Genomic DNA, 104510 nt, shown 5'->3' with positions numbered 1-104510 from the left:
AAACACCTCCGCCCGCCCCCGCTCCCCGCCCTCGCCCCCCGCGCCACCCCCGGCCTTATCCCCCTGCTACCCCACACACCGCCCCTCCCCATCCCCCCACCCGGGTCGGCCAGCGGTCGCTTCGGTTCCGAGCTGTCACGTGGTCGGGACCAACCCGACTGAGCCGCTCAGCCGTGCGTGGTCATACGAGTGAGCCGCTCAGCCGTGCGTGGTCATACCGCCGTCGACCGGGATGACCGCACCGGTGAGATAGGCGCCAGCCCGAGACGCCAGGTAGATCGCCGTACCGGCCATGTCGGCAGAACACCCGATTCGTCCCAGTGGCACCTGTTGCGCGATTGCTGCCCGGCTGGCCGGATCGTCCAGCGCGAAGGCCATCATCTTGCTCTCGAACGGTCCGGGCGCGATCGCGTTCACCGTGATGTGCTCCCGTGCGAGTTGATGGGCCAGGGTGCGGGTGAGCATATGGACTGCCGCTTTGGTGGCCGAATACGCATAAACCTCCATCGAAGGGACCCGCATCCCGTCGACGGAACCGATGTTGATCACCCGAGCCGGGTCCTCGGCGTCCGCTGCGGCCCGCAACGCGGGCAACAGCGCCGTGGTCAGCCGGAAGACCGCCTTGACGTTGACCGCCCAGAGCTTGTCGAACGCGGCCTCCGGATACGCCTCCAGCGGCGCACCCCAGGTGGCCCCGGCGTTGTTCACCAGTACGTCGAGCGCGGGCCCGTGGGCTCGTACCGCGTCGGCGAGATGATCGGCTCCCTCCGTCGTCGACAGGTCCGCCGCAATGGCGGTGCAGTTGCCCACCGCCGACAACTCCTTCGCGACGGCGGCACAGACATCCGCCTTCCGCGACGAGATGATCACGTCCGCGCCGGCTTCGACGAAACCCCGCGCGATCATCAGGCCGATGCCGCGCGAACCTCCCGTGACCAGAACCTTCTTGCCCTCCACCGCAAACAGCCCCGGCATGGCCAACCTCTCCAGGAATCGTCTCCGTTGGCCCGACCACACCGGCCGGCGCCAGTCCCATGGTGGGCCGAACCTAGCCGCGCCGATGACCGACGACAAGCCCGGGAAGTTTGGTGAGGCATCGACCCGGGCACTTTTCCGAGCACCCCCGGTTGACAGTCATGAAGGGAGCACAGCCATGGGTCTGATGTTCCGCAAGCGCAAGAAGTTCGGTCCGCTGATCCTGAACTTCACCGAGAACGGCTTCTCCTCGTGGAGCGTGAAGCTGGGCCGCTGGTCCTGGAACTCCCGGGCTCGGGCCCACCGGGTCGATTTGCCCGGACCGCTCTCCTGGAAGCAGGACAAGTCGCGAGCACGGTGACGCAGAACCTGTTACAACCGGGCCGGCTGCTCCGGTGACCCAGCTGCGATGATCACGTCACCGGCCAGCCGGCCCGGTTGCGGGTCGCGGGTGATCTCTCCGGTGTCGAGCAGCCCGGTCAGCGCGGTGAGCGTGTCGGTCGCTCGGTAGATCGTCTCCGCTGCGGTGAACTGTCGTAGTTCGGTGACCGAACACGGGCCGACCTCGGCAAGCCGGTGCAGCAGCGCCCGGCGCAGTGGTTCGACGGGCGGCTCCGGGGAGATCTCCACCGGCTCCGCCGCCGGATCCCGCGGATCGCGGTAGCGCACTCCGGCGGACCCGTCCATGGCCCACATGGCCTCCTTGAACGCGTCGAGGCTGCGGCCCAGTGAGGTGGCGAAGACGAGCAGTCGTGTGGTCCCGACGCCGACCAGTTCGACCGCGGTCACCAGAGGAAAGCCGGCGTCGGTCAGGATCCGACGATGGTCCAGCTTCGCCCGGGCCTGCGGGCCGAGTAAGAGCAGCGTCTCGCCGGGACGTCCGGTGGCGGCCACGGCCGCGAGCGTGCTGCTGCTCGGTGCCGCGCCGACCGCAGCGTCCAGATAGGCCAGTACGGGTGCACCGGCCGCACCAGCTGCCCGCAGGATCGCCGGCAGTTGTTCGTGGCCACCGGCGACGAGGTGCACGCCCACCTCAGCTGGCAGCTCGGCTTGGGCCGCGCCGACGCGTACCGTGAGGTCGTCATTCGGCGCGGCAAGCGCGACCACGGTGAGCCAACAACGCCGCAGGTCCCCGGGGAACCGGGCGAAGAACCGGATCGTGGCTTCGGCGGTGCCCTGGTCGGGTCCACCGTACGCCTGAGCGAACGTCGCCCGCCGGGCTCGCCGCAGCGCCGTCGGCCCCCAGTGTTCGAGGTAGCGGACGAGCAGGTCGCGTGGGACGGTGTTGATCGCTTCTACGGACATGCAGTGGTTCTACCCTGGGGCGACTCCGGCTGTCACACCAGCCGGGAGATACCGACGCCGCCTCGGGTCTGGCCGCCGTAGCGCTGCTTCTCCCGGGCCAGGTCGAGCCGACCGATCCGTTTGCGGGAGGCGAGCGCCTGCTCGTCGAGTTGGTCGGCCGGGACCAGCCAGACGATCTCGAACTCCAGACCGTCCGGGTCGTGACCGTAGAGACTCTTGGTAGTGCCGTGGTCCGAGCTACCGGAGAGCGCGCCGGCCTCGGCCAGGCGATCGGCCAGCGCCGCCAGATCGTCGAGGGTGTCGACCTCCCAGGCAAGGTGGTAGAGGCCGACGCTGGTCCGGCCGGCCCCGGACGGGCCGGCGGCGGCACCGAGTTCGAACAGACCAAGGTCGTGGTCGTTGGTCGAGTCGGGCGCCTGGAGGAAGGCGGCACCGGTGAAGTGGTCCGGCGTCATCGGGATCAGCCGGAAGCCCAGGACGTCCCGGTAGAAGGCGACGCTCCGGGCAAGATCGCGGACAAAGAGCACGGCGTGGTTGAGGCGGTGAATACCCATGTCCACTACGGTAGCGCAGATAATTGAACGTTCAACTACCTGGTTATGATGGCGGACATGACGCGCTGGCTCGATGTCGACGAACAACGCACCTGGCGGGCGTTCCTGGCCGCCTCCCGGGCCCTGATGGAACACCTCGACCGCGAGCTGCAACGAGACGCGGGAATGCCGCACGCCTACTACGAGATCCTGGTCCGGCTCTCCGAAAGCACCGACCGGCAGCTGCGGATGAGCGACCTCGCCGAGGCGACCAACTCCTCCCGGAGCCGGCTCTCGCACGCCATCACCCGCTTGGAGGAGGCGGGCTGGGTCCGACGCGAGAGCTGCCCCAGCGACCGCCGGGGCGCGTTCGCCGTACTCACCGACCAGGGTTACGAGATACTCGCCGCCGCCGCGCCCGGCCACGTCGAGGGAGTCCGTCGACACCTGTTCGACCAGCTCAGCCCCGCTCAGGTCGACCAACTCCGGCAGATCAGCGAGACATTGATGAACCATTTCGCCGCTGATCGACCGACATCATGACTAAATCGCGACTCAACGTCCCCTTGTACTGACCGTCGCCGGGCACGCACGATGAGGCGTGTCTTCCGGCCTCGACGACCTCCTCGCCCAGGCGCACGACCTCGTAGCGGCGGGCGACCTGGCTGGCGCCCAGGAGCTGCTCGGTGACGTGCTGAGCAATGCCGACCCCCGGCCCGGTCACGCCTCCCCCGACCTGGCTGAGGCGGCCAGCCTCCAGGCCAGGGTGTTGGTAACCCTCGGCGAACCGCACTCGGCCAGAGGCTGGGCTGCCTTCGCGTACGCGGCGGCCACCCGGCTGTACAGCCCCACCGATCAACGGACCGTTGCCGCGGCGGCCACCCTCGCTGCCGTACTTCACCGGGTCGGCAACTACGCACGGGCAGCCCGCCTCTACCAGGACGTGATCATCGAGCTGACCGCGACCGACGGCCCCGAATCACTCCGGGTCCTCGCCGCACACGCCGACCTGGCCACCGTCGAGTACGCCCAGGGCGAGTGTGAGGTGGCCCGGGAGCGGATGGCGGACGCGTGGGAGATGCACCGTGAGGTGTACGGCGACGCTCACCTCAGTGGAATCAAGATGCTGGCCCGGCTCGGTGCCATGCAGCGGGATTGCGGGCACTTCACCGAGGCGCACGAGCACCTCGCCCTGGCCCGGGAGTTGTGCCGTACCAATCTGCCGGCTGACCACCCGCTCGCGATCCAGGTAGCCGCGCTGGCCAGAGCGGCCGCCAACCCGGATCATGTCTGCGCCGAACCCGCGCCTGCGGCAACCGTCCCCGCCCCTCGGGTCTCCCTCGACGCAGCAGCCGATTGGCCGGTAGACGAGCCGGGTTACGCCCCTCCGGCGGGTTGGGCCGACTCTACGGCCGATTCTGCGGTCGAATACGAACCGGCCGAGCCCGCGCTGCCGCCGGCCGTACCGCCGCTGGTTGGTGCAGCTCCGGCGACCGTACCGCCGCTGGTGGGCGGGGATTCTGCGGGCGACCACTCACCGGCGCCGGATAGTGGCAGCAGAATCGAGTCCGACGGGGTATACCGGGTGCGTAACCTGCCGGAGGTTCGCCGGACGACCCTGCCGGTGCCGGTGCCGATCCCGCCTCCCCCGCAGCAGCCATCGCGTCGGAGACTGTCGATCGTCCTCGCCGGCCTGACGGTCGTACTGCTCGGCACGGCGGCCGTCATCGCGGGCTTCACCCTGGTCGACGACGCGGAGCCGGAGTCAACCGGCCCGGCGGCCACCACCCCTCCCCCCGGGCCGGGAGCCACCGACCCATCAGCCGCCCCGCCCAGCGGCGTGGCACTGCGGGACAACCGGGACAACGTCTCACTGAGCTGGGTCTATCCAGCAGGTAGCGAGGGGCCGGTGATCGTGTCCGGTGGCCGGGCCGGTCAGGAAGCCCGGGCGTTCAAGGAACTGCCGGCCGGCCGCACCAGCTACACCGTCCCCAACCTGAGTCGGAGCAACAACTACTGCTTCACCATCGCCATCGTCTACTCGGTGGACGTGGTGGCTCGGTCCGAGCCGGTCTGCACCACCCGGTCGGTTGGCTCGCCCACCAGCTGACCTGCCCCGCCCGTACTCTGAGGCGGCCCGCCTGACAGCGAGTGGCCCATCTCGCTTGCCGACTGTCGGCCCATCTCACTCGCCGACTGCCGGCCGGTTTCGATCGGTGCCGGATGGGCCGGCAGCCGTACCTGGACGCGCAGGCCGGGACGGGCGTCCGACAGCTCCACCGTGCCCCCCTGGCGGCGGACCAGATCCCGCACGATGGCGAGGCCGAGGCCGGAGCCGCCGGCGTCCCGCGCCCGCGCGTCGTCCAGGCGGGTGAACCGGTCGAAGACCCGCTCCCGGTCTGCGGCCGGGATGCCCGGTCCATCGTCGATCACGGTCACCACGTGGTACGTCGAATCACCCCGTCCCGCATCGGTAGCGTGCAGCGTCACCTTGTCACGGGCATGGCGTACCGCGTTGTCCAGCAGGTTCGCCACCACCCGGTCCACCGCGTCGCGCTCTCCTACCGTCCACAACGGATCGCTCGGCGGCACCACCTTCACCGGCGGCGAGGGGTAGCGGTCGGCGACCGCGACCAGCAACTCGCCCAACTCGACCGGCCCGCTCGCGACCCGGTGCCCGGAACCGGCGTCGTCCGCGCGGGCGAGCAGCAGCAGATCGTCGACGAGGCGACTCAGCCGCACGGTGTCGACGAGCAGGTCCTCGGTCACCGCCGGCCAGTCGGTACGCGTACCGAGCCGCTGGGCGACCTCCAGCTGGGTCCGCATGTTCGCCAGCGGGCTGCGCAGTTCGTGGGCGGCGTCAGCGACGAAGGCCCGCTGCCGGGTACGGGCCGACTCCAGCCGGTCCAGCATGCCGTTGAGAGTCACCGCCAGCCGGTGGATCTCGTCCCGGGAAGCCGGAACCGGCAACCGGCCGCCCCGGGCACTGCCGGTAATCTCCTCCGCCCCGGTCCGCAGCGCCTCGACCGGCCGCAGGGTCGCCCCGACGACCCGCCACGCCACCGTGGCGAGCGCCGCCACCAGCAGCGGGAAACTGATCAGCAGGATGATCCGGACCATGTGCACGCTGTGCTTGACGTCCGCCATCGACTTGGCCACCAGCACGGTCTGCGGGTCGTCCGGCGGGCCGGCGGGCACGGCGACCAGCCGTACCGGACCGTTCATCCCGACGCGCTGACCGGGCAGGAAGAGTCCGCCCCGGTCGCGTACCCGGGACAACTCTGTCGGGTTGAGCATCGGCACCAGCCGGTCGGCGTCGATCGAGGCAGCCCGAATCCGGTTCTGGTCGTCGACCACCTGGACGCGTACGTCACCGCCCGCCACCGGTAGCGGATCGGGCAGGGCGTTCGCGCTGGCCAGTCGCGCCACCGCGTCGCCGGTCTTGAACGCTTCGGTGTCCACGGTGCGTTGCAGGGCGTAGCCCAGCGCGCCGATCAACACTGCCCCGCCGGCTGCCAGCCCGACAGTCAGTCCCACCACGGTGAGGATCATGAGCCGGGCACGGAGGCTCTTCGTTAGGAAGGGGCCCTTCCTAGCGCTTTTTGCATAGGAAGGGCCCCTTCCTAACCAGCGGGTCATGTCGCGAGCCGGTAGCCGGCACCCCGCACGGTCTCCAGCCGGTGCCGGCCGATCTTGCGGCGCAGGTAGCCGATGTAGACCTCGACCGCGTTCGGCGCGGTGTCCATGCTGGCGTCCCAGACGTGGTCGAGTAGTTCGGTCTTGGAGACCACTGCCCCGGCCCGGCGGATCAGGTATTCCAGCAGGGCGTACTCCCGGGCGGTGAGGCTGACCTCGGTGCCGTCGGAGACCACCCGTCGTTCGGCCGGATCGAGGCTGAGTTCACCGACGGTGAGTACCGCTGGACGTTGCGGTGCCCCCCGCCGGAGCAGTGCGCGCAACCGGGCCAGCAGCACCACGTACGAGAAGGGTTTGGTGAGGTAGTCGTCGGCCCCGCAGTCCAGGCCGTCGGCCTGGTCGTACTCGCCGTCCTTGGCAGAGAGCATGAGTACGGGCAGCCAGTGTTCCTCGGCACGCAGTTGCCGTACCACCCGGTAACCGGAGAGGCCGGGCAGCATCACGTCGAGGATCATCGCGTCGTACCCGCCATGTCGGGCCAGGTCCAGCCCGGTGGGGCCGTCCCCGGCCACGTCGACCGCGAACCCCTCCGCCTGGAGACCGCGTTGCAGCGCGCGGGCCAGGCGCACCTCGTCCTCCACCACCAGCAGTCGCACGAGCCAAGCGTGCCATCCACCATAGAGTCGACCCAAGGGTTCTCAGCCCGGTCACAGGCCACTACCGGCAGGATGGAGTCCGGAGGTGCCCAACATGTCAGTCTTCAGTTCCCGGCGGGTGTCCCGCTGGCTGATCCCGTCGGCCGCAGCAGTGGCGGTGATCGGCGGAGGTGCCGCGATCGGCACGTTCGCGGCGTCCGCCGATCCGAGTCTGCCGCCCCGCAGCGCCGCCCAACTACTGGTCGACCTACAAACCGCACGGCTGGACGGGCTGTCCGGCACCGTGGTGCAGCGCGCCGACCTGGGCCTGCCGGGCCTACCGGTTTCGGCTGGCCAGGGCAGCAGCGACCTGACCTCGCTGGTCTCCGGCACCCACACGCTCCGCGTCTGGTACGCCGGGCCGGACCAGGCCCGGGTCGCCCTGCTCGGCACGCTCGGCGAGAGTGACGTGATCCGTAACGGCGACGATCTGTGGTTCTGGAACAGCCGTACCAATTCGGCGACGCATCGGAGGCTGCCGAGCAGCCAGACCGGCCAGCCGACGGATCGACCCCTGCACCCGGACGGCCTGCCGGCGACTCCACAGGAGGCCGCCGACCGGGTACTGGCAGCGGTCGACCCGAGCACCGAGGTGACCGTGGGCCGGTCCGCGAAGATCGCCGGCCGGAACGCCTACGAACTGGTGCTCTCCCCCCGGGACGACGCGTCGCTGGTCAGCCAGGTCCGGATCGCGATCGACGCACAGGAGTACGTACCGTTGCGCTTCGAGGTCTTCGCCGAGGGGACCGACCAGCCGGCCTTCGAGATGGCCTTTACCCAGGTCAGCTTCGACCGGCCCGACCCGGCGCAGTTCGTCTTCAACCCGCCGCCGGGCACCCAGGTGACCGAGGAGTCCGGGCTGCCGGGGCGCGACGCCCAGGGGCCAGCGGGGCCGGGGCGTGACGCCGAGGTGCCGACCGGACCGGGGCGCGGCCCGCAGCATGCTGACGGGTCGGGGACGCAGTGGCAGACCGAGGGCACGGGGTGGACCACGGTCCTCGTCGCCCGTACCGCACAGTCAACCGCTGGGGCCGAGCCGGCGGAGCGGTTCGCGGGGCTGCTCGACCGGTTGCCCAAGGTCGACGGTGCCTGGGGTAGCGGACGTCTGCTGACCGGCAAGCTGTTCAGTGCTCTGCTCACCGACGACGGTCGGATCCTGGTCGGCGCGGTTCGCCCCGAGCGGCTGTACGAGGTGGCCGCCCTCCGGCGGTGAGGTTCCGGCAAGAGTTCGTCCGGCGCCAGCGGCGGAGACGCGGGCGCTCAGGACGGTAGGCGCCAACCGATCGCGGCCAGGAGCGCCTGCGCGATGACCGCGTGGCCGGGCAGGTTGGGGTGGATTCGATCATGCGCCCACTGCCCGGCCGACGTGGTGGCCAGCACCCGGTCGAAGGCGGCCTGGGTCGGTACGTGCACCGCGTCGAACTCGGCGGCCAGGGCGTGGACCATCCGCAGGTAGTCGTCGGTCTGGGCGCGCTGCGGCTCGCCTCGATCAGGCTCGATCAGGTACGGGTCGATGAGGATCAGTCGGCAGCCGGTGGTCTTGACGGCCCGGCTCAGCAGGTCCCGCAGGGTCGACTCGTATTCCTCGATCGGCACGCCCTGGTCGGGCTGGTCGCCGAAGAACCGCCAGACGTCGTTGATGCCGATCTTCACCACCAGCCAGTCCGGCCGTTCGGCGAGCACGTCCCGATCCCAACGGGTCACCAGGTCGCGTACGGTGTCTCCGCTGACGCCTCGGTTGACCCAGGTCAGCCCCAGTTCGGGATAGGTCGCGGTGACCATCGCCCGGGTGAGGTTGACGTAGCCGTCGCCGTGCGGGGCGGCCCGGTCGCGGCGACCGCAGTCGGTGATGCTGTCGCCGACGAAGACGATGCGCTGCCCAGCCGAAAAGATCATGCCGCTACTCCCCTGACCCGTCGCCATCGCGCGCGCTCGCCACCGCTTGAATGACCAGCGCACACGCTGCACGCAGTCTTGGCCGGGCGGTGCGGAACGCGCTATTCTTCGTCGTTGCTAAACACAAAAAGAACGGCAAAGAATGCCGTTCTCGCGGGAATTTTATTTGATAGGGAGAAAGCTTGTCAAGCTACTCCGGCCACTCGACCGGGCCGCGCCTCGATGAGCAGATCGACGAGATCGGTGTCGAGCAGGAACACGTCTCGCTGCTCTACCGTCGCCTCGACGACCTGCGCGAGCAGGCGGCAAACCGGCTGTCCGAGGCGCTGCGCAACACCGGCGGCACACAGCAGGAGCGGTCCCAGCGGGAAAGCACCGTGGGCATGTACACCGAGCAGGTCGAACAGTTCGGTGCCGTGGAGAGTGGCCTCTGCTTCGGTCGGCTCGACCTCGACAATGACGAGCGGCACTACATCGGCCGGATCGGGATCTTCGACGACAGCGACGACTACGCGCCGCTGTTGATGGACTGGCGGGCTCCGGCCGCCCGCCCCTTCTACCTCGCCACCGCCGCCGCACCGCAGGGGGTGCGGCGTCGCCGGCACATCCGCACCCGGCAACGGAAGGTGATCGGCCTCGACGACGAGGTGCTGGACCTGACCCTGGCTCGGCGCTCCGGTCGCGACGACCTGACCGGTGAGGCGGCGCTCTTCGCCGCGCTGAACGCCAGCCGTACCGGCCGGATGAGCGACATCGTGGAGACCATCCAGGCCGAGCAGGACCGGGTGATCCGGGCGGACCTGGCCGGCGCGCTGGTCGTACAGGGTGGGCCGGGCACCGGCAAGACGGCGGTCGCGCTGCACCGCGCGGCGTATCTGCTCTACACCCACCGCCAACTGCTCTCCACCCGGGGCGTGCTGCTGGTCGGACCGAACGACACGTTCCTGCGCTACATCTCCCAGGTGCTGCCCGCCCTCGCCGAGACCGGTGTGCTGCTGTCCACCCTCGGGGACCTCTATCCCGGGGTGACCGCCCGGCGGGCCGAACCGGCCGAGACCGCCGAGATCAAGGGCCGCCCGGAGATGGTCGAGGTACTGGCCGCGGCGGTACGCGACCGCCAGCGGGTCCCCGACGAGCCGGTGGAGGTCGTGGTCGAGCGGGACACCCTGGTGCTCGACCCGCAGACCTGCGCCGAGGCCCGGGACCGGGCCCGGCGCTCGGGCAAGCCGCACAACCTGGCCCGGCCGCTGTTCGAGGTCGAGATCATCCACGAGTTGGCCCGGCAGGTCGCCGAGCGGATCGGCGCCGACCCGCTCGGCGGGGAGAACCTGCTCGACGAGGCGGACGTCGCGGAGATCCGCCGGGAGCTACGGCAGGAACCGGAGGTGCTGGCCACCCTGGACTGGCTGTGGCCGATCCTCACCCCGCAGCAGCTGCTGGCCGGCCTCTATGCCTCGGAGGATCGACTGGCGACCGCCGCCCCGGAGCTGACCGAGGCGGAACGCGAACTGCTGCGCCGCGAACCGAGGGGCGGGTGGACGCCGGCCGACGTACCGCTGCTCGACGAGGCGGCCGAACTGCTGGGCGAGGACGACCGGGGAACCCGGACGCGGGCCGCGCGGACCCGCCAGCAGCAGATCGAGTACGCCGAGGGCGTGCTGGACATCGCGTTGGGTTCCCGCTCGATCGACCTGGAGGACGAGGAGGAGGGCGAGATCCTCTCGGTCACCGACCTGCTCGGGGCCGACCGGCTGGCCGACCGGCAGGAGGACGGGGAGCGGCTGACCACGGCCCAGCGGGCGGCCGCCGACCGGAAGTGGGCCTTCGGGCACATCATCGTGGACGAGGCGCAGGAGCTGTCGCCGATGGCCTGGCGGCAGCTGATGCGTCGTTGTCCCAGCCGGTCGATGACCCTGGTCGGCGACGTGGCGCAGACCGGGGCGCTGGCTGGCACGTCGTCCTGGCAGCAGACGCTGGAGCCGTACGTGGCGGATCGCTGGCGGCTGGAGGAGTTGACGGTCAGCTACCGTACGCCCGCCGAGATCATGGCGGTGGCGGCCGAGGTGCTGGCGGAGATCGATCCGACACTCACCCCGCCCCACCCGGTACGGGAGACCGGCGTCCCGCCCTGGGATGTGTCGGTGCCACCGGCCGAACTGGCCGACCGGCTCGTCGCGGAGGTCCGCCGCGCTGCGGTCGAGGTGGGCGAGGGCCGGGTCGGCGTGATCGTGTCCGGCAGCCGGATCGACGAGTGGGGTGGGGCCGTCACGGCCGCGTTGCCCGAGGCGACGGTGGGCGACCAGCCGGAGCTGATCAACCCGGTGGTGCTGCTGACCGTGGCCCAGGCCAAGGGGTTGGAGTTCGACACGGTCCTGGTGGTCGAGCCGGAACGGATCGTCGCGGAGTCCACTCGGGGCCGCAACGACCTGTACGTGGCACTGACCCGGGCGACCCAACGGCTCGGCGTGCTACGCACGGCCTGACCGCTGCCCTATCCAGAGCGGACTGCCCTCCGGTAACGCCATTTCCACTGGGGCGTGACCAGCACCCCATCGGCGACTACCCTAAGTGGTCAGACAGGCACCGCAGGCTACGTAGTGGATCGCCCGCCGGAGGTACGTCCATGCCCGACACCGCCACCGAGACAACAATCGGAACTCCCGCCGCCCAGCATGCCCCGGACCGGGTGGAGTCGGTACTACCGGAACTAAGGGCAATGTGGTGGGAAACGGGGGTGCGGGCGCGGTCGGAGGTGGGCCTGCTCGCGGTCTTCGCCGAACTGCCCCGACTGGTCGCTCAGGCCGTCGCGACCAGCTGGCGGGCGGACCGGGTCCGCACCTCCGTCGTCGCCGGTACGACCATCGGTGCCGGCGTGATGGCGGCCTTCGGGCTGTTGGCGACCCAGCGGGTCCTGATGGAGCTGTTCGCAGGCGGGCCGACCGCGGACAAGGTGGTCGCGGCCTTGCCCGCGCTCGCCGTGCTGGCCGGGGCGACCGCGCTACGTGCGGGGATGGGGATCGCCACCGGGTACGCCCTGAACGGCCTGACCCCCCGGGTGAGCCAGGTGGTGGAACGGCGACTGTTCGAGGTGACCACGGCGGTACGGCTGGGGGCATTCGACGAGGACGCGTTCGCCGACGACATGGAACGGGCCACCCGGGGCACGGACTCGGCCATCTCGCTGGTGCCGGCATCGATGAACCTGCTCGCCAGCCTGGCGGGTCTGGTCGCGGTGGGGATCGCGGTCGTGGTGATCCACCCGCTGCTGCTGGTGGCCTTGCTGGTCGCGACGCTGCCGAAGGCATGGGCGTCCCTGCGGGCGGGACACATCCAGCATCAGAGCTACACCGCCGGCTCGGTGCGACGACGTCGCCTGTGGCTGTTGCGACGGTTGATGGCCGAACGGCAATCAGCGCCGGAGCTGCGCTCGTACGGGCTGCGCCAGTTCCTACTCAACCAGTACGACCGGGTCATGGAGGTGGAGACCAACATCGAGATCGCCCTCGCCCGCCGGGTCACCACGACCACCACCGTCGGGTCGATGATCGGGGGTGTCGCGACCGGCGCGGTGTACGTCCTGCTCGGGCTGCTGCTGATCGACGGGCAGATCCCGCTCGCCGCCGCGGCGACCTGCGTGGTCGCGGTACAGTCCGCACAACGCTCCCTGTCCAACCTCACCTTCCAGGTCGACGGCGTCTACACCGAAGGGCAGCACTTCGGTGACTACACCGGCTTCATGGCCCGCGCCACCGCCCATCTACCCGAGCCACCTACCGGCAACGGCGGGACCGGGCCCGCCGCGCCCGGCAAGCTGTCCGAGTTGACGGTCCACGATGTCAGCCTGAACTACCCCGACCGGGACACTCCGGCGGTCGATGGCGTGACCCTGACCATCACGGCCGGGCAGACGGTCGCGTTCGTCGGGGAAAATGGTTCTGGCAAGTCCACCCTCGCGGCGATGATCGCCACTCTTCGTGCCCCGACCGCAGGCACCATCTGCTGGAACGGCCAGCCCTTGCCGCACTGGGACGTCAACGCGTTACAGTCGCGCATCGCGGTGATCACCCAGGAATACCACAAATGGCCGTTCACCGCGGCGACGAACATCGCCCTCGGCGACGTGGACAGTGAGGCTCGCCAGGACCGAATCGAGGCCGCCGCTGCCCGCGCCGTCGCCCACGACATGATCAAAGACCTGCCGTACGGGTACGAGACCCTGCTCGACCGCACCTTCGCCAACGGCCAGGACCTCTCCGGGGGACAGTGGCAGCGCATCACCGCTGCCCGTGGCTTCCTTCGCGACGCAGAGCTGCTGATCATGGACGAGCCATCCTCGGCACTCGATCCCCGCGCCGAGGACGCCCTGTTCCAGGCCATCCGCGACCGGCAGGGACACGCAACCACCATCCTCATCACGCACCGACTGGCCAACGTTCGTCATGCCGACCAGATCTTCGTGCTGCATCACGGCAGGCTGGTCGAAGCCGGCAGCCATGACGAACTCATCGCCGCTGGTGGCCGGTACGCCGAACTGTTCGCCCTGCAAGCCGCCGGATACGACGTCACCCCATCCGCCGACCGGGTGACCACCCCACGACAGCGCCCACTCACCGCATCCTGAGGACCGCTCGTGGCCAATGTCATTCCCACCGGCAGCACAGACACCATCCTTGTCTGCATTCGCGGCAACTCCGGCTCAGGCAAGACCACCATCGCCCGCGAACTGCGGCGGCGGCACGGCCGTGGCTGTGCCCTTGTCGAGCAGGACTATCTACGCCGCGTCGTGCTACGCGAACACGACCGGCCCGGCGGCCTGGCACCTGCGCTGATCGCCCAGACCGTACGACTCGCACTCGACCACGGCTACCACGTGGTCTGTGAGGGCATCATGAACACCAGCCGTTACCGCGACATGCTCACGTCACTACGCGACGGACATCGCGGACGGTCCCTCTTCTGTTACTTCGACGTCTCCCTGCCCGAGACCCTACGTCGCCATGCCACCCGTCCTCAGGCCAGTGAGTTCAGCGCGCAGGACATGAGCGGGTGGTACACGCCGCGCGATGTCCTCGACTGGCCTGATGAGTTGATCATTGACGAGACCAGCACGTTGGTAGACACGATCTCCGTCATCTCGGCCGCTGCCGGACTGCCTCAGAACAGCCGCGACGACCATCTGCCGCCTACCGCGATCGCACAGCTGAAGAGCTTCTCGACCTGACCCTCGACGGTCAGTTGGTGTGGGTGGACTGGTCGCTGGTGGCCCCGCCCGTCGGGGTGCCCAGACCGCCGGTGGTCGCGTCCCCGGTGGTGGTGGGTGCGACATCGCCGCCCGGAGGTCGAGGACGTCGCCGGACGCTGGCCGGCCCGGCGGTGCCGCCGGTGGTGGTGACCACGCCGCGATTCCGGGTCGGCCCACCGTCGCGGAGGACCTCCGGCCCGACCGCCGCGTCCGCGATGTCCTCCTCCTCGTGGTCCTGCACCTCCCGCCACTCGTCGGTGGCCGGCAGGGTCACCTCGGCCGCCGCGCCCGGGGCGTAGTCGCTGTCACCACCGCCGAGCCGTTCTGCGGCTCGACGCCTCGATTCGCGTTTCTCGTCGTTCTCGCGCACGTCCACCACCTCGCCGGGTCGTCGTTCCCGCTGCCTCCCCACGGATGGATCGCCTAAACGCGGCCCGACGTCCCGCTCCGGGGTGTTCCTCCCCGGTCGTACCTGATCAATGCGCGTCCTCCCAATCGATGATCGGCAGAATGCGTTCGGCCGAGGGCGGTCGGGCGATCCGATCCCCTCGGCCGAACGGCCGGTTGATGGCGCACCGGCTACTCGCCGAAGTCGCCCCCGTCGTCGTCGCCACCGTCGAACATGTCGTCCATGATCTCCCCGGCGATCATGCCGCCGGCCAGACCGAGCGCGGCACCGGCGACCACGCCGCCCATGCCCGAGCCCCGGCCATGCCCGCCCCGGTGTCCCGAGTGGCCGTGGAAGGCCGGACCACCGGGGTGGAACTGGCTGCCGTAGTGGCTGACCATCTGGCTGATCCAGCCCTCGACCAACCGGGTCCAGTCGACCTGGTCGACGTTGGCGTGCTCGACGACGTACCGGCCGAAGGTGTCGTGGCTGCCGCCGAACATCCCGCCCCGCCGGTCGCACTCGATGACCACGTCGACGCTGTGCGGGTTGGTGATGAAGGTGAGTTCAAGCTCCTTGATCGCATGCGCGTACTGCGGCGCGGCGAAGAACTCGATCTCCTGGTAGAAGGGCAGCGTCTGCCGTACGCCCCGGATGTGCCCGCGCTCCACGTCGGCCTTCTTGAACTGGAAGCCGAGCCGGGAGAATGCCTCCAGGATCTTCTCGTGCACCGGCAGCGGGTGCACGGAGACCAGGTCGAGGTCGCTCTTGTCCACCGCCCGGGCCACCGCCAGCTCGGTACGCAGGCCCATGGTCATGCCGCGAAGGCGCTGGCCGTAGACGTCGGTGATCGGGGTCTCCCAGGGCACCGGCAACTGGAACGGGATGGACATCTGCTGCCCCGGGGCCAACTGCATCGCACCGGCCACCTGCATCCGATGGAACTCCATCACTCCGGTGTACTCGCTGCCACCGCCCTCGATCTCGACCTGGGTCACCAACGCCAGGCTGATCTGTTCGATCCGGGCCTCGGTCTCGCCGCCGCGCAAGTTGACGTGCCCATCGAGGGACAGTCCCGGCCGGGTGTTCGGGTTGGACAGAACGGTGTCCACGGTCGGGCCACCAACCCCGAACGCGCTCAACATCTTCTTGAAGACCATCGGGTTACTCCCTGTAACGGGCGCTGGTAGCGCAAAAAACTCCGGTGTGGGTGTCCATGACAGAACAGCACACCTGAGGCGACCTTACCGATCGCGGCTGAGAGGTGGCTGAAAGCATCGACGCCGCCGTTGACCAGCGTACGGACAGGCGAAAGGGCGGGCCGGGAATCCCGACCCGCCCGTCGATCATCCGATCAGGCCGCAGCCTTCCAGGCTTGCAGGTTGTTGAACCGCGCCTCGGTGATCCGAGTGGCGTGGTTGTAGGTGTCGTGCGGGTATCCATCGTGCGGGAACCCGTAGGCGTGAATCGCCATCGAGCAGTATCCGGTGCAGAACGAACTGCCGGATGCACGGTTCTGGTAGACCGCACTTCCACTCATTCCACCGATGGTGTCGTTGGTGTAGAAGATCTGGTTGGTCTGACTTACTGCGACCGTACGGGAAACGGAATCCCCCCGCCATTGCTGACCGAAGGTCTTGTCACCCGGGTAACCGTTGATCAGCGTGCTGGTGCCGGCCAGGCTGGCCGACTGCCACCAGTATCCGAACCAGCCGGTGGTGTTGCCGATGGTGCAGTTCAGCTTGAGCGCACCGTAGTCGTACTCCTCGTTGCCGTCGGTCGTCCAACCGGTCACCGAGTGCGACTGCCGAACGGTGCACGAGCCGTACGGGGTGGACGAGCCGTCACGGCCCGGCCAGACCGTCAGGCCGGTGTACCAGGAGCCGCTGCTGCCGCCGCTGTGTACGCAGTGGCCTGCGGTGGCGACGATGTCCGGCCCGTAGAGCCAGCCGGTGCAGTGGGCCGCACCGTTACGGGTGATCTGCACGACCGCCCGCGCCGGGAACGACGTCGCCGGGGTGATCTGGATCCGGTTGTCCGGCCCGTAGATCGACTCGGTGCCGATTGCCGTGCTGGACGCGCCGCTCGGCGCGGTCGCGTTCGGGAACGGCACCTTGCCGGTGCCGACGAAGCTGGACTCTCCCTGCACCGAGGCGCGGGCTGCGACCGAGACGGCGACCCCGTTACTGGCTGTCGGCACGTCTGGACTGGCCGACGGCTTCGCGGCGCTGACCGGCGCCGTCACGCCGGCCAACGCCGCCGTCGACAGCAGCAGGGCAGCAGCCAGGCTACGCAGCCCGACCCGCCCCATTCCTCTTCGTACGTCCATCAGGTCTTCCCTCCCCTTCTCCGCACGGTCTCGACAAAGACACGGCGGAATTCCAGTCACAGCCGCCCCGGCTGGACCGGACAATCATGATGATGTGATCTCCCCCAACAGTCCGATGACCTCGAACTGCTCACGCCGACCACTTTAGAGGCCGGAATTCCAATCGGGAACAACCACCGATGACAACCGTTTGACAATCACCCTGTCCGATGCGCGACATCGCCACCCGATATCACCTAGGAAACAGATCCACATGAATAGGTTTGGCATTATTCGATATTCGCCGGCCGCATGTCGGCGACGCGGGCGGGGTGGTCGGGCAACCCGGACCTCCGGACACCGCACCGCCTGGTGGCGGGGGTGGCCCCACCACCAGACGCGGTGTCATCGCTTCGTCAACTGGCGACGCAGCGGAGAACCGGCACGCTGTTGGCCCCCTGCCAGGCCCCGAGGAAGCCGAAGGTCGTGCTCGCCCCGGCAGCCAGCCCCCCGTTGTAGGCAAGGTTCCGCGCGGTGACACTCGGTCCCGCTCCCGACAGCGTCGCATTCCACACCTGGCTGATCGTCTGCCCGTCGGCGTACGTCCAGCTGACCGTCCAGCCACTGATCGACGTGCCGCCCGCGGTCACCCGTACCTCGGCCTGGAAACCACCGGGCCACTGGTTGCCGACCGAGTAAGTCGCGACACAGCCCACCGGTCCCGGGGGCGGGGTGGTCGGCCCCGCGGTCGGCGAAACCGTCGGTGAGGCCGTCGGCGAGTTGGTCGGTGAGAGAGTCGGGGTGGGACCGCCGAAGACCGTCGCCTCCCGGGCGGTCTGCCGGATCCCGTCGACACCATTGAAGATCCGCTGCCCCCAGCTGGTGAGCCGGGTGACGTCGAAGTCGGTGACCATGTCGAGATACTCGACCCCGCCCCCGTTGCCGCTCCACGACCAACCGAGATAGCCGATCCCGTTGGCCTGGCTGTACGACATGATGGTGGCCTCGTCCGGGTCACCGTCGGAGTGGTTGTGGCCGAACTCCCCCACCACGATCGGTAGTCCGGCGGCCCGGAACCGACCGAGATAGTCGGTGATCTCGGCGGCGGTGTCGAAGACGCCGTACATGTGGATGGCAAACAACGTGTTGCGATCCGGGTCACCGGCAAACACCGACGCCGCGTTGTCGCGCATGGTGAACGACCAGTCCTGCCCCCAGTTCGGCGCGTCCACCATGATGGTGTGGTCGAACCCGGCGTTACGTAGCCGCTGGATCGCGCCCGAGGTGTCGGCCGCCCAGCTTGCGTAGTTCTGGTTCCCGTACGGCTCGTTGCCGATGTTGACGATGACGTAGGGCTCCTGCCCGGCCAGGGCGCTGGCGATACTGAGCCAGTAGTCGACCGCCCGGTCCAGGCTGACCGCACCGCTCTGTTCGCCGTACCCGGTGGTGTCGTGCACCTCCAGGACGCAGATCAGCCGGTTCTGTCGACACAGCGAGACGACACTGGCCACGTCGGCGGCGTCGTTCCTGGTCCACCGGTCGCCACTGCTCAACACCACCCGTACGGTGTTCGCACCCAGCGACTTGATGTCGGCGAAGGCACCGGTCCGACTGGCGTACCAGGTATGTGCGTGGGAGACGCCGCGCATGACGAACTCGACGCCGTTCGCGTCGTACAGCCGTCCGTCGGCGACGTAGAGGCCGGTCGCCGCCTGCGCGGACTGTGGGGTGACGACGAGCAGGGAGAGGACAAGCGCGGCCAACGCCGCCGCGATGGTGGAAAGTCTGGTTTTCATGACCTACCTCAGGGAGGGGCCCCATGACGGGGTCGATGGTGTGTGGGTATCGGCGGCTGCAGCCCGACAGCCACCACCCGGCTCCCTGCGGTACGCGACGACCAGAGTATTCACATAGACGAATTCGAGCAATACTGTCCCGCCGCTCGGCGTGGTCGGGGCGCACCCGGTGGGGACAGCCGGAATACGCCGGAAAGGGGCCGCGGGGGCACACTCAGCGAGTGCGGCGGGGCGAGGATGCCGGTGACCTCGGCGACGGCGTCGCCGCCGGGCTAGGTGTAGCGCATGGCGGCCAGTACCGTCGAGCCAGGTGATGACTCGAAGCTAAGGCCAGTTACCTGCCCGCGAAGGCCTTGCCGGCGCTGATGATTCCCGTCAGCGCCGATCGTACGTCGTGCAGTTCGGCGATTCGAGTGTCGATGCGCCGCCGTTCCCGCTCGAACTCTGCGATGAGGTCCTCGCATCCGGGCGCGAGGAACCCTCCGTCGTCGACCATGCAGGGCAGGATCTCTCTGACCATGTCGCTGTTGAGGCCCGCCGCGATCAGGATCCGGATGCCGCTTCGCCGACCGGGCCGCCGCCCGCTCCAACCTGACGTCTTCGCCCAGCCCCAGCGCTTCACGCACATGCCGCACCACTACCTGCGGCACGTCCTCGGCCTTCGGGAATCACCTCAACCGCTGGTAGGACTTCAGCCACACCACCAACGCGCGCAGATGCTGCTGGTCCTGGGTTTTGCTCCGCGCCAACTCCACGCCGCCTACAGAACGGCCACCACCCTAACGATCACCCCAAACTCCGCGTCCCTTTTCCGGCTGTCCCCCGGTGCGGCCGGACGGGGATGCCGCCCGGCCGCACCGGGGACGATCAGGCAGCCGGGTCCGCCGACGGAATCTGGCCAGCGTGCGCGATCACGTGATCGATCATCCCGTACGCCTTCGCCTGCTCCGCGGTGAACCACCGGTCCCGGTCGGCGTCCCGCTCGATCTCCTCGACGGTATGGCCGGTGTGCTGGGCCAACAGCTCGTGCGACGTGCGCTTGACGTACCGCATGTTCTCCACCTGGATGGCGATGTCCGCGGCCGTCCCCCCGAATCCGCCGGAGAGCTGGTGCATCATGATCTGCGCGTGCGGTAACGCGTAGCGCTTGCCCGGGGTACCGGTGCACAGCAGGAACTGCCCCATGGATCCGGCGAGCCCGATGGCGATCGTCGCGACGTCGTTGGGGATGAACCGCATCGTGTCGTAGATGGCCATTCCGGCGCTGATCGAGCCACCCGGCGAATTGATGTAGAGCTGGATGTCCCGCTTGCTGTCTGCCGCCGACAGCAGCAACAACTGCGCGCAGATCATGTTGGCCGACGCGTCGTCGACCTCGGTGCCGAGAAAGATGATGCGTTCCCGGAGTAACCGGTCGAACACCTGAGCGCTCAGTGACGCCTGCTCCGATAGTTGTGTCTGATTCCCGCGATTGTCCACTGGCATCTCCTTATGTAGCACTGACACTGAAGCACGACCGTCCTGTTTGAGCGCTTTGCCCCTTAGATCCCGACCCGTACCTGGCCTGCCACCGTCGATCCTCGCGCCCGCTGACGGCGGACAGACCGGTTTTGTGCTGTTGGCGAATCCGCTGACAGCGCAACCGCCGTCTTACCAATCCGCGCCGTCGCGACGGCAGGTGCACCCGCCCCGGTTACCACGCGTATATCTGGCCGACACACACCCACCTGGCTGCTGCACCCACCTGGCTGCTGCACCCACCTGGCTGACACCCCCCACCTGGCTGCCGCCCACATACCTGGCTGACCGGGCCATCTCGGCCACCGAGTAGGTTCTGGGAATGATGTCGCTCTCGCCCTCCGCCCGCCTGGAACTCGTAGCAAGTCCTAACAGGACCGCTACTCCCTTCGCCTAAGGCTGGCCATCGTGATCAAGCACGGCGAGGAAGAGTCTTCACCACCGCTCGCGGAAGCTGTCGTCGACCTCGACGCAATCGCCCACAACACCCGACTGTTGGCCAGTCACACCGACAGCCTCATGCTGGCAGTGGTAAAGGCCGACGCGTTCGGGCACGGCTTCGAGGCGGTGACACGTACCGTCCTGGCCGCCGGCGCGACCTGGTTGGGGGTGACCTCCCGGGCCGAGGCGCTCGCGATGCGGGCCGCCGGATTCACCGCCCCCATCCTGAGCTGGCTGCACGCACCAGACGAGGACTTCGCACCGGTCGTGGCCGCCGACATCGACCTGTCCGCCGCCTCCACCGAGCATTTGACCGGCATCGCCGCTGGTGCGCGGCGGGCCGGCAGCCCCGCCAAGGTGCACCTCAAGGCGGACACCGGGCTCTCCCGCGGCGGCGCGACCGATCAACACTGGCCCGAACTCGTCGAACTGGCCCGGTCGTTCGAGGCGGCGGGCCTGCTGACCGTACGGGGAGTCTGGTCCCACCTGGCCAACGGCGAACATCCCGAACATCCGAGCATCGCCGCCCAGCTCAACACCTTCCATCGGGCCCTACGGCTCGCCCGGGACGCCGGCCTGACCCCGAGCCTGGTGCACCTGGCGAACTCCGCCGCCCTGATCGGCGTACCGGAGACGCACTTCGACCTGGTTCGACCCGGCATCGCCCTGTATGGCCCGGAACCGGTGCCAGACCGCACCATCGGCCTGCGGGCAGCGATGACCCTGCGTACCCGGGTCATCCTGGTCAAGCGGGTGGCCGCGGGCACCGGCGTCTCCTACGGCCACGACTACACGACTGCGCAGGAGACCACGTTGGCACTGGTACCGATCGGTTTCGCCGACGGGGTACCACGCTGCGCCGGTAGCCGGGCCGAGGTCTGGATCCGCGGCAGGCGATGCCCGATCGCCGGCCGCGTCGCCATGGACCAGTTCGTCATCGACGTGGGTGACCTGCCAGTCCAGACCGGCGACGAGGTGCTGGTGTTCGGCGACGGTGGCCGGGGTGAGCCCACGGTCGACGACTGGGCCCGGTGGGCCGGGACGAACCCTCATGAGATCTTGACTGGAATCGGCGCTCGGGTGTGCCGGCGGTACCTGCCGGTGCGCTCCAGGCACACCACCGAACGGGAGCACGTCAATGCCTGAAACCACCACCATCCGGATCGCGGTAGTCCACGGCGGGCGCAGTGGCGAGCACGAGGTCTCCCGGAATTCGGGGATCAGCATCCTGTCCAATTTGGACAAGGAACGGTATGACGCGCTGCCGGTGCTGATTACCGAGTCCGGCGGCTGGGTGTTCGGCACCGACGAACCGGTCGATGTCCTGACCGCCGTCGACCGGCTGCGGGACTTCGACGTCATCTTCCCCGCCCTGCACGGCCCGTACGGCGAGGACGGCACACTGCAGGCGGTGCTGGAGATGACCGGTGTGCCGTACGTCGGAAACGGGGTGCTGGCCAGCGCGACCGGGATGGACAAGGATTTCACCAAGAAGCTGCTGGCCGCCGAAGACCTGCCGGTTTCCGACGCGGTGGTGCTCCGCCCCGAGACGGACCTGCCGACGGAGGCGGACATGCAGCGGCTCGGTCTGCCGGTCTTCGTCAAGCCCGTCCGGGCCGGATCCAGCCTCGGGGTATCCCGGGTAAACCGCTGGGAGGACCTGCCGGCGGCGATCGCCCTGGCCCGGGAGAGCGACCCGAAGGTGCTCATCGAAGAGGCGGTGATCGGCCGCGAGATCGACCTGGCGGTGCTGGAGCACCCGGACGGTCGGCTCGCCGTCGGTCCGCCGCTGGAGATCCGGGTGGCCGGCGGGCGACCGTTCTTCGACTACAACGCCAAGTACGGCGAGAACGGCGCGGTCTTCGACATCCCCGCACCACTGGATCCGGCGATCGAAGCGCAGTTGGCTGACCTGGCACTACGCGTTTTCCAGGCCCTGGGCTGCGCCGGACTGGCGCGCATCGACTTCTTCCTGCGGGACGGAAAGACACCTGTGGTCAACGAGATCAACACGTTCCCCGGGTTCACCTCGTTGTCGCAGTACCCGCAGATCTGGCAAGCCACCGGGCTCGGCTATCCGCAGTTGCTGGACATCCTGATCGAAACCGCGATCACCAGCCACGCCCGACGGCGGCACCAAGCGCCCGCTGCGGCCTCGATCAGCTGACCTCCTCCGTGGGGCGGAACCGGGCAAGGACATCCCACGGTCGGTCCGTACCGCGTGCGGGCTGAGGCGCACACAGCCACAGGGCGGCCGGCTGCACCTTCACCCGCAGGGTACGACCCGGCTCGATGACGTCCCCATCCAATTCGCGCGGTTGGGCCCGATTGCTGGCCACCTCCACCCGCCGGCCCCGGAACACCTCCATCCGGGGCACCCGCCGCCGCCGGAACAGCACCGCCCAACCGAGCGACAACCAGTGTCCGATGGTGCGCGGGGTCAGCACCGCCACGTCCAGGAATCCGTCGTCCGGCTCGGCGGCGGTCAGCAGCCGTACGCCGCCCTGGAGCCGTCCGACGTTGGCCACGAGCACGGTACGCGCCCGGCGACGTACCGGGGGTTGGTCGTCGATTCGGATCGACACCCGCATGGGCCGGTCCCGCAGATGGCGGAAGCCTCCCACCAGGTAGGCCGGCCAACCGATCCGCGCCTTGGTCGACTCCGAGGTTGATTTGAGCAGTTGTGCGTCGAAGCCCATCCCGGCCATCACCGTGAAGAACCGGCCCTCGATCATTCCGACGTCGATCTGCCGTCGGGCGCCGCCGATCGCCGCCTCGATGTTGGCGGTCAGGTCGCTGGGCAGACCAAGGTTGGCGGCAAGCAGGTTACCGGTCCCGCAGGGCAGTACGGCCATGGTCACGTCGGTCCCGACCAGCGCGCTGACGCAGGACATGATCGTGCCGTCTCCGCCGCACACGAAGACGACCTCGGCCCCCGCCTCGATCGCCTGGCGGGTCTGGCCCTGCCCGGGGTCCTCCACCGTCGTCTCCAACCAGAGCGGCGGCGGCCAGCCGGCTGCCGAGAGCATCCGGTTGATCTTTCGCCGCAGGGCGTCGAAGTCGACCGGTTTCACCGGATTGACCACGACAGCGGAACGTCGTCCGCCTTGTCTGCTCGTATCGCCTAGCCCGTCCACGGGCGCTAGTGTGCCGCACGCCGCCGCTGGCTGCGGCGTTAGGAAGGGCCCCTTCCTATACAAAAAGCGATAAGAAGGGGCCCTTCCTTACCGCAAAGCGGTGTGGAAGGCGGTGGCACGCTCGCGGAGGTGGGCCAGGTCACCGCCGCGCGGCGCGTCCCCGAGCAGGGCGCTGCCGACGCCCACCGCGACCGCGCCGGCCGCCAGGTAGGCGCGGGCCGACTCGATGTCGACCCCGCCGAACGGCACGAACGGCACGTCGGGAAAGGGCTCCCGCAGCGTACGTAGGTAGTCGACCCCGCCGGGCGCGGCGGGAAACAGCTTCACCGCCGAGGCGCCGGCCACACTTGCCGTGATCACCTCGGTCGGGGTCAGCGCCCCGACCAGTGCCGGCAGGCCCAGCCGGACCGATTCGGCCAGGGCCGGTGCCAGACCGGGCATGACGACGAAGTCAGCGCCGGCCTGTTCCGCCTGCACCACGTCCCCCTCGGTGAGGACCGTGCCCGCCCCCAGCGGCACCTCGGGGCCGAGTTCAGCGCGGGCCCGGACCAGCACCCCGATCGCATCCTTCGAGGTCAGTGACACCTCGATCAGGGTGATTCCGGCCTCGGCGAGAGCCAGGATGCTGGCCAGGGCCGCGTCCGGATCGTCGGCGCGTACCACCGCCAGCAGTCGGTGCGCGCGTAACACCTCTCGCAGGTTCACCGCCTCATCGTCCCAGGCCAGCATGGGTGGCAGGCGGCCATACGCGAGGAGCGCCCGCACCCGTTGCCGCCGCCGCACGGTCGATCGGCGTACCCGCTGCCGCCGCCGCAGGGTCGGCCGACAAGATACCGGCGACGAGCACCGCGACGGGCCGGAGAAGCCTCCACGCGATGCCCTCGATGTCCTGCTAACGTGCCGGCCATGCTGACCGAGAGCGACATCGTCCGCTACTTCGAGTGCGGCGCGCGCCGGCTGACTGTGGCCGGCGGCAGCCGCGTCGGCAATCGCTACCCGGCCAACTTCGACGTGCTGCACGTCGACCCGACGCTGCCGTTCGTCGCGGTGGCCGACGGCATGGGCGCCGGGCAGGGCAGCGCGGTGGCCGGTACGACGGCGATGTCGACCTTCGTCGCCGCGGTACGGGCGGCCGGGCCGAGCGTCGGGGCCAGCCAACTACGAGACGCGGTCGCCGAAACTCAGACCCGGGTCCGCGCTGCCGGTGCCCAACTGGACGAGTTGACCGGTTGTACGTTGACCGCGCTGCTCGCCGGCCCGACGGGTACCGACGCGTGGATCACTCAAATCGGCGACTCCCGCGCCTACCGACTCCGCAACGGCCTGCTGGAACTGCTCACCGTCGACCACACGGCAGCCTGGCTCGGTGCCGTCTACGGCTGGTATCCGGCCGACTCGGCCCAGGCGGCGGCCGCCCGCTACCAACTGGCCCGCTATCTGGGACATCCGGACAAACCCGAAGCCGACCTGCTCAACGTGTCGCTGCGTCCCGGAGACGTCTACTGCCTCTGCACGGACGGGGTGAGCGAACCGATCGGCTACGACCGCCTGCGGCAGTTGCTCGGCGGCGAGCCGGCCAACGCGGTGCGGGTGCTACTGGCCGACACCCTGGCCGCCGGGGGCCGGGACAACGCGACGGTCACCGTGCTCCGGGTCGAGAGTGCCGGGTAGCGGTCGCCGCCCGAATCGGCACCGGCGACAGAACGTGCCCGCGAAATCATCGACGCGCTGATGCACGCGTTCACCAGCAACACGATCCGACTCATGCTGCAGCCTGGCCCCACCTCGCCCGTGCGCAAGCAGTCGTCGCCAACCGTGAAGGGCCGTTCGGTGCCGTCGCGCGAGCCTTCGAGAAAGTCATCCGTGACGGCATTGAGGCCGGAGAGTTCCGCCCGTTCGCCGATGTCCAACTCACCGCATTCCTGCTCGGCGGCATCGTCCGCGCTGGTGCCGAACGCATGGTTTACGAGTCGCTGGATCCGGACGACCTGACACCGGCCCTCCACGACATCGTCGTCAACGCCCTGTCCCACCGGAACCGACCGGAATCAGCTAACGGCGGAGACCAAGCCGGCTAGTCAGCCACCACACTCCGTAGCTGGCACAGACCCATGCCACACCTGAGCAACGCGATCCCGCCCGCTGTGGCACAACCAGGACTACCCTCGGCTTTGGGACGGCTGCGGCGCGTCGGAAATCGACCGACGGGCACTTGGGTGTACCCGCCCGGAGGTGACGACGATGACCTGTCCTGCCGCCGGCCCGGTCGTGGTCGGGGTAGACGACTCCCCGGTGAGCCGCAGCGCCGTACGGTTGGCCGCTCAGGAGGCAGCAACCCGCGACCTGGCCCTGCGGGTCGTACACGTCTTCGACTGGGGGCCGGACCCAACGTCACCCCAGGCCGAGCTGCGGGACTCTGCCGAGCAGATGCTCGCCGAGGCGATGGCCGTCGCGAAGGCAGGCGAGCCGGACATCGAGGTGACCTCCGCCATCATCGAGGGACATCCCATCGTCACCCTGCTGCGGGAGGCTGCCGCCGCCGCGCTGATCGTCGTGGGCGACGGAAACCTGGCGACCCGTAACAACATATCCGTCGATGCCACTGCGGTGCAGATCGCCGCCCGAGCCGGGTGCGGCGCGCTGATCGCCCGCGAGACAGCGCCGCCCGTCGGGCCGATCCTGGTCGGCTTCGACGGTTCGGCGAGTTCGCGCAGCGCCCTCGACTTCGCCTTCGACTCGGCGCAGCGGCGCGGCCGGGAGTTGTCCGTGGTCCGGGTGGTGGAGGCGGCCAAGGTGGTGGGTGACATCGAACCAGGACCGGTGATCACCGACGGGGTCAGCGACGAACTCGCCGAGGCACTCGCCCCGTGGCAGAGCCGCTACCCGTCGGTCACCGTCAACCAGCGGGTACGCGCCGGCGACCCGGACGAGATCCTGATCGAGGAGTCGCGTTCGGCCGAGCTGGTCGCGGTGGGTGCGCGGGGTGAGCAGCCCTGGCGCGGCGCGCTCGGCGCGGTCAGTCAGGCCCTGCTCTACCACTCGCCGAGCCCAGTACTGATCGTCCGGCATCCGGCGGAACAGTGATGCCGGAGCAGCCGGCTCCGTTGAGCGGTCCCGAACTGCATCGGCTGGACGCGTACTGGCGGGCCGCCAACTATCTGACCGTCGGGCAGATCTACCTACTGGACAATCCGCTGCTGCGCCGACCGCTTGCCGCGACGGACATCAAGCCTCGACTGCTGGGGCACTGGGGCACCGGGCCGGGGCTCAACCTGCTCTACGCACACCTCAACCGGGCGATCATCCACCGCGACCTAAACATGATCTTCGTTACCGGACCGGGGCACGGTGGGCCGGCGATCGTGGCAAACACCTGGCTGGAGGGCACCTACAGCCAGTGCTATCCGGACGTCGGTCGGAACGCCACCGGCATGGCCCGGCTGTTCCGGCAGTTCTCCTTCCCCGGAGGCATCCCGAGCCACGTCGCAGCCGAGGTGCCGGGGTCGATCCACGAGGGTGGGGAACTCGGTTACTCGCTGATGCACGCCTACGGCGCTGCCTTCGACGCTCCCGACCTGGTGGTGGCCTGTGTGATCGGCGACGGCGAGGCCGAGACCGGGCCGCTGGCCGGCAGTTGGCTGTCCAACGTCTTCCTCAATCCGGCGCGGGACGGCGCGGTGCTACCGATCCTGCACCTCAACGGTTACAAGATCGCCAATCCGACGGTGCTCGACCGGATCCCCCGCGAGGATCTGCTGGCGATGCTGCACGGCTTCGGCTACCAGCCGTACGTCGTCGACGCCGGGACCGGGCAGGACAGCCACCGGGTGCACCAGGAACTCGCCGCCGCCCTGGACCGGGCGTTCGACGAGATCGCCGCCATCCAGCGCCAGGCCCGTACCGCCGGCCAGCGAGTACGGCGACCCCGGTGGCCGATGCTGGTGCTGCGTACGCCGAAGGGCTGGACCGGCCCCCAGCAGGTCGACGGTCACCAGGTCGAGGGCACCTTCCACGCCCATCAGGTCCCGCTCGCCGGGGTCCGGGACGACCCCGACCACCGAGCCGCCCTGGAACGGTGGCTGCGCAGTTACCGGCCGGAGGAGTTGTTCGACGCCGATGGCGTACCGGTGGCGGTGGTGACCGAGTCGTGCCCGAGCGGAGCCCACCGGATGAGCGCGAATCCAGTGGCCAACGGCGGTCTGCTTCTGCGTGAGCTGAACCTGCCCGACTTCCGCGAGTACGCCGTACCGGTGCCGGAGCCGGGCGCGACGGTGGTCGGCGCGACCGGCGTGCTCGGCGGCTGGGTACGCGACGTGATCGCGGCCAACCCTGACCGGTTCCGCCTCTTCGCCCCGGACGAGGTGGCCTCCAATCGACTTGGCGCTGCGTTCGAGGTCACCGACCGATGTTTCGTGGGGGCCATCGAGCCCGGCGACGACCACCTCGCCCCCGACGGGCGGGTGCTGGAGGTACTTTCCGAGCATCTGTGCCAGGGCTGGCTGGAGGGCTACCTGCTGACCGGTCGGCACGGCCTCTTCACCAGCTACGAGGCGTTCATCCACATCGTCGACTCGATGGTCAACCAGCACGCCAAGTGGCTCAAGGTGAGCCGCGAGATCCCCTGGCGTCGGCCTGTCGCCTCGCTGAACTACCTGCTGTCCAGTCACGTCTGGCAGCAGGACCACAACGGCTTCTCGCACCAGGATCCCGGGTTCATCGACCACGTCATGAACAAGAAGGCACAGGTGGTCCGGGTCTACCTGCCGCCGGACGCCAACACGTTGCTGGTCACCATGGACCACTGCCTGCGCAGCCGGCAGTACGTGAACGTGGTGGTCGCCGGCAAGCATCCGGCCCCGTGCTGGCTGTCGATGGCGGACGCGATCCGACACTGCCGGCATGGGCTGGACGTCTGGTCCTGGGCCGGCACCGCCGGAGCAGCCGAGCCGGACGTGGTGCTGGCCTGCGCCGGGGACGTACCGACGCTGGAGACGCTCGCCGCTGCTGACCTGTTGCGCCAACACCTGCCCTGGCTGAAGGTGCGGGTGGTCAATGTGGTGGATCTCATGCGGTTGCAGCCGGAGACCCTGCACCCGCACGGTCTCTCCGACGAGGTCTTCGACCGGGTCTTCACCCGGGACAAGCCGGTGATCTTCGCCTACCACGGTTATCCGTGGCTGATCCACCGGCTCACCTACCGGCGGACCAACCACCAGAACCTGCACGTACGCGGCTACCAGGAGGAGGGCACCACAACGACGCCGTTCGACATGCTGATGCTCAACGACCTCGACCGCTTCCACCTGGTGCTCGACGTCATCGACCGGGTGCCGGGGCTCGCCGACCGGGCTGCGGAGCTACGCCGACTCATGGTCGAGGCCCGCCGAGAATGCCGTGATCACACTCGGCGGTATGGTGAGGATGCCCCCCGGGTTACCGAATGGCGCTGGATGGGTACGCGACCCGGCTGACGCCCCGGTGATCCCGGGACCGCATCGCTGAGGAGGCCATCATGTCCACCGGCCAGGTACCGTCCGCCACGCCGACGCCCAACCCCTCTCATCCGACCCGGCCGATCCTGGTCGGGTACGACGGCTCCGACTGCTCCCGTGCCGCCGTCGCCTGGGCGCTCGACGAGGGGGCCCGTAGCGGCAACCCGGTCCTGCTCGCCTACGCCTTCGAGTGGATGACGACCGGCGGCTGGATCGGACCCGGCATCGGGGTCGGCACGTGGCCGGACGATGTTGCCCGCCGGGAAATCGAAGCGGTGCTGCGGGAGGCTGTCGCCGAGGCCGCCGGCACCCACCCCGGCGTGGAAGTACGCGGTGAGGTCTTCGACGGGCCGCCCGCGCTGATCCTCCAGGAGCGGTCCGCCACCGCGGCGCTGGTGGTGCTGGGCAGCCGGGGGCACGGCGGTTTCACCGGCCTGCTGGCCGGGTCGACCACTGTCTCGGTGGCCGCGCACGCGCACTGCCCGGTCGTGGTCGTACGCAGCACCGAACCGGGTGAGCCGTCGCCGGTCGGGCCTGTCGTCGTCGGTGTGGACGGGTCGGAGCAGTCCCTGCTGGCCCTGGACTTCGCTGCCGAACGGGCCCGGAGCTGGGGCGTGCCGCTGCGGGTCGTCCGTGCCTGGGCCCCGCCGGCCTCGAAGTGGCACCCGCCGGAGGCGGACCTTGCACAGATCACGGCCACCGAGCAGCGCGCCGTGGAGGATCTGCTGGCCGACCGGCTGGACCGGTTGCAGGGCATCTCCACGAACGTCGACGTGATCACCGAACCGCCGACCGCGGCCCTGGTCGAGGCGTCCCGGGGCGCGCGGCTGGTCGTGGTCGGATCCCGGGGACGCGGCGGCTTCCGTGGCCTGGTGCTCGGTTCGGTCAGTCAGCAGCTCATGCAGCACAGCCACTGCCCGGTCGCGGTCGTCCGGGAACTCCCGCCGGCCGACGACGGGGCGGCACATAGCTGAACTCGGCGCCCCGTAGCTGAACTCGGCGGGCCAGAGCCCGCACGTCGAGCCGGTAGGCCGCCCGTCCACCTGGACGGGCGGCCTAGTCGAAAGCGGTTCGCCCAACACCCTGGGGTACGGCCTGGCCAGCCCGCGGTATGGCCCTCCTGGTCGTGATTTGGCCCGTCCGCACGACGGCGACGGCCCCGAAGACGAGCGCGCCGAGAATTGCCGTCTCCACCCCGACAACCGCGTGTGAGCTGGTCTGGTTCAGGCAGTTGATCCCCAGCCACCAGGCCGATCCGATCGGCGCGCCGACGGCCGCCGCCAGCGGCACCGGACCACCCCGCCCGCGCCAGGCCCGCCATACCGCCAGGGCCACCAACGCGCATTCCACGACACCGATGCCCAGGACCGCCGCCACTTCTTCGGGTTTACCGGTCAGGTTGACGACGAAAAGCACGAAGGTCCACATCGGTACGGTGAGCACCGCGACCACGATCCCGGTCCAGGCCGGTGGCACGCGGGCTCCGCGTACGAGAAGCACCGCGATCACCAGTCCACCGATGATCAGGGACAGCAGGGCCCCCACCCCGGCGAGGCTCCACCTCGGGGCAGCCAACTGGACGTACTGGGGTGACAAGCCGAATGGCAACACGGTTTCGCCGGTCTCGTCGTACAACTCGATGGACAGTTCCAGCGCTCCGCCGATCAGACCGGCAAGCCGGGACGGCGGCGCTACGGTGGCGGTCCAGCGGCCAGCTTCTGTCCGCACCACCGCCCGCTCCTCCGTCGACAGCCAGAATCCGAAGTACCGGTACGAGACCCGTACCTCGGTCACCTGGCTGCCCTCGGCGGCTCCGAGGGAACCGGACAGGACCATTGGCTCGTCGAGATCCACCACGGTGTTCCAGCTCAGTGGGGCACCGTTCACCGTCAGTCCCGGGTCATCCGGCGCTTCGAAACTGGGGCTCGAATTGACCAGCCCGAACAGGCCGACCAGGGCGACGACGGCGAACAGGGCAGCCACCACCCGTACCGGCCAGGAGCGCCGGCCTGGCACCGCCACCGACGGTCGCGCCGCCCCGACCAGCGCCATGGCAGGGATCGAAGGCTCCGGCACGGTGGTAGCGACCGAAGGGTCTGGCACCGTGGCCGGGCGATGCGTCGGCTGGGTGGCAGCGGCTACCACGGCACCTTCTGCCACGACGAGTTCCGGCTGTTCGATCGCGACGGGCGCGATGCTGAAGGCCCGCATGAGCAGCGTGCTGACCAGCGGTATCCGGCTGGAACCGCCGACGAGCAGGATGCCGTGCAGGTCGGTGGGGGTCAGGCCGGCGGCGTGTACGGCAGCACGGGTGGCCTCGACAGTCCGGTCCAACAGCGGTCGGGCCAACTGTTCCAACTGTTCCCGGCCCAGCAGTGCGTCCTGGTCGAGTAGCGGGACCGGGATCACCGCCTGGGCCGACCGGGACAGCACCTCCTTGGCCGCGCGGACGTCCTCCCACATCAACCGTCGGGCCCGCTGCTCGGCTGTGGTGGCCGGCTCGGTCAACCGCCGCCACTGCCCCGGCTGCCGATCGGCGAAGACCGTACCGAGGTGGCCGATGATCGCGGCATCCACGTCCAGCCCGCCCGCGTCCGGCAGTCCCCGTTCGGCGAGGACCTGATAACCGGTCGACTCACGCCGCACCACGGCCACGTCGAACGTACCCGCCCCGAGGTCGTACACAACCAGGCAGGCTCCCATCGGTAACGCGCTGCCGAGCACGTCGACGAAGTACCCGGCCGCCGCGACCGGCTCGGGAACCAGCCGGTGCGCGGCCATGCCGGCACCGGCTGCGGCGGCGGCCAGTACCTGCCGACGCGGCTCGCCCCAGGAGGCGGGGTGGGTGAGGACCACCTGCTCCGGTTGCTCGCCGGCGGCCCGGGTGGCCTCCGCGTGGACCCGAGCGAGCACCGTGGTGACGAGATCGACGACCGGCACCTCGCGATCGCCAAGCAGTACGACCTCGTCGTCGATCCGCTGCTTGGGGTTGGGCTCGTACCGCTCCGGGTTGACCCGGCCGCCGTGCGTCGCCTCGCGCCCAGCTATCAGGGTGCCGTCGGGGGCGGCGAACACGGCGGACGACAACAACGGTGTGCCGTCGAACAGCAGGGGTGTCACCCGGCCATCACGACGCCGCAGCATGGCCACTGTGTTGGACGTCCCGAAGTCGATACCCACCAATAGCCCCCGCATGCCGGGAGTCTAGTGGTTGAGCGTTCCAGTGCCGCCGGCTCAGCCCTGGGCGTCAAGTCGCGGCCGGATGTCGTTTTCCGGGTGATCCGGAGCGGGAAGTAACCTCGGACCAGCACCCGGTCGGGCACGATGGATCAGACGGGAAAGGGTCGTGGGAATGACCGACGAGACACCGGAGACCAGCCGGTCGGTGACCGCCGCGCTCACGGAGGCCGCCAGGGCGGCCGGCTACGCACCCTCGGTGCACAACACCCAGCCGTGGCGGTGGCGGGTCCTGCCGGAGCGGTTGGAGTTGTACGCCGTACGGAGCCGGCAACTCGCCACCACCGACCCCGAGGGACGGTTGCTCGCGATCAGCTGCGGCACCGCCCTGCACCATGTCCGGGTGGCGCTCGCCGCGCTGGGCTGGGCGGTCGACGTCGACCGGCTGCCCGATCCGGCCGACCCTGACCTGCTGGCCCGGGTGATCCCCATCGAGCCGACGGGCCGCCCGACCGACTCGGCCGAGTTGCTGGCGTGTCTGCGGGCTCGGCGTACCGACCGTCGGCCGGTCAGCGACGAGGCAGCACCGACCGACGCGTTGCGGACGATCGCGAAGGCCGCCTCGGCTGAGGGAACCCAGGCGCAGCTGCTCAATTCCGATCAGGTGCTGGAGTTGGCCGCGTCGGCGGCCCGGGCGGCCAGTGTCGAGGCCAAGGATCCGCTGGTCCGCGCCGAACTGGACTACTGGACCGGCCGCGCTGGGCCGACCGGCACCGGTCTACCAGCGGACGTGCTGCCGGAACACACGCCGCAGACCACGGTGCCGGGACGGGACTTCGGTCGGGAGGGCACGCTGCCGATCGGTCCGGGTCACGACCGGGCGGCCTGCTACGCGCTGCTCTACGGTGACGAGGACGAACCGGTGAACTGGCTTCGGGCTGGGGAGGCACTCTCCGCCGCCTGGCTGACCGCCACCCGGTTGGGTGTGTCGCTCACCCCGTTGAGCGCGGCGGTCGAGGTGGCCAACACCCGGCAGGCGCTGCGCCGGCTCCTCTCCGACCTTGGCTACCCGTACCTCGTGTTGCGGTTGGGCCTGCCCGACCGGACCGAGGCCGAGCCGGCCCGTACGCCCCGATTGCCAATCGAGCAGGTGGTGGACACCTCGGCTCTGTAGGACGCCCGGTCAGGGATGTACGGACAGGCCGTCAGGGGTGGACGGACAAGGTCGTCAGGGGTGGACGGACAGGTCGGCGGGACCGCGTACCTCGGCAGGGCTGCGCACCTCGGCGCGCGGCCCGATGGCGAGGCCGTAGGCGGGCACGTCATCCAGTACCGTCGCGCCCGCCCCGATCTTCGCCCGGTAGCCGATCGAGACCGGCCCCAGCACGACCGCACCCGCGCCGAAGGTCACTTCGGAGTCGACCACGGGCTCGCCGGTGAAGTCCTTCCGACCGATGGTCACGTGGTGATGCAGGTTGATGTTCCCGCCGAGGCGGGCACCTCGGTGCAGCACCAGTCCATAGGGGTGGAACAGCTTGAGTCCCGGCCCGCACTGCAGTTCCCGGGGCAGGTCGCTGTTGGTGCCGAGCCGCACCACCAGGAGGTTGAGCAGTTTGTACGGGATGGTCGACAGCCGGCGAGTCAGCGTACGGCGGGCCACCGTCCACTGACCGAACCGGAACACGGTCAGCACGAGCCTGGCGAGCGGATCCCGATTCCGCCGAAAATCAATACGCAACGTGTCGAACATGCGACAAAGCGTAAGATGTCGATGGATTGAGCGTTGGCGACCGCCCCGATGTGGCCACCGTCAGATAGCTGACAGTAACCACATCGGTCAGCCCGGCGTCGTCTCGGCGACGATCCGTACCCGAGGGTCGGGGCAGGATCGGCCACGTTTCAGGGCGATACGCAGGATTCGCTCATCGGCCACCTCGCCGAGCAACCAGAGCAGGGACCGGTAGCCCTCGGCCCGCCACCGGCTCGGCTCGTCCAGGAAACCCTCGGCCAACGCGGTCAGCACCTCGCTTCGGTCCGCCTCGGGCAGCGCGGCCAGCACCCGGCGGACCAGGACGTCGGCCCCCTGGTAGTCGCCCCGGCCGACCAGGACCGCCAGGTAGCGAAGCGCCACGTCCCGCTGCCCCGGATCGCACAGTGCCGCTGGCAGGAACTCCTCCCGGGGCGTCTCCTCCACCGCGCCCTGGGCCAGCCGCTGCTCCCGCAACGCCGCGACGTACGCCGACCACTGCGGCACCAGCTCGGCCGGCCGCCGCAGGTCGATCGGCGGAGGCGACGGCGGCACGACGACCGTGGCCGGGTCGATCCGCTCCCCCTCGTACGGCTCGGCCGCCTCCTGGATCTCCTCGTCGTCGGCGGCGCGGGCCGCCGCGAGCACGGCGTGGAACAGGTGGCGTTCGCCCAGCCCGGCGAGCAGGTCCAGCAGACCGACGTACTCCAGGTACTGGTCTCCGGTGCCGTGTAACACCCGGCCGACGAGCGCCGGCAGGGCGGCCCGTACCGCCGCCGGGTCGACGCTGTCGAGCCGGCGGCGCACGTCGGCCTGTTCGAGCCCGCCCTCGATGGCCAGCGGCAGTACGACGTCGAGGTGTTCGGTGACGTACGAGGTCGACACGTGGTGCACCAGCAGTTCGACGGCGGCCGGGAAGTCGGGGCCGCCAAGCAGGGCGGCCCGCAACGTCCGCGCGTAGTCGACCGCCAGGAGGCGGGTGACCGCCTCCCGGAGGCCACGGTCAGCGGCGAGGTACCGCTGCCAACTGTCCACGTTCGTCACCTCAGCCCGTCGTTCTGCCAGCCGAGCCCCTTGAAGCTGTTGATCATATCGCCCGGCTTGACGGTCCTCGTGTTGTAGAAGGTGTGGTGCGACGACTTGTTCGGGTCACCCAGCTGCGGACCGTCGTGGAAGAAGTCGAATCCGGGCGGGATCGGGCTCCCCTTGGGCAGCTTGTAGATGTACTTCGAGTTGGTCCACATCGCCGCCTGCTCCCGACTGGCGAAGACCGACACGCCCTTGGGGAAGGTGGGTTCCCCGCCGCCGTACAACTTCACGTTGCCATCGCCGTCGAGGTCGTACTCCTTGCCCTCCCGCCAGGCGGGCTTTGGCACCGTCGTGTTGCCACCGACGTACAGGTCGACCGGGGTGGTCCGGCGGGGTGGGCCGTCCGAGTCCTCGGAGGGACGCGGAGTCGGCTTGGTGTCCGGCTTCTTCGTGGGTGCCCGCTTGCCACCGGGGTCGAAGCCGATCCCTCGGCCGATCTTCTTCAGCGTCTTCCTGACCTTGTTGACGACGCTCCGCACCTTCTTGCGGACGCTCGCCACCTTTCGGGAGATCGCCTTCTTGACTCGTTTCTTGAAGTTGCTGATCTTCTTCTTGATCTTGTTGGCGAACTTCTTTACCTTCTTGATCGCCTTGGAGACCTTCTTCTTCCATGACTTGATGCGCTTAGTGATCTTCTTCTTGAGCCAGCCCGCGCCCTTCTTGACCTTCTTCCAGCCGCCACTGACCTTCTTCTTGACCTTCTTGGCCCCCTTCTTGACGACGCCACAGATCCAGCACTCGCCATCCGGGTCGGACTTGGCCACCGGGTTGTTGGTCGCGTACGAGTAGCCCTGCATCTCCTGCGGGTCGTCGATCGCGGTCACCGGATCGACGCTGATGAACCGACCCAGGCTCGGGTCGTAGTCACGGGCACCCAGGCGGGTCAGCCCGGTGGTCTTGTCGACCGTCCCGCCGACGAAGGACCGGGAACCGGGGAAGGCGCTGGCCGAGCCGGTACGCGGATCACCGAACGGGGCGTAGTAGCGGCGGCTCACCGTCTGGGTGGCGGTCTCCACCGCCACCGTGGAGGTGCCCTGCGGGTCAGCCATCAGCCAGGACAGTCCGGTGTTGGTGCGTACCGCGACGGTCTCGCCCGCATGGGTGTAGTAGCGGGTGCCGGAGACCGCCCCGCCGGTGTTGACCTCCACCTCCTGGTTCGGCAGATGAAGGGTCACCCCCTCGTTGTCCGTGCTGATCAGCAGGTTGCCCTCGGCGTCGTACAGGTAGGTGCTGGTCTTGCCACCAGCGGTGGCCGAGGCCAGGTTGCCCTCCACGTCCCAGGTGAAGTTCTGGGTGACGCCCGCGACGGTCCGGGCGGTGGTGTTGCCGGCCGCGTCGTAGGTGAACCGGTCGACCCGACCGTTGGCCGCACCACCGCTGGTGGTCACCGACGCCAGCGCGTGCGGCTGGGCGGCCCCGGCCGCCGGGTACGCATAGGTCTGGCTGACCTGGGTGCCGCCGCGCGCCGTCGGGTGGTCCACCCGCTGGGTACGGTTACCGTCCGCGTCATAGGCGAACGACTGCCAGTACGGCGACGGCCCGTCGACCTTGCTGGCGGTGGGCGCCCCGACGCAGTCGTCGGTGGCCGTCCACGCCTGGGTCAGCCGCTGAAGATGGTCGTACTGGAAGCACTGGGTGTCCGGATCGGTCTCCTCCGGCGCATCGGAGATCTTGAGGATGTTGCCCGACTTGTCGTAGCTGTACTGCCGGTCGGTCAGCGTGTACGGTGCCACGTCCCGGGTGTCCAGCGTCCGGCTGAGCCGGTTGGTGCCCTCCTCGTAGTAGTAGTCCCGCTGCCAGACGTGGTTGTTCGCGGTCAACGAGCGACGCTGGAGCAGACCCAGCTTGGTGTAGCTCGTGCCGGTCACGTACGGCGTCAGGCCGTGCAGGGTGGTCGGGTCGCCCAGCTCGCTGTAGCCGTACAGCAGCGCCTCCGTCGGCAGGCCACCGGCCGCCGGGAAGGTGCCCCGCTTGGGCGAACCGTCGACGTTGAACTCGGCGGTGTACGTGTACGTCCCGGCCAGCCCGCTGGTGATCCCACCACCGTCCGGGATGATGATCCGGCTGCTCGTCGCGTTGTACTCGTCGTCGAACGCGGTCGTCTCGGTGCGGTACGCCCGCCCGTCGACGTACCGGGTGGATCCGGTCAGGTAGCCCCTGGCCTGGGTGTCCCAGGTCCACTCGGCGAGCTTCGTGCCGCTGGTCGAGCCGGCGTACTGCGCCGTCTTGCGGCCCAGTTTGTCGTAGCTGAACGCGAGTGTGCTGCCGCGCGCGTCGGTGGTGGTGAGCAGGTTGTCGTTGTCGTCGTAGGTGTAGGTGATCGTGCCGGCGTCCGGCTCCTCCACCTTGACCTGCCGACCGCGCTGGTCGTAGGTGTAGCGCCGGACATTGCCCCGGGCGTCGGTGACCGAGTCGACTTCGCCGTCCGGCGTGTAGGTGTAGCGGATCGTGTCGTACGCGCCGGTCGGCTGGTTGCCGGTGAACTGCCGCAACTCGACCAGGTTGTCCCGGGCGTCGGTGATCCGGGTGATCGCGCTGGACCCGGCCGGCGGGGTCAGCGTCTCCCGGTCCCCGTCGTAGGCGAGGGCGTTGCGCCACTTCTCCTGGTTACGTACCAGGAAGATCTGCGCGGTCTCCCGCTCCAACCCGTCGTAGACGGTCCGCAGCTGGCCCGGAACGTCGGCGTCGTTGGGCGTCGGGAACAGCGTCGTGGACGGGTTGCCGTCGGCGTAGTACTCCTGGTTCTCCTTGACCACCAGACCCCGGTCGTCGTAGATGGTGTCGGTGATGATCCGGCCACCCCCCGGGGCCGGGGCCTGGGTCTGCCGGGGCCGCATGTACGCGTCGTACAGCTCGTAGGTGGTGGTGTACGACCCGTCGTTGCGCAGCGTGCTGGTGCCGATCGCAGTCGCCCCATCCGGCCGCAGCAGGTAGCTGTAGGTGATGTTGGCGCTCTGCGTGGCCTGGTCCCGACCGGGCAGCCAGACTCCGGTGAGCCGGCCCAGCGGGTCGTACGCGGTGGTGGTGCGCTTGTTGTTGGCGTCGGTCTCCACCTTCGGCAGTCCCCACGCCGGCTCCAGCACCGTGGTCTCGGTGTGTCCCAGCGCATTGGTCACCTCCACCTGGGTGACCGGGCCACCGCTCGTCGGGATGTACGTCGTCGTGGTGCTGTTGCCGGCGACGTCGGTCTCGCCGACCATCCGGCCGAGCGCGTCGTAGGTCTGCGTCGCGTCGGTGGTGTAGACCGGGCTACCACCCGAGTAGCTGGCCAGCACCTCGACCCGGGTCACGTCGCCCTTGGTGGCGGCGATGCCGTACGCCTGGTTGTCGTAGGCGGTCCGCACGTCGGAGACCACATGCTCGGGGCGACGGGTCGTGGCCGTGCAGCCCACCGCCACCGTCTCCTCCCGGGTCTCGAACTCCACCAGCCAGTCCGCTGTGTTACGGAGGTACGTGGTGCGGGTACACAGGTCGTCGCTGGCCGTGGTGACGTCGCCCTTGTCGTCCTCCTGGACCGGCATGCCGTAGTCGTCGTACGTCGTGTCTACCTGGGTGGTCACCCAGCTACCGCCGGCCAGAGCGGTACGGGTCACCGTGCTCGACTCCCGCACCATGTCGGCGGTGACCGTCACGCCACCCCGGGTACGGCTGGCCGTCTGCCGGATCCACGGGGTGCTCAGTTCGGTCTCCGCGACCGTGCCGTTGACGCCGGTGTAGTCGATCTCCTCCCGGAGGAAACCCTGCAACGACGGGCTGTCGGTCATCGCGGTGCCCTGCGAGTCGACCACCTGCACCGACCGCGTTCCCCCGGCGGCGAGCTTGTCGCCGTGCATGCCCCGGAAGTACAGCCGGTCGGTCTGGGTCCGCATCGGGTTGTTGGGGTCACCATGCAGCACCCGGACCTTCGAGTAGCCACGCCACTGGCCCCAGGTGCGGTGCTTGGCCAGGGTCAGCGGGTCGTCGTCGTAGTGCCAGGCGGGCGCGTCGAGGTACTGGTAGGAGGTGATCTCAGCGGGTGCGCCACCGGTGGCGTCGATCTCCGCGACCTGGGTGACGACGTACTTGTGGAACCAGTCGAGGACCGGCTCACCGTCGTCCGGACTCCAGAACTGCGGGAAGCACCGTTTGCCGTTGCTGTCCGGGGTCGGCGTCTGACCGGCGACGCACTCCGGTTCGCTGTAGCTGACCGAAAGCTGGCCACCGATCTCGTCGGTCACCGCGGACACCCGCCACTTCTTCAGCGGTGCCCGTCCCTCGGTGGCGTCCACCCGGTTGCTCAGCTGGACGCCGCTGAGCTGCACGTCGGGCAGGGTGGCGGTGCCGCCGACGTGACCGGCGTGGGAGATCCGGCTGAGCCACAGCGCCGGGCTGGTGCCGTCGCCGGTGGCCGGGAAGGTGTGGGTCAGCGTCCACGACTCCACGTCCTGGTAGCCCGTGCCCTGCTGGACCTGGGTGGTGACCTTGGCCAGCCGCTTCCGGCTCCAGAACGTCGGCGTGTTGTACGTGCAGGTGGCGCTCGCCTCGCAGTTGGCGTCGAACGGCACGTCCGGCCAGTTGGCCGCGTTGGCCTTGGTGAACGACGTGCAGTTGAAGGCGGCGGTGACGATGCAGCGCTCGGCCGGGGTGAACACCACCCGGTTCGTGGCGTTGGCGGAGAAGAGCGTGTTCGACCGCTGGCCGTACCGGGCCTCGGACAGGTAGCCGCCCCGGGTGTAGGTGGTGCCGGTGCCGGCGCTGGACGCGCTGCCGTTGCGGGCGTACCGGTTGGTCTCCGGGGTGTACCAGTACGTCATGGCGTTGCCGTACCGGTCGAGGACGTAGTCCAGGTTCCACCGCCAGGCCTGCTGGCACCAGGAGGCGGCGTGCGTCGACGCCTTGCACGGCTCGCCGGTGTTGTTCCCGAAGACCGGCACGGTCCAGGCGGAGTTGGTCTCGGTCTTGCCGGAGGTCCAGTTCGGCAGCCGGTTCAACCCGAAGTGGTACTGGATACCGTCGGTGCCGGTGACCCGCCAGTACTCGCCGTCGTTGTCGCCGTTGGTGGTGCCGGTCAGCCGCTCGATGCGTACCCCGTCGTCGGACTTGGCCCGCCAGGCCCCGGTGGTGGCGTCCCGGACCAGTTCGGTGGCGTTGCCGTCGAGCATCAGGGTCGCGTTCTCGTCGCCCCAGCACAGGTCACCGGTCTTCGGGGTCACCCCCTCGTCGGTGCAGGACACGTACCGACGCTCGACGTATCCGGGCCAGTAGTCCAGCCCCTCCCCCACCCAGGACACCTGGTTGTTGGTCGAGGCGGTCCGGCCGTCGACCCGCCCCGAGGAGTAGGTCAGCGTGATGTCCGGCTCCGGTCCCGCCGGGGCCGGCGTGACGTCGACCGAGTACGACCAGTTGAAGTCACCGGTCTGGTCGGAGACCTCCCAGGTGGCCGAGGGCGACAGCGAGGTGGCTCCGAAGTCGCCGGCGCTGCCGGCCACCGCTGCGGTCACCGCGTACGTCTCGGCTCCGGCGGTCACCGGTACGTCCGCGATGAGGGTGCCGGCGGTGACGTCGTTGCGGGTCGACATCTCGGTACGGTCGGCCAGCCGGACCAGGCGCAGCCGGGAGGCCCAGTCACCGCCGTAGGCGTACCGGAAGCTGGAGTAGTCGACGGTCAGCTTGGCGGTGGCGGGTCTGGTGCCGGCTGCCGTGGCCGCCGCCCCGGCGCCGCTGGCCTGGGTGCCGGCCGGTGTCTCCGGGGTCACCCGCAGCAGCAGCCCGTCCACGCCGGCCTCGACCGCGCGGGCCCGGTCCAGCGTTTCGATTCGCAGGCCGTCCCGCACCGTGGTCCCGGCCTTGGGCCAGCTCACCTTTGGTGGCGCGGTCAACGCCTGCCGGCCGGCCTGGTCGACCGGACGGGGTTTCACCTTCACCGCCCCACCGCCCGGCACCGGCTGGGTCTGCGCCAGCGCTGGGCGGGGCCGAGCCCGGTCCCGCTGCTCGGCGGCGCTGACCGGAACTGTGGTGACCAGGCTGGACAGCATGGCCGCCGCGGTGAACACCGAGACACGGCGCAGCGTTCTCGCTCTCATGATTCCTCCCAGGCGAGCAGCGAACGTCGATGCAGGTCAGGTGGTACGGGAAAGCGTCAGGTGGTACGGGGAACCGTCAGATGGTGCGGTGAAGGTCAGCTGGTGGTGGAGAACCGGTCAGGAGCTGGACAGCGCGAAGACCTCGGAGTCGGAGAGCGTGCCGGCGTACGCACGCAGGTCGTCCAACGCGCCCGGCCAGAAGTCGGTCTGGACGCTGTTCCACTTGGCACTGCCGAGGGTCAGCGCCCCGGGCGCGTGCCACACCTTCACTCCCGGGGTGCGGGCCAACAGCGAGCCGTTGACGTAGAGCCGCAGCTCCCGGGCGGTGGCGTCGTACACCCCGGCCAGGTGGGTCCAGGCTCCCGGTACCGGGGCGAACGCCGCGTCGGAGCGGGCATGCGACCAGGTACGGGTACCGCTGTCCGCGCTCGGTGAGGAGAACGACCAGTGCCCCTCGGTGACTCCGTTGACGGTGAACTGGCGGTAGCCGAGGAAGAACGGACTCCCGGCCGGACCGTCCTGGCCGATCGCCGTGGCGTTGTGGCCTGGCAGGGTGGTCGAGTCCGACTCGCCGAGCCGGACCCAGCCAGCCACGGTGAAGCTGCCGTCGGTACGCAGCACCGGGCCGGCGGTGCTGGCCCGGCCGCTGATGCCGTCCAGGAACAGCGCCCCGCCCCGCGAGCCGTCCACATCCCAGCTCGCCGTGCCGCTGAGGGTGGCCGGGTTGCTCCGGCCGGACGAGTCGGCCGCGACCGTGCCGGCGACCTCGTCCAGGGCCCAGGTGCCCCGGGCGTTGGCCGGCCGGGTGGCGAGTTGGTGGATACCGTCCTTGCAGGACGGGATCTGGTCACTGGCGACCGGGTCGCAGCCCGACTGGTTCAGCAGGATCCGGTCGAAGAGCCGTACGTCGTCGACCTCACCGGGGAAGTGGTCGACGTAGCCGGTCTTGCTCTGCACCCGGCCGACCTGCATCGGCCCGTCGGCGTGCCACGGGGTGGTGAAGCTGGCCGGGGCGGCCTGGAGCACTCCGTCGACGTAGAGCCGTAGCTGCTGGGCCGGCGCGTCGTACACCCCGACCAGGTGGGTCCAGGCACCGACCACCGGCGGTGCGTCGGAGACCGCCCGGACCAGCGTCGAGGTCTCGGTGTCCGAGTGGTAGCGGTTGAAGATCCACTTGTTGTAGGAGACCGAGTAGTAGAGCTGGAAGCCGCTCTGCCAGGTGCCGGACTGGCTCACCACCGTGGCGATGTGTGAGGTGTCGGTGATCCGGGCCCAGGCCGAGACGCTGAAGCTACGGTCGGTACGCAGTACCGGCCCGGGGGTCGCACCGTACCCGGTGCTGCCGTTGAGGGTGGCCGCCCCGTCGATCCGGCCGTTGCCGGTCCAGCCCACGCCACCGGTCCAGGTGAGCGGCCGACCGTTACCGGAGGCATCCGCCGTGGTGGTGCCGCTGGTCTCGTCGGCCCGCCAGTGGCCGACCGGTCCGGACGGGAACCCGACGAAGAAGTCGTACGTCGCGTAGCGGGCACCGACGTTACCGGCCTGGTCGACCGGCCAGACGTACAGCGTGTTCTGCTGGTCGCGAGGCGGTGCGAGCTGGATGGTCGCGGTGCCGGTCGGAGCCGCTACCTGGTGTGCCGTGCCGAGGGTGATGTCGTTGAGGGCGTACTTGAAGGCGGTGATCCCGAACGCGCCACCGGAGCTGAGGGTGAACGTCCCCGGCAGTCCCGGGCTGCCGTGCGCGTCCGGGAAGGCGCTGCCCGGTGGATAGTCGGTGGAGGTCACCTGCGGGAGTTGGGTCGGGACACTGGTGTCCACGTAGAACTCGCAGTATTCCGTCCAGGCACTGGCGTCGAGGCTGTCGTAGGCCCGGGTCCGCCAGGAGTAGATGCCGGCCTCGGTCAGGGTCGGTGTGGTCGCGGTCAACGTCACCGCGTTGGTGACGGAGACGTACGCGGTGGTCAGCGGCGAGCCGAACGCCTGCCAGGTCCCGGTGGCCGGATCGAGACTGCGCATCTCGAACTCGGCGCGCACGCTGCCGTTGCTGCCGTCCGGATCGAAGACGTTGGCGTACAGCGTGGGAGCGGTCGTGTTGATCGCTGGCCGGTCGGCACCGGAGACGCACGGCGTGCCGGGTTGGGTGCCAAAGGCGGTGGGCAGCTGCGGGATGGTGTTGTAGTCGATCACCAGGTGCGGCGGGTTCGCGAACCGCTTCCAGCCGTAGCTGTCGGTCTCGCTGGCCTGGAGCGACAGGGTGACGTTGGCCGCGCCGGCCGCCGCCTGCTCGACGATGGTCGAGGTGGTGTCGAACTCGATGTCCCCGGCCGGGCAGGAACTGGTGCCGCCCGACGGTGCCCAGCCCTTGGCAACGGTGAGGGTGGCCAACTTCTTGATGTTCGCCGGTCTCGTGTTCCACGTGGTGGTCGACGAGATCCCACCGGTCAGATAGAGGTCGACCGGCTTGGCGGTGCAGGAGTACGCCCAGATCTCCTTGATCCGGAAGGTGGCCTTGATGATGTGCTTGCCGGCGACCGCGCTGGTGTCCATCCGCCAGTACGACCGCTTGACCGTCGAACCGCCGTTGTGGGTGCCGGCCGCCGGGGTCTCCGTGGAGTTCCAGTACTTGGTGGTGGGATACGCCTTGTCGACATAGGTCCAGGCCAGTTTGGTGCCCGACCAGGAGGGGTCGAGGTAGACCGGGTAGGTGGTGTCGGCACCGGTAAGCAGGCTCTGGTCCGGACGTATGGTGATGCTGTCCGCGCTGACCTGTGCCGGCATCGTCGCGCTACGGCCGGGTGCACCGGCCGAGTCCGCTGCCGCCGCGCTGGAGCGGCTGACTCCGGCGCTGACCGACGAGTCCCACATCTGGGGCATGGGCGAGTGGAAGACCTCCGCCCCGGAACTGTCGATCGCCCGGGCTCCGCCCTGTCCGTCGCTCTGCACGGTAAGACCGGTCCCGCGTAGCCCGAACCGGATCGACGCCAGCGCGGGATTCTGGGCAGCGGTGGCGGACTTCACGACCAGCACCTCGGAGAATCCGGTCACGGAGGCGGTCACCTGAAGGTCCACTCCGGGCAGCACCTCGGGATACACCGCGTTCGCCCCGTCCAGCACCGGCTGCGGCAGCGGCTTCGACCAGGTCATCTGCACCGACCGGCCGGCCTCGCCGATGGCGGCCAGGACGTCGTCACCACCACCGGAGAACGACAGGTCCAGCGGGGTGGCGACCGTCGTCACCCGGCCATCCGCGCCGAGCCGCAGGGTCGGATCGACCGGCACCCAGGTGCTTCCCCGACGAACCCAGCGGGGCAGCGCGGTCGTGTCGGCCGTATAGGTGCCGTCCGGGTTCGCGAAAACCTGCCGGTTGGCTGTCCGCAGCGACATCACCTCGACGGGCGCCTTGGCTGGTTTGCTGGTCGCTTCCGCCGGAGCCGGATGGGTGACAGCGATGCCCCCAGCCGCCAGGACGGTCGCTGTAACGCCCGCCACGAGCAAGGGTCGAACATCCTTGAACACGCACACCACCCGTTCCCCCGAACACGACAATGCGAAGAAAACCTACGATGCGCTGGCCTGTCGTTCAAGGTTTCTTCCATAATTCTCGCGAGGCGGAATTCAGGGCCGAAGCCTTGACAGCCGTCTATCAGCCGGAGCATCGCCGAGACCCATATCGATAACACGACTGGAACGGATGACCAACGGCGCTCACCGATGTTCCTTCGATGGCGACATCGACCAGCTCAGACGCTCTCCCGTAGCGGCAACACCAACTCCAGCCCACCATGAGTACCGGCGGACCAGCCAATCACCGCCGACTCGACGAAGAGCCAGCCATCGACCTCAGCACATCAAGGTGACTTTGACCTCATTGACACCTGTCGAGCAGAAGGTGACAATCGTCCGCCGCACTTCCGCGTTCGCGAGGTCAGCCGGCCGCCGCTTCCGAACCGCGCAACAACACGTCCGCGACCAGGGCGGGGTCGTCATAGGTCGGGATGTGCCCGACACCGGGAAGCAACACCAGTCGAGCCCCGGGGATCATCCGCACCGCCCGCCGCCCCTGCCAGGGCGGCAGCAATCGGTCACGTCGCCCCCAGGCGATGGTGACCGGCACCCGGATGACCCGGTCACACTCGAACCGCTCACCGGTGATCGCGACGAGGTCCGCGTCGAAGCTCGGAGATCCGGCGACAGCCCGCAGGATCGTTGCCGCGGCACCACTCGGCAGCTGCCAGGACCGACCCATGGCTTGGGCATACAGGGCAGTACGCCACAGTCCACTGTCGAGCGTGCGGTCGGCGGTCGGGGCGAGCGTACGCGCTACCCACGCCGACGTCCGTAGCGACAGCCGAAGGTAGGCCGCCCCGGCGTCGCCATAGAAGCCGGCCGGCGAGAAGGCGGTGACCGTCCGGGCACGACCTCGTTTGGCGAGCTCGAGCGCGACCCAGCCCCCCATCGAGTTCCCGGCCAGGTGTGCGGTCTCGATGCGCAGACCATCCAGGAACCGCGCGGTCGCATCCGCCAGTGGACCTACCCCCGACGCCAGGCCCAGTTCGGATCGCGACGAGGCACCGTATCCGGGAAGGTCGATGAGTATGACTTCCCGCCGGGTCGCCAGCCGGTGGAGCACCGGCAACCAGACCTGCCAGTTGCCGCCTATCCCGTGCACCAGTACCAACGGTTCACCGACCCCTTGGCGGTGATAATTGAGGATCACCCTCTCCTTCCGACAAGCAGACCTTATCCACATTTTCGCGGAATGAACTCGATGACGAAATCGAGCCAAGCGTACCCTCGCAGCGACAACAAAGGTCCATTGACATCACTCGCGCCATCATGCTCGAATTTTTTCGCACATCACTGGCAGTCAAATAGCCCTACCGCAACAGCCAGCACAATCTGACGCAACTTCGTCGGTAACAGTTCTCGCCCTGGAGATTGATCGCATCCGCGAATCCGAAGCGGACAGCCGACGACAAAGGAGGTACGGGTGCGACGCCGGCCTTCACTCGTGACCATCGTCGGAGTGCCAGCCTCCCTGCTGGGGCTGGTGGGAAACCTGGCCACCGGGACCATCGAGCTGCCCGCGGGATGGAAACCGTGGATCTGGCTGGCCGTCGGCGCGCTGCTGGTCTCCGTAACTGTGATCGAGGCGCGCACGGCCGGTACGGATCCGGATCCGCGGCCACCACAGCGGGGAGCGGCCCTGGCCGAGGCGGCCGAGCAGTTGGCTGATGCGGTCGGAGTGCTGTGGCATCGCGAGGAGGACCAGCGACGGATACACGACCCTTTTCCGCTGGCTATTAGTTGGCAACTCACTGACGAAGGCTTTATGGATCACTGGGCCAACATTCGCCGCTCGTCACCTGGCACCGATCCCGGCCCGCTCCCCCTGGCAAACCGCCTGGACCAGATCCTGACCGTATTCCTCAGCATTCCTTCGCGACGCCTGGTCGTCCTCGGTCCGGCCGGCTCCGGCAAGACCATCCTGACCCTGCGATTCGTGCTCGACATGTTGGCCAGCCGGCAACCGACCGACCCCGTACCAGTGGTCTTTACGCTCGGCTCCTGGGATCCGAGCACCATGACATTGGAAACCTGGCTCACTCATCAGCTCGTCCAGAACCATCCCGGACTGGCCGTGCCAGCCGCCGTACCGGGGATGCCCGGCAACCGGGTGCCCAACCTGGCCGCCGCGCTCGTGGCGGCAAATCGGATCCTGCCGGTCCTGGATGGATTCGACGAGATCGCCGATGGTCTGCACCACCGAGCGCTCACGGCGCTCAACGCGACCACCACACCACTGCTGCTGACGAGCCGCCCCGAAGAGTACGAATCCGCGGTGGCCGCCAGCGGTGTGCTCCGGTCGGCGGCCGTGGTGACACTCGACGAACTCACCGTTACGGACCTGGCCGACTACCTGCCTCGTACCACTCGCAAGACGGTCGGCGACGCCGCGCAACCCACCGCGTGGGGTCCGGTCTTCCACTGGCTGGCAGCCCATCCCACCGATCCCCATGCCGCCACGCTCACCTCGGCCCTGGCCACCCCGCTGATGGTGGCGCTGGCCCGCACGATCTACAGCGACACGCCCGGACACGACCCGGTCACGCTGCTGGACAGCGCCCGCTTCCACACGCCGGAGTCACTCCGAAACCATTTCTTCGTCGCCTTCGTTCCGGCCGTCTACCAGCGTCCGGGCGTCGCGCGAAGCTCCGCCGGGCACCGCTACCGACACTGGAAACTCGACCAGGTCCAACGCTGGTTGACCCACCTCGCCAGCCACCTCGATCTCCTCGGCACCCGGGATCTCGCCTGGTGGCAGTTGGGCAGCACCCTCAGCCGAGGAGCCCGACTGTGGGCGTACGGGCTTCTCGGTGGGGCGATCTTCGCGATCATCGCCGGCATCGTCGCCGGCGCCACCTTCGCCCTCGCCTTCGGGCTGGTCGGCGGACTCGCCTTCAGCCTGGCGGTGGAGGGACGCCGACCGCCTCCGCCCGGTGCTCCGAAGCGCGGTCCGACCCGTAACGTGCTACTCGGCCTCGGCTACGGACTGGCCACCGCGATCGGCTTCGGAATCGCCGGCGGCACCATGATCAGTCGTACCTACGGGTTGGTCGCGGCACCCGTGTTCCTGGTGGTGTTCGGCCTGGCCTACGGTCTCGCGCTGAACGGCCCGGATCCGTCTTCCGCCCAGGTACGGGTACGCAGCTCCGAACGGAACGTGCTGCGGGGCGTGCTGTTCGGGCTGGCCCACGGGCTGGCCGTCGGTGTCCTCGGTGGACTCACCCACGGCCTCCTGCTCGGATTGGCTGTCGGGCTCTCCGTCGGCCTGGCGGTGGGCCTCGCCCTCGGGCTCGCGGGCGAGCAGGCCGAGCCGTCCCGCACCCAGTTGCGCCTGCGCGGCCGGCTCCGGGAGGTGCTGCGTGGCCTCGTACTCTGGCTGACCGTCGGGCTCGCCGTCGGCATCGTCGTACGCTTCGTACTCGGTCTGCTGTTCGCACTGGCCTTCGGCCGCGAGGCGGGACTGTCGGCCGGTCTGCTCGTCGGGATCGCGGTCGGGCTGGCCATCGTGCTGGTCTTCGGCTTCGGCGAGTTCACCACTCCGATCGACGTACGGACGATGGTCAACCCACTACGCCTGCTCGCCTCGGACCGACGCAACACGATCGTGCAGCTGCTGCTCTTCGGCCTGGTGTTCGCCCTCACGATCGGCTATCTGGGCGGGCTGACCATCGGCTTGTTGGGCGGTCTCCTGGGCGGGATCCTCGGCGGCCTCCTCGGTAACGCATGGGGTCGCTGGCTGATCCTCGCCCGGTTCTGGCTACCCCTGACCGGGCGGCTGCCCTGGCGTACGATCACCTTCCTCAACGACGCCTACCATCGCGGCGTGCTCCGCCAATCCGGTGCCGTCTATCAGTTCCGTCATGGACAGATCCAGCATCACCTCGCCGTTGCTGGCGAACACCCGGACGGCTCGGTCAGGCGACGCGCACGGGAAGCAGCTGGGTAGGTGCTTCCGACTGCCGGGGCGTGGCCGATGCCGGCCTCGGCACCCGCGCCGACCTCGGGGCGACGCCCGCCAGCTGTTGCTCCAGTTGCCGGACCTGCTCGGCCGCCACGGTCGCCTCGGCCCGCAGACTCTGTGCCGCCCGGGCCGCCACCTCGGCGTTCTGCCATACGGTCCGCTCCCACTCCGCCGCCCGCTGCTGCCTGGCCCGCAGCCCGGCCCGGGCCGCCCGGTGCAGCATCACCTCCTGCTCGACCGGGTGCCGCCGCGGGTCCCAGCCGCGCCGGTGGGCCAGCACGTCACCCAGTTGCAGCACCGATATTTCCCCGCGCCAGTAGGCAGCCGTCGCGGCCCGGTGCAGGTACCGCTCCCGAGCGGCGTACTCGGCCGGGGTACGCGGCGTACGCGGCACCGGCAGGGCGGCTGCCGCAGTCATCCGCGCGCTCTGGGCGTCCAACTTCTCGTACGCCTGCCAGGCGGCCTCAGCTTCGTCCTGCGCTGTCAGCCAGTCCGACCGGCAGCGACGGGCCCTGGCCTCGGCCCGCTCGGCCGCCACCGCTACTTCTTCCGCGTAGCGGTTGGCCTCCTGCGCCTGCGCGGTGAGCCGCTGACGACGTAGGGCGGCGTCCCGGCGGCGCAGCCCACTGATGGACAGATTCCAGCTCGGGCGGGTAACCAGCCCGGCGATCGCCAGCATCGCCAGGATCATCAGGGCCAGCCAGATCAGCGTGGCCTGTGGTACGTCGAGCAGGAAGTGGTACATGGCGGATTCGAACATCACGACCTCACCGGAGAACGATGTGACTGGGGGGTGGTCGTGCCGCATTTCCACGCTGGCCCGACCAGGTCCGGCACGCCCGCGCCGGCCATTCGGTGGCCGGGGGTGTGCACGGTTCAAGGAGTGGTGGGAAGAGCCTGATGTCGGCCGGCGGTCACGCCGAGCCGAAGATCATGCGCGAGGTGGTGCCCGTTGCCCGATCGCCCCAATGGACGATCCCAGGCTTGGCTCCCAGGCCAACGTCGATGGACGCTGGGGCGCCGAGTCCGCCGGGGCTGGGTTGGCCGTCGAGAAGCAGTTGCCAACTGGCAGGTCATCGTCGACGGCGTCTGGCTGGGACTGTTCGATGGCGGCACCGGAGTGCGATACGAACACCACGTCGGTGACCTGAGCGGTCAGCGCCATCGAAGCCGACTGCACCGTCGACGGAGTTGGCGGCTGGCCCGGCTCGACGGTTCCGCCGCCGACGCCCAGCGCCAGCAGCAGGGTCGCCATCGTCAGGCCGGTCAGCACCCGCATCGACCGTCGCACCGCCGACCACAGGGGGTGAGCGAGTGCGAGGAGCGCCATGCGTCCAACCTACCTCGCCCACCGTCGATCCGCATCGACAGATACACAGTCGCCACTGTGTCGCGATCGGAAGTGACCGGCGCTGTCCAGCGCCGTGGGCCGTGCCGGGCTCCGCGAACGAAGCTGCTGCCCTATGGCTGCTCCGGTGGACCGCCCTTACTCCCAGCAGCCAAACCAGCACTAGACGAATCGATAATGAACAATTCTTTACATGCTGTGTGATGTGTGCCATGGTACACGCCACATCCCACAGTCATCGGGCTCTTTCAATCGCCCCCTTGGCTGCGGGAACCCACTCTCCGCAAAGGAGTGACCATGCCCCCATGCAGCCTCCCCGACCCCGCCCCCAACTGTCGGCCGCGCCCCCACGCGACCGTGCTCTCGCCCGGAGGCGACAGATGAAGACCACCCTCTCCGGCCAACTGGCCAGACTCTCGACCGTCTCACTCGTCCTGGCGATGGGCCTGACCCTGTCGGGCCAGCCAGCTACGGCCACCCCAGTCGCCGGGACCACGCCGGCCACCACGCCGGCCATGGTCGACGGGCCGCCACCGGTCGGCACCGAGGACACCATCGGACACACCCAGAAGACGCCGCTGGCCGTACCGGACCGGGCCCCGCTGCCGTCGACAAAGGACCAGCTGCGGCAGGACTACGACGACCTGGCCACCGCCCAACGTTCGACGCGGCCCTCGACCACCGGACGGGCCACGGCCACCGCAGCCGCCGCCTGCAACGTCAGCGACTTCACCAGCCGGAGCGGTCACGACCTGGTCCGGCAGATCAAGGCGTCGACCACCGACTGCGTCAACACCCTGTTCAGCCTGACCGGCAGCGATGCGTACTACGCCTTCCGCGAAGCGCAGATGACCAGCGTCGCGTACGGGCTGCGGGACAACGCCAGCAGCTACCCGGGCAACAACAGCACCAGCACCGCACAGCTCGTGCTCTACCTGCGGGCCGGCTACTACGTGCACTGGTACTACCCGGAGACCGTCGGGACGTACGGCAGCTCCCTGCAAACCGCCATCCGATCCGGCCTCGACACCTTCTTCGCCAACAGCCGCTCCGGTGACGTTACCGACGCCAACGGGGAGACCCTGGCCGAGGCGGTGACGCTCATCGACAGCGCCGAGGAGAACGCGCGCTACCTCTACGTCGTCAAGCGCCTGCTCACCGGCTACAACAGCTCGTACGACAGCTCGTGGTGGATGCTCAACGCGGTCAACAACGTCTACATCGTGTTGTTCCGTGGCCACCAGGTGCCGGCATTCGTCACCACCGTCAAGGCCGACCCGAGCGTCATCGACACGCTCTACCACTTCGCCTCCGGCCACCGCGCCCTGCTCGGCACCGAGCAGAGCTACCTGACCTCGAACGCGGGACGGGAACTCGGCCGGTTCCTCCAGCACACCGACCTACGGTCGAAGGTCCGGCCGCTGGCCCGGGGCTTGCTGGACCTCAGCTCGATCACCGGTCCGACCGCACCGCTCTGGGTGGGCGTCGCGGAGATGACCGACTACTACGACAAGGCCAACTGCGCCTACTACGACACCTGCAACCTCCAGGCCCGGCTGGCCGCCGTGGTGCTGCCGATCAACTACACCTGCAGCGCCAGCATCCGGATCCGGGCCCAGCAGATGACCTCGGCCGAGCTGAGCTGGGCGTGCAACAGCATGCGCAACCAGGACGCCTACTTCCACTCGCTAGTGGCCGACAACGGCCCGGTCGCCAACGACTACAACACCACCCTCGAGGTGGTGGTCTTCGACTCCAGCACCGACTACCAGACGTACGCCGGGCCGATGTTCGGCATCGACACCAACAACGGCGGCATGTACCTCGAGGGTGACCCGGCGGCGAACGGCAACCAGCCCCGGTTCATCGCGTACGAGGCGGAGTGGGTGCGCCCGACGTTCGAGATCTGGAACCTGAACCACGAGTACACGCACTACCTCGACGGCCGGTTCAACATGTACGGCGACTTCACCGCCAACATCTCCACCCCCACCATCTGGTGGATCGAGGGCTTCGCCGAGTACGTCTCCTACTCGTACCGGAACCTCACCTACACGGCGGCCATCACCGAGGCCGGCAAGCGCACCCACACCCTGCGAACCCTGTTCGACACGACCTACAGCCACGACAGCACCCGGGTCTATCGGTGGGGCTACCTCGCCGTGCGGTACATGATGCAGTCGCACCGAACTGACGTGACCACACTGCTGGGGTACTACCGGACCGGCAACTGGAACGGGGCCCGGACCTTCCTGACCAGCACCATCGGCAGCCGCTACGACAGCGACTGGAACGCCTGGCTCACCGCCTGCGCCGCCGGCAACTGCGGCGGCGGCACCAACCCGCCCACCAACCAGGCCCCGGTGGCGGCGTTCACCGTCACGGCCAGCAACCTGACCGCCTCATTCACCGACCGGTCCACCGACAGTGACGGCAGCATCGTCGCCCGCTCCTGGAACTTCGGCGACGGCAGCAGCTCGACGGCGACCAACCCCACGAAGACGTACGCCAGCGCCGGGACGTACCCGGTGACGTTGACCGTCACCGACGACAGGGGTGCCACCGGTACGACCAGCCAGAGCGTCACCGTGGGTGGTGGCACTCCGGTGGGCGAGTGCACCGGCAGCGACGTACGGATGCTGGGCCGCAACTGCCAGCGCAGTGGTCTCGCGGCGACCAGCGGCAACTACTACTACCTCTACCTCGATGTCCCGGCCGGCACCAGCACACTGCGGATCACCGCCTCGGGTGGTACCGGTGACGCGGACCTGTACTACAACCGCAGCACCTGGGCCACCACCTCGGCCTACGACAACCGGTCGGTCAACACCGGCAACGGTGAGACCCTGACCATCACCAGCCCGTCGGCCGGCTACCACTTCATCAGCCTGTACGCCCAGCAGGGCTTCACCGGAGTGACGGTGAAGACCGAGTACTGATCCACTTCCCACCTTCCGGGCGGGCGTCGACGAGTGGTCACGTCGACGCCCGCCCGGGCCAACCAGCTCAGCAACCGTGCCGCTCGATACGACGTACGGCAGGATCGGCAGTATGGACCGCATACCCCGGCCACGGAGGTCGACGAACCCGCCCGCCGGTTACCCGACCCGCCCGAGCCGGGCGGAGTTGGCGGCGGCGGTGGACCTGGCCCTGCCGGACGTCATCGCCCCCGGCCTGGTGGTGCTCTTCTGTGGCATCAACCCGGGGCTCTACTCGGCGGCTACGGGCTGCCACTTCGCCCGACCTGGCAACCGGTTCTGGCCCGCCCTGCACCGGGGCGGATTCACCCCACGCCAGCTGGGACCGGTCGAGCAGGCGGAGTTGCTCGGCTATCGGCTGGGCATCACCAACCTGGCACCCCGGGCGACCGCCCGGGCGGAGGAGTTGACCCGCCCGGAACTGCTCGCCGGGACGACCGTGCTGGCGGCGAAGGCCCGGCGGTATCGACCGGAGTGGGTGGCGGTACTCGGGATCACCGCGTACCGGATCGGCTTCGCCCAGCCGCACGCCGGATTCGGTCCGCAACCGGAGCCGCTCGGCCCGGCGAGAATCTGGGTGCTGCCGAACCCCAGCGGCCTGAACGCGCACTACACGGCCGAGAGCCTCGGTGCCGCCTTCGCCGAGCTACGTGCCGCCGCGATCGGTTGATCCTTCGGTTGATCGACCAGGCTGCGCGACGCGGTACGGTCGCACGGACTCCGGTGGGCCGTTGTCCGATAGGCTGAGCGGCCTAACGAGAGCCGGGGTGGTGTGGGCGTGACGGCCGAATGGCGGACAGGTGATGCCACCACGGGCAGCACCGGAGGGCACCTGGGACTGGCCACCCTCGGCGGGCGGCAGAGCCTCCGGGAAGAAGTGGCGCAGGCGCTGCGTGCGGCCATCATCGCCGGGCAACTACGACCCGGGATCATCTACTCGGCCCCCACCCTCGCCGGACAGTTCGGGGTGTCCCCCACCCCGGTCCGGGAGGCGATCCTCGATCTGGCCAAGGAAGGTCTGGTCACGATCGCCAAGAACAAGGGGTTCCGGATCAGCTCACTCTCCGACGAGGAGCTGGACGAGATCACCGAGATCCGGGAGCTACTGGAGATCCCGGTGGTCGCCAAACAGGTCGGTCAGCTCTCCGCTGAGCAGTTGAAGCAGCTGCGGTCGCTGGCGGATTCGGTGGTGGCCGCCGCGAGCCGCGGTGACATGGTCGCCTACATCGAGGCGGACACCGCGTTCCACCTGACCCTGCTCGGCTCGGCCGGCAACCGGCGGCTGGTGGACATGGTCGCCCACCTACGAAACCGGACCCGCCTTTACGGGCTGGACGCGCTGGTCAAGAACGGTCAACTGGTCGCCTCCGCCGATGAGCACGTGCAACTCGTCGAACTGCTGGAGGCCGGCAACCGCAAGGCGGTCACCGACCTGATGCATCGCCACCTGCGACACGTACGCGGTATCTGGGCCGACCGTCCGGAATGGGCGCAGGACTGACACGCGTTGGGTCACCACTCGAAGGTCTTCCACTCCCGTGTCGGAATGCAACCTTCGGTGGTGTCCCAGCAGCGATCAGCCCATGCCCTTGCCACCATGACCGGGCGGCTCAGCACGACATCGCCAGCTCGCTGTGCCCGCAGCACCAATCCGAGTTGCGGCGAGCACAGATCGGCGCACTGCGAGTACCGTATATCCCTGCTGTTTGCCACGAGGTATCCGGTGAGCTCGTTCTCCAGGCGTGAGGGCGTCTGCCCCACCAGTCGCATACCCTCCAGAGTCACCTGCGGGCCCCGCAGCGCATTGACCGCGACGCATGCCAGGCCGATCGACTCGTCGTAGTAGGCGGTAACCGCCGGCCCGGGAAAGCTCGCGCCAGTGCCTTGCTCAAGCCAGAATTCTGCCCACCCTTCATGCTCCGAGATGCCCTGTACGCAGACGCTGAGCGCGCCATATGCCGCAGTCTGGACCTGGTCGCGTGACATACCGAATTCCAACGGGCCGACGCGCTCGAGAGGCGTGAACGACCACGCAAGGCGGTGCGCCTCGGCCAGAACGCACCAGACGTCCGTCGACATGTTCCCCTCCGGATGGATGTGTCGTACCCCGGCAGCCAGCGGCGCGAAGATGATAATGAACGGAACCGGCATCCCCGGTCGCTCGGCCTACCTACTGCGAAGGCGCGCGACGGTGTCTCTGACGTGTTCCTGTAGCAGTTCGTCGGCCCAGACGATGTCATCCGCGAAGCCGCCCGCATCGGAGCGGTCGTCGCGGCCAAGAAGGTCTTCCAAGGCGGGGATCATCTCGACCGCTTGCAACTCCAGGATGATCGCGAGGGCAAACCGACCGCCGTAGTCGGTGATCCCGCGGCTGAGCGGCTCGGTCAGCTCCGCCATAGGTATGCCGAGTCGCGCGAGGGCTCGGGCGGCGGACAGCCTGCTCCAGCGGTCATCCAGACGATCGCGCAGTCGCGGTTCCAGGTGTGCGACCGCTGCCGGGGACACGTGCGCGAGGTCGGCGATGAAGTCCGCAGCATGGTACGCGGGTGTGTTGCCGGCGGCGAGTACGGCTTCCACAGTCGGTAGCACGCCTTCCGGTCCGGTCACGGCCGCTACCACCCGCGCCGCCAGGACCTGTTTCTCCCGCTGTGGATAGACCCGTTCCGCCGTCCCGGTCAGATGTACGGCAGCGACGGGCAGCAGCGGCGCCAAGGCCTCGCCAAGCTCATCGATAGTCGACATGCGCATCCACGGCACCCGCGCGTCTCCCGCCAGAATGGCGCGCAGAGCGTCAAGCACCACGTCGGTGTCCCTGGTCAGCCGCCAAACTGCCATGGCTGCTTGCAGGTCACCCGTCTCCGACGCCCGAATTCGCCAGTACGGAACGGCTGCGTGGTCGTCATGCCCCAGCATGAGCAACGTCTTGGCTATCTGCGGACCGGCGTACGGCATGGCGGCGAGCAGGCCCGGCACGAGAACAGCTGCGTCCGCACCCCAGTGCTCGACCATCCCGGCCAGCACCCCGGCGGATGCCGGATGGGTGGTCAGTCGGCTTCGGATCTCGGCCAGGACTTCCGGTGTGAAGCGGACCATGCCGGGCATGAACTGGAACTGGTGACCCCGGGCAGCCGCAGCACACACCGGCTCGACCCAGCGCGGGTCACCGAGCCGCTGCAACGTCTCGACCGACCGATACTCGACGGTGAATCCCCGTTCTCCGGCCGTGTCGGGGAGTCTGCCGGCGACATCGGCCACCACATCGGCGAAATGCCCTGCTGCCACACCCGCCTGGCGTAACCCGTCCATCACCCTGCCGCGCACGTCCGGATCCGGATCGTTGAGCAACGACGCCACCAGCGGTACGAACACCGGCGGCGCCGAACGGCGGGTATCGCAGCGTGCGCTCAACGCCCAGAGCCCGGACGTACGGGTCCTCGGATTGCCGGACCGCAGCATGTGCTCGACGACCGCGACTGCCACCGGGGTGGACGGCGCAGCCACGATCTCTTCACTCCACTCCGCTCCGCGAGCCCAGGCCCAGGCGACGGCCGCGTCGATGTCGATCGCAGCCACCAGGGCGGGGATGGTGCCCGCCGGCCAGTCCAGGCCCGCGCGGAGTAACGTCACTGCGGCAGCCACTCTGAGCTGCGGGTCACCGTGCAGGGCAGCCTCACCCAGCACCGGTTCGGCGGCGATGGGATCCACCTCGCCCAACGCGAACGCCAGCGATGCCCGCGCCGCCGGATCGCCCTCCACCGCCCACCGCCGCCACAACGGTTCGGCGACCACACCCGCTTTCGCCGTGGCATAGGCCGCAGCCTCGCGAATCTGAGGGTCTGCGTCATCGAGCAGGGCCACCAGCGGCTCCAACTGAGCGGTAACCGCTGCCCGTACCCGAGTGAAGGCATCACCGTAGGCATGCCGATCGTCAGCCAGCATACCCAGCATCCAGACAAACTCATCGCGGCAGTTCGCGGCATTCACGGCAAGCTCCGCAAGAAACGGCACCGCGGTCACCGTGGCTGGGTAGACCGTGCCCTGATGGAAGATGCTGCCGTGCAAGTCGGAGATCGCCTCCGAGGCCGCCTCGCTGTCCTCGGAGCCCGCTTGCCGGAGCAGTCCTGGCGTATCGTGCGCGCTGCCGTACGCATGCGACAGCTCATCCCAGGCAATCCCATCGAGACCATCGAGCACGTCCCGCAGCCTACGTGCCCATCCACGCAGCGTTACGCGTCGACCCGCTGCATCCACTGGGGACAGTACGAGCCAGCCCGACAGCAACACCAGTTCGTGCGCGTCGAACCCGTTACCGGTACCGCACAGTAATCCATGAGCATTGATCAGGCGGCCCGCGCCGTGTTACGGTGCCATGTAACATTTTACTGTGGAGGCCAGATGGAATCCATCCCCTGGCGGGGCGTCCTGGTCGCGAGCACCCTGCCGTTCCGCCCGTCCGACCTCAGCGTCAACCTCGACGCGTACACCGAGCACGTCCGCTGGCTCGCCGACAACGGCTGCCACGGTGTGGTGCCCAACGGCTCCCTCGGGGAATATCAGGTGCTCACCGTCGCCGAACGGACCGCGGTGGTACGCGCGGCGGTCGCCGCCGCACCGGAGGGCTTCTCCGTCATCCCCGGGGTCGCCGCCTACGGTGCGGACGAGGCCCGGCACTGGGCCGACAAGGCGGCCGAGGCCGGCTGTGCAGCCGTCATGCTGCTGCCGCCCACTGCCTACCGGGCCGACGAGACCGCCGTACTGGCCCACTATCGCGAGGTCGCCAAGGTCGGTCTGCCGATCGTGGCCTACAACAACCCGTACGACACCCGGGTCGACCTCACCCCCATCCTGCTGCGCCGGCTCTACGACGAGGGGCTCATCGTCGGGGTCAAGGAATTCAGCGGTGACCCGCGACGCGCCTACGAACTGGCCGAACTGGCTCCCGGGCTCGACCTGCTCGCCGGCGCCGACGATGTCGCGCTCGAACTGCTCCACGCGGGTGCGGTGGGCTGGATCGCCGGCTACCCCAACGCCATCCCCCGCTCGTGCGTCCGGCTCTACCAGGCTGCCCGGGACGGCGACCTGGCCAGCGCCGGTCCGCTCTACCGACAGTTGCATCCCCTGCTGCGTTGGGACTCCCGGCCCGAGTTCGTACAGGCCATCAAGCTCTCCATGGACGTGGCCGGGCGCACCGGTGGCCCCTGCCGGCAACCCCGCCAGCCCCTGGCCCCCGCCGTCGCGGCCGAGGTCCGGGAGGCGACCGAGCAGGCGCTGGCCGTGGAGCGGCAGGACATCATCGACGGCGAGCCAGTCCCGGGCGGAGGACGTTGATGCGTACGCGTCGGATCATCCACGTCGTCGACTCGCACACCGAGGGAATGCCAACCCGGGTGGTGACCGGGGGCATCGGCACCATCCCGGGCAGCACGATGGCGAAGCGCCGCCAGTACTTCGCCACCCATTTTGACCAGCTACGCGGCCTGCTGATGTTCGAACCCCGAGGACATTCCGCGATGTCCGGGGCCATCCTGCAACCGCCCACCCGACCGGACGCGGACTACGGGGTGCTCTTCATCGAGGTCTCGGGTTACCTGCCGATGTGCGGGCACGGCACGATCGGGGTGGCGACCGTGCTGGTCGAGACGGGCATGGTCGAGGTCACCGAACCGGTCACCGTCGTACGGTTGGATACTCCCGCCGGCCTGGTGGTGGCCTCCGTGAAGGTGGAGAACGGCTCGGCCCGGTCGGTGTCCCTGCACAACGTGCCGTCCTTCGCGGTCACCCTCGACACCCAGGTCACCGTGCCCGGGTTCGGCCAGGTCCGATACGACATGGCCTACGGCGGCAACTTCTACGCCATCGTGGAGTTGGCCGAGCTCGGGCTGCGCCTCGACCGGTCCGACAAACAGCGACTGCTCGACGCCGGGCTGGCGATCATGGGCGCGATCAACGAGACCGCCCCACCGGAGCATCCGGAGCAGCCGCACATCTCCGGCTGCCGCCACGTCTACCTCGCCGAGGCCGGCTCCGACGCCCAACTGTCCCGGCACGCCATGGTGATCCATCCGGGCTGGTTCGACCGGTCCCCGTGCGGCACCGGCACCTCCGCCCGAATGGCCCAGCTGCACGCCCGGAACCTGCTCGCCCTGGGCGACGACTTCGTCAACGAGTCGTTCCTCGGCACCCGCTTCATCGGCCGGCTCGTCGACAGCACCACCGTCGGTGGGCGGGCCGCGGTGCTGCCCACCATCACCGGGCGGGCCTGGCTGACCGGCACCGCCCAACACTTCCTCGACCCGGAGGACCCGTTCCCGGCTGGATTCCTGCTGTGACCGCGCTGCTGTCCGGCACGTACCAGCTGAGGATCGCCAGCCGGTCGCCGCAGTGCCCGGACGACCTGGTCGCCGAGGCGGCGGCAGCTTCCCCCGCGACGGTCGAGACACTGGCCCGGCAGGCACGCACGGTCCAGGTGGACTGGTGGCAGCAGGGTGCCGCCGCCCGGTCCGCCGCGCTACGGGCGGTCGCCGACCGGCTCCGCGCTACCGCCGACGAACTGGTCGACCTGGTCGTACGCGAGGTCGGCAAGCCGGTCACCGAGGCGCGCGGCGAACTGGCCCGCAGCGCCGCGATCCTGGACTACTACGCCCAGTCCTGCTTCACCGCCGTGGGCGAGATGTTCCCGCCCTCGCTACCGGCAAACCAATCCGGGCTGCTCTTCACCGAGCGTCGACCGTACGGGGGCGCCGGGCTGATCACACCGTGGAACTTCCCGCTGGCCATTCCACTGTGGAAGGCAGCACCGGCGCTGGCCGCCGGCAACGCCGTACTGCTCAAGCCGTCGCCGGACGCGCTCGCCTGTGGGCAGGCCATCGCACAGCTCTTCGCCGGGTTGGTGCCCGACGGGTTGCTGTCCGTCGTGCCCGGAGGCGCCGAGACCGGGCGGGCCATCGTCGAGGCGAGCGACGTGCTCTCCTTCACCGGCAGCGGCGTCGTGGGCCGACAGGTCGTGGCCACCGCTGCCGGTCGGGGACGGCCGGTGCAGGCCGAAATGGGCGGACAGAACGCGGCCATCGTGCTGCCCGACGCCGACCTACCGGAGACGGCCGCGATGCTGGCCGGGGCAGCCATGGGCTACGCCGGGCAGAAGTGCACGGCGACCCGACGGATCATCGTCGTCGGCGACCCCGAACCCTTCACCGAGGCACTGGTCGCCGCCGTCGCGGCGCTGACGGTCGGCGACCCAGCCGATCCGGAGGTCACCGTCGGCCCGGTCATCAGCGCCGCCCCTCAGACCCGGGTACGCGACGCCGTAGCCATCGCCCGCGCCGCCGGTGCCCGCGTCCTCACCGGGGACCGGACGCTACCCGAGGGGTACTACGTCGCGCCGGTGCTGGTGGACCGGCTCGACCCGGCACACGCCCTCGCTCAGGAGGAGACCTTCGGTCCACTGGCAATGATCCACTCCGCCCCCGACGTCGCCACCGCCGTCGCCTTGGCCAACGGCGTGCCGTACGGGCTGGTCACCTCGGTGCATGGTCGGGACGTCGGAGCACTGCTGCAAGCGGCACGGGGAGTCGACACCGGCCTGATCCGGGTCAACGCCCCCACCACCGGGGTGGACTTCTACGCACCGTTCGGCGGAGAGAAGGCGTCCAGCATCGGACCCCGCGAGCAGGGGTTGGCCGCCCTGGAGTTCTACGCCTCGACCCGGACCATCACCTTCGCCGCGCCGCCCGCAACCGCGCCGCCCGTAACCACGACGGACGTGACCGCGCCGCCCGGACCGGGTGCAGAGACGGAGCCCCAGTGAGTCGTTCCCCCTTCCACACCGGGAGCCACGACCTGCCGGTCAGCGCCACGCTGGCGGCGTTCATGCGGACCGGCTGGGCAGACACCGAGCAGTACGACCTACCGGTCGCCGAAGTCGCCCGATGGGCCGTACACCGCCGTCGCCGGTTGCACGAGGCGTTCACCGGGCAGCGGCTGGTCGTACCGGCGGGGAACTTCCAGCGCCGCTCCAACGACCAGGACTATCGCTTCCGACCGCACTCGGCGTACACCTGGCTCACCGGCGACCAGACCGCCGACGGCGTACTCGTCATCGAGCCGGACGGCGAGGCCACGCTCTACCTGCGGCCCCGCTCCGGACGCGCCGACGGGGAGTTCTTCCGCGACCGCAGGTACGGCGAACTCTGGGCTGGTCGGCGGCCGACCCTCGGCGAGAGCGCACGCCGGCTCGACCTGCCTACCCGGCACGTCGCCGAACTGCCCAACGCCCTCGACGACACCACCCCGACCCGAGTGCTGCGCGGGGTCGATCCGCAGGTCGACGCGTTGCTGTCCCGAGCGGAGGACGACCCCGCCGATGCCGAGTTCGCCGCCGTACTGGCCGAACTGCGGCTGGTCAAGGACGCCTGGGAGATCGCCCAACTGGCGGAGGCGGTCGCCATCACCACGCGGGGCTTCGAGGACATCGTACGGGCGTTGCCAAATGCGATGCACACCTCCGAGCGCTACCTGGAGGGGGTGTTCTGGCAGCGGGCCCGGCTGGAGGGTAACGACGTCGGCTACCACTCGATCGTGGCGGCCGGGCCGCACGCGGCGACCCTGCACTGGATCGACAACGACGGGCCGATCCGTGAGGGCGACCTCCTGCTGCTGGACGCCGGGGTGGAGACCCGCAGCCTCTACACCGCCGACATCACCCGGGTGTTGCCGATCTCGGGACGATTCACCCCACTCCAGCGGGACCTGTACGAGTTGTGCCGGCGGGCCAACGACGCCGCCCTGGCCTGCCTGCGTCCCGGCGCGCAGTACCGGTCGTTCCACCGGGCGGCGATGACCGTACTGGCACACGGCCTGGCCGACCTGGGGGTACTGCCCTGCTCCGCCGAGGAGGCGTTGGCCGAGGAGGCAGGGCTGTACCGGCGGTGGACGTTGTGCGGGTCGGGGCACATGCTCGGCCTCGACGTGCACGACTGCGCGGCGGCCCGGTCCGGCCACTACCTGGACGGGCAGCTCACCGCCGGGCACGTGTTGACCGTGGAGCCGGGGCTCTACTTCCAACCCGACGACACACTCATCCCGCCCGAGCTGCGCGGCATGGGGTTCCGGATCGAGGAGGACATCCTCATCACCGAAGACGGCTACCGGCTGCTCTCCGACGCGCTCCCCCGAACCGCCGACGACGTCGAGGCATGGATGCACCGGGTCGCCTCATGACCGGTCTCCGCGCGGACCTGGTCGTCGTCGGTGCCGGGATGGTCGGGGCCGCCTGCGCCTACTACGCGGCGCAGGCCGGGCTCTCCGTAATCGTCGTCGACCGCGGCGGGATGGCCGGCGGCACCACCGGGGCAGGCGAGGGCAACATCCTGGTCTCCGACAAGCCGCCCGGCCCGGAGCTGACGCTGGCACAGTGGTCCGGTCGGCTGTGGCGGGCGCTCGGCGACGAACTGGGGGCGCACGAGATCGAGTTGGATCCCAAGGGGGGTCTGGTGGTGACCGTCTCGCCGGAGGAACAGGCCGGGTTGGTGTCGTTCGCCGCCCGGCAACGCGACGCCGGGGTCGAGGTGGTCGATCTGGCCGCCAACGACCTTGCCGAATACGAACCGCACCTGGCCCCGGACCTGTGCGGCGGGACGTTCTACCCCCAGGACATGCAGGTACAGCCAATGCTGGCCGCAGCCCGACTGCTGCAGGCCGCCGGTGCCCACGTGCTGACCCGGACCACAGTGACCGGCATCCGCCGCGACGCTGCGGGACGGGTACGAGCCGTGGTCACCGACCGGGGGGACGTCCACACCCCGGCGGTGGTTAACGCCGCCGGGGTGTGGGCCGGTCAGTTCGCCGAGTTGGCCGGGGTCCGGTTGCCGATCCTGCCCCGGCGCGGGTTCGTACTCGTCACTCAGGTGCTGCCGCCCCTGGTCCGGCACAAGGTCTACGCGGCCGGCTACGTCGCCAACGTCGGCCGGGACAGCGCCGATCTGGAGACCTCCCCGGTGGTGGAGGGCACTCCGGCCGGCACGATCCTGATCGGCTCCAGTCGCGAGCGGGTCGGCTTCGACGCCACCATCTCGCTGCCGGTCCTACGGCGACTCGCGGCCGGGGCGGTTCGCCTGTTTCCCGTACTCGCCTCGGTCTCGGCGATCCGCGCCTACCGGGGATTCCGGCCGTACAGCCCCGATCATCTGCCGGTCATCGGCGCGGACCAGCGGGTGCCCGGGCTCTACCACGCCACCGGGCACGAGGGGGCCGGTATCGGCCTCGCCCCGGCCACCGGGCACGCCATCGCCGACCTGCTCACCGGACGGGCCCCCGAAATCGACCTACAACCCTTCGCCCCGGAGCGCTTCGATGTCCACTCCTGACGGTCGACACTTCAGCTTCGACGGCCGCCCGATCGCCACCGACGGCCAGCGGTCCATCGCCGCCGCCCTGCTCGACGCGGGTATCCGCTCCTGGCGTACCACCCGGGTCAGGGGCCGACCCCGGGGTGTCTTCTGCGGTATCGGGGTCTGCTTCGACTGCCTGGTTCAGGTCAACGGGATGCCGGACCAGCGGGCCTGCCTGGTCACCGCGCGACCAGGCGACGTCGTGTCGACCAGCGAGGACCGTGTGGAGACCGGAAACATCGTGGAAACCGAGGACGGCGGGACGCGCGCGTGACGACGTACGACGTGATCGTGGTCGGGGCGGGTCCGGCCGGTCTGGCGGCGGCGGTCAGCTCGGCGCAGGCTGGCTGCCGGGTGGCGCTGCTGGACGCCGCTCCTCGCCCCGGTGGGCAGTACTGGCGGCACCGGTCCGACGCCGACGGCCGGGAGCACCACGACTGGTCGACCTTCCGGCGGTTACGCGCCGGGCTGGACGGCGTAGACCACCATGCCGAGGCGGTGGTCTGGTTCGTCGAGCCCGGTTTCACCGTGCACACCCGCACCGGACCGGTACGCGGCCGGCGTCTCATCATCGCCACCGGCGCGTACGACCGGGTGGTGCCGTTCCCCGGCTGGGACCTGCCCGGGGTGGTCACCGCCGGCGGCGCGCAGGCCCTGCTCAAGGGGCAGGGCGTACGGTTCGGCGAGCGGGTCGTGGTGGCCGGCACCGGCCCGTTCCTGCTGCCCGTCGCGACCGGCCTCGCCACCGCCGGCACCACCGTCCTCGGTGTCCACGAGGCCAACCAGCCCACCCGCTACCTGCGGCAACTGCCAGCGCTGACGGGAGCACTCGGCAAACTCACCGAGGCGGGCGAGTACGCCGCGACGCTGCTACGACACCGGGTGCCCTTCCGGCCCGGCTCAGCGGTGATAGCCGCGCACGGCACCGGCCGGCTGACCGCCGTCACGGTCGCCTCGATCAAGGACGGGCAGGTGGTGCCCGGCAGCGAGCGCAAGGTGGCGTGTGACGGGCTGGCGGTCGGCTACGGTTTCACCCCGCAGCTGGAGCTACCCCTGGCGCTCGGCTGCGCTACCCAACTGGATCCCGACGGCAGTCTGGTGGTGACGGTCGACGCGGCGCAGCAGACCTCGATGCCGGGCGTGTACGCGGCCGGTGAGGTCACCGGGGTGGGCGGGTCGGCGCTCGCGCTGGTCGAGGGCCAGTTGGCCGGGGCCGCTGCCGCGACCGCCCTGGGCCGTGATCTGCCCTGGCCCGCCGGACGGCAGGCCCGCCTGCTGCTGCGGCGGCGCACCCTGCGCCGGTTCGCCGCAGCCCTGCACGCGGCACACCCCGTACCGGCCGGATGGCCGGGCTGGTGCGACGACGGCACGCTGATGTGCCGGTGCGAGGAGGTGTCGATCGGCCGGGTACGGCAGGCGGTGCGGGACGGTTCCGTCGTCGACGGTCGGGGCGCGAAGCTGATGACCCGCACCGGGATGGGTTGGTGCCAGGGCCGAATGTGCGGCTACGCCACGGCCTGCCTCACCGCCCGGGAAGCCGGACGGCCGCTCGCCGCAGCGGACCTACTCGCCTACGGCACTCGTCCCATCGCCCAGCCGGTCAGCCTCGGTGAGCTGGCCGGCGAATGCAAGTTCGACGGCAGCGTGGCCCGGCTCGACGACTGAGCCCGACCCCGCCCCTGTTCGGACGAGATCCGGTTGCCCCGGCGTGAACAAGCTCGAACGGATCCGAACAGCGAAGACCTTGTCCGGTAGCCGCTCCGGTTCGACGCTGGAACGACGACAGGAGTTGGCCGGCGGGAACGAAGACGGGGGGTGGGAACGCCATGGGTGGTGTTTCCCGGACGGAGTGGGGCGTGACGTCGACGTACGTGGCACCCACGACCAGAGTCGAGCAACGCCTGGCGGAACTGTGGAGCGCCAAGCTCGGGGTGGCTCCGGTGGGCGTCCAGGACGACTTCTTCGAGTTGGGCGGGGACTCCCTGCTCGCCGCCGACCTGCTGATGGACATCTACCGCGATCTCGGCATCGAGGTCGACGCCGCGGTGCTCTTCCTCTCCCCCACCATCGCCGACTTGGTCGAGGCGATGCCGGTGGACGCCCCTCCTGGAGCACAGGTGGCCGACCTCCCGGGGGCACGGGTGCGATGAGGCTCGACCGTCCCTCGAGCAGCCCTGACGTCGATCTCGGCCGGGTGGACCTGGCCGATGCCCGGCTGTACGGCGAGGGCGAGCCGCATGCCGTCTGGGAGGTGCTGCGGGAACGGCAGCCGGTTCGCTGGCAACCGGTGGCCGGCAAACCGGGATTCTGGGCGGTGACCAGCTACTCTGCTGCGGAGCGGGTCCTCACCGACCACCGTGCCTTTACCTCCACCCGCGGCGTGATGCTCAACATGCTGGGCCGCGAGGAGCCGGCCAGCGACAAGCAGTTCGCCGCCACCGATCCGCCCCGGCACGGTCTGATCCGCCGGCCACTACAGCGTGAGATAACCGCCCGGGCCGTACAGCGGCACGCGGAGGCGTTGCGGACCCACATCGTCGCCGCCCTCGAACCGGCCCGCGACGGGAGTCCCTTCGACCTCGCGCAGGTCACTGCCACGCTGCCGTTGGCGATGTTGGGCCCCCTGATGGGCATCCCCGCCGAGGACTAGCCGCGCCTGGCCCGGCTGGTGGCGATGTCGGTCGCCGAGGACGACCCGGACTACCAGTTGCCGGAGGGGACGGAGGCGACCCTCCAGCGGGCCCATCGGGAACTCTTCGGTTACCTGCTCAACCTGGTCCTGCGGCACCGTCGGCACCCGCGCGGCGACCTGGTCGACGTCCTGGCCGACATAACCGTGCAGGGCGAACCGTTGACCGCTGGCGCGGTGGTGGCCAACTGCTACAGCCTGCTGCTCGGGGGCAGCGCCTCGATGCCGCACGTGCCCACCGCCACGCTGCTCAACCTGATTCGCTCCGGCGGATACGCGGACTGGGCGGAGCGGCCCGAACTGCTCACCTCCGGGGTGGAGGAGGCGTTGCGCTGGACGTCGCCGGCCCAGCACTTCCTGCGCTGCGCCACCCGGGACACCCGATTGGGGGAGGTACGGATCGCCGAGGGTGATGCCGTCGTCGTCTGGGTCGGCTCCGCCAACCGGGATGCGGAGGTCTTCCCGGACCCGCACACCTTCGACATCCGTCGTACGCCGAACCGGCACCTCAGCTTCGGCGACGGCCCCCACTACTGCCTCGGTGCCGGGATCGCCCGCCTCGCGCTGCGTACCTTCTTCGCGGAGTTCTTCGCCCGGTTCTCCTCGGTCGAGCTGGCCGGGGAGGTCGAGCACGTCCGGTCGGCCTGGCTCGCCGGGATCAAACACCTGCCGGTGGTCGCGGTCCCCCGTCCTAACCAGTGACCACACACGTGGCCGGGGTTGGTCAGGCCGCCACGCCGCCACCGTACAAATCGCCCGAGACCCACGCCAGGACGTGGGAACCGAAATGGGCCATGCCGCCCGGGTGGCCGTGAGGTCGACGGCTGCATCAACCGTCCGGTCTCGCCGGTCCGCAGCGAAACACCCTCGCCACATGTGGTCGAAGCACTACCAGCCGACCTCGCCGGGGCCGACCCGCATTCGGCCCAACGCCTGCCGGTCCAGTTTGCCGTTCGGTTGGGTGGGCAGCTCATCCACTACGACATACCTGGTCGGTACGGCCACCGCCGGCAGCCGCGCCAACAGGAAGGCCCGTAACGCGCGGCTGTCCATGGTCTCCCCAGCCGGAACAACGAAAGCCACCAGACCCGCAGGTCCCCGGGTGACGGCACCCGCCACGACCCCCTCGTACCCCGTCACCGCCTGGTCGATCTCGGCCAGCTCGATCCGTACCCCACCGAGTTTGAGCTGTTCGTCGGCGCGTCCGTGGAACCGCAGCAGACCGTCGGCACCAACGCGGACCAGGTCCCCGGTGCGGTGGTGCCGGGCACCGGAGGCCACCCCCGGGCCGCCGATCCACAGTTCACCGATGGCCCCCTGCGGAACCCGCACGCCGGACGGGGCCCGGACCGACACCGAGGTGCCGGGGATCGGTTCGCCGATCGGTACGGTGACCGCGTGCGCGTCGACCGGAGTGCACCGGTGGACGGTGCTCCACACCGTGCATTCGGTGGGGCCGTACTCGTTGTGGAGCGCGACCTTCGGCAGGTTGGCGAAGTGCCGGGCGACCAGGGCCGGCGGGCAGGGCTCACCGGCCACGACGACCGTGGTCAGGTCGGTGAAGCTGGTCAGGTCCATCGACCGCAGCAGCACCGCGTACAACGACGGCACCATCAGCAGGTGTGAGGCGCGGTGTCGCGCGGCGGCCCGCTGGACCGCGAGCAGGTTGGCCGGCCGGTCACTCGGGATGATCAATCGGCCGCCGCTGGCCAGCGTCCAGAAGATGCCCGCCACCGAGCTGTCGAACGAGATGGACGAGCACAGCAGGAAACCGTCGACCGGGTCGCGGTAGTAGGCCAACCGGGCCGCCGTGGAGTAGGCCAGGGCGGACGAAGGCACGGTCACCGCCTTGGCCCGGCCGGTCGTACCGCTGGTGAAGTAGGTGTAGGCGGTGGGCCCCCGGCGCTCGCTCCGCATCGGCTGGTGCTGTTCGGCGAGCACCGCGATGTCCAGGCTGTGCCACGGTCCGGGCATCGGTTCGACGCCCGGCGTGACGAGCACGATCCTCGCCCCGCTCCCGTCGAGCGTGTGTCGTTTCCGTTCGACAGGAAAGGCGACGTCCACCGGTACGTAGCGGGCCCCGGCCCGGAGCACGGCAAGCATCGCGACGACCGCCCAGCCGGAGAGGGGGGCGTACACGCCCACCGGATCGTCGTCGGTCACGCCGTGCCGCCGCAGTCCGGCGGCGACCCGGCTGGTCACCTCGTCGAGCTGCCCGTACGTCAGCGTTCCGGCCTGGTCGACGAGGGCGGTGGCCGCTGGCCGCTGGCGTAGGTGCGGCGTGACGAGGTCGAGGACGTTGCCCGGGTACGCCAGTCCGGTGTCGTCCCGGATCGCCCCGGTCACCGCCACACCATCCGATCGACCAGTTCCCCGTAGCCGTGCAGGAGCCGCTCGACGGTTTCCGTGCCGAACAGGTCCGCCCGGAACCGGACCGTGCCGGTGTAGCTGCCGTCCGGTTCCTGCTCCAGCCAGACCACCATCGCGTTGACCGGAATCACCGGACCCCCCAGTGGCAGACCGGCCGGCAGACGGATCGGACGGTAGGACAGCGGGCTCGACGGCCCGATCGTGGGCAACTGGATGATCTCGAACTGGGCACAGACCGGGCCGCCCGGAGCGAAGAGTCGGACGGCTTCGGGCACCCGGGCCAGCAGGTCCACCAGGGGCAGCTCCCGTGGGTAGGCGGTGGCGAAGGCAGCCCGCACCCGGGCCAGCGTCTCGGTCGGGTCCGGGTCGCCGGCCAGGTCCGCCCGGACCGGGAGCGCGTTCATGAACAGTCCGACGGTGTCCCAGTCGGACCGGGCCCGGCCGTAGGTCAGGACCGGGACCATGAGGTCACCCCCGCCGCTGATTCCGTGCAGCGCACTCATGAAGCCGGCGAGCAACAGCACGAACGGCGTGGTGCGGTGCGAACGGGCAGTGGACCGCAGCTCCGGTTCGGTCGCGTTGAGCGGGAACCGGAACTCCTCCGTACGCGGCACTCCGCCCGGTATCGGCGCGGGCGGCACCAACTCCGGCAGGTCGGCCAGAATCTCCCGCCAGTAGTCGGTCAGCTGCGCGGCTGGCGGCCGGCCGGTGCGCCACACCGCCGGGTCGGCGTCACTGCCCGCCGGCCACGGTGCCGGCTCGCCCGCCAACCGGGCGGCATAGGCCCGCATCAGGTCGGCGATGAGGATCCGCATCGACCACGGGTCGGCGGCGGTGTGGTGAGCGACCAGCACCAGGGTCGCCTCGGTGACCTCGTGTCGGGCGAGGAACGCCCAGAGCAACGGCGTGGCCGTGGCCGGGTAGTCGGTCGCGGCGAGTGTCTCGACCAGCCGGTCGGGCGTCACCTCGACCAGTGGGACCGGGCCCGGGGAGAACGTCTGGTGGCGGGCCATCCGGTCGTCCCCGACCAGGTTGGTACGCAGCGCCGCGTGCCGTGCCACGAGACTGTCCAGTGCGTCCCGCAGGGCCGCCGCCTCGATCGGTCCGCTGATCCGATAGGCCCCGAGGGCGACGAACCGGGGCCCGAACACCATTCCGGGGGTAACTTCCTCCACCCACCACAGCAGCCGCTGGGCGGACGACATCGGTACGGTCATCTGGTCACGCATCAACGACTCCTCGACTCGTGCGGTTGGCGGCCCGGCCGGTCTGGTTCCTCGTCGCCCGGTTCCACAGCAGTGGCCGGTTCCACAGCAGTGGCCGGTTCCACAGCAGTGGCCGGTTTCGCAGTGGTGACCGGCTCGGCTGCGGCGAAGACCCACGGGCTGGCCAGTGCGAACACCGCCCAGCCGGTGATGAACGCGCCCGCCACGACGGTGATGGCGAGACGTACACCCAGCAGGTCGCCCAGCACGCCGCCGACGAGCGCCCCCACCGGCAGCGCGCCGAGCGCGATCGTGCTGAAGGCTGCCGTCACCCGGCCGAGCGCCGCCGGATCCGTACGCTCCTGCCGTTGGCTGATGTTGTAGACGTTGAAGATCGTCAGACCGAGCCCGTACAGGTTGAACGACAGCACGACGAGTCCGATGACCAACGGTCGGGGGCCGGTCACCAACGGGACCAGGACGGGACTGAACGAGGCCAGTCCGATGGTGGTCACGAGTGTGCGGGCGATCCCCCAGCGCAGCTCGAACCGACGGGCCACGACCGATCCCAGCACCGCGCCGACGCTGCCGAGGGCGACGCAGAGGCCGACCTGGCCGGTGTCCAGCCCGAGCGATCGCACCGCGTAGACCATGAAGAGGGTGAGCAGCGCCTGCTCACAGAGGTTGAACCAGCCGCCTTCGAGCAGCAGCGCCCGTAGCACCCGGTCCCGCCAGAGCAGTCGCACACCGTACGTCAGACCGCGCAGGGCGGAGGTCCCACCGTTGGCGGACCGCTCCGGCCGGGTCTCCCGTCGTCGGATGGCCAGGATCGCGACGATGGCCACCGCGTACGTGGCGATGTCGATGAGGAAGGCGACCGTCGGGGTCAGCACCTTGAGCAGCCAGCCGCCCAGCCCGGACCCGGCGAGCTGGGAGACGGAGTAGGAGGACTGCATCTTGGCGTTGCCCTCGACGAGGTGCCGACGCTCGACCACCACGGGCAGATAGGAGTGCCAGGCCACGTCGAAGGTCGCGGTGAAGCTACCCAGCACGAAGGCGACCAGGCACCAGCTCCAGATCTGGAGTTGGCCCGTCTCCAGCAGCAGAATGGCGACGCCGAGCGTGGCGATCCTGGCCAGGTTCGCCGTGACGAGCATCGGCCGCCGGCCGACCCGGTCCACCCAGTGGCCGGCGACGAACGTCATCAGGAGTGTGGGAGCGAACTGGGCCGCCGAGACCATCCCCAACTCGGTCGGCGAAGCGTGCAGGTAGGTCACCGCGACCAGGGGAAACACCAGATGGGTCGCGTACGTGCCGATCAACGACACGGATTCGCCGAACCACAGTTTGAGGAAGTCGGGATGCCGCCACAGCTCGCCACGTCGACTGGGCCCCCGGGGCTCGCCGCGTCGGCGGGCCGCCCGGGGCGGGGTCGCGGCTCGGGTCATCGCTCGGCCGACCCGGCCCGCTCGGACAGGGTGTGAACCATCCGGTAAATCAGCTCGGTGGCGACCGTCGCCTGCGCCGCCGGGACCCGGACCACGAGGTGCAGGGCGTCGGCCTGGACCACCCGCAGGTAGCGTCGCGGCCCGACCGAGGAGAACGGCGGCTCCCAGGTGATCCGATCACCGTCCGGCGGGTTCGGCCGCTCCGGGTCGCTGACTTCGGGGTTGCGCGCGACGAAGTTGAACGACCAGGTGCTGTCGTACTGGCCGGGGCGGTAGCCAGCCTGGTCGAGCAGGGCGAAGGCCCGGTCCACGTCGTAGACGCCGTGGGCGTAGGCGACGCGGGTACGGGCGGCCACCTGCCGTACCCGGCCGGGTAGGTCCGGCTCGGGCACAGCCTCGGCCAGGAACGGAACCCACTGGTTCATCGACGTGACGACGTCCCGCCGGTAGGGATCGAACCGGTTCGCCGACATCAGCCGGACCGTCATCCGGTCACCGCCGGACATCTCCAGCAGCCCGGCGCAGTACGCGGCCAGGGCCACCGTGGCGACGGTGGTCCGCAGCTGCGTGGCCACCTGTGCGGCCGCCCGCAGCAGCGACTGGGACACCAGCGTGGCCTGGGTCAGCGGCGGCTCACCGACTTCCGGCGGTGATGCCTCGGGCAGCAGCTTCGTCCAGTAGTCGATCGCCGCCGCGCCCTGTCGTCGACCGGCCGGAGACTGTTCCCGGGCGAGAACGTCCCGGGGACCGGTGATCGTATCGGCGAGCCTGCCCGCCAGGGCGGCGAAGAAGTCCCGCCGGAGGGTCGTCACCCCCAGACCGTCGGCGACGATGTGGTGGTTCACCACCACCAGATGGGTCGGGGTGCCACCGGAGGTGACGACGGTGGCCCGCCAGGGCGGCTCCCGTCCGAGGTCGAACGGCGTCCGGGCGCACCGCTGGACGAGCGCGGCGAGTTCGTCCTCGCCGGTGGCTCGCTCGACCTGGAGGACGGGTTCCGTCGCCGGGTGCGCGGACTGCGTCGGACGTCGCCGGTCGTCGAGGTCGTACGTCGTCCGCAGCGACTCGTGCCGGCGTACCAGTGCGGTGACTGCCGCCCGGACCTGGGCCATGCCGAGGCCGGCGGGCAGCACCCATCGGTCCACGAGGTTGGGCTCGTGCCACCGGTCCGTCGGGATGGACTCGATGTCCCGCACGATGGCGAGCTGACCGAACGTCAACGGTGCCGATGTGTTCACGAAGCCTCCGGGGCAGGAACGTGCACAGAAACGGAGTACGGAACCGGCGCGCCGACGGTATCGACGTCCGCCACCCCCGTAAGCGGATACGCCAGTTTCGTAAGCCGGTGCCCCGCGCAGAAAGGGGTGAGAACGGATCCGAACAGATCCGAACGCCCTCCGGCACTGTTGCGCACTCCACCCCGGTGCCGGCACCGATACCGTCTGGGCAGCGCCGGATCGAGGAGACCGACTGTGGCCGAGCGTGCCGCCACGTACGCGGAGGTGTTCGCCGTACGCGAGTACCGCTACCTGCTCGCGGCGTACGTGCTGTCCCTGGTGGGGGACCAACTGACGGCCGTCACGGTGGCCTACCTCGTCTACACGACCACCGGTTCGGCCGCACTGGCCGCGGCGGCCTTCGCCAGTTCCTACCTGGCTTGGCTGGTCGGTGGGCCGCTGCTGTCCGGATTCGCCGACCGGCTCCCCCGTCGGCGGGTGCTCATCGGGTGCGACCTCGCCCGCGCGGCGCTCATCCCCCTGGCCGCCCTGCCCGGCCTGCCCGCTCCGGCCCTGGTGGCGCTGCTCTTCGCGGTCAACCTGCTCCGCCCGCCCTTCGTGGCGGCTCGTGCCGCGTTGCTGCCCGACGTGCTCGTCGGCGACCGGTACCCGGTGGCCAACGGACTCGACAACACCATCGCGCAGGTCGTCCAGGTGGTGGGTTTCGGCATCGGCGGCAGCGTGGTGGCGTTGCTCTCCATGACCGGCGCGCTGCTCGTCGACGCGGGCACGTTCCTGGCCTCCGCGCTGCTCATCCTGATCGGGGTACGCTCCCGCCCGGCCTCCGACCGAGTGGGCCGGACGGTCCGGGGCGGTGTCACCAGCGGGCTACGCGTCGTCTTCACCGATCGTCGCCTCCGCGCCTACGTCGTGGTGCTCTGGGTGGCCAGCGCCTTCACCTATGCCGCCGAGGGGCTGATGTCCCCCCTGGCCGTCCAGTACGGTGGCGGTCCCGGCCTCGTCGGGCTGCTGCTGGCGGCGGCACCACTGGGGATGGCGGTCGGTGGCGTGGCCATCACCCGGCTGTGTCCGCCGGACGCCCGACCCCGGCTGGTCCTTCCGCTGGCCGTGCTCTCCGGCGCGGTCCTGGTGGCGGTCTGGTTCGCTCCTCCACTGTGGGCGGTGCTGTGGCTGCTGGTGCTGGCCGGTGCCAGCAGTTCGTTCGCCATACCGCTGAACGCGCTGTTCGGGCGGGCGGTGCCGGCCGAGCATCGGGCTCGCGCCTTCGGTATCGCCATCACCGGACTGAGCGGATTCCAGGGCCTGGCCATGCTGCTGGCCGGCCTGGCTGCCGAGCGGTGGAGCGCGACCACCGTGATCGGGGCCGCCGGGCTGCTGGGCTCGGTGGCGGTGCTCGCCGCGACGCCACTGTGGCCCCGGCGGTCTCCCCCGACTCCGGTGTTCGACCCGTCCCTCGAACAACCTCGTACGACCTCGCACAGTCGAGAGCCTTCCGGGACCGACTCCTCTCGGGTCAGGCTTGGCTGACGGGTCGACACGGGGGCGACCCTCGACAGAAGGGAGCAGCTCATGCGTGGCGTATGCGCGAGGCGTGGCGTCAGCTGGACCTGATAGCCACCAGGCGAGGCGCGCTGGAGTGATGTGCGGCTGATGCCGCACGACGCGCTCCAGCGCGTCCCTCGGCACCCTACTTTCGGTCGGATCGGGTCCGACCTCGATTCTCTGCATCCATCGTGGGCTATGTTGGTCGCAGTGAGAAGTGAGGGTATCCGAGAAGAAGCGCCATGACTGGGCCCGAGCCACACCTGGACCCGACCGCCACGTCAAGCGCCGGACAGTACGTCGCCCTGTTACGGCAGGTCCGGGACCGGTCCGGGCTCACCTTCCGGGCCATCGCGCGACGTGCCGAGGCCAACGGCGACGTCTTACCGGCGAGCACCCTGGCCACCATGTTCGGTCGGGTCACCCTGCCCCGTCGGGAACTCGTCGTCGCTCTGCTCCGCGCCTGCGAGGTTCCCGACGATCAGATAGCCCGTTGGTTGACGTCGTGGCACCGGTTGGCGGCGGCCCGAGGCCAGCGTCCCGCCGTACTCCACCTGGTGCCAAGTCCCACCGAGCGGCACGAGCCGGCCTGGTCGGCTGCCGCCCCAGAAACACCCCGACCGGCACCTGTCGTCGCGGGTGCGCCGGTTCCGTTCCAGCTTCCGCCACCGCCAGCGATGCTCGTCGGACGCGAGGCCGAGACGGCCCGACTCTACGAAGTGACGACCAACGCGGGCGCGGTGTGCCTCGTCCAGGGGGCGGGTGGCATCGGCAAGTCGGCCCTCACGCTGCACTTCGCGCACCGGGTCGCCGACCGGTATCCCGGTGGCTGCCTCTACGCCGATCTGCACGGTGCCAGCGCGGGCATCGCACCGATCGAATCCATAGAGGTCCTGGCCCGCTTCCTGCGGGCCCTGGGCACGCCCAGCATCCCATTGTCGGTGGAGGAAGCCAGTACCCTGTTCCGGACCATGACGGCGTCGACCGGCGGCGTCCTGGTGGTCCTGGACAACGCGGCGTCGGCGGAGCAGGTGCGTCCCCTGCTGCCGAGCGGCCCGGACTGCACCTCGATCGTCACGAGCCGGTGGAGTCTGGCCGACCTGGACACAACCGTCCGGATTCCGCTGGAACCGCTGTCGGACCAGGCAGCGCTCAGTCTGCTCGGCGGGCTCGGGGTCGCGGAGCGGATCGCCGCCGAGCCGGCGGCGGCAGCGATGATCGTACGCAGGTGCGAGGGCCTGCCGTTGGCGATCCGGATCGTGGGCGCACGGGCCGCCGCCCGCCCCGATGCCACGCTCCGTGGGCTCGCCGAGCGCATCAGCGACGAGCGCCGGCGACTCGACCTGCTGGAGGTCGGCAACCTCTCGGTACGCGCCAGCCTGCACCTCGGCTATCAGGCGTTCAGCGAGTCGCCGCACGAGGAACAGCGGGCGGCGATCCGCCTGTTCCGGCTCGCCGGCCTGCCCGACTGGACCGATGCCGCCCCACCGGCCTGTGCAGCCCTGGCGGACGTGCCGGTTCCGGTGGCGGAACGACTGCTCGAACAACTGGTCGACGCGCACCTACTGGAGCCGGTCGGCGACACCCGCTACCGGTTCCACGACATGGTCCGGCTCTTCGCCCGAGAATGTGCCTACTCGGTGGAGCCGCCAACCGACCGGGATGCGGCACTGCACCGCCTCACCGCCCACCTGTTCGCCACCACCGCCGCCGCGACCCAACTGCTCTATCCCCATGACCACTTCCGGATCCACGACCTCGCCCACCCCGCCGACCACCACCACCACCTGAGCACCACTGCCCAGGCGTGGAGCTGGTTCGAACACGAGCACACCAACCTGCTGGGGATCGCCCGACAGCGCCTGCTGGCCGGTCAGGACCTGGCCGAGGTGCGTGACCTCGGCCAGGTCATCGTCAAGTTCCTCGACTACGCCGGTTATGTGACGGAGCAGTTGCAGTTCGGGGAGCTGGGGGTCGAGGCGGCGCAACGCCTCGGCGACCAGTCGGCGACCGCGCTGGCACTGAACGGCATGGCGGTGGGGATGCTGCGGGAGGGCCGGTTGAGCAAGGGCGTCTCCCTGCTGGAACGTAGCCTGGCCATCCACCGCGACCTGGGTGATCGGGCCGGAGAGGCCGCCTGCCTGAACAATCTGGGCAACGCCCTGCGGGACAGTGGTGACCTCGACGGGGCGCTCACCCACCTCCAGGCGAGCCTCGCCCTCCGGCGGGAGTTGGGCGACCGGTACAAGGAAGGCTCGGTACTGGACAACCTCGGCCTGGTGTTGCAGCGGCGCGGCGAGTACGCCCAGGCGGTGGCCCATCACCAGGCCAGTCTGGCGATCACACGGCAGTGTGGCGACCGGCTACGGGAGGCGTTGAGCCTGGTCAACTTCGCCGAGACGCTGCACGTCTCCGGCGACAACGCGGAGGCGATCCGGCAGGCACACCAGGCGCTGGCGATCTGTCAGGAGTTCGATCACCGGCGGGGCATCGGCCTGGCGGAGCAGGTACTGGGCGACGCCCATGCCGCACTGGGCCGGATGGCCGAGGCCCGCCGGCACTGGACCGAGGCCCTGGGCCTGCTCGACGGCCTCGACCGGCAGGCCCAGGCGAAGCTACGGGCCGCGCTGGACGGTGACCAGGACACCGGGGCAGCGCACTGACCCCCTCACGGGGTGAGAACCACCTTCACGCAGCCATCCTGCTTCTTCTGGAACATCTCGTACGCCCGGGGTGCCTCGGCCAGCGGCAGCCGGTGGGTACGCAGGTCCGCCAGCCCGAGCGGATCGGTGTCGTCGGCCAGCACCGGCAGGATCTCGTCCGTCCAGCGGTGTACGTGGCACTGGCCCATCCGCAGTTGGATGCCCCGGTCGAACATCTCCATCAGCGGCATCGGGTCGACCTCACCGCCGTAGACACCGGAGATGGAGACCGTCCCGCCCCGGCGAACCGACTTGATCGCGGCGTGCAGTACGGCGAGCCGGTCCACGGCGAACCGGTCCGTCATCGGCTGGGACACCTTGTCGGGCAGCAGGCCGGCAGCGGCCTGGGCGAGCTTCGCCACCCGGGATCCGTGCGCCTCCATGCCGACCGCGTCGATGACGGCATCCGGCCCCCGACCGTCCACCATGTTGATCAACGTCCCCGGTACGTCGTCCAGGTCGGTCACGTCGACCACCTCGACGCCGTGCCGACGGGCCATCTCCAGCCGCTCGGGCACCAGGTCCAGCCCGATGACCCGGTCGGCACCGAGGTACCGCCCGACTCGGGCGCAGAGTTGCCCGACCGGTCCGAGGCCGAAGACGGCGAGCGTGCCACCGGGCGGGGTGTCGGCGTACCGCACCGCCTGCCAGGCGGTGGGCAGAATGTCGGAGAGGTAGAGGTAGTGCTCGTCCGGGCCGCTCTCGGGGACCTTGATCGGGCCGAATTGGGCCTGCGGCACGCGGAGGTATTCGGCCTGGCCACCGGGGATCGAGCCATAGAGGTAGGTGTAGCCGAACAGGGCCGCGCCCTTGCCCTCGGCGCGGACCTGGGTGGTCTCGCACTGGGCGTAGAGCTGGCGGTCGCACATCCAGCACGATCCGCAGGCGATGTTGAACGGCACCACCACCCGATCGCCGGGGCGTAGTCCGGTGACGGCCGACCCCACTTCTTCGACGATGCCCATCGGTTCGTGGCCGAGCACGTCCCCCGGTTTCATGAACGCCCCAAGCACCTCGTACAGGTGCAGGTCGGAGCCGCAGATGGCGGTGGAGGTGATCCGGACGATCGCATCGGTCGGTGCCTCGATCCGTGGGTCGGGCACGTCGGTCACCCGGACGTCGCGCTTGCCCTGCCAGGTCACTGCCTTCATCTGATTCCTCCACGGCGTTCGCGGCGAACGGTTCCTCCCGGTAACAGTCCTCCCGGTAACAGAGCCTCTTACCCCTACAACCGGGGATGAATCGCCAGGCACTTCGGAAACGACGGCCGGCTGGCCGCTGCCGGGACGCCGACCTACGCTGGCAGGATGCCGAAGGCCATCTGGAACGACCTGGTTATCGCCGACAGCGACGACACCGTGGTGGTGGAGGGTAATCACTATTTCCCGCGCTCGGCGCTGCGCACCGACGTACTGCGTGACTCCCCCACCCACACGGTGTGTCCGTGGAAGGGCACCGCGTCCTACTACTCGCTGGAACATGACGGGCGGACCAGTCCGGACGCCGTCTGGTACTACCCGGATCCGAAGCCGGAGGCCGCACAGATCCGGGACCGGGTGGCCTTCTGGAAGGACGTCCAGGTCACCGATTGACCGAAGCGGCCGTTTCCTCGGCGTGTGGCCGGGACGGGACGTTAGACCACGCCCGTCAGATAGTCCCTACGGCGCTGCGGTTCGTATTTCTCGATCGCGTACCGCAGCATGACCCGTGGCATGACCCGATAGTGGCGAGCCAGGAACTCCTCCGCCGCTGCCTGGTCCCGGTTGCCCACCTCGCGCAGCATCCAGCCCACCGCTTTGTGAACGAGGTCGTGCGGATCGTGCAGTAGCCGTTCGCTAAGCCGGAAGGTCCACTGGAAATCTCCGGCTTTGATGAAGGCGAAGGTCGCCATGATGGCGATCCGCCGATCCCACACCAGGCTCGACGCGGCCAACCGGTCCAGTACGCTCCGATCCTTGTCGATCAACCACGGGCCGACGATGTACGGCGCGGACGAGTCCACCAGGTCCCAGTTGTTGATGCGGTCGGTGTTGGCCAGGAGGATGCCGAAGACTCGACCCCGTTCCTCATCGTCGCCTTTGGCGAACTTCCGCACCAGGATGAAGAGCGATGTCAGCCGCTCCTCGTGCGCGCTGCTGGTCAGCAGCTTCGTGGTTTCGGCCAGCGAAAGGTCACGCCAGTATCGGCCGGCCACCCGGCGCTGTTCGGGTACGGAGACGCCGATGGCCCGGTCGCCCTCGCCGTACCCGCCGGGGACTATCTGCAGAAACCGACTCACGTCCTGCGCCCGGCCCGGGTCGGCGAGGTTGGCGAGTTCGTGGCGGACATCCGCAGCCGTGGTCATGACCAGGCAACCTACCGCAACCACCGACGCCCACCGCTACCTCGACGGCACGCGCCGGAATCGGCCGGGTGGGGGCATGCTGACCGATTCGCACCCCCAAATCAAGATCTTGACATCATCGATGTCCACGATGGAGTGTCGTGAGGTCGATCAGCGAAGGAGACGGGGATGAACAGAGCTGAGGATGCGAGCAACCAGAGTGAGCTCGGCGGTTCGCGGCGGACACTGATGCGGGGCGGGGCGTTCGCCGTGGCCGGCCTGGTAGGTGCCTCCGGGGCATCGATGGTGGCCGCACCGGCCGCCGCCGCTGTCGTCGGCCCATGGGAGTACGTCGCGCCCGGTTCGTCGATCCAGGCGGCGATCAACGCCGGGGCCAAGGCCATCCAACTCGGTGCCGGCACCTACCCGCTCACCGCCCCCATCGTGCCGACGCCGGGCTGCACCATCCGTGGCGTCGGCCAGCACACGCGGCTGCAGGCCAGCACCACCATGACCTCGATGATCGCCATCGGCAACGGTGGCCCGGTCGACGCGGTCTACATCGGTGACCTGGTGCTGGACTGCGGGTACGGCAAGGCCAACGTCGGCATCGACCTCAACATCGTCGGCACCAGCGGTTTCTACATGTGGGAACCCGACTCGGTGTGCCGACTGGACAACCTCTGGATCTACGAGCCCATCACCACCGGCATCCACTACCGCGGTACGGACACCCAGGCCTGCGTGACCAGCCGGGTGCGGGTCCGTGACGCCGGCCGGTACGGGTTCCTGATCGAGGCCCCGGACAACTGGTGGACCGCGTGCGAGGCGACCACGACCACCCCCACCCCGGTTGGTGCCGCCTTCCGGGTGGCGGGAGCCAACAACTTCTTCCAGGGCTGCAAGGCCTGGTACTCGCGGGGCTACGGCTTCCACGTCACGGGTGTCCGGAACAAGTTCGTCGGCTGCGAGGCGCAGGACGTCCGCCTGCATGGCTGGTACATCGAAGAGGACATGAACGTCTTCATCGGTTGCACCTGTGACACCGCCGGAATGTGGGACACGGGTGGTACTGCCAACTCCGCCGACGGCTTCTACGTGACGTACGGGGACAAGACGTCACTGGTCGGCTGTCAGGCGTTCGACCGCCAACCCGAGTACGAGAGCGGCAGCAAACCGCCCATCCAGCTACGACACGGATTCAACGTGCCGGCCAGCATGGTCAGCGGCGGTCGACTGGTGGCCCCCACGGGCTGGAGCTTCACCGGCGCACTGGTCAACCAGCGCTGAGGTCCAGTCAACCAGCGCTGGAGGGTCCCACCCCTGGCATACGTCCGCTCGGGGCGGGAAGGGACCGACGTCGGCTTCGCCATGTCGCCGTACCGCCCGCCCGCCCGCCCGCCCGACGAGCATGTCAGGAGAGAGACCATGACCAGTACGCCGGCTCCGGACACCATCGTCCTGATCCACGGTCTTTGTCTGACTCCGCGCAGCTGGGAGCACTGGATCGACCGGTACACCCGGGCCGGGTTCCGGGTGCTCGCTCCGGCCTGGCCCGGCATGGAGGGCGAGGTGGAACAGCTACGCGCCGACCCGTCGCCGATCGCCCGGCTCGACATCACCGCCGTCGTCGACCACTACGAGCAGATCATCTACGACCTCGACCGACCGCCGATCATCATGGGCCACTCGTACGGCGGGATGTTCATGCAGATCCTGCTGGATCGGGGACTCGGCGCGGTCGGGGTGGGCATCGACTCCGCCCCGGTCAAGGGAGTCCTCCGGATGCCGCTGTCCACCATCCGGTCCACCTTTCCGATGCTGCTCAACCCGCTCAACCGCCGCCGGGCCATCCCGCTCACCCATGAGCAGTTCCACTACGCCTTCACCAACACGCTGAACCCGGCGCAGTCCGGCGAGGTGTACGAGCGGTACTACGTACCCGCCGCCGGACACATCCTCTTCGAAGGGGCATTGGCCAACATCACGCCCGACACTCCCGACCACGTGGCCTTCGGTAACGAGGAACGGGCTCCGCTGCTGCTCATCGCCGGGGGCGACGACCACCTGGTCCCGCCGAACGTGACCAAGGAGAACGCCGGGCACTACCAGAAGTCGCGGGCGATCACCGACTACGTCGAGTTCCCCGGCCGGTCCGCGTACACGCTCGGGCAGCCCGGTTGGGAGGAGGTCGCCGACTACGCGCTCAACTGGGCGCTCACCCCGGCCGCCGTCCACTCACTGCCGGACCGACGAGTCCCCAGCTGACCGGGGTGCCGGGAGTCCGACCGCCGGCCGGTCAACCGGCCCCTCGATGATGGCCCGTGCGATCAGCTGCGGATCCCCGGTCCGGAACTCCGGCGGATCGTGCATCAGGAAGTCTCGGTGGCTGATGTTCCAGGCGTACGCGCCGGCCATGGCGAAGACGAGGACGTCCCCCACCGCGATCCGCCCTGGTCGCGCCGCCCGGGACAGCACGTCCTTGGGGGTGCAGAGCTGACCGACCACGGTGACCGGCCCGCCGTCGGTAGCCGGCAATACCGTGTCGTCGGTGGCCGGCAGCAGCGCGCCATCGGTAGCTGGCAGCGCCGTGTCGTCCCACTCCCGACGGTGCACGGTGAACGGTTGGGCGTGCCCCTTGGCGGCCGGGGTGCGCAGGTGGTGGGTGCCGCCGGCCACCACCACGAACCACTCCCCGTGGGACCGTTTGACGTCGATCACCTCGGTCACGTACGACCCGCAGTAGGCGGTCAGCGCCCGGCCCGGCTCGACCCGTAACACCACCTCCGGGTACGCGTCGACGACGCCAGCCAGCGCCGCCCCGTACCCGGCCCAGTCGAAGCGCGCATCGGGATCGGCGTAGTCCACCGTCATGCCGCCACCGACGTTGACCTCGGCCGCCCCGAGTTCGGTCACCGCCCAGTCGACGATCTGCCGGGCCACCTCGGCGGCGACGGGCGCGGCCAGGCCACTGGCCAGGTGGGCGTGCACACCGTGGATGCGTACCCCGGGCAGGGTCTGTCGGGCGCAGGCCACCGCTTCGGCCGGGCTCATCCCGAACGGGCTCGGTCCGCCGCCCATCACCAGGCTCGCCCCGGCCACCGCTACCGGCAGGTTCACCCGTAGCAGCACCTCGGCCGTAGTGCCGGCCGAGCGGGCCAACCGGTCCAGGCGACGCAGCTCGGTGGGTGACTCGACGTGGAACCGGCCGACCCGGGCGGCCAGCCCGGCGGCGAGGTCGGCGGCGGTCTTGCCCGGTCCACCGAACGCCGCCGCTGGCCGACCGGGCAGCACGGCGGCGAGGTGCCGCAGTTCGCCGGCGCTGGCCGCCTCGAACCCGTCGACCAGCGGAGCCAGGGTCCGCAGCAGGCCCGGGTCCGGGTTGGCCTTCATCGCGTACAGCAGCTCGACCCGGTCCGGCAGCGCCGACCGGACAGCCCGCGCGTGCGCGGCCAGCGCCGCCAGGTCGTAGACGTAGGCGGGACGGGTCAACGCAGACTCTCCTGTGGCTCGGCAACCAGCGGATTGGGCATCGGCACGTACCGTGCGTGCCGGTCGGCGGCCCGGTGCCAGCGGACCAGCAGGTTGGCCTTGGCCACCAGCGGCTCGCCGGCCAGCAGGTCACGTAGCGGCGGCGGATCGCCGAGCCGGTTCGAGGTCTCGGCGACGAGGTCCCGCAGCGCCGCCCAGAGCGTCGGCTCGATGCCGGGCCGGGCGTCGGCGAGCGCCCCGGCGATCCCGGCCAGGTGGTTGACCAGTAGACAGTAGGAGACCCGCCGCTGGGCCCGGTGCGGATCGTAGGCGATCGACGTCGGCAGTCCCGCCGGCCAGTCGCGCCACCGGTCGGTGTCCAGCTTGACCCCCTCCAGGTCGCGCAGGAGCATCCGGACCGGTTGCCGCTGGTCGTCGAGGACCACCACCACGTTCTGCAGGTGCGCCTCGTGCACCACGCCGTACTCGATCCACAGCCTGAGCACCGCCGGAACGAGCAGGCCGGTGTAGGCCCGCCACCAGGCCAGCGGATCGGGTACGGCCAGCGGCCCGACGGCCAGCGCCGCCGCCAGCAGCGGGGTCTCACCCGAGCGCAGGTGCGGCCGCAGACCGGTGCGCAGGATCGTGCCGTACGCCTCGTCGGGACCGGGCAGGTCGACGGTCCGGTAGGCCGGTTCGGCGAGCAGCGCCACGCCCGACGGCAGGGGCAGCGGGGCCAGCAGCCGGGTCAACGCCACTGCCCCGGTCAGCTCGTACCGGGCGTTCTTACGCAGGCAGTTGGTGATGCGTACGTGCAGGCTGGCCTTGACGAACAGGTCGGCGGCGGGCGCGTACAGGGTGCGGACGCTGGCGGTCGGACGCAGCGGGACGCCGGCCGGGCCGAGGTCGCGCAGCCGCGCGTCGAGCGGCCCGGTCAGGGCCAACTGCCACGGGTGCACCGGCAGCGCCACGTGCCCGGCGGGCGGGGTCGGCGGGTCCAGCGCGGCGATCAGCTCATCGAACGGCCCGTCCTCGGCGACCAGTTCGTCGGGTACGCCGATCCAGTGTGCCCGCAACGCGACCCGCAGCTCCGGGGCGTACGCCCGCCAGGCGACCGGATCACCGCTGCGCCACTTCGGGGCCGGGTGGTGCGGATGCCCATAGAGCAGCGACTGTTCGGAGTCGACGTACGCGTCGATCGCCGGCTCGCCGGTCGGGGTGGGATCCTGGTCGGGCCGGCCGGCGATCAGTTGGCGCATCGTGTCCCGGCTCGCGACGACCTGCGCGACGAACTCTTCGTTGCCGACCCCGGTGCGCTGGTCGAGTTCGGCGGCGACGAGTCGGGCCAGTTCGGCGACCTCGACGGCGGCCCATCCGGCCCCGACCAGCCGTCGCACGGGCCCGGTGTAGCGGTGCAGGCCGACCGGCGACGGTCGACGCACGGCACAGCTCAGCAGCACGTCGGTGCGGGGCAGCCGGACCAGTGCCTGGTCCCCGTCGACGCTGGCGGTGCCGTCCGGGGCGGCGACCTCCCGGACCAGACAGCCAAAGAGGGCGTGGGCGGCGGCCAGGTCGGCGCGGATGTGGGAGGCGGTCATCATTGTCCCGCTCGCAGATAGTTGGGGCCGGTTCGCCGGTAGTACTTGTTGACGTCGGCGCAGCCGAGCCGCTGTTTCGGCAGCAGCGTGCCGGCGGTGAGCATTGCCTTCACCGGCAGCTGGTCGGCGGTCAGCAACCGCTCGGTGAGTAGCCGGGCGGCAGCGGCGGCCTCGGTCGAGTCGTCGTCCCAGCGGTCTCGGGCGGCGAGCAGCCGGGGGCGTAGTGCCGCCGCCGGGGTCGGTACGGCCACTCCGCGCTCGGCAAGGGCGAGCAGCGGGGCTGCCGCCGCCAGGTGCAGAGTGATGGTGGTGAAGACGTCGGCGAGTTCGTTCGGATCTTCGACGACCATCCGACGGTCGCGCAGTGGCAGCTCCGCGTGCCGGGGATCGAGTCGGGCCCCGTCGTTGTCCTTGTAGAGCAGCCCGACCCGGCCGTCGGGATCGATGATCAGGTACAGGTTCTGCGGGTGTGCCTCCAGGGCGATGCCGTGCCGCAGCCAGAGGTACACGTGCCAGTCGAGCAGCAGGTCCAGGTAGGACTCCAGCAGTGGCACCGGATCCCCACCGGCCACCCGCTGCGCCACCGTCCACCCCTGCCGGTCACCGCCATCTGCGCCCGGCGGCGTCGGGGTGCTGGCGGCCAGGGCCGCCACCGGGACCACCACCGAGTCGGCCAGGTCCTGGGGAAAGCGCCGGATCAGGAACGACCGGAGTTCGTCGCCGTCGCCGCAGTGGCCGTACCGGCTCTCGTCGGCGTGCCGGATCCGCCCGGCGAACGCCGGTGCGGCGGCGGCGATCCGGTCCAGCAGCCGAGCCATCTCTGCCCCGTCGGCGAGGCCGTCGGGGGCCAGGGTCCGCCGGTTGCGCGCCCCCAGGGTCGCGGTGGGCAGCGGCAACTTCAACTGCGTGTACGGGTCGTCGGCCAGCGCCACCGTCCGCATGGACAGGGTGGGGCGTACCTCGATCATCGGTTGGTCGACGACCGGCAGGCCGGCCCGGTCGGCGGTGAGCGGATGGACCGGCAGTAGCACCTGGTCCGGACGGTCCGCGACCGGCCACCAGGGCGGCAGGGTGCCGACCATCCGCAGCTCCGAGCGGGCCACCGGCAGCCAGCGCAGCGGGAACCGGGGGGCGTGCTCCGGGGCGTACCGGTGGAGTTCGGTGGCGTCGAGGCCGTGCCGGCACCGGTCGGTGGGATAGACCGGGTGTCCGGTGTGGGCGGCGAGGACCTCGTCCAGCAGTGCCCCGGGCAGGCCGGTCGGCTCGGCCCGATGGCGGACGGCGATCGTGTCGTACACCTCTGGTCGGACCTGCGCGGCCAGCCGACGGGCGAGCAGGTCGCCGTGGCACTCGGCTACGAAGGCCGCCCAGCCGGCCTCGGCCTCGGGGTCGTCCTGCGGGGCGAGCAGGTCGAGCAGTTCGTCGAGCCGTTCCACCCGGTACGGCTCGCCCGTCTCCGGTTGGACCTCGACGATCGACCGGGCGGTACGGATGGCGTGCTGGAAACCGTCGGCGCGGACCGGTATCCGCAGCAGCCCGGCCGGGGTGCGTACCTGCCACCGGTCGGGCCCGTCCGGGGTGCCTCGGCTGGTCAGGCCGAGATGGTCCTCGCGCAGCAGCGCGTCGAGCACCCGGGTGAAGGCCTGCCGCTCGGCGGTATCGGTCACGGTGTGACCTTCGACGACATCCTGGGTCACGGTGTGATCTCCCAGTGCAGGCCGGCCCGGAACGCGCGGAGTGCGTGGTGTACCTGTTCCCGATCGGCGCCGATGGCATGCAGGGCGGCCAGGTAGTCCCGGTTGGTGCCGGTCCAGTCGGCGTGGACGCCGGGTTGCCGCAGCGGGCGGCAGCTGAGTCGTACTCCGGCGCGGTCCTCGTCGACGGCACCGGGCGCGGCGGTCAGCGCGCCGGAGCGGTCCGCGCAGACGTAGTCGACCTGGGCGTGCCGGGCCAGCGTGACCGGGTCGGGTACGGCGAGGGCGGTCAGCGGCTCGCCGAGGTGCAGCCGGATGACGTACTCGAAGAGTGGGACGTCCAGCAGTTCGGCCAGGATGAGGTCCATCCGGTCGCCGATCAGTCGGTAGTTCACCTCGATCAGCCGGGCCCGGCCGTCGGAGACGACGTACTCGGTGTGGCAGGCACCGAACGAGACACCGAGCGCGTCGAGTTGGGCCCGCAGTTGGCTGGCGATCGGCCCGGGAGGTAGCGGCGCCCAGTCGAGGGCCTGCTCGGTGAAGGTGGGCGGTGGCCCGAGGGTGGTCTGCCACCCGCCGATGGTGCGCAGTCGCGTGCCGTCGCCGAGGGTGTCGTGGGTGCGTACCTCGCCGGTCAGGTATTCCTCGACGACCAGCGTGACCTCCGGTCGGCGGCGACGGATCTCGGTGACCCGGGCCGCGAGTTCGGCCTGGTCAGCGACCAGGTAGGCGTCCTCGCTGGCCACTCCGTCACGCGGTTTGACCACGGCCGGGTAGGGCAGTGCGGCGGCGACTTCGGCGGGCTCGCCCGGGTCGATGGTCGCGCTGGCCACGGTGTCCAGCCCGGCGGCGGCGACGACCTGCCGGGTCAGCGCCTTGTCCTTGCACCGCCGGGTGGCTGCCGGGTCCTTGCCGGGCAGGCCGAGGCGGCGGGCGGCGAGCGCGGTCGCGGTTTGCAGGTGGTCGCTGTTGGACAGCAGGGCAGCCGGTGGTTCGCCGCCGGTCACCGCCGCGACGACGGCCGCCGGATCACGCACCGGACACCGCTGGACCGGCACCTTCGAGGGCCAGCGCTCCGGCTGATCGGTCAGTACGGTTGCCGGTAGCCCGAGCCGGGCGGCGGCGGGAAGAAACCCATCGAGTACGGCGTCGGTAGGGTTGAGCGCGGTCAGGTACAGCCGCACAGTGGACCCTCCGATCGCGACATACCCTGTGCTTAGGCCAGGCTAGCCTAAGCACGTCGGGAATCTATGGCGACCCGCCCAAAGGGTACGACGGAAGTAGATCGCCTCCTCGCGAGCGTCGCGATCGATGTCGCGGTCCCGGTTGTAATGGCGGATCGACCGGATGTCCCGCTCAGCCGCGGCGGGGCTCGACCCCCAGGACGGCACACGCCTGCTGGTACATCCGGACCACCTCCTGCCGTACCTGCGGACGCTCGGTGATCGGCTGGCCGAACGGCACCCGTACCGGCACCTCGACCCCGTCGACCACGGCCGTGAAGTCGATGCCTTCGGTGTCGAGACCGGACATCCGGGCGGCGGACGCGGTCGGCTGGCCGCCCAACGCCCGGCAGATGAGCAGCGAGTCGGCTGCGTGGTCGTCATTCATGTGCCGGCTGATCTGGGCAACCACCTCCGGCGGAAACGGGCCGCTCATGCCACCTGCTCCCGCGTCGAGTCAATGCCGTCGCGGTCCCGGCCGAGTTCGGCCATGACCGCGGTGTTGTGCTGGTAGGCCAACCCCACCTCCTCGATCAGTTCCGCCCGCGTCGCCTCGTCGATCGGCATCCGGTCGAGCCGGTCCCGGTAGGCGGCCTTGTAGCCACGCGGATCGTCGATCGCGGGAAACCGGTAGAAGCTGGCACCGGCCCCGTCGGGCAGTTCGTACGTCCGGACCACCGACCGCCCGATGAACAGTCCCCCGGAGAGGTCACCGAGATAACGGGTGTAGTGGTGGGCGACGAACCGGGCCGGCGAGGTCCAGCACACCTCGCGCATCCGGGCCAGATAGGCCGCGGTCGCCGGAATGACGCTGATCCGATGCTCCCAGTCCGTCCCGAGCAGGAACTCCAGGTCGGCGACGAGCGACGGCAACCGGGTCAGATCGTCGTCGACGAAGACACCGGCGACCGGATCCGTCCGCAACGCCGCCGCGGCCTCCTCCAACACGCGGTAGATGAAGTAGTGCTGGGCGACGAGCGCCGCGTAGCGGTTTCGGCCGAGTTCACCGGCGATCAACGCCGAGACGAACTGTTCCGACTCGGCGGCCCGGTGATCGGTCCAGGTCGCCGCGCGCAGTCGCACGGAGAAGGATTCACTCACGGTTTTCCTTAGCGGGTCGAGGGTGGGAGTGACAGTCCGGGGTGGGAACCGTCGGGAAGTGATGGTCCGGGGTGGCAGCGTCGGGAAACGACGGTCCGGGGTGGGAACGTCGAGGTACGACGAGCGGCAGACCGTTGTCCGGGTGGGCCAGGACCTCGATCTCATGCCCGTACACCTCGCTGAGCAGGGCAGAGGTCAGCACCTCGGCCGGCTGGCCGACGGCCCGTACCCGGCCGGCGGCCAGCAACGCGATCCGGTCGGCGTAGGCACCGGCCAGGCCGAGGTCGTGCAACACGACCACGACGGCGTCACCGGCAGCGGCCCGGTCCCGGGCCAGCCGCAACACCAACTCCTGGTGGTGCAGGTCGAGGGCGGCGGTCGGTTCGTCCAGTAGGAGCACGGTGGCCCGCTGGGCGAGGACCCGGGCCAGCGCCACCCGGGCCTGCTCGCCTCCGGAAAGCGATCGCACGGTCCGGGCAGCGAACCGGGTCGTCTCGGTGGCCGCCAGCGCCTCGGCGACGATCGCGTCGTCGGCTGCCTCCTGCGGCAGCCCGGCCCACGGTGCCCGGCCCATCCGGACCACCTCGGCCACGGCGAAGGAGAAGGTCACCGTGCTGTGCTGGGTGAGTACGGCCCGACGCAGCGCCAGCTCGACCGGCGTCCACGCGCCCTGCGGCGCACCGTCGATTCGTACGTCGCCACCGGCGGCGGGCAGGTCGCCACAGATCGCGGCGAGCAGGGTCGACTTGCCCGCACCGTTGGGGCCGACCAGAGCCAGCACCTCACCGGCCCGGATGTCGAGGTCGACCCGGTCGAGGACGGTCCGCCCACCGAGCTGGACCGACAGTCCGTCGACCTGGACGAGGCAGGTGCCAGCGGCGGCGGAGGTCGGCACCCGGGGCGGCCGGCGCAGACCGCGTAGCCCACGGGCCCAGCCCGCACGCCGTACTGGGGCGGTCATCCCCAACCTCCCGCCCTGGAGCGGGTACGGCGCAACAGCCAGAAGAAGCAGGGGCCACCGATCAATCCGGTGAGTACGCCCAGCGGCAGTTCCTGGTAGTCCACCAAGGTACGGGCGACCAGGTCCGCCGCGATCACCACGACCGCGCCACCGATGGCGCTGGCCGGCAGCAGCACCCGGTGTCCCGGTCCGGCCACCATCCGAATCAGGTGGGGTACCACCAGTCCGATGAAGCTGATGATGCCGGTGAAAGCGACCGCGGCGGCGGTGAGCAGGGCGCTGACCACGATCATGGTGGTCCGCAGCCGTTCGACGTCGACGCCGAGGTGCCGGGCGGAGCGCTCGCCGAGCGCCAGTAGGTCCAGCTTGCCCGCGCCGAATTGGGCAATGACCAGACCGATCAGCAGGCAGGGCAGCGCGACGGCCACGGCCCCCCAGGTGGCCTGGGCGAGACTGCCCAGGTTCCAGAAGCTGATCGCCTGCACCCCGGCCTCGTCGGCGAGGAACATGAGCAGCCCGATCAGCGCCCCGGCAACCGCGTTCACCGCGATCCCGGTGAGCACCAGGGTCACCACCTCGGTACGCCCACCGGCCCGGGCGAGCAGATAGACGGCGTACGTGGTGAGCAGCCCGCCGGTGAAGGCGGCGACCGCCACCGTCCAGTTACCGAAGGCGGTGAAGCCGGTGACGATCGCCAAGGCAGCGCCGACAGCGGCACCGGAGGAGACGCCGATCACCCCGGGCTCGGCCAGGGGATTGCCGAAGATGCCCTGCATGACGGCACCGGCGCAGCCCAGTGCGGCACCGACCACGGCGGCCAGCACGACCCGGGGGAAGCGGACGATCCACAATGCGTTCTCGCCCTGCGGGGCGGCCGGCAACGAGCCGATCTCCAGGCCGAGCCGATGCAGGACCGAACCGAGCACCTCGGCCGGGCTGATCTGCACCTGTCCGCTGCCGGCCGCCACGAGGCCGAGCAGCAGCAGCGCGACGGTGAGTCCGCCGAGCACCAGTCGTCCCCGGGCGGCCGGTACGGCTGCGGCGCTCTGGGTGGTCATGCCGCCCCGCACTCGTGTACGGCCCGGGCGAGCGCCTTGACGGCCTGACCGGTACGGGTGCCGAAGTTGAGCAGCAGTCCGTCGTCGATGTCCACGATCCGCCGGTTGGCGCCGGCCGGGGTCTGCCCGACGCCGGGCAGGGCGAGCAGCCCGTCGACACCGCCCACCGAGGCCAGCCCCTCGGTCATCACCAGGATCACGTCGGGCGTGGCGTTGATGAGTCCTTCGCTGGTGAGTGGACGGAACTTGGCCAGCCCGATGGCCGTACCGGCGTCGACGCCGCCGATCGCCTCGATCATCGCGTCGGAGCCGGCGCCCTTGCCGCCGATCAGGTAGACCCCGGCGGTGCCGCGTAGGTAGAGGAACGCGATCCGGGGCTTCCGGTCGGTCGGTGCGCTGGCCCGAGCCTGGTCGATCTCGGCGGTGACCCGGCCGATCAGCTCCTCCCCGGCGGCCGGTACGCCCAGCGCGGCGGCCACGGCCCGGATGTGCTCCGGTACGCCGGCCAGGCTCTGCTCGTCGTCGATGATGACCACCGCGATGCCGGAGCGACGAAGTTGGGTGAGCGCCTCGGGCGGGCCGATGCTGTCGTCGGCGACGATCACCGTCGGGTCGAGGGTGAGGATCGCCTCGGTGGAGAGGTCGTGCCCGCCGGGGGTGACGACCGGTAGGTGTGCGGCGGCCGGGAAGGTGGTGGCGGTGTCCCGCCCGACGACCCGGTCCCCCAGCCCGAGGCTGAAGACGATCTCCGCGATCGAGCCGTAGAGGTTGACCGGCAGGATTCGGCTGACGTCGGTAACCGTGGTCCGTTCGCCGTCGGCGGAGGTGACGGTCACCGGTAGCTGCGGTGTCGGGGCGGGGCTGAGCGCGACGACGTCGGTCGACTCGGGTACGGCGGTGCTCGGTCCGCACGATGTGACGCCGGTGGCCGCCGGCCCGGTGGTGGGCGCGTCGCAGGCGGCGAGCGCACCGGTGACCAGCAGCACCCCGGTCAGCAACGATGCGCGGACCGGGCGAGGCCGACGCCGTACCGGCATCGGGGGTGCCGCCATGATGGTTCGGCTCGACGCTGTCACGGTCCGGTTCGATACCGATGGTGGCGCCTTCACGCCTCGCTCCGGTTTCGACGGCGGCCCAGGGCCCAGCCGGCCAGGCCGACCACGGCAAAGCCGAGCAGTACCAGGGCGGTGGTCCAGCCGCGTCCCGCCTCGGCGGCGCTGCTGGTCCGGGTGACCTGTCCGGCGTCAGCGACGGCGCTGGCCGCAACGCCGGTGGCGACCGGTCCGGTGGCGACCGCCGCACCGGGTACCGGTACGGCAGCGGTCGGTGCCGCCGCGCCGCCGGTGGCTGCGGCCCCGCCGGAGGTCGACGCGGAGCCCGGGGCGGTAGTCCGGGCCGCAGTCGGCGCGGGGGCGTTGGCGGCGGCGAAGCTCACCGGCACCCGTACGTCCTGGCTGCGGTCACTGGCGCGGGTGTGGTCGGTCCGGGTGACCACCGCACACCGTCGGGTGGTGCAGTCGACGTCACCGATCATCCTGGTGATCTTCATCTGGAGCCGGAACGTGCCACCCGCTCCGTACGGGACCGCCAGGCCCTCGCCATAGGAGGGCGGGTTGGAGGAGATCCAGTTCGAGGCACCACTGCTACCACTGGTATCGGCTCCGCCACCGCATGGTGACGGGATGGCACCTGCACCGTTGTCGACGCAGAAAGCCACGTAGATGCCCTTGTCGACGTCGTAGCCCGAGCCGCTGACGGTGACGGTCTCGCCCGTACGGCTGATGCTGGCGGCCTTGGAGACGGTCAGTTTCTGCCCCGCCGTTCCCCGACCAGTGACGTCGGCCAGGGCGGGTGTGCCGGTCGACCCGACCACGGCGGTGACGGCGACGGCGACGGCGCACGCCAGTACGCCGAGGCGGACGACGGTGGTGCGGATACGGGTTTCGACGGGGGGCGGTGACATGGGGACTCCAACGGGCACGCCAAAGGACGCCCTACCGGGCATCACGATTTAGGTTTGGCTAACCTAAGTCATCCAGTTCGCCAAAACAAGATCCGAGTCGGCGAAAGTTGCAGGCCAGGGGCCCGATGGGCAACCACAACTTAGCTATGCCTAACCTAAGCTGACCTTCGGGGGTGCTCGCCGCCGGTCAGCCGATGCGCGAGCCAACCCGTCTCACCCTCCAAAAAGGATCGATGGATGATCGGTTCCAGAACCGTCGCTGCGACGCGACGTTCCGTACGCTGGACGGCGGTCGCCGCGCTCGGCGTCGCCGCCGCGCTCGTCAACCCCGGCCCCGCCTCGGCCGCCCCCGCCGACATCAGCGGTGGCAGTCTCACCTGGGGCTTCAAGGCGTCGTTCCGGGGCTACGTGTCCACCGGCAACGGCACCCCGCCGATCGCGGTCAGCAACGGTGCCAGCATCAACGCCAACGGCACGTTTACCTTCCCCAGCACCGGCGGGTCGTACGATCCGGCGACGGGTGCCACCACCGCGCGACACGGCGGAACGGTGGTCTTCTCGTACCCGGCGCACATGTTCACCATCACGCTGGCCAACCCGACGGTCGAGTTGTCCAGCGGTATGGCTGCCCTCAAGGCCGATGTCGACCTGGCCACCACCGGTGCCGAACCGGTGTCGGTCCGACAGGCCGAGATCGCCGTACTCGACACCGCCGGGGCCACCCCGGACAGCAGCGGCGCCACGGTGTCCTGGGCCAACCTGCCGGCGACGCTGACCAGCGTCGGGGCCAGTGCGTTCAACGGCTTCTACGCTGCCGGTGACGCCCTGGACCCGGTGTCGTTCAGCCTGACCACCGGTGGCGGCGGCACTCCGACGGGTCCGGCGGTTACCGTGGCCCCGAGCAGTGCCGTCGACCCGGCCGGCACGACCATCACGATCGACGGGACCGGCTTCGACCCCGACGCCAACAACGGCGCCGGGATCTACGTCTCCTTCGGTCCGAAGGTGGACGAGCACTGGATCAACGCGGGTGTCCTGCAGACCACCAAGTGGGTGAACAAGACCAACGAACCCACCGAGGCCCGCGACACCCTCCAGGCGGACGGCTCGTTCCGTACCACCCTGGCGATCAGTGCCCGGTACACCGACCGCAACGGCAACGCAGTCGACTGCACCACGGTGCAGTGCTACGTAATCACCTTTGCGGCCCGGGGCTCGGCCGACCGGAGCCAGGACACCTTCACGCCGGTCACCTTCCAGGGCACTGCCCCGGGCGGTGTCGGCAGCGCCGAACAGGAAATCACCACCACAGTCCAGGGCGGCCCGCTCACCCTGACCGTGGCCGGCTCGTCGGTGGCCCTGCCGCTGGTGGCCAACGGTGAGATCACCTCCGGGGCGCTCCCCCAGGCCACCGTCGCGGACCTGCGCGGCACCAACGCCGGGTGGAGCCTGGTCGGCCAGGTGGAGAACTTCACCTCGGTCGGTGGTGGGGTCATCGCGGCCGACAACCTCGGCTGGGTGCCGAGCGCGTCGTTCGTCACCGACCCGCTGGTCGGTAGCTCCGGCGTGGTCACCCCAGGTGCCACGGCCAATCCGGGCACCGGCCTGGGCAGCGCCCGGGCGCTGTGCACCTCGGCAGCCGGCGCGAGCGCCGGGCAGTTCGCCTGCGGCGCGCAGCTCAACCTCGGCGTACCCGCGTCCGCTCCGGCGGGCGACTACACCGCAACCCTGACGCTGACGCTCTCCTGAGTTGCTCAGCTGCCGGTGGGGGGGGGGGGGGGCCGCGGCCCCCCCGGGCCCCCACCCCCCACCCCCGGGGCCGGGGGCCCCCCCCCCCCCACCGGTCCCCCATCCGCCATCCCCTGGTCCTGGAGCCCCGGCATGTCCCGCCTGCCCCACCCCCGCCGCGCGCTGCTCGCGATGCTGGCCGTCGCCGCGATGATCAGCGTTCCCATGCCGGCCGCGGCTACCCTGCCGATCACCCCTACCCCGCCGGCCAGCCCCACCGTGCCGCCCGTTGGCGGGGACGGCGGGCTCGCCTGGTCGGTGCAGCCCTCCGGGGCCGGTCGACCCGCCGGGCGCGACCACTTCGTCTACCAGCTCGCCCCCGGCGGCCAAACCACCGACCACGTCACCGTCGGCAACCGCAGCGACCGGCCGCAGACCTTCACGGTGTACGGCACTGACGGCTTCACCACCACAGATGGGGCGTTCGCCCTGCTGCCCGCGAGTCAACCGCCCGTCGATGTGGGCGCATGGATCCACTTCGACCAGCGCACCTACACCGTCCCCGCCGGTAAACAGCTGGACATCCCGTTCCGGCTCACGGTGCCCACCAACGTCACCCCAGGGGATCACGCTGGCGGGGTGATCGGCTCCCTCGCCCAGGTCCAGGTCGACGCGGACGGGCAGCGGGTCAACGTGGACCGGCGGATCGCGGCCCGCGTCTATCTTCGGGTGTCCGGGCCGGTGCAACCCGGGGTGACGGTGGAGACGATCCAGACCAGCTACGCCAACCCGGTCAACCCCCTCGGTGGCGGGGACCTCGTGGTCACCTACCGGATCCGAAACACCGGCAATGTACGGGTCACCGGGACCGGTGCGCTGACGGTGCACGGGCCGCTCGGGTGGCGGCTGGCCCAAACCGATCAGCTCGACCTGCCTGAGCTGCTGCCCGGGAGCACCTTCACCGTCACCGAGCGGATCGCCGGGGTGCCGCCGGTCCTCCGGTTGACCACCACCGTCGACCTCGCGGCGAGCACGGTCGACACCGCACTGCCGCCAGTGGTGCGTACGTCGAGCATCTGGGCACCGCCGTGGCTGCTCCTCGCCGGCCTGGCCGCCGGCGGGCTCGCCTTCGCCGTACGACGCTGGCGTCGCCGTCGTCGTCGGGCCCAGATCAGCGCCCAAGCTGTTGGTCCGGCTCATCAAGCAGGTCAATGATCTCAGCCACTGATCAACAGTACGGTTCACTGGACATCACCAGCGTCGAGGAACGCTCGCAACTGTTGACGCGCTGCCACGTTCTCGGCCAACCAGCGGAAGAACTCGCTGTCCAGGTCGAGGCCGGCACGAATCGTCTCGTACCAGTCCTGCCGATCGAGCACCGCAAGGTACTGCTACACAAGGCGGTCCCGTTGTTCGGTGGTGCATCCGCTCTGGTCCGGTGACTTCTCCGCCAAGTGGTCGGCGATGATGGCGGCGTCTACGTACCGCCCCAGGGTCGGCGTCTGCCGGCCAAGGTGATCCGCGTGCGCGGCAAGCACGATGCGCGCTGACGGGTAGCTCTCCAGCGTCATGCCCATGCCACCGACGGTGGCTGTGTGGGGTGTCTATGGGCTCGTCAAGGGGCCTTGGTCGGGTGGGGTTGTGCGTTGACCTGATTGAGGAGTTGTTCGACGGCGCGGGGGCTGCGAAGCACGCGGAGGTCGGCGTGGGCGGCGTTGCTCGCGATCGCAGCCAGGACCGTGGGCAGGCTGCGGCGTCGGTAGGCGAGGACCCAGCGCCAGAAGGCCAGGTTCTCGCGGGAGCGTCGCAGCGCGCGCCAGGCGCAGCGCCAGAGGGGAAAGTCCAGCACGATTACGGTATCGGCGGCTCGCAGTCGTACATCAAGAACGTCGTACGGGCCGAGATCTCCATCGATGACCCATCGCTGGCCGCTGGTGAGCCGGAGTTGGATGTCCGTCCACCGGTCCTTGGGTGTTGGAGTGAGGTCTGCAGACCAGAAGTGTCTGTCCAGCTCGACGACCGGCAGCGCCAGGGCCGCGCCCAGGTGGGCGGCGAGGGTGGACTTGCCCGCGCCACCACGGCCGAGGATCACGATCTTCCTCATGCTGATCGGGCACTTCCTCATGCTAATCGGGCAGCCGAATGGGCGGTGGGAGCCGGGTAGCAGGCACGGTCACGCAGCATGGCCTGCAGAACGTCAACGCGGCGTTGGGCGAAGGCAAATGAGCAGCCGCTTTCCCTCGCGGCCAAGCCCGACCGTGTGGCGGTCTTCCTTACCGACGTCCAGTCCCAAGAAAACGCCGTACTCATCGCGCCCGCCCTTGCCTCCCCACCACGATAGTTAGCTCGGCCGCTGGTCAGCGCCGGACTGCCGGTATCCACGTTACGAGGAGACCTACCCCCGATACCCGGGCCATCATCAACGACGGCGGAGCAGGCGGGCTGCCACTGCGGCCAGTCCCACGGCGCCGGCCGTCGCGGTCAGCAGTCCTCGATGCTCGGCGGCCCAGAGTTGTGGGCTGCGCGGATGGGCTCGACCATCGAACGAACCGTGTGCACCATGATCGTGGCCGGCGGCGCCGTCGGCCGGTTGCCAGAGGTTCACGGGACGGTGCGGCTGGGTGCGCTCCGAAGTCTGCTGGCTGTCGTAGCCGGTACGGGCCAGGTAACGGTCGAGCAGGCCGGGGGCCATCCGGTTGGCGAGGATGGTCGCCACGGTGGAACCGCCTATCCAGTACTCCCGGCGCCGCCCGGGTCGCGTCGCCGCGTGCACGATGGCCCGGGCCGCCACCTCCGGCTGGTAGATCGGTGGCACCGGCTGCGGTCGCCGGCTCAGCCGGGAGAGCACCCAGTCGAACTGCGGAGTGTTGAGCGCGGGCAGGTGGACGACGGTCACCCGGACCTGGCTGTGCTGGTGCGCCAGTTCGCACCGCAGGGAGTGGGTGAAGCCCACGATCGCGTGCTTGGCGCCGCAGTAGGCCGACTGTAATGGGATCGACCGGTACGCCAGCGCGGAGCCGACCTGCACGATCGTCCCTTCGTCGCGTGGCAGCATGCGATCGAGCGCGGCTCGGGTGCCGTGCACGAATCCGAGGTAGGTCACCTCGGTCACCCGACGGAACTCCGCCGGCTCAATCTCATCGAAGGGGGCGAAAACCGAGGTGAAGGCGTTGTTGACCCAGAGATCTATCGGCCCGAGTTCGGCGGTGACTCGGGCGGCTGCCGCCTCGACCTGCTCGTAGTCGGCCATGTCGGTCTCGATCGGCAGGGCCACCACCCCGGTTGCCCGGACCTCGGCGGCGGCCGCATCGAGCCCGGCCCGTCCCCGAGCCAGCAGGGCAATCCTCGAGGTGCCGGCGCGGGCCAACTCCCGTACCGTGGCCCGGCCGACCCCGGCACTGGCCCCCGTCACGACCGCCACCGCTGGCGGACGGGCTCGGCGCATGCCTCTCATCCCCACCCGCACATGCTCCCACCTGCCGGGAGTCGTGGTCGGCTTACGAAGCTTTCCGGCCCAGAGGTTCGCCCCGGCGAACCGGACCAGTCCGTCGGCCGGCTTCCAGCATGTCGGGACGGGGCAGATGACGCCACGGCACATGACGGAGCCGGCGAGCCGGGCACTCACCGGTCAGTGGCAGGTCACCCGCAGCTGGGCGACTGCAACATGCTCGTAGGTCCGGCCGTCGTCGTTCCAGTCCTCGCCCCGGTTGACCACCCGGATGACGATCCGGCCACCGCTGACGGCGTACGTGCCGGCAGAGACCCAACGTCCCCGGTTGACCCGCTGGTCGACCGTGAACGTCGCCCGAACCGCGCCGCCCTCGGTGTCACGTACCTGGTAGGTGGCGGGCTTCCCGGCCACGTGGCGGTGCACGGTGGTGGTCGGCACGTACGTCGACACGGCGCACGACCGGGTGCCCGTCCCGACGGCGAACCACCACTCGGCGTAGAAGGAGCTGTCGTCCTTGCTCTTGGACCCCGACATCGGCATCGTGTCGAAGCTGCCATCACAACCGTCCGAGGTCCAGGCGCCGCTACCGACCCGGACCCAACCCTGCTTGTCCTCGGTGTACCGCCCGATGATGCGGAATCCCCGAGTCGAGGTGTGCGTGCAGTTGTAACCCCCCACCGCGGCGAAGGTCACCTGCGGCGCGGTCGACGTGGGGGTCTGCTGCGGGGTGCGGGTGGGGCTGCCGCTGGGCGGGCGGGAGGAGGCCGATGACGGCGACGTACCCGCGCTCGGCGATCCGCTGGGGCTGGTCGACGGGGACGGATTCGGGGTGACCTCGCCCTCCTCGCCGACCGGGACGAAATCGATGGGGGGCGGTTCGACGGTCGGGCTGGCAGCAGCGTTCAAGGGGGGCGCGGCGTCATCGCCGGTCCGGGTACCCACGACGACGACGCCGATCAGCACCGCCAGGACACCGACGCAGACCGCGGCGAGCAACGGCGTGGAGGGACGGCGCAGCCCGGTCCGCTTCAGCCGGCTCCACCGGCTCTGCGGCTGGTCGGGCTCGGCCCAGTCCTCGGCGAACTCGTCCAGGTCGGCATCCTGCTGGTCCGATCCTCGCTCGATGTCACTCATGCGATGCCTTCTTCCGCTGTCTCCCGGCTCACTACGCGGCGGCGTTCCAACGGGTTCATTCAATCTCTGTGGAATGGTGAACCAGTTTCCCGGTCGGTCCGTAGTGGCCGGGAACGCCGTCGTCGGCGGGCGGCGACGGAATCGGGTGCAGACAAGGGGCGATGGCCGACGTGGCGAAGCCTGATGATTCTTCGCGCCGCTCCACGGGCGAAGGTCTCTATCCGGTACGCGCAGTCTGGCTGCGTGCGCCCCGCGAGCCGGAGGTCGGTGACGAGCCGATGAAGGACCCGGCCAAAGCTGGCCACGACACGGTCCGACTGCCGCTGGCTCCTCGCGTCGACGAGGTCCCCGATCAGGACGTCACGAACTCCGTGGTCGCCGAGGTGCCGGCCGAACCGACGTCTCCGGCCGTCGATCCGGCGGCGGGGCCAGAACCTCGACGACGTACCGAAGAACCGGCCGCCCGTGCCGCCGCCCGCCGCGTTGCCGGCCCGTCCGCTCCACGATGGACCGCGTGGCTGCCGTCGATCGCGATGGTGGCTGTGACAGCGGTCGCCGGTTGGGTCATCGTGATCAAGTTGCCCGGCTGGCTGGAACCGGAACCGCAGGCACTGCCGCCGGTCACCCAGAGCGCCGGACCTACCCCGCCCGCCGCCCCGGACGCCTCCGATGCCCCGCAGAACACTGACCGGATCGACTACCGCAGCTTCACCAACCCGACCGGCCTCACCTTCACCGGCGGCGCTGTCCATGCCGGTGCCACCGTCCGACTGGCCGAGGGTTCGGGACAGCATGGCGCCATGTGGTCGGCGATGACGCTGGATCCGGCCCGTTCGTTCAGTACGGCCTTCCGGTTCACCAGCACCGGCCGGTCCGGGACGCTCTCCTTCGTGCTACGAACCCAGGAGGTCGTCAGCGCGGAGCCACTCGACCAGTTGATCCCCCGGATGAGCGTCGACTTCATGGTCGACGGACCGACCGGCGCGGGCGACGCCGTCACCGTCATCTCGGCGCGCAACGATCGGCCTACCAGGCTGGGTTCCACGAGTCCCGGAGTCGACCTCGACGGTGGTCCGGTGACGGTCTGGATCGACTATCTGGCTGAGCGACAGAGCCTGCGGGTCTACGCGTCGACCGGCACCACCAAACCGACCGCGCCGGTGCTCACGGCTACGGTGAAGCTGGCTGCGACCCTGGGCAAGGGACCCGCCTATGCCGGGTTCATCGCCTCCACCGCTGATACTGCCGGCACACACGAGATGCTCGCCTGGCACCTGTCCCCACCGGCCGCCCGGTCATAGGTCAGCGTGCGTCGCACGGTACGCAACGCGTGATGCGCCCGTGACTTGACGGTCCCCTTCGGGATGCCCATCAGGACCGCCGTCTCCTCGGTCGTCCGTTCCCGCAGGTAGAGGTAGACCAGCACGTCACGATGGTGGACCGGCAGGCTCGCCAACACGGAGTCCACCTCGATCGCGTCCAGCGTCCGCTCGATCGCGTCGTCGGCGACCGGCCAGAACTCCAGCACATCGCAGTGGACCTCGGTCGGCCGGGCCGCCCGGGCCCGCAGCTGGTCGATCACTATGCGCCGGGCGACGGTGAACAACCAGGGCCGGGCGGTCTCGTGGGTCAGCCCGAGATCGTCCATGTGCTGCCAGGCGCGCAGCATCGTGTCCTGGACGATGTCCTCGGCCTTCGCCACGTCCCCGAGGGTCAGCTTCACGACGTACGCGAACAGTGGCGCGAAGTTGCTCCGGTAGAGCCGCTCCAGCTCCTGCTCCCGCTCTTCGTCAGGACCGTTGCCCACCATGGCAAGCCACCTCCTCCGCCCCGAAAAGTTAGGGGCGGCGGAGATGATGTGAACCCTGGAAAACCCTTGCTTACCATTCGGGCCGTTGCTGGCCTCGCGCAGCCGCCGATCAGTCGTCCGACTCGGACTCGTCGCCGTGATAGCGCCACACCGGCTCGCTTTCCTCCGGTTCCTGCAGCTTACGTAGGGTGCGGAAGACGGCGACACCGTCCAATGCAGACACGTGGTAGCCGACGCTTTCGGCGTACTCGGCCAGCCGGATGTCCGGCTGTAGCTGGTGCTCCCGCAGGTAGTAGGTGATCGCGTCGTTCCAGATCCACCTGCCGTCGGTACGGAAGTGGAGCGGCACGACCATGCCCCGGGACCGGTCCACCACATCGTCGAGCAGGGCGGTGGTGAACATCAGGACCGTGCCCCGGTCGAGATAGCGCAGCATCGCCTCCCGCGCCACCGGATCGGTGACCCGGGCATGGTCCGGTCCGAAGGTGGCCCCCACCTCCGGGTCCACCAGGTCGAACGCGGACGCGTGCTCGATCACCGGCGCCGGCTCGTGGGCCCACAGCAGCGCGCCGGAACCACACGCCGATCGCTGATAGAACGGCGGCATCTCCCCCATCGGGTACGTCTCCACCTGGGGTGCCGACTCGCCTGCCCCGGCGAGCGCGTGCTGCAAAATCGCGGTCAGCCCCGCACAGTCGGCCGGGTCGGTCACCTCGGCGACGTAGACGCGCCGGGGTGGTGGCCACGGAGAGCCGTCCACCGGGAGTCGCCAGGCCCGCCAGAGGCCGCGTACCCCGGGGTGGTCGGCGACGGTCGCGACAGCCGCCTGGTCCGGCGAGTCCAGCCGCCCGGCCGGATCGACGGTCAGATCGAGCGATGTCGGCACCGCGCCGCCCCGCTGGTGGATCTGCTCGGCCACCTCCGGGGAGACCGCCTGGAACACGTACGGTGTCAGGCCATCGTTCTCGACCTGGTTGACTCCGGCCAACTGGGTGGTATCCACGCCCGCATCGGCCAGTAGCTCTCCGAGCAGGGCGTAGTCGTCGACGTGCAGATCGAGGTGCTGCCTCGTGACGGCGAACGTGACCGCTCGGGCCAGCTGGGCGAGAGCGCCGTCAGCCAACCAGTCCCGCGTCTGCGTGAGCAGTTCGTCCGGCACCCGGCCGGCGAGCCGCAACAGCATGGTGTGACATCCGATCAGCCGATCTGGCTTCGTGGTGCTCTCCGGACCGCCCACTACCACTCCCATCCGCCGAAACCCCTCGGCTTCGTGCTCGACGACACCGCGCGGGACCACCCGAGCCCATCGCCCGGCAACACCGCTCCTACGACTACGCAACCCGCGCCCGAACCGTTCAGGCGGAACTGTCGAACCGGCCGCTGATCCTGGCTGTTCAGGTGGTCGACCGTCGGCCGGCTCGACCTGCTCATCCCGGCGGCTGCGCGGCGTCGACCACAGCGAAGGCCGGAATGCCTCCGGCGTCCATCGGTTGCAGGACCGCCGTTGATCCGTACAGGTTGGCCAATCCCACCGACCCACGCAGACCAGGTGGCGCCAGCGGTGTCACGTCCTTGATCAGGCTGCTACTGATCGCCAGCCAGAACCCATCGTCGTCAGGCTGGCTCTGCGTGATCACCGGACCCGACAGGCTGGTCCACCACTGCCCGATCTGCTCTCGTACGGACCGTCCCGCCACCAGCTCCAACCGGACGTAACCCCAGTCCTGCGGCACCCGCCTCGGCAGCTGCCCCACCGCCGCGACCGCCATCCGCACCAACGACCGGTTCAGGCTTGCTTCGTATGCCTCCCGAGTCGACACCGCCGCCTCCCGAGTCGACGACGAGCCAACGATCGCGGTCGAGATCCCTGCTCCCTGGGCGAGCCGCAGGTAGCGCCACACCGCCAAAGCCATGTCGTTGTCGACGAACACCCCCAACGGCCCGGTGCTCAGGGCGGCACGCAGGTCCGCGTGGTACTGCCCCGGTGGCGTCATCATCCGCACCGCCAGCCGGTCCGCGGGTGCGACACGCCAGCCCGCCCCGACCGGGAAGTCCAGTTGACCCGGCGTCAGCCAGCTCTCCTCCAGCGAGGTGTTCAGGGTGAGATAGCTGGACGGGGTGTTCTGCGGAAACTGCCTGGACAACGGCTTCGGCTCGACCCACAGATCGGTCGGATCACCCGGCAGTCGGCCGGTCACGGCGAAGAACCCGGCCGCCGAATGGGAACGGCTCTCCCCCGTACTCTCCGGGCGGTACGCCGCGACCGTCATCACCCGGTAGTGATCGATGTAGACGGTGCCGCCGGCCGCCACGACGGTCGTCCGCACTCCGGTCCGATGCGACAGCTCGTCGGCGAGGAGCTGCGCCACGGGCAGGAACGGAGCAGCCCCCTCGGTCTGGGCGTACGGGTTGCACGAGCTGAACAGGATCGTTCGGCCCGGCGAGTAGTAGGGATCCCGCGCGATGACCTCCGCCAGGTCTGCCGGCGAGAAGCCGTCGTCATGGACCTCGACGCCGGACACGGTCCCATGTACGGCGATGAGGTACATGTCCTCCCCGAGCGGAAGCCGGAAAGCGTGGAGATACAGGCGCACCACCGGATCGGCCGGGTTGCCGGCGAAGACCCGCCCATCCGGCACCGGGAAGCTGTGGTTGAACAGCCTGACCGCCGCCGCACTGAGACCATCCGGAGGTCGAACCGTCAGCACGACCTCGTTCTCGACCGTCGGTAGCTCCTGCACGAACTGCTCCGCCGGCACAAGATCGCTCTGCTGGTGGCCCGGACCACCCATGAGCAGCGGCCCGAAGGAGTCGACCAGACCCTGATCCGGCCCGGGTCGGAAGCCCGCCCACCCGGTACCGGCCTCGGCCGTGACCTTCAACAGCAGGTGTCCGCCAGGATTCGCGTAGACGCCGAGCCGGCCGGCGGCGATCCCGTCCGGGGTCAACGTCAACTGCCCGGTCGCCGCCACGATCGGGGCCTGGAGGAGATCGGCTATCCGTTTCGCCGCCGGGTTCGCCCCGTACGCCGGCGAGTCCATGACGAGCAGCGGCGTCAGCCCGTCCCACCGCTGCCGATGCAGCCGCAGCACCGCGGCTATCTCCCCGTGGTCCTCCTGGAGGGACCTGCCGACGAAGACGGGGTACAGCCCGGCCAGAGGCTGCGGGTAATGCGACATCAGCCGCTGGATGTGCCCCTGATCGGAACCTCCCCGGCCGAGGTGGGCTGTCTTCCTGACGTCATCGAAGCCGTAGCTCCAGTTGTCGATGTCCGCCGGTACCACGCGACAGGTGGCGAAGGTGTCGCTCGCCTCCGTCGTCAGCTCCCAGGCCTGGGTCGGCCGGGCCAGGTTTGCCAGGGCTACCGGCCCGAACACGTGACCGTGTCCGAATCCGGGTGCGGCCCGCAACAGCGCATTGTCGATCTCCACCTCGACCGTGTTCTCCGGTACGTCCTCCTGCCTCGCCCCCGCCAACACCGGCAGACCCATCGGGTTGTTCAACCAGTACATGATCGACGGCAGCGGATCGTCCTCGTTCGGATACGGCCCCTCGGGCAGATAGGCATAGCTGACCCCGGCCGGCATCGGCGGCAGCTTCCCGATCGCCGCCACCGCCGTCTCCACCTGCCGCCACCGGCCCGGATCCTGCTGCCTCAGGCGCTCCGCCTGCGTACGCAGATCCGGCATCTGGCCAGGCTGTCCCGTACCTGCCTCGATCCGCTCCAGGATGCTTGGCCACGCCTCCGTGACCTGCCACAACGCCAGCAACTCCGCGGTACCGAGCTGCATCACCAGGTCCAGCGGCACCTGATCGATCACTGCGGTCAGGTCCTGGTATCCGCCATCGACAGTGTGATCCGACGACGGCTCCGCCACGATCGTGGTCCAGCGGACCGGCTGCGCCAGCTCGACGGCCAACTTCGGAACGGACACCCCCATCTCCAGTGACCGCATCACCTCCACCAGCTCGCCGTCGAGGATCCGGTCGGCGGCGGTGCGGTCCGCTGGGTACCAGGTCCAGGGCACGCGCCGGTCGGCACCGAGCCGCAGCCGGCCGTCCGGCTCGGTCGCCCCGGTGACGTCGGTGGCGACCACCTGACCGCTGGTCGTGGTGTACACC

General features: G+C 69.8%; 84 protein-coding genes (1 of these 84 only partly in view). 36 read left to right on the top strand and 48 right to left on the bottom strand.

The window, feature by feature from the left end:
- Positions 1 to 198 precede the first annotated feature (198 nt).
- On the bottom strand, positions 199 to 975 hold the full coding sequence (locus ACWDV4_RS20120) for an SDR family NAD(P)-dependent oxidoreductase (RefSeq protein ID WP_449981006.1): 777 nt from the start codon (positions 973 to 975) through the stop codon (positions 199 to 201).
- Positions 976 to 1153: 178 nt separating this feature from the next.
- Here ACWDV4_RS20120 and ACWDV4_RS20115 point away from each other — a divergent pair, with 178 nt between their 5' ends.
- A complete protein-coding gene (locus ACWDV4_RS20115) occupies positions 1154 to 1336 on the top strand; it encodes a DUF4236 domain-containing protein (protein WP_449981004.1) in 183 nt (60 codons plus the stop codon).
- Between the two features lie 11 nt (positions 1337 to 1347).
- On the opposite strand, the gene ACWDV4_RS20110 is transcribed toward ACWDV4_RS20115, so the two are convergent.
- Positions 1348 to 2280: a hypothetical protein gene (locus tag ACWDV4_RS20110; protein WP_449981002.1), complete on the bottom strand. Its 933-nt coding sequence runs from the start codon at positions 2278 to 2280 to the stop codon at positions 1348 to 1350.
- 32 nt (positions 2281 to 2312) lie between these two features.
- Entirely contained in the window at positions 2313 to 2834 is a 522-nt protein-coding gene (locus ACWDV4_RS20105) for a VOC family protein (RefSeq protein ID WP_449981000.1), read from the bottom strand.
- 48 nt (positions 2835 to 2882) lie between these two features.
- Between ACWDV4_RS20105 and ACWDV4_RS20100 the strand changes: the two genes are divergently transcribed.
- Positions 2883 to 3356, top strand: coding sequence for a MarR family winged helix-turn-helix transcriptional regulator (locus tag ACWDV4_RS20100; protein ID WP_449980999.1), 474 nt, complete (start codon positions 2883 to 2885; stop codon positions 3354 to 3356).
- 58 nt (positions 3357 to 3414) lie between these two features.
- A complete protein-coding gene (locus ACWDV4_RS20095) occupies positions 3415 to 4923 on the top strand; it encodes a tetratricopeptide repeat protein (protein WP_449980997.1) in 1509 nt (502 codons plus the stop codon).
- Here ACWDV4_RS20095 and ACWDV4_RS20090 read toward each other — a convergent pair.
- Both ACWDV4_RS20090 and ACWDV4_RS20085 read right to left on the bottom strand, forming a co-directional pair.
- Positions 4851 to 6365 (bottom strand): ATP-binding protein, encoded by a 1515-nt coding sequence (locus ACWDV4_RS20090; RefSeq protein WP_449980995.1) that lies wholly within the window; start codon positions 6363 to 6365, stop codon positions 4851 to 4853. The two genes, ACWDV4_RS20095 and ACWDV4_RS20090, sit on opposite strands and share 73 nt — an antisense overlap.
- A gap of 83 nt (positions 6366 to 6448) precedes the next feature.
- Positions 6449 to 7105, bottom strand: coding sequence for a response regulator transcription factor (locus ACWDV4_RS20085; protein WP_449980993.1), 657 nt, complete (start codon positions 7103 to 7105; stop codon positions 6449 to 6451).
- Between the two features lie 94 nt (positions 7106 to 7199).
- On the opposite strand from ACWDV4_RS20085, the gene ACWDV4_RS20080 reads away from it, so the two are divergent.
- Positions 7200 to 8357 (top strand): LolA family protein, encoded by a 1158-nt coding sequence (locus ACWDV4_RS20080; protein WP_449980991.1) that lies wholly within the window; start codon positions 7200 to 7202, stop codon positions 8355 to 8357.
- A 47-nt stretch (positions 8358 to 8404) separates the two neighbouring features.
- On the opposite strand, the gene ACWDV4_RS20075 is transcribed toward ACWDV4_RS20080, so the two are convergent.
- Entirely contained in the window at positions 8405 to 9040 is a 636-nt protein-coding gene (locus ACWDV4_RS20075) for an SGNH/GDSL hydrolase family protein (RefSeq protein WP_449980989.1), read from the bottom strand.
- Positions 9041 to 9222: 182 nt separating this feature from the next.
- Between ACWDV4_RS20075 and ACWDV4_RS20070 the strand changes: the two genes are divergently transcribed.
- The 3 genes from ACWDV4_RS20070 to ACWDV4_RS20060 all read left to right on the top strand — a co-directional run bounded on the left by ACWDV4_RS20070 (position 9223) and on the right by ACWDV4_RS20060 (position 14261).
- Positions 9223 to 11523, top strand: coding sequence for a HelD family protein (locus ACWDV4_RS20070; protein ID WP_449980987.1), 2301 nt, complete (start codon positions 9223 to 9225; stop codon positions 11521 to 11523).
- 140 nt (positions 11524 to 11663) lie between these two features.
- The gene (locus ACWDV4_RS20065) at positions 11664 to 13661 is read left to right on the top strand and encodes an ABC transporter ATP-binding protein (protein ID WP_449980985.1); all 1998 of its coding nucleotides are present in this window, start codon (positions 11664 to 11666) and stop codon (positions 13659 to 13661) included.
- 9 nt (positions 13662 to 13670) lie between these two features.
- Entirely contained in the window at positions 13671 to 14261 is a 591-nt protein-coding gene (locus ACWDV4_RS20060; protein WP_449980983.1) for a kinase, read from the top strand.
- A 10-nt stretch (positions 14262 to 14271) separates the two neighbouring features.
- Here the strand turns inward: ACWDV4_RS20060 and ACWDV4_RS20055 are convergent, their stop codons facing one another.
- The 6 genes from ACWDV4_RS20055 to ACWDV4_RS20030 all read right to left on the bottom strand — a co-directional run bounded on the left by ACWDV4_RS20055 (position 14272) and on the right by ACWDV4_RS20030 (position 20259).
- Positions 14272 to 14652, bottom strand: coding sequence for a hypothetical protein (locus tag ACWDV4_RS20055; protein ID WP_449980981.1), 381 nt, complete (start codon positions 14650 to 14652; stop codon positions 14272 to 14274).
- Positions 14653 to 14861: 209 nt separating this feature from the next.
- On the bottom strand, positions 14862 to 15830 hold the full coding sequence (locus ACWDV4_RS20050; protein ID WP_449980979.1) for a sporulation protein: 969 nt from the start codon (positions 15828 to 15830) through the stop codon (positions 14862 to 14864).
- A 194-nt stretch (positions 15831 to 16024) separates the two neighbouring features.
- Positions 16025 to 16999 carry a trypsin-like serine peptidase gene (locus tag ACWDV4_RS20045; RefSeq protein WP_449980977.1) on the bottom strand — a complete coding sequence of 325 codons (975 nt, stop codon included), beginning with the start codon at positions 16997 to 16999 and terminating at the stop codon, positions 16025 to 16027.
- Between the two features lie 395 nt (positions 17000 to 17394).
- The gene (locus ACWDV4_RS20040) at positions 17395 to 18774 is read right to left on the bottom strand and encodes a cellulase family glycosylhydrolase (RefSeq protein ID WP_449980975.1); all 1380 of its coding nucleotides are present in this window, start codon (positions 18772 to 18774) and stop codon (positions 17395 to 17397) included.
- 334 nt (positions 18775 to 19108) lie between these two features.
- Positions 19109 to 19402 carry a hypothetical protein gene (locus ACWDV4_RS20035; RefSeq protein WP_449980973.1) on the bottom strand — a complete coding sequence of 98 codons (294 nt, stop codon included), beginning with the start codon at positions 19400 to 19402 and terminating at the stop codon, positions 19109 to 19111.
- 239 nt (positions 19403 to 19641) lie between these two features.
- Positions 19642 to 20259: an ATP-dependent Clp protease proteolytic subunit gene (locus ACWDV4_RS20030; protein WP_449980971.1), complete on the bottom strand. Its 618-nt coding sequence runs from the start codon at positions 20257 to 20259 to the stop codon at positions 19642 to 19644.
- Positions 20260 to 20700: 441 nt separating this feature from the next.
- Between ACWDV4_RS20030 and alr the strand changes: the two genes are divergently transcribed.
- Together alr and ACWDV4_RS20020 are read left to right on the top strand one after the other, a co-directional pair.
- A complete protein-coding gene (gene alr / locus ACWDV4_RS20025) occupies positions 20701 to 21879 on the top strand; it encodes an alanine racemase (RefSeq protein WP_449980969.1) in 1179 nt (392 codons plus the stop codon).
- Complete coding sequence (locus ACWDV4_RS20020) at positions 21872 to 22900, top strand: D-alanine--D-alanine ligase family protein (protein ID WP_449980967.1); 1029 nt, start codon at positions 21872 to 21874, stop codon at positions 22898 to 22900. The genes alr and ACWDV4_RS20020 overlap by 8 nt, the downstream gene beginning before the upstream one ends.
- On the opposite strand, the gene ACWDV4_RS20015 is transcribed toward ACWDV4_RS20020, so the two are convergent.
- Positions 22893 to 23870 carry a diacylglycerol/lipid kinase family protein gene (locus ACWDV4_RS20015; protein WP_449980965.1) on the bottom strand — a complete coding sequence of 326 codons (978 nt, stop codon included), beginning with the start codon at positions 23868 to 23870 and terminating at the stop codon, positions 22893 to 22895. The two genes, ACWDV4_RS20020 and ACWDV4_RS20015, sit on opposite strands and share 8 nt — an antisense overlap.
- Before the next feature lie 87 nt (positions 23871 to 23957).
- Positions 23958 to 24575 carry a bifunctional 4-hydroxy-2-oxoglutarate aldolase/2-dehydro-3-deoxy-phosphogluconate aldolase gene (locus tag ACWDV4_RS20010; protein WP_449980963.1) on the bottom strand — a complete coding sequence of 206 codons (618 nt, stop codon included), beginning with the start codon at positions 24573 to 24575 and terminating at the stop codon, positions 23958 to 23960.
- A 201-nt stretch (positions 24576 to 24776) separates the two neighbouring features.
- Between ACWDV4_RS20010 and ACWDV4_RS20005 the strand changes: the two genes are divergently transcribed.
- From ACWDV4_RS20005 to ACWDV4_RS19990, 4 genes are all read left to right on the top strand, one after another.
- Positions 24777 to 25541, top strand: a complete 765-nt coding sequence (locus ACWDV4_RS20005) for a PP2C family protein-serine/threonine phosphatase (RefSeq protein ID WP_449980961.1) — start codon at positions 24777 to 24779, stop codon at positions 25539 to 25541.
- 570 nt (positions 25542 to 26111) lie between these two features.
- Positions 26112 to 26954: a universal stress protein gene (locus ACWDV4_RS20000; RefSeq protein WP_449980959.1), complete on the top strand. Its 843-nt coding sequence runs from the start codon at positions 26112 to 26114 to the stop codon at positions 26952 to 26954.
- Positions 26954 to 29341: a phosphoketolase family protein gene (locus tag ACWDV4_RS19995; protein WP_449980957.1), complete on the top strand. Its 2388-nt coding sequence runs from the start codon at positions 26954 to 26956 to the stop codon at positions 29339 to 29341. Before ACWDV4_RS20000 ends, ACWDV4_RS19995 begins: the two co-directional genes overlap by 1 nt.
- A 41-nt stretch (positions 29342 to 29382) precedes the next feature.
- A complete protein-coding gene (locus ACWDV4_RS19990; RefSeq protein WP_449980955.1) occupies positions 29383 to 30336 on the top strand; it encodes a universal stress protein in 954 nt (317 codons plus the stop codon).
- An 82-nt stretch (positions 30337 to 30418) separates the two neighbouring features.
- On the opposite strand, the gene ACWDV4_RS19985 is transcribed toward ACWDV4_RS19990, so the two are convergent.
- Complete coding sequence (locus ACWDV4_RS19985; protein ID WP_449980953.1) at positions 30419 to 32557, bottom strand: Hsp70 family protein; 2139 nt, start codon at positions 32555 to 32557, stop codon at positions 30419 to 30421.
- A gap of 157 nt (positions 32558 to 32714) precedes the next feature.
- On the opposite strand from ACWDV4_RS19985, the gene ACWDV4_RS19980 reads away from it, so the two are divergent.
- Positions 32715 to 33713, top strand: a complete 999-nt coding sequence (locus ACWDV4_RS19980) for an Acg family FMN-binding oxidoreductase (protein ID WP_449980951.1) — start codon at positions 32715 to 32717, stop codon at positions 33711 to 33713.
- Positions 33714 to 33767: 54 nt separating this feature from the next.
- On the opposite strand, the gene ACWDV4_RS19975 is transcribed toward ACWDV4_RS19980, so the two are convergent.
- The 5 genes from ACWDV4_RS19975 to ACWDV4_RS19955 all read right to left on the bottom strand — a co-directional run bounded on the left by ACWDV4_RS19975 (position 33768) and on the right by ACWDV4_RS19955 (position 46154).
- Positions 33768 to 34289 carry a hypothetical protein gene (locus ACWDV4_RS19975; RefSeq protein WP_449980949.1) on the bottom strand — a complete coding sequence of 174 codons (522 nt, stop codon included), beginning with the start codon at positions 34287 to 34289 and terminating at the stop codon, positions 33768 to 33770.
- Between the two features lie 87 nt (positions 34290 to 34376).
- Entirely contained in the window at positions 34377 to 35321 is a 945-nt protein-coding gene (locus ACWDV4_RS19970) for a hypothetical protein (protein WP_449980947.1), read from the bottom strand.
- Between the two features lie 5 nt (positions 35322 to 35326).
- A complete protein-coding gene (locus ACWDV4_RS19965) occupies positions 35327 to 41437 on the bottom strand; it encodes an RHS repeat-associated core domain-containing protein (RefSeq protein WP_449980945.1) in 6111 nt (2036 codons plus the stop codon).
- A 117-nt stretch (positions 41438 to 41554) separates the two neighbouring features.
- Positions 41555 to 44926: a LamG-like jellyroll fold domain-containing protein gene (locus tag ACWDV4_RS19960; RefSeq protein WP_449980943.1), complete on the bottom strand. Its 3372-nt coding sequence runs from the start codon at positions 44924 to 44926 to the stop codon at positions 41555 to 41557.
- 436 nt (positions 44927 to 45362) lie between these two features.
- Positions 45363 to 46154, bottom strand: a complete 792-nt coding sequence (locus ACWDV4_RS19955; protein ID WP_449980941.1) for an alpha/beta fold hydrolase — start codon at positions 46152 to 46154, stop codon at positions 45363 to 45365.
- Positions 46155 to 46427: 273 nt separating this feature from the next.
- Here ACWDV4_RS19955 and ACWDV4_RS19950 point away from each other — a divergent pair, with 273 nt between their 5' ends.
- Entirely contained in the window at positions 46428 to 48950 is a 2523-nt protein-coding gene (locus ACWDV4_RS19950; protein ID WP_449980939.1) for an NACHT domain-containing protein, read from the top strand.
- On the opposite strand, the gene ACWDV4_RS19945 is transcribed toward ACWDV4_RS19950, so the two are convergent.
- Complete coding sequence (locus ACWDV4_RS19945; RefSeq protein WP_449981010.1) at positions 48919 to 49725, bottom strand: hypothetical protein; 807 nt, start codon at positions 49723 to 49725, stop codon at positions 48919 to 48921. The two genes, ACWDV4_RS19950 and ACWDV4_RS19945, sit on opposite strands and share 32 nt — an antisense overlap.
- A gap of 171 nt (positions 49726 to 49896) precedes the next feature.
- Complete coding sequence (locus ACWDV4_RS19940) at positions 49897 to 50295, bottom strand: hypothetical protein (RefSeq protein WP_449980937.1); 399 nt, start codon at positions 50293 to 50295, stop codon at positions 49897 to 49899.
- 398 nt (positions 50296 to 50693) lie between these two features.
- Here ACWDV4_RS19940 and ACWDV4_RS19935 point away from each other — a divergent pair, with 398 nt between their 5' ends.
- From ACWDV4_RS19935 to ACWDV4_RS19925, 3 genes are all read left to right on the top strand, one after another.
- On the top strand, positions 50694 to 53252 hold the full coding sequence (locus ACWDV4_RS19935; RefSeq protein ID WP_449980935.1) for a collagenase: 2559 nt from the start codon (positions 50694 to 50696) through the stop codon (positions 53250 to 53252).
- A 112-nt stretch (positions 53253 to 53364) separates the two neighbouring features.
- Entirely contained in the window at positions 53365 to 53961 is a 597-nt protein-coding gene (gene mug, locus ACWDV4_RS19930) for a G/U mismatch-specific DNA glycosylase (protein ID WP_449980933.1), read from the top strand.
- 108 nt (positions 53962 to 54069) lie between these two features.
- Complete coding sequence (locus ACWDV4_RS19925) at positions 54070 to 54792, top strand: GntR family transcriptional regulator (RefSeq protein WP_449980931.1); 723 nt, start codon at positions 54070 to 54072, stop codon at positions 54790 to 54792.
- Between the two features lie 11 nt (positions 54793 to 54803).
- On the opposite strand, the gene ACWDV4_RS19920 is transcribed toward ACWDV4_RS19925, so the two are convergent.
- Together ACWDV4_RS19920 and ACWDV4_RS19915 are read right to left on the bottom strand one after the other, a co-directional pair.
- Positions 54804 to 55370, bottom strand: coding sequence for a hypothetical protein (locus ACWDV4_RS19920; protein ID WP_449980929.1), 567 nt, complete (start codon positions 55368 to 55370; stop codon positions 54804 to 54806).
- Between the two features lie 87 nt (positions 55371 to 55457).
- Positions 55458 to 57485 carry a HEAT repeat domain-containing protein gene (locus tag ACWDV4_RS19915; protein WP_449980927.1) on the bottom strand — a complete coding sequence of 676 codons (2028 nt, stop codon included), beginning with the start codon at positions 57483 to 57485 and terminating at the stop codon, positions 55458 to 55460.
- Between the two features lie 201 nt (positions 57486 to 57686).
- Here ACWDV4_RS19915 and ACWDV4_RS19910 point away from each other — a divergent pair, with 201 nt between their 5' ends.
- From ACWDV4_RS19910 to ACWDV4_RS19865, 10 genes are all read left to right on the top strand, one after another.
- Positions 57687 to 58619, top strand: coding sequence for a dihydrodipicolinate synthase family protein (locus tag ACWDV4_RS19910; protein ID WP_449980925.1), 933 nt, complete (start codon positions 57687 to 57689; stop codon positions 58617 to 58619).
- Positions 58619 to 59620: a proline racemase family protein gene (locus tag ACWDV4_RS19905; RefSeq protein ID WP_449980923.1), complete on the top strand. Its 1002-nt coding sequence runs from the start codon at positions 58619 to 58621 to the stop codon at positions 59618 to 59620. The genes ACWDV4_RS19910 and ACWDV4_RS19905 overlap by 1 nt, the downstream gene beginning before the upstream one ends.
- On the top strand, positions 59617 to 61098 hold the full coding sequence (locus ACWDV4_RS19900) for an aldehyde dehydrogenase family protein (RefSeq protein ID WP_449980922.1): 1482 nt from the start codon (positions 59617 to 59619) through the stop codon (positions 61096 to 61098). The genes ACWDV4_RS19905 and ACWDV4_RS19900 overlap by 4 nt, the downstream gene beginning before the upstream one ends.
- A 62-nt stretch (positions 61099 to 61160) precedes the next feature.
- Entirely contained in the window at positions 61161 to 62510 is a 1350-nt protein-coding gene (locus ACWDV4_RS19895; protein ID WP_449981008.1) for an aminopeptidase P family protein, read from the top strand.
- Entirely contained in the window at positions 62507 to 63655 is a 1149-nt protein-coding gene (locus tag ACWDV4_RS19890) for an NAD(P)/FAD-dependent oxidoreductase (RefSeq protein ID WP_449980920.1), read from the top strand. Before ACWDV4_RS19895 ends, ACWDV4_RS19890 begins: the two co-directional genes overlap by 4 nt.
- Positions 63642 to 63953: a (2Fe-2S)-binding protein gene (locus ACWDV4_RS19885; protein WP_449980918.1), complete on the top strand. Its 312-nt coding sequence runs from the start codon at positions 63642 to 63644 to the stop codon at positions 63951 to 63953. The genes ACWDV4_RS19890 and ACWDV4_RS19885 overlap by 14 nt, the downstream gene beginning before the upstream one ends.
- Positions 63950 to 65344 (top strand): FAD-dependent oxidoreductase, encoded by a 1395-nt coding sequence (locus ACWDV4_RS19880; RefSeq protein WP_449980916.1) that lies wholly within the window; start codon positions 63950 to 63952, stop codon positions 65342 to 65344. The genes ACWDV4_RS19885 and ACWDV4_RS19880 overlap by 4 nt, the downstream gene beginning before the upstream one ends.
- Before the next feature lie 191 nt (positions 65345 to 65535).
- Positions 65536 to 65829 carry a phosphopantetheine-binding protein gene (locus ACWDV4_RS19875; RefSeq protein WP_449980915.1) on the top strand — a complete coding sequence of 98 codons (294 nt, stop codon included), beginning with the start codon at positions 65536 to 65538 and terminating at the stop codon, positions 65827 to 65829.
- Positions 65826 to 66329, top strand: a complete 504-nt coding sequence (locus tag ACWDV4_RS19870; protein ID WP_449980913.1) for a hypothetical protein — start codon at positions 65826 to 65828, stop codon at positions 66327 to 66329. Before ACWDV4_RS19875 ends, ACWDV4_RS19870 begins: the two co-directional genes overlap by 4 nt.
- Positions 66330 to 66353: 24 nt before the next feature.
- On the top strand, positions 66354 to 67070 hold the full coding sequence (locus ACWDV4_RS19865; protein WP_449980911.1) for a cytochrome P450: 717 nt from the start codon (positions 66354 to 66356) through the stop codon (positions 67068 to 67070).
- 186 nt (positions 67071 to 67256) lie between these two features.
- Here ACWDV4_RS19865 and ACWDV4_RS19860 read toward each other — a convergent pair whose 3' ends face one another.
- Genes ACWDV4_RS19860 through ACWDV4_RS19845 form a run of 4 tightly spaced genes read right to left on the bottom strand, consistent with a single transcriptional unit; the run spans position 67257 to position 72629 of the window.
- The gene (locus tag ACWDV4_RS19860; protein WP_449980909.1) at positions 67257 to 68714 is read right to left on the bottom strand and encodes an amino acid adenylation domain-containing protein; all 1458 of its coding nucleotides are present in this window, start codon (positions 68712 to 68714) and stop codon (positions 67257 to 67259) included.
- Positions 68711 to 69967, bottom strand: coding sequence for a condensation domain-containing protein (locus ACWDV4_RS19855; protein ID WP_449980907.1), 1257 nt, complete (start codon positions 69965 to 69967; stop codon positions 68711 to 68713). Before ACWDV4_RS19855 ends, ACWDV4_RS19860 begins: the two co-directional genes overlap by 4 nt.
- Entirely contained in the window at positions 69967 to 71391 is a 1425-nt protein-coding gene (locus ACWDV4_RS19850; protein WP_449980905.1) for an MFS transporter, read from the bottom strand. The genes ACWDV4_RS19855 and ACWDV4_RS19850 overlap by 1 nt, the downstream gene beginning before the upstream one ends.
- Positions 71388 to 72629: a condensation domain-containing protein gene (locus tag ACWDV4_RS19845; protein WP_449980903.1), complete on the bottom strand. Its 1242-nt coding sequence runs from the start codon at positions 72627 to 72629 to the stop codon at positions 71388 to 71390. Before ACWDV4_RS19845 ends, ACWDV4_RS19850 begins: the two co-directional genes overlap by 4 nt.
- A gap of 234 nt (positions 72630 to 72863) precedes the next feature.
- On the opposite strand from ACWDV4_RS19845, the gene ACWDV4_RS19840 reads away from it, so the two are divergent.
- Together ACWDV4_RS19840 and ACWDV4_RS19835 are read left to right on the top strand one after the other, a co-directional pair.
- On the top strand, positions 72864 to 74156 hold the full coding sequence (locus tag ACWDV4_RS19840) for an MFS transporter (protein WP_449980901.1): 1293 nt from the start codon (positions 72864 to 72866) through the stop codon (positions 74154 to 74156).
- A 257-nt stretch (positions 74157 to 74413) separates the two neighbouring features.
- Positions 74414 to 76834, top strand: a complete 2421-nt coding sequence (locus tag ACWDV4_RS19835; RefSeq protein WP_449980899.1) for a tetratricopeptide repeat protein — start codon at positions 74414 to 74416, stop codon at positions 76832 to 76834.
- A gap of 5 nt (positions 76835 to 76839) precedes the next feature.
- Here the strand turns inward: ACWDV4_RS19835 and ACWDV4_RS19830 are convergent, their stop codons facing one another.
- The gene (locus ACWDV4_RS19830; RefSeq protein WP_449980898.1) at positions 76840 to 78024 is read right to left on the bottom strand and encodes a zinc-dependent alcohol dehydrogenase; all 1185 of its coding nucleotides are present in this window, start codon (positions 78022 to 78024) and stop codon (positions 76840 to 76842) included.
- Positions 78025 to 78180: 156 nt separating this feature from the next.
- Between ACWDV4_RS19830 and ACWDV4_RS19825 the strand changes: the two genes are divergently transcribed.
- Positions 78181 to 78465, top strand: coding sequence for a DUF427 domain-containing protein (locus ACWDV4_RS19825; protein ID WP_449980896.1), 285 nt, complete (start codon positions 78181 to 78183; stop codon positions 78463 to 78465).
- A gap of 41 nt (positions 78466 to 78506) precedes the next feature.
- On the opposite strand, the gene ACWDV4_RS19820 is transcribed toward ACWDV4_RS19825, so the two are convergent.
- Positions 78507 to 79217 carry a DNA alkylation repair protein gene (locus ACWDV4_RS19820; protein WP_449980894.1) on the bottom strand — a complete coding sequence of 237 codons (711 nt, stop codon included), beginning with the start codon at positions 79215 to 79217 and terminating at the stop codon, positions 78507 to 78509.
- Between the two features lie 168 nt (positions 79218 to 79385).
- Here ACWDV4_RS19820 and ACWDV4_RS19815 point away from each other — a divergent pair, with 168 nt between their 5' ends.
- Both ACWDV4_RS19815 and ACWDV4_RS19810 read left to right on the top strand, forming a co-directional pair.
- The gene (locus ACWDV4_RS19815; RefSeq protein WP_449980892.1) at positions 79386 to 80486 is read left to right on the top strand and encodes a right-handed parallel beta-helix repeat-containing protein; all 1101 of its coding nucleotides are present in this window, start codon (positions 79386 to 79388) and stop codon (positions 80484 to 80486) included.
- Between the two features lie 138 nt (positions 80487 to 80624).
- Positions 80625 to 81464, top strand: a complete 840-nt coding sequence (locus tag ACWDV4_RS19810; RefSeq protein ID WP_449980890.1) for an alpha/beta hydrolase — start codon at positions 80625 to 80627, stop codon at positions 81462 to 81464.
- Here ACWDV4_RS19810 and ACWDV4_RS19805 read toward each other — a convergent pair.
- The 10 genes from ACWDV4_RS19805 to ACWDV4_RS19760 all read right to left on the bottom strand — a co-directional run bounded on the left by ACWDV4_RS19805 (position 81435) and on the right by ACWDV4_RS19760 (position 92265).
- The gene (locus ACWDV4_RS19805) at positions 81435 to 82688 is read right to left on the bottom strand and encodes an alanine racemase (protein ID WP_449980888.1); all 1254 of its coding nucleotides are present in this window, start codon (positions 82686 to 82688) and stop codon (positions 81435 to 81437) included. The genes ACWDV4_RS19810 and ACWDV4_RS19805 overlap by 30 nt on opposite strands.
- On the bottom strand, positions 82685 to 84265 hold the full coding sequence (locus ACWDV4_RS19800; RefSeq protein WP_449980886.1) for an IucA/IucC family protein: 1581 nt from the start codon (positions 84263 to 84265) through the stop codon (positions 82685 to 82687). Before ACWDV4_RS19800 ends, ACWDV4_RS19805 begins: the two co-directional genes overlap by 4 nt.
- Positions 84265 to 85962 carry an IucA/IucC family protein gene (locus ACWDV4_RS19795; protein ID WP_449980884.1) on the bottom strand — a complete coding sequence of 566 codons (1698 nt, stop codon included), beginning with the start codon at positions 85960 to 85962 and terminating at the stop codon, positions 84265 to 84267. The genes ACWDV4_RS19800 and ACWDV4_RS19795 overlap by 1 nt, the downstream gene beginning before the upstream one ends.
- Complete coding sequence (locus tag ACWDV4_RS19790) at positions 85959 to 87143, bottom strand: ATP-grasp domain-containing protein (protein ID WP_449980882.1); 1185 nt, start codon at positions 87141 to 87143, stop codon at positions 85959 to 85961. The genes ACWDV4_RS19795 and ACWDV4_RS19790 overlap by 4 nt, the downstream gene beginning before the upstream one ends.
- A gap of 172 nt (positions 87144 to 87315) precedes the next feature.
- Entirely contained in the window at positions 87316 to 87618 is a 303-nt protein-coding gene (locus tag ACWDV4_RS19785) for a DUF2470 domain-containing protein (protein WP_449980880.1), read from the bottom strand.
- Positions 87615 to 88283, bottom strand: coding sequence for a biliverdin-producing heme oxygenase (locus tag ACWDV4_RS19780; RefSeq protein WP_449980878.1), 669 nt, complete (start codon positions 88281 to 88283; stop codon positions 87615 to 87617). The genes ACWDV4_RS19785 and ACWDV4_RS19780 overlap by 4 nt, the downstream gene beginning before the upstream one ends.
- Positions 88276 to 89244, bottom strand: coding sequence for a heme ABC transporter ATP-binding protein (locus tag ACWDV4_RS19775; RefSeq protein WP_449980876.1), 969 nt, complete (start codon positions 89242 to 89244; stop codon positions 88276 to 88278). The genes ACWDV4_RS19780 and ACWDV4_RS19775 overlap by 8 nt, the downstream gene beginning before the upstream one ends.
- Positions 89241 to 90302: a FecCD family ABC transporter permease gene (locus ACWDV4_RS19770; protein WP_449980874.1), complete on the bottom strand. Its 1062-nt coding sequence runs from the start codon at positions 90300 to 90302 to the stop codon at positions 89241 to 89243. Before ACWDV4_RS19770 ends, ACWDV4_RS19775 begins: the two co-directional genes overlap by 4 nt.
- Positions 90299 to 91378, bottom strand: coding sequence for a heme/hemin ABC transporter substrate-binding protein (locus ACWDV4_RS19765; RefSeq protein WP_449980872.1), 1080 nt, complete (start codon positions 91376 to 91378; stop codon positions 90299 to 90301). The genes ACWDV4_RS19770 and ACWDV4_RS19765 overlap by 4 nt, the downstream gene beginning before the upstream one ends.
- A gap of 29 nt (positions 91379 to 91407) precedes the next feature.
- Positions 91408 to 92265, bottom strand: coding sequence for a hypothetical protein (locus tag ACWDV4_RS19760; protein WP_449980870.1), 858 nt, complete (start codon positions 92263 to 92265; stop codon positions 91408 to 91410).
- 237 nt (positions 92266 to 92502) lie between these two features.
- On the opposite strand from ACWDV4_RS19760, the gene ACWDV4_RS19755 reads away from it, so the two are divergent.
- Complete coding sequence (locus ACWDV4_RS19755) at positions 92503 to 94014, top strand: HtaA domain-containing protein (protein ID WP_449980868.1); 1512 nt, start codon at positions 92503 to 92505, stop codon at positions 94012 to 94014.
- Positions 94015 to 94146: 132 nt separating this feature from the next.
- Entirely contained in the window at positions 94147 to 95208 is a 1062-nt protein-coding gene (locus ACWDV4_RS19750) for a WxL protein peptidoglycan domain-containing protein (RefSeq protein WP_449980866.1), read from the top strand.
- A 26-nt stretch (positions 95209 to 95234) separates the two neighbouring features.
- Here the strand turns inward: ACWDV4_RS19750 and ACWDV4_RS19745 are convergent, their stop codons facing one another.
- From ACWDV4_RS19745 to ACWDV4_RS19725, 5 genes are all read right to left on the bottom strand, one after another.
- Complete coding sequence (locus ACWDV4_RS19745) at positions 95235 to 95372, bottom strand: hypothetical protein (protein WP_449980864.1); 138 nt, start codon at positions 95370 to 95372, stop codon at positions 95235 to 95237.
- A 12-nt stretch (positions 95373 to 95384) separates the two neighbouring features.
- Complete coding sequence (locus tag ACWDV4_RS19740) at positions 95385 to 95570, bottom strand: hypothetical protein (protein ID WP_449980862.1); 186 nt, start codon at positions 95568 to 95570, stop codon at positions 95385 to 95387.
- Between the two features lie 38 nt (positions 95571 to 95608).
- On the bottom strand, positions 95609 to 96097 hold the full coding sequence (locus ACWDV4_RS19735) for a hypothetical protein (RefSeq protein ID WP_449980861.1): 489 nt from the start codon (positions 96095 to 96097) through the stop codon (positions 95609 to 95611).
- A 315-nt stretch (positions 96098 to 96412) separates the two neighbouring features.
- The gene (locus tag ACWDV4_RS19730; RefSeq protein ID WP_449980859.1) at positions 96413 to 97438 is read right to left on the bottom strand and encodes an SDR family oxidoreductase; all 1026 of its coding nucleotides are present in this window, start codon (positions 97436 to 97438) and stop codon (positions 96413 to 96415) included.
- A gap of 183 nt (positions 97439 to 97621) precedes the next feature.
- The gene (locus ACWDV4_RS19725) at positions 97622 to 98578 is read right to left on the bottom strand and encodes a hypothetical protein (protein ID WP_449980857.1); all 957 of its coding nucleotides are present in this window, start codon (positions 98576 to 98578) and stop codon (positions 97622 to 97624) included.
- Positions 98579 to 98748: 170 nt separating this feature from the next.
- Here ACWDV4_RS19725 and ACWDV4_RS19720 point away from each other — a divergent pair, with 170 nt between their 5' ends.
- Positions 98749 to 99879, top strand: coding sequence for a hypothetical protein (locus tag ACWDV4_RS19720; RefSeq protein ID WP_449980855.1), 1131 nt, complete (start codon positions 98749 to 98751; stop codon positions 99877 to 99879).
- On the opposite strand, the gene ACWDV4_RS19715 is transcribed toward ACWDV4_RS19720, so the two are convergent.
- The 3 genes from ACWDV4_RS19715 to ACWDV4_RS19705 all read right to left on the bottom strand — a co-directional run.
- Entirely contained in the window at positions 99789 to 100388 is a 600-nt protein-coding gene (locus ACWDV4_RS19715; protein WP_449980853.1) for a sigma-70 family RNA polymerase sigma factor, read from the bottom strand. The two genes, ACWDV4_RS19720 and ACWDV4_RS19715, sit on opposite strands and share 91 nt — an antisense overlap.
- Before the next feature lie 109 nt (positions 100389 to 100497).
- Positions 100498 to 101637 carry a hypothetical protein gene (locus ACWDV4_RS19710; protein ID WP_449980851.1) on the bottom strand — a complete coding sequence of 380 codons (1140 nt, stop codon included), beginning with the start codon at positions 101635 to 101637 and terminating at the stop codon, positions 100498 to 100500.
- A 178-nt stretch (positions 101638 to 101815) separates the two neighbouring features.
- A protein-coding gene (locus ACWDV4_RS19705; protein WP_449980849.1) for a WXG100-like domain-containing protein crosses the window boundary here: on the bottom strand, positions 101816 to 104510 show its 3' portion. Its footprint extends 23525 nt past the window's final position; 2695 of the gene's 26220 nt are visible here — the last part of the coding sequence; its start codon lies off the right edge, out of view; it ends in the stop codon at positions 101816 to 101818.

The sequence above is a fragment of the Micromonospora sp. NPDC003197 genome (genome assembly GCF_053590565.1).
The sequence above is the reverse complement of the archived record's forward strand: the minus strand, read 5'-3'. Positions and strand labels throughout refer to the sequence as shown.

What these genes read in the sequence shown, in the direction of transcription:
- ACWDV4_RS20120 (WP_449981006.1), bottom strand. Translation starts at nt 975, where the DNA reads ATGCCGGGGCTGTTTGCGGTGGAGGGCAAGAAGGTTCTGGTCACGGGA.
- ACWDV4_RS20115 (WP_449981004.1), top strand. Translation starts at nt 1,154, where the DNA reads ATGGGTCTGATGTTCCGCAAGCGCAAGAAGTTCGGTCCGCTGATCCTG.
- ACWDV4_RS20110 (WP_449981002.1), bottom strand. Translation starts at nt 2,280, where the DNA reads ATGTCCGTAGAAGCGATCAACACCGTCCCACGCGACCTGCTCGTCCGC.
- ACWDV4_RS20105 (WP_449981000.1), bottom strand. Translation starts at nt 2,834, where the DNA reads ATGGGTATTCACCGCCTCAACCACGCCGTGCTCTTTGTCCGCGATCTT.
- ACWDV4_RS20100 (WP_449980999.1), top strand. Translation starts at nt 2,883, where the DNA reads ATGGCGGACATGACGCGCTGGCTCGATGTCGACGAACAACGCACCTGG.
- ACWDV4_RS20090 (WP_449980995.1), bottom strand. Translation starts at nt 6,365, where the DNA reads ATGATCCTCACCGTGGTGGGACTGACTGTCGGGCTGGCAGCCGGCGGG.
- ACWDV4_RS20080 (WP_449980991.1), top strand. Translation starts at nt 7,200, where the DNA reads ATGTCAGTCTTCAGTTCCCGGCGGGTGTCCCGCTGGCTGATCCCGTCG.
- ACWDV4_RS20075 (WP_449980989.1), bottom strand. Translation starts at nt 9,040, where the DNA reads ATGATCTTTTCGGCTGGGCAGCGCATCGTCTTCGTCGGCGACAGCATC.
- ACWDV4_RS20065 (WP_449980985.1), top strand. Translation starts at nt 11,664, where the DNA reads ATGCCCGACACCGCCACCGAGACAACAATCGGAACTCCCGCCGCCCAG.
- ACWDV4_RS20050 (WP_449980979.1), bottom strand. Translation starts at nt 15,830, where the DNA reads ATGGTCTTCAAGAAGATGTTGAGCGCGTTCGGGGTTGGTGGCCCGACC.
- ACWDV4_RS20045 (WP_449980977.1), bottom strand. Translation starts at nt 16,999, where the DNA reads ATGGACGTACGAAGAGGAATGGGGCGGGTCGGGCTGCGTAGCCTGGCT.
- ACWDV4_RS20040 (WP_449980975.1), bottom strand. Translation starts at nt 18,774, where the DNA reads ATGAAAACCAGACTTTCCACCATCGCGGCGGCGTTGGCCGCGCTTGTC.
- ACWDV4_RS20035 (WP_449980973.1), bottom strand. Translation starts at nt 19,402, where the DNA reads ATGTGCGTGAAGCGCTGGGGCTGGGCGAAGACGTCAGGTTGGAGCGGG.
- ACWDV4_RS20030 (WP_449980971.1), bottom strand. Translation starts at nt 20,259, where the DNA reads ATGCCAGTGGACAATCGCGGGAATCAGACACAACTATCGGAGCAGGCG.
- ACWDV4_RS20020 (WP_449980967.1), top strand. Translation starts at nt 21,872, where the DNA reads ATGCCTGAAACCACCACCATCCGGATCGCGGTAGTCCACGGCGGGCGC.
- ACWDV4_RS20005 (WP_449980961.1), top strand. Translation starts at nt 24,777, where the DNA reads ATGCTGACCGAGAGCGACATCGTCCGCTACTTCGAGTGCGGCGCGCGC.
- ACWDV4_RS20000 (WP_449980959.1), top strand. Translation starts at nt 26,112, where the DNA reads ATGACCTGTCCTGCCGCCGGCCCGGTCGTGGTCGGGGTAGACGACTCC.
- ACWDV4_RS19995 (WP_449980957.1), top strand. Translation starts at nt 26,954, where the DNA reads ATGCCGGAGCAGCCGGCTCCGTTGAGCGGTCCCGAACTGCATCGGCTG.
- ACWDV4_RS19990 (WP_449980955.1), top strand. Translation starts at nt 29,383, where the DNA reads ATGTCCACCGGCCAGGTACCGTCCGCCACGCCGACGCCCAACCCCTCT.
- ACWDV4_RS19985 (WP_449980953.1), bottom strand. Translation starts at nt 32,557, where the DNA reads ATGCGGGGGCTATTGGTGGGTATCGACTTCGGGACGTCCAACACAGTG.
- ACWDV4_RS19980 (WP_449980951.1), top strand. Translation starts at nt 32,715, where the DNA reads ATGACCGACGAGACACCGGAGACCAGCCGGTCGGTGACCGCCGCGCTC.
- ACWDV4_RS19975 (WP_449980949.1), bottom strand. Translation starts at nt 34,289, where the DNA reads ATGTTCGACACGTTGCGTATTGATTTTCGGCGGAATCGGGATCCGCTC.
- ACWDV4_RS19965 (WP_449980945.1), bottom strand. Translation starts at nt 41,437, where the DNA reads ATGAGAGCGAGAACGCTGCGCCGTGTCTCGGTGTTCACCGCGGCGGCC.
- ACWDV4_RS19945 (WP_449981010.1), bottom strand. Translation starts at nt 49,725, where the DNA reads ATGTTCGAATCCGCCATGTACCACTTCCTGCTCGACGTACCACAGGCC.
- ACWDV4_RS19940 (WP_449980937.1), bottom strand. Translation starts at nt 50,295, where the DNA reads ATGGCGCTCCTCGCACTCGCTCACCCCCTGTGGTCGGCGGTGCGACGG.
- ACWDV4_RS19935 (WP_449980935.1), top strand. Translation starts at nt 50,694, where the DNA reads ATGAAGACCACCCTCTCCGGCCAACTGGCCAGACTCTCGACCGTCTCA.
- mug (WP_449980933.1), top strand. Translation starts at nt 53,365, where the DNA reads ATGGACCGCATACCCCGGCCACGGAGGTCGACGAACCCGCCCGCCGGT.
- ACWDV4_RS19920 (WP_449980929.1), bottom strand. Translation starts at nt 55,370, where the DNA reads ATGTCGACGGACGTCTGGTGCGTTCTGGCCGAGGCGCACCGCCTTGCG.
- ACWDV4_RS19910 (WP_449980925.1), top strand. Translation starts at nt 57,687, where the DNA reads ATGGAATCCATCCCCTGGCGGGGCGTCCTGGTCGCGAGCACCCTGCCG.
- ACWDV4_RS19905 (WP_449980923.1), top strand. Translation starts at nt 58,619, where the DNA reads ATGCGTACGCGTCGGATCATCCACGTCGTCGACTCGCACACCGAGGGA.
- ACWDV4_RS19895 (WP_449981008.1), top strand. Translation starts at nt 61,161, where the DNA reads ATGCGGACCGGCTGGGCAGACACCGAGCAGTACGACCTACCGGTCGCC.
- ACWDV4_RS19890 (WP_449980920.1), top strand. Translation starts at nt 62,507, where the DNA reads ATGACCGGTCTCCGCGCGGACCTGGTCGTCGTCGGTGCCGGGATGGTC.
- ACWDV4_RS19885 (WP_449980918.1), top strand. Translation starts at nt 63,642, where the DNA reads ATGTCCACTCCTGACGGTCGACACTTCAGCTTCGACGGCCGCCCGATC.
- ACWDV4_RS19870 (WP_449980913.1), top strand. Translation starts at nt 65,826, where the DNA reads ATGAGGCTCGACCGTCCCTCGAGCAGCCCTGACGTCGATCTCGGCCGG.
- ACWDV4_RS19865 (WP_449980911.1), top strand. Translation starts at nt 66,354, where the DNA reads ATGTCGGTCGCCGAGGACGACCCGGACTACCAGTTGCCGGAGGGGACG.
- ACWDV4_RS19855 (WP_449980907.1), bottom strand. Translation starts at nt 69,967, where the DNA reads ATGCGTGACCAGATGACCGTACCGATGTCGTCCGCCCAGCGGCTGCTG.
- ACWDV4_RS19850 (WP_449980905.1), bottom strand. Translation starts at nt 71,391, where the DNA reads ATGACCCGAGCCGCGACCCCGCCCCGGGCGGCCCGCCGACGCGGCGAG.
- ACWDV4_RS19835 (WP_449980899.1), top strand. Translation starts at nt 74,414, where the DNA reads ATGACTGGGCCCGAGCCACACCTGGACCCGACCGCCACGTCAAGCGCC.
- ACWDV4_RS19830 (WP_449980898.1), bottom strand. Translation starts at nt 78,024, where the DNA reads ATGAAGGCAGTGACCTGGCAGGGCAAGCGCGACGTCCGGGTGACCGAC.
- ACWDV4_RS19825 (WP_449980896.1), top strand. Translation starts at nt 78,181, where the DNA reads ATGCCGAAGGCCATCTGGAACGACCTGGTTATCGCCGACAGCGACGAC.
- ACWDV4_RS19820 (WP_449980894.1), bottom strand. Translation starts at nt 79,217, where the DNA reads ATGACCACGGCTGCGGATGTCCGCCACGAACTCGCCAACCTCGCCGAC.
- ACWDV4_RS19815 (WP_449980892.1), top strand. Translation starts at nt 79,386, where the DNA reads ATGAACAGAGCTGAGGATGCGAGCAACCAGAGTGAGCTCGGCGGTTCG.
- ACWDV4_RS19810 (WP_449980890.1), top strand. Translation starts at nt 80,625, where the DNA reads ATGACCAGTACGCCGGCTCCGGACACCATCGTCCTGATCCACGGTCTT.
- ACWDV4_RS19800 (WP_449980886.1), bottom strand. Translation starts at nt 84,265, where the DNA reads ATGACCGCCTCCCACATCCGCGCCGACCTGGCCGCCGCCCACGCCCTC.
- ACWDV4_RS19785 (WP_449980880.1), bottom strand. Translation starts at nt 87,618, where the DNA reads ATGAGCGGCCCGTTTCCGCCGGAGGTGGTTGCCCAGATCAGCCGGCAC.
- ACWDV4_RS19775 (WP_449980876.1), bottom strand. Translation starts at nt 89,244, where the DNA reads ATGACCGCCCCAGTACGGCGTGCGGGCTGGGCCCGTGGGCTACGCGGT.
- ACWDV4_RS19770 (WP_449980874.1), bottom strand. Translation starts at nt 90,302, where the DNA reads ATGACCACCCAGAGCGCCGCAGCCGTACCGGCCGCCCGGGGACGACTG.
- ACWDV4_RS19760 (WP_449980870.1), bottom strand. Translation starts at nt 92,265, where the DNA reads ATGTCACCGCCCCCCGTCGAAACCCGTATCCGCACCACCGTCGTCCGC.
- ACWDV4_RS19755 (WP_449980868.1), top strand. Translation starts at nt 92,503, where the DNA reads ATGATCGGTTCCAGAACCGTCGCTGCGACGCGACGTTCCGTACGCTGG.
- ACWDV4_RS19750 (WP_449980866.1), top strand. Translation starts at nt 94,147, where the DNA reads ATGTCCCGCCTGCCCCACCCCCGCCGCGCGCTGCTCGCGATGCTGGCC.
- ACWDV4_RS19740 (WP_449980862.1), bottom strand. Translation starts at nt 95,570, where the DNA reads ATGGGCATGACGCTGGAGAGCTACCCGTCAGCGCGCATCGTGCTTGCC.
- ACWDV4_RS19735 (WP_449980861.1), bottom strand. Translation starts at nt 96,097, where the DNA reads ATGAGGAAGATCGTGATCCTCGGCCGTGGTGGCGCGGGCAAGTCCACC.
- ACWDV4_RS19730 (WP_449980859.1), bottom strand. Translation starts at nt 97,438, where the DNA reads ATGCGCCGAGCCCGTCCGCCAGCGGTGGCGGTCGTGACGGGGGCCAGT.
- ACWDV4_RS19725 (WP_449980857.1), bottom strand. Translation starts at nt 98,578, where the DNA reads ATGAGTGACATCGAGCGAGGATCGGACCAGCAGGATGCCGACCTGGAC.
- ACWDV4_RS19715 (WP_449980853.1), bottom strand. Translation starts at nt 100,388, where the DNA reads ATGGTGGGCAACGGTCCTGACGAAGAGCGGGAGCAGGAGCTGGAGCGG.
- ACWDV4_RS19710 (WP_449980851.1), bottom strand. Translation starts at nt 101,637, where the DNA reads ATGGGAGTGGTAGTGGGCGGTCCGGAGAGCACCACGAAGCCAGATCGG.